At 34.3% G+C, this 115,343-nt stretch carries 88 protein-coding genes and 1 riboswitch (2 of these 89 running past the window's edge); of the genes, 48 read left to right on the top strand and 40 right to left on the bottom strand.

From position 1 onward, the window contains the following. The 11 genes from B0M43_RS07675 to B0M43_RS07725 form a co-directional block, all read left to right on the top strand. Positions 1-658, top strand: the 3' portion of a protein-coding gene (locus tag B0M43_RS07675; protein WP_210418029.1) for an IS3 family transposase. The gene continues 209 nt to the left of window position 1, outside the view; the window shows 658 of its 867 coding nt (coding positions 210-867); its start codon lies off the left edge, out of view; the stop codon is at positions 656-658. 383 nt (positions 659-1,041) lie between these two features. After that, a riboswitch (SAM riboswitch) is annotated at positions 1,042-1,156 on the top strand. 303 nt (positions 1,157-1,459) lie between these two features. Further along, positions 1,460-2,464, top strand: coding sequence for a homocysteine S-methyltransferase family protein (locus tag B0M43_RS07680; RefSeq protein ID WP_078006278.1), 1,005 nt, complete (start codon positions 1,460-1,462; stop codon positions 2,462-2,464). Between the two features lie 10 nt (positions 2,465-2,474). Further along, positions 2,475-2,981 carry a hypothetical protein gene (locus tag B0M43_RS07685; RefSeq protein ID WP_078006277.1) on the top strand — a complete coding sequence of 169 codons (507 nt, stop codon included), beginning with the start codon at positions 2,475-2,477 and terminating at the stop codon, positions 2,979-2,981. A 398-nt stretch (positions 2,982-3,379) separates the two neighbouring features. After that, positions 3,380-6,055 (top strand): methionine synthase, encoded by a 2,676-nt coding sequence (metH, locus tag B0M43_RS07690; RefSeq protein WP_078006276.1) that lies wholly within the window; start codon positions 3,380-3,382, stop codon positions 6,053-6,055. Positions 6,056-6,217: 162 nt separating this feature from the next. Then, positions 6,218-7,174 (top strand): methylenetetrahydrofolate reductase [NAD(P)H], encoded by a 957-nt coding sequence (metF, locus tag B0M43_RS07695; RefSeq protein ID WP_065449302.1) that lies wholly within the window; start codon positions 6,218-6,220, stop codon positions 7,172-7,174. Between the two features lie 242 nt (positions 7,175-7,416). Next, entirely contained in the window at positions 7,417-8,070 is a 654-nt protein-coding gene (locus B0M43_RS07700) for a class I SAM-dependent methyltransferase (RefSeq protein ID WP_078006275.1), read from the top strand. 97 nt (positions 8,071-8,167) lie between these two features. Beyond that, on the top strand, positions 8,168-9,391 hold the full coding sequence (locus B0M43_RS07705) for a dicarboxylate/amino acid:cation symporter (RefSeq protein WP_078006274.1): 1,224 nt from the start codon (positions 8,168-8,170) through the stop codon (positions 9,389-9,391). Between the two features lie 129 nt (positions 9,392-9,520). Continuing rightward, positions 9,521-10,930: a pyridoxal-dependent decarboxylase gene (locus tag B0M43_RS07710; protein ID WP_078006273.1), complete on the top strand. Its 1,410-nt coding sequence runs from the start codon at positions 9,521-9,523 to the stop codon at positions 10,928-10,930. 272 nt (positions 10,931-11,202) lie between these two features. Beyond that, positions 11,203-13,584, top strand: coding sequence for a TonB-dependent receptor domain-containing protein (locus B0M43_RS07715; RefSeq protein ID WP_078006272.1), 2,382 nt, complete (start codon positions 11,203-11,205; stop codon positions 13,582-13,584). Between the two features lie 47 nt (positions 13,585-13,631). Then, complete coding sequence (locus B0M43_RS07720) at positions 13,632-14,864, top strand: DUF4374 domain-containing protein (protein ID WP_123921767.1); 1,233 nt, start codon at positions 13,632-13,634, stop codon at positions 14,862-14,864. 93 nt (positions 14,865-14,957) lie between these two features. Next, entirely contained in the window at positions 14,958-16,121 is a 1,164-nt protein-coding gene (locus B0M43_RS07725) for a PepSY domain-containing protein (RefSeq protein ID WP_078006270.1), read from the top strand. A gap of 382 nt (positions 16,122-16,503) precedes the next feature. Here the strand turns inward: B0M43_RS07725 and B0M43_RS07730 are convergent, their stop codons facing one another. Both B0M43_RS07730 and gldA read right to left on the bottom strand, forming a co-directional pair. Beyond that, complete coding sequence (locus B0M43_RS07730) at positions 16,504-18,627, bottom strand: outer membrane beta-barrel family protein (protein WP_078006269.1); 2,124 nt, start codon at positions 18,625-18,627, stop codon at positions 16,504-16,506. 708 nt (positions 18,628-19,335) lie between these two features. Then, positions 19,336-20,232, bottom strand: coding sequence for a gliding motility-associated ABC transporter ATP-binding subunit GldA (gldA, locus tag B0M43_RS07735; RefSeq protein WP_078006268.1), 897 nt, complete (start codon positions 20,230-20,232; stop codon positions 19,336-19,338). A gap of 143 nt (positions 20,233-20,375) precedes the next feature. Here gldA and B0M43_RS07740 point away from each other — a divergent pair, with 143 nt between their 5' ends. Then, positions 20,376-20,963 (top strand): outer membrane beta-barrel protein, encoded by a 588-nt coding sequence (locus B0M43_RS07740; RefSeq protein WP_065448128.1) that lies wholly within the window; start codon positions 20,376-20,378, stop codon positions 20,961-20,963. A 209-nt stretch (positions 20,964-21,172) separates the two neighbouring features. Then, the gene (locus tag B0M43_RS07745; RefSeq protein ID WP_078006267.1) at positions 21,173-21,754 is read left to right on the top strand and encodes an outer membrane beta-barrel protein; all 582 of its coding nucleotides are present in this window, start codon (positions 21,173-21,175) and stop codon (positions 21,752-21,754) included. A gap of 319 nt (positions 21,755-22,073) precedes the next feature. Here B0M43_RS07745 and metE read toward each other — a convergent pair whose 3' ends face one another. Then, positions 22,074-24,395 (bottom strand): 5-methyltetrahydropteroyltriglutamate--homocysteine S-methyltransferase, encoded by a 2,322-nt coding sequence (gene metE, locus B0M43_RS07750; protein WP_078006266.1) that lies wholly within the window; start codon positions 24,393-24,395, stop codon positions 22,074-22,076. Between the two features lie 157 nt (positions 24,396-24,552). Between metE and B0M43_RS07755 the strand changes: the two genes are divergently transcribed. The 5 genes from B0M43_RS07755 (at position 24,553) to B0M43_RS07775 (ending at position 31,013) form a co-directional block, all read left to right on the top strand. Continuing rightward, positions 24,553-25,014, top strand: coding sequence for an Lrp/AsnC family transcriptional regulator (locus B0M43_RS07755; RefSeq protein ID WP_065448125.1), 462 nt, complete (start codon positions 24,553-24,555; stop codon positions 25,012-25,014). A gap of 120 nt (positions 25,015-25,134) precedes the next feature. Next, positions 25,135-26,316, top strand: a complete 1,182-nt coding sequence (locus tag B0M43_RS07760) for an OFA family MFS transporter (RefSeq protein WP_065448124.1) — start codon at positions 25,135-25,137, stop codon at positions 26,314-26,316. A gap of 109 nt (positions 26,317-26,425) precedes the next feature. Further along, positions 26,426-28,660 (top strand): formate C-acetyltransferase, encoded by a 2,235-nt coding sequence (gene pflB / locus B0M43_RS07765; RefSeq protein WP_078006265.1) that lies wholly within the window; start codon positions 26,426-26,428, stop codon positions 28,658-28,660. A gap of 84 nt (positions 28,661-28,744) precedes the next feature. After that, complete coding sequence (pflA, locus tag B0M43_RS07770; protein ID WP_078006264.1) at positions 28,745-29,527, top strand: pyruvate formate-lyase-activating protein; 783 nt, start codon at positions 28,745-28,747, stop codon at positions 29,525-29,527. 139 nt (positions 29,528-29,666) lie between these two features. Then, positions 29,667-31,013, top strand: a complete 1,347-nt coding sequence (locus B0M43_RS07775) for a deoxyguanosinetriphosphate triphosphohydrolase (protein WP_065448121.1) — start codon at positions 29,667-29,669, stop codon at positions 31,011-31,013. An 84-nt stretch (positions 31,014-31,097) separates the two neighbouring features. Here the strand turns inward: B0M43_RS07775 and B0M43_RS07780 are convergent, their stop codons facing one another. The 3 genes from B0M43_RS07780 to B0M43_RS07790 form a co-directional block, all read right to left on the bottom strand. After that, the gene (locus B0M43_RS07780) at positions 31,098-32,099 is read right to left on the bottom strand and encodes a DUF3078 domain-containing protein (RefSeq protein ID WP_078006263.1); all 1,002 of its coding nucleotides are present in this window, start codon (positions 32,097-32,099) and stop codon (positions 31,098-31,100) included. Between the two features lie 30 nt (positions 32,100-32,129). After that, entirely contained in the window at positions 32,130-33,917 is a 1,788-nt protein-coding gene (locus B0M43_RS07785; RefSeq protein ID WP_078006262.1) for a 1-deoxy-D-xylulose-5-phosphate synthase, read from the bottom strand. A gap of 66 nt (positions 33,918-33,983) precedes the next feature. Then, the gene (locus B0M43_RS07790) at positions 33,984-34,757 is read right to left on the bottom strand and encodes a hypothetical protein (protein ID WP_078006261.1); all 774 of its coding nucleotides are present in this window, start codon (positions 34,755-34,757) and stop codon (positions 33,984-33,986) included. Between the two features lie 60 nt (positions 34,758-34,817). Here B0M43_RS07790 and B0M43_RS07795 point away from each other — a divergent pair, with 60 nt between their 5' ends. The 4 genes from B0M43_RS07795 (at position 34,818) to pbpC (ending at position 44,891) form a co-directional block, all read left to right on the top strand. After that, positions 34,818-35,261 carry a nucleoside deaminase gene (locus tag B0M43_RS07795; protein WP_078006260.1) on the top strand — a complete coding sequence of 148 codons (444 nt, stop codon included), beginning with the start codon at positions 34,818-34,820 and terminating at the stop codon, positions 35,259-35,261. Between the two features lie 33 nt (positions 35,262-35,294). Continuing rightward, the gene (locus B0M43_RS07800) at positions 35,295-35,927 is read left to right on the top strand and encodes a hypothetical protein (RefSeq protein ID WP_078006259.1); all 633 of its coding nucleotides are present in this window, start codon (positions 35,295-35,297) and stop codon (positions 35,925-35,927) included. Between the two features lie 770 nt (positions 35,928-36,697). After that, complete coding sequence (locus B0M43_RS07805; protein ID WP_078006257.1) at positions 36,698-42,379, top strand: alpha-2-macroglobulin; 5,682 nt, start codon at positions 36,698-36,700, stop codon at positions 42,377-42,379. A gap of 136 nt (positions 42,380-42,515) precedes the next feature. Continuing rightward, positions 42,516-44,891, top strand: a complete 2,376-nt coding sequence (pbpC, locus tag B0M43_RS07810; RefSeq protein WP_078006956.1) for a penicillin-binding protein 1C — start codon at positions 42,516-42,518, stop codon at positions 44,889-44,891. 216 nt (positions 44,892-45,107) lie between these two features. Here pbpC and B0M43_RS07815 read toward each other — a convergent pair whose 3' ends face one another. Beyond that, positions 45,108-46,652 carry a ribonuclease E/G gene (locus B0M43_RS07815; RefSeq protein WP_065448114.1) on the bottom strand — a complete coding sequence of 515 codons (1,545 nt, stop codon included), beginning with the start codon at positions 46,650-46,652 and terminating at the stop codon, positions 45,108-45,110. Between the two features lie 389 nt (positions 46,653-47,041). Further along, a complete protein-coding gene (locus B0M43_RS07820) occupies positions 47,042-47,332 on the bottom strand; it encodes an HU family DNA-binding protein (protein ID WP_007805026.1) in 291 nt (96 codons plus the stop codon). Positions 47,333-47,472: 140 nt separating this feature from the next. On the opposite strand from B0M43_RS07820, the gene mutY reads away from it, so the two are divergent. From mutY to gldD, 4 genes are read left to right on the top strand one after another with little or no spacing between them, the layout of a single operon-like run. Beyond that, complete coding sequence (mutY, locus tag B0M43_RS07825; RefSeq protein ID WP_078006256.1) at positions 47,473-48,519, top strand: A/G-specific adenine glycosylase; 1,047 nt, start codon at positions 47,473-47,475, stop codon at positions 48,517-48,519. 38 nt (positions 48,520-48,557) lie between these two features. Then, a complete protein-coding gene (locus B0M43_RS07830; RefSeq protein ID WP_065448112.1) occupies positions 48,558-48,998 on the top strand; it encodes a single-stranded DNA-binding protein in 441 nt (146 codons plus the stop codon). Between the two features lie 23 nt (positions 48,999-49,021). Then, the gene (locus B0M43_RS07835) at positions 49,022-50,317 is read left to right on the top strand and encodes a gliding motility-associated protein GldE (protein WP_078006255.1); all 1,296 of its coding nucleotides are present in this window, start codon (positions 49,022-49,024) and stop codon (positions 50,315-50,317) included. Continuing rightward, complete coding sequence (gldD, locus tag B0M43_RS07840) at positions 50,318-50,878, top strand: gliding motility lipoprotein GldD (protein ID WP_065448110.1); 561 nt, start codon at positions 50,318-50,320, stop codon at positions 50,876-50,878. Between the two features lie 83 nt (positions 50,879-50,961). Here gldD and B0M43_RS07845 read toward each other — a convergent pair whose 3' ends face one another. Next, entirely contained in the window at positions 50,962-51,423 is a 462-nt protein-coding gene (locus B0M43_RS07845; protein ID WP_078006955.1) for a VOC family protein, read from the bottom strand. A 122-nt stretch (positions 51,424-51,545) separates the two neighbouring features. Beyond that, the gene (locus B0M43_RS07850) at positions 51,546-51,923 is read right to left on the bottom strand and encodes a heavy-metal-associated domain-containing protein (protein ID WP_065448108.1); all 378 of its coding nucleotides are present in this window, start codon (positions 51,921-51,923) and stop codon (positions 51,546-51,548) included. 103 nt (positions 51,924-52,026) lie between these two features. Here B0M43_RS07850 and B0M43_RS07855 point away from each other — a divergent pair, with 103 nt between their 5' ends. Next, the gene (locus tag B0M43_RS07855; protein ID WP_078006254.1) at positions 52,027-52,893 is read left to right on the top strand and encodes a DMT family transporter; all 867 of its coding nucleotides are present in this window, start codon (positions 52,027-52,029) and stop codon (positions 52,891-52,893) included. 200 nt (positions 52,894-53,093) lie between these two features. On the opposite strand, the gene B0M43_RS07860 is transcribed toward B0M43_RS07855, so the two are convergent. Then, positions 53,094-55,142, bottom strand: coding sequence for a pitrilysin family protein (locus B0M43_RS07860; protein ID WP_210418049.1), 2,049 nt, complete (start codon positions 55,140-55,142; stop codon positions 53,094-53,096). A 12-nt stretch (positions 55,143-55,154) separates the two neighbouring features. Then, positions 55,155-56,477 (bottom strand): pitrilysin family protein, encoded by a 1,323-nt coding sequence (locus B0M43_RS07865; protein WP_078006252.1) that lies wholly within the window; start codon positions 56,475-56,477, stop codon positions 55,155-55,157. A 273-nt stretch (positions 56,478-56,750) separates the two neighbouring features. Between B0M43_RS07865 and rplU the strand changes: the two genes are divergently transcribed. The 3 genes from rplU to B0M43_RS07880 all read left to right on the top strand — a co-directional run bounded on the left by rplU (position 56,751) and on the right by B0M43_RS07880 (position 59,034). After that, complete coding sequence (gene rplU, locus B0M43_RS07870) at positions 56,751-57,194, top strand: 50S ribosomal protein L21 (protein ID WP_065448104.1); 444 nt, start codon at positions 56,751-56,753, stop codon at positions 57,192-57,194. A 24-nt stretch (positions 57,195-57,218) separates the two neighbouring features. Then, positions 57,219-57,479 (top strand): 50S ribosomal protein L27, encoded by a 261-nt coding sequence (gene rpmA / locus B0M43_RS07875; RefSeq protein ID WP_017497241.1) that lies wholly within the window; start codon positions 57,219-57,221, stop codon positions 57,477-57,479. A gap of 268 nt (positions 57,480-57,747) precedes the next feature. Further along, positions 57,748-59,034 (top strand): hypothetical protein, encoded by a 1,287-nt coding sequence (locus B0M43_RS07880; RefSeq protein WP_246860207.1) that lies wholly within the window; start codon positions 57,748-57,750, stop codon positions 59,032-59,034. Here B0M43_RS07880 and B0M43_RS07885 read toward each other — a convergent pair. The 3 genes from B0M43_RS07885 to B0M43_RS07895 form a co-directional block, all read right to left on the bottom strand. Continuing rightward, positions 59,024-59,539 (bottom strand): ClbS/DfsB family four-helix bundle protein, encoded by a 516-nt coding sequence (locus B0M43_RS07885; protein ID WP_078006251.1) that lies wholly within the window; start codon positions 59,537-59,539, stop codon positions 59,024-59,026. The two genes, B0M43_RS07880 and B0M43_RS07885, sit on opposite strands and share 11 nt — an antisense overlap. Before the next feature lie 137 nt (positions 59,540-59,676). After that, a complete protein-coding gene (locus B0M43_RS07890; protein WP_078006250.1) occupies positions 59,677-62,436 on the bottom strand; it encodes an AsmA-like C-terminal region-containing protein in 2,760 nt (919 codons plus the stop codon). Between the two features lie 40 nt (positions 62,437-62,476). After that, complete coding sequence (locus B0M43_RS07895) at positions 62,477-63,058, bottom strand: tRNA-(ms[2]io[6]A)-hydroxylase (RefSeq protein ID WP_065448101.1); 582 nt, start codon at positions 63,056-63,058, stop codon at positions 62,477-62,479. Positions 63,059-63,172: 114 nt separating this feature from the next. On the opposite strand from B0M43_RS07895, the gene B0M43_RS07900 reads away from it, so the two are divergent. Then, a complete protein-coding gene (locus B0M43_RS07900) occupies positions 63,173-64,417 on the top strand; it encodes a glycosyltransferase (RefSeq protein WP_078006953.1) in 1,245 nt (414 codons plus the stop codon). Here B0M43_RS07900 and B0M43_RS07905 read toward each other — a convergent pair. The 9 genes from B0M43_RS07905 to porU form a co-directional block, all read right to left on the bottom strand. Further along, complete coding sequence (locus tag B0M43_RS07905) at positions 64,414-65,292, bottom strand: helix-turn-helix domain-containing protein (RefSeq protein ID WP_065448100.1); 879 nt, start codon at positions 65,290-65,292, stop codon at positions 64,414-64,416. The genes B0M43_RS07900 and B0M43_RS07905 overlap by 4 nt on opposite strands. Positions 65,293-65,373: 81 nt before the next feature. Beyond that, on the bottom strand, positions 65,374-65,925 hold the full coding sequence (locus B0M43_RS07910; protein ID WP_078006249.1) for a carboxymuconolactone decarboxylase family protein: 552 nt from the start codon (positions 65,923-65,925) through the stop codon (positions 65,374-65,376). 289 nt (positions 65,926-66,214) lie between these two features. After that, the gene (locus B0M43_RS24725) at positions 66,215-66,580 is read right to left on the bottom strand and encodes a leukotriene A4 hydrolase C-terminal domain-containing protein (RefSeq protein WP_246860208.1); all 366 of its coding nucleotides are present in this window, start codon (positions 66,578-66,580) and stop codon (positions 66,215-66,217) included. Between the two features lie 140 nt (positions 66,581-66,720). Next, positions 66,721-68,061 carry a M1 family aminopeptidase/hydrolase gene (locus tag B0M43_RS07915; RefSeq protein WP_246860209.1) on the bottom strand — a complete coding sequence of 447 codons (1,341 nt, stop codon included), beginning with the start codon at positions 68,059-68,061 and terminating at the stop codon, positions 66,721-66,723. Between the two features lie 158 nt (positions 68,062-68,219). Further along, on the bottom strand, positions 68,220-69,884 hold the full coding sequence (locus B0M43_RS07920; protein ID WP_078006248.1) for a pyruvate dehydrogenase complex dihydrolipoamide acetyltransferase: 1,665 nt from the start codon (positions 69,882-69,884) through the stop codon (positions 68,220-68,222). A gap of 6 nt (positions 69,885-69,890) precedes the next feature. Continuing rightward, entirely contained in the window at positions 69,891-70,889 is a 999-nt protein-coding gene (pdhA, locus tag B0M43_RS07925) for a pyruvate dehydrogenase (acetyl-transferring) E1 component subunit alpha (RefSeq protein WP_056190513.1), read from the bottom strand. A gap of 158 nt (positions 70,890-71,047) precedes the next feature. Further along, on the bottom strand, positions 71,048-71,530 hold the full coding sequence (cdd, locus tag B0M43_RS07930) for a cytidine deaminase (RefSeq protein WP_065448096.1): 483 nt from the start codon (positions 71,528-71,530) through the stop codon (positions 71,048-71,050). 78 nt (positions 71,531-71,608) lie between these two features. Beyond that, a complete protein-coding gene (gene porV, locus B0M43_RS07935) occupies positions 71,609-72,814 on the bottom strand; it encodes a type IX secretion system outer membrane channel protein PorV (RefSeq protein WP_065448095.1) in 1,206 nt (401 codons plus the stop codon). A gap of 40 nt (positions 72,815-72,854) precedes the next feature. Beyond that, entirely contained in the window at positions 72,855-76,691 is a 3,837-nt protein-coding gene (porU, locus tag B0M43_RS07940) for a type IX secretion system sortase PorU (protein ID WP_078006247.1), read from the bottom strand. A 213-nt stretch (positions 76,692-76,904) separates the two neighbouring features. On the opposite strand from porU, the gene gldJ reads away from it, so the two are divergent. Next, positions 76,905-78,590 carry a gliding motility lipoprotein GldJ gene (gldJ, locus tag B0M43_RS07945; protein WP_065448093.1) on the top strand — a complete coding sequence of 562 codons (1,686 nt, stop codon included), beginning with the start codon at positions 76,905-76,907 and terminating at the stop codon, positions 78,588-78,590. A gap of 108 nt (positions 78,591-78,698) precedes the next feature. Continuing rightward, the gene (murF, locus tag B0M43_RS07950; RefSeq protein ID WP_078006246.1) at positions 78,699-79,985 is read left to right on the top strand and encodes a UDP-N-acetylmuramoyl-tripeptide--D-alanyl-D-alanine ligase; all 1,287 of its coding nucleotides are present in this window, start codon (positions 78,699-78,701) and stop codon (positions 79,983-79,985) included. A gap of 38 nt (positions 79,986-80,023) precedes the next feature. On the opposite strand, the gene B0M43_RS07955 is transcribed toward murF, so the two are convergent. Continuing rightward, entirely contained in the window at positions 80,024-82,894 is a 2,871-nt protein-coding gene (locus tag B0M43_RS07955) for a triple tyrosine motif-containing protein (protein ID WP_078006245.1), read from the bottom strand. A gap of 345 nt (positions 82,895-83,239) precedes the next feature. On the opposite strand from B0M43_RS07955, the gene B0M43_RS07960 reads away from it, so the two are divergent. The 9 genes from B0M43_RS07960 to B0M43_RS08000 all read left to right on the top strand — a co-directional run bounded on the left by B0M43_RS07960 (position 83,240) and on the right by B0M43_RS08000 (position 98,130). Next, positions 83,240-86,368: a TonB-dependent receptor gene (locus B0M43_RS07960; RefSeq protein WP_078006244.1), complete on the top strand. Its 3,129-nt coding sequence runs from the start codon at positions 83,240-83,242 to the stop codon at positions 86,366-86,368. A gap of 11 nt (positions 86,369-86,379) precedes the next feature. Further along, on the top strand, positions 86,380-87,891 hold the full coding sequence (locus B0M43_RS07965) for a RagB/SusD family nutrient uptake outer membrane protein (RefSeq protein ID WP_078006243.1): 1,512 nt from the start codon (positions 86,380-86,382) through the stop codon (positions 87,889-87,891). A gap of 26 nt (positions 87,892-87,917) precedes the next feature. Continuing rightward, positions 87,918-88,769, top strand: a complete 852-nt coding sequence (locus B0M43_RS07970; RefSeq protein WP_123921766.1) for a hypothetical protein — start codon at positions 87,918-87,920, stop codon at positions 88,767-88,769. A gap of 149 nt (positions 88,770-88,918) precedes the next feature. Continuing rightward, positions 88,919-90,373: a glycoside hydrolase family 30 beta sandwich domain-containing protein gene (locus tag B0M43_RS07975; protein WP_078006241.1), complete on the top strand. Its 1,455-nt coding sequence runs from the start codon at positions 88,919-88,921 to the stop codon at positions 90,371-90,373. A gap of 88 nt (positions 90,374-90,461) precedes the next feature. Next, positions 90,462-91,928 (top strand): glycoside hydrolase family 30 beta sandwich domain-containing protein, encoded by a 1,467-nt coding sequence (locus B0M43_RS07980; protein WP_078006240.1) that lies wholly within the window; start codon positions 90,462-90,464, stop codon positions 91,926-91,928. A gap of 24 nt (positions 91,929-91,952) precedes the next feature. Next, positions 91,953-93,425 (top strand): glycoside hydrolase family 30 beta sandwich domain-containing protein, encoded by a 1,473-nt coding sequence (locus B0M43_RS07985; protein ID WP_078006239.1) that lies wholly within the window; start codon positions 91,953-91,955, stop codon positions 93,423-93,425. Positions 93,426-93,627: 202 nt separating this feature from the next. Then, positions 93,628-94,467 carry an endonuclease/exonuclease/phosphatase family protein gene (locus B0M43_RS07990; RefSeq protein ID WP_065448084.1) on the top strand — a complete coding sequence of 280 codons (840 nt, stop codon included), beginning with the start codon at positions 93,628-93,630 and terminating at the stop codon, positions 94,465-94,467. Position 94,468: 1 nt separating this feature from the next. Beyond that, complete coding sequence (locus B0M43_RS07995; protein WP_078006238.1) at positions 94,469-95,890, top strand: glycoside hydrolase family 30 beta sandwich domain-containing protein; 1,422 nt, start codon at positions 94,469-94,471, stop codon at positions 95,888-95,890. 14 nt (positions 95,891-95,904) lie between these two features. Then, entirely contained in the window at positions 95,905-98,130 is a 2,226-nt protein-coding gene (locus B0M43_RS08000; protein WP_078006237.1) for a glycoside hydrolase family 3 N-terminal domain-containing protein, read from the top strand. A gap of 52 nt (positions 98,131-98,182) precedes the next feature. On the opposite strand, the gene B0M43_RS08005 is transcribed toward B0M43_RS08000, so the two are convergent. Further along, positions 98,183-100,204 (bottom strand): DUF3857 domain-containing protein, encoded by a 2,022-nt coding sequence (locus tag B0M43_RS08005; protein WP_065448081.1) that lies wholly within the window; start codon positions 100,202-100,204, stop codon positions 98,183-98,185. Positions 100,205-100,566: 362 nt separating this feature from the next. Next, complete coding sequence (locus tag B0M43_RS08010) at positions 100,567-100,881, bottom strand: hypothetical protein (RefSeq protein ID WP_243397521.1); 315 nt, start codon at positions 100,879-100,881, stop codon at positions 100,567-100,569. 292 nt (positions 100,882-101,173) lie between these two features. On the opposite strand from B0M43_RS08010, the gene B0M43_RS08015 reads away from it, so the two are divergent. Continuing rightward, entirely contained in the window at positions 101,174-101,929 is a 756-nt protein-coding gene (locus tag B0M43_RS08015) for an NUDIX domain-containing protein (RefSeq protein ID WP_078006236.1), read from the top strand. A gap of 93 nt (positions 101,930-102,022) precedes the next feature. On the opposite strand, the gene B0M43_RS08020 is transcribed toward B0M43_RS08015, so the two are convergent. The 10 genes from B0M43_RS08020 to ahcY all read right to left on the bottom strand — a co-directional run bounded on the left by B0M43_RS08020 (position 102,023) and on the right by ahcY (position 109,117). Beyond that, complete coding sequence (locus B0M43_RS08020; RefSeq protein WP_078006235.1) at positions 102,023-102,634, bottom strand: alpha-ketoglutarate-dependent dioxygenase AlkB; 612 nt, start codon at positions 102,632-102,634, stop codon at positions 102,023-102,025. Further along, positions 102,621-102,866: an Ada metal-binding domain-containing protein gene (locus tag B0M43_RS08025; protein ID WP_065448135.1), complete on the bottom strand. Its 246-nt coding sequence runs from the start codon at positions 102,864-102,866 to the stop codon at positions 102,621-102,623. Before B0M43_RS08025 ends, B0M43_RS08020 begins: the two co-directional genes overlap by 14 nt. A gap of 125 nt (positions 102,867-102,991) precedes the next feature. Next, the gene (locus B0M43_RS08030) at positions 102,992-103,705 is read right to left on the bottom strand and encodes a 2OG-Fe(II) oxygenase (RefSeq protein ID WP_078006234.1); all 714 of its coding nucleotides are present in this window, start codon (positions 103,703-103,705) and stop codon (positions 102,992-102,994) included. A 111-nt stretch (positions 103,706-103,816) separates the two neighbouring features. Beyond that, on the bottom strand, positions 103,817-104,668 hold the full coding sequence (locus B0M43_RS08035) for a methylated-DNA--[protein]-cysteine S-methyltransferase (RefSeq protein WP_078006233.1): 852 nt from the start codon (positions 104,666-104,668) through the stop codon (positions 103,817-103,819). A 365-nt stretch (positions 104,669-105,033) separates the two neighbouring features. Then, on the bottom strand, positions 105,034-105,498 hold the full coding sequence (locus B0M43_RS08040; RefSeq protein ID WP_078006231.1) for a GNAT family N-acetyltransferase: 465 nt from the start codon (positions 105,496-105,498) through the stop codon (positions 105,034-105,036). A 111-nt stretch (positions 105,499-105,609) separates the two neighbouring features. Continuing rightward, the gene (locus B0M43_RS08045; RefSeq protein ID WP_065448073.1) at positions 105,610-105,942 is read right to left on the bottom strand and encodes a multidrug efflux SMR transporter; all 333 of its coding nucleotides are present in this window, start codon (positions 105,940-105,942) and stop codon (positions 105,610-105,612) included. An 80-nt stretch (positions 105,943-106,022) separates the two neighbouring features. Then, on the bottom strand, positions 106,023-106,658 hold the full coding sequence (locus tag B0M43_RS08050) for a hypothetical protein (protein ID WP_078006230.1): 636 nt from the start codon (positions 106,656-106,658) through the stop codon (positions 106,023-106,025). Between the two features lie 6 nt (positions 106,659-106,664). Then, positions 106,665-106,949, bottom strand: a complete 285-nt coding sequence (locus B0M43_RS08055) for a hypothetical protein (RefSeq protein WP_078006229.1) — start codon at positions 106,947-106,949, stop codon at positions 106,665-106,667. Between the two features lie 4 nt (positions 106,950-106,953). Further along, a complete protein-coding gene (locus B0M43_RS08060) occupies positions 106,954-107,529 on the bottom strand; it encodes a hypothetical protein (RefSeq protein ID WP_078006228.1) in 576 nt (191 codons plus the stop codon). Between the two features lie 271 nt (positions 107,530-107,800). Further along, a complete protein-coding gene (ahcY, locus tag B0M43_RS08065) occupies positions 107,801-109,117 on the bottom strand; it encodes an adenosylhomocysteinase (protein ID WP_056245149.1) in 1,317 nt (438 codons plus the stop codon). 321 nt (positions 109,118-109,438) lie between these two features. On the opposite strand from ahcY, the gene B0M43_RS08070 reads away from it, so the two are divergent. Continuing rightward, entirely contained in the window at positions 109,439-110,089 is a 651-nt protein-coding gene (locus tag B0M43_RS08070; RefSeq protein ID WP_078006227.1) for a 4'-phosphopantetheinyl transferase superfamily protein, read from the top strand. A gap of 274 nt (positions 110,090-110,363) precedes the next feature. Here B0M43_RS08070 and B0M43_RS08075 read toward each other — a convergent pair whose 3' ends face one another. The 3 genes from B0M43_RS08075 to B0M43_RS08085 form a co-directional block, all read right to left on the bottom strand. Then, a complete protein-coding gene (locus B0M43_RS08075; protein ID WP_078006226.1) occupies positions 110,364-110,771 on the bottom strand; it encodes a group III truncated hemoglobin in 408 nt (135 codons plus the stop codon). After that, complete coding sequence (locus B0M43_RS08080) at positions 110,768-111,055, bottom strand: hypothetical protein (protein WP_065448066.1); 288 nt, start codon at positions 111,053-111,055, stop codon at positions 110,768-110,770. Before B0M43_RS08080 ends, B0M43_RS08075 begins: the two co-directional genes overlap by 4 nt. Positions 111,056-111,135: 80 nt before the next feature. Next, positions 111,136-111,732: a Crp/Fnr family transcriptional regulator gene (locus tag B0M43_RS08085; RefSeq protein ID WP_078006225.1), complete on the bottom strand. Its 597-nt coding sequence runs from the start codon at positions 111,730-111,732 to the stop codon at positions 111,136-111,138. An 82-nt stretch (positions 111,733-111,814) separates the two neighbouring features. On the opposite strand from B0M43_RS08085, the gene B0M43_RS08090 reads away from it, so the two are divergent. The 4 genes in view from B0M43_RS08090 to arfB are tightly spaced (at most 27 nt apart) and all read left to right on the top strand, a layout consistent with a single transcriptional unit that may run on beyond the window. Continuing rightward, the gene (locus B0M43_RS08090) at positions 111,815-112,543 is read left to right on the top strand and encodes a geranylgeranylglyceryl/heptaprenylglyceryl phosphate synthase (RefSeq protein ID WP_078006224.1); all 729 of its coding nucleotides are present in this window, start codon (positions 111,815-111,817) and stop codon (positions 112,541-112,543) included. Positions 112,544-112,570: 27 nt separating this feature from the next. Then, on the top strand, positions 112,571-113,194 hold the full coding sequence (gene pnuC / locus B0M43_RS08095; RefSeq protein WP_078006223.1) for a nicotinamide riboside transporter PnuC: 624 nt from the start codon (positions 112,571-112,573) through the stop codon (positions 113,192-113,194). Then, positions 113,155-115,269, top strand: coding sequence for a DUF4301 family protein (locus B0M43_RS08100; protein ID WP_078006222.1), 2,115 nt, complete (start codon positions 113,155-113,157; stop codon positions 115,267-115,269). The genes pnuC and B0M43_RS08100 overlap by 40 nt, the downstream gene beginning before the upstream one ends. After that, a protein-coding gene (arfB, locus tag B0M43_RS08105) for an alternative ribosome rescue aminoacyl-tRNA hydrolase ArfB (RefSeq protein ID WP_078006221.1) crosses the window boundary here: on the top strand, positions 115,269-115,343 show its 5' portion. Its footprint extends 330 nt past the window's final position; 75 of the gene's 405 nt are visible here — the first part of the coding sequence; its start codon is at positions 115,269-115,271; its stop codon lies off the right edge, out of view. The genes B0M43_RS08100 and arfB overlap by 1 nt, the downstream gene beginning before the upstream one ends.

Raw genomic sequence — 115,343 nt, forward strand, 5'->3', positions numbered from 1 at the left:
TATACTTAGAGCAAATCATTTATTGATAATATCAAAACGTTCTTACCATATAACAACAAACTCTCATCATAGATTTAGAAAACATCAAAATCAAATATTAGAGTTAGAGATTTGTAGACCAGAGCAAGTCTGGGTATCAGATATAACCTATATTGGAAAAAGAAAGAATCCATGTTATTTAAGTCTAATAACTGACGCTTACTCTAAAAGAATAATGGGTTTTAATGTGGCAGATAATATGAATGCTCATAGTAGTTTAACAGCTTTAAAAAATGCAATAAAAAAACGCAGAGATAAAGGCAAAACATTAATACATCATTCAGATAGAGGAATACAATATTGTTCTGATGAATATCAAAAACTATTACATAAAAACAATATAAAATGTAGTATGACCCAAAACTCTGATCCCTATGAGAATGCAGTAGCTGAGAGAATAAATGGAATTTTAAAACAAGAATTTAATATTGATAAGTTTAATCTAAAACTTGCTGTAATGAAGGTTTTAGTGAAAAATGCAATTGATATTTATAATAACAAAAGACCACATTACTCTAATTATATGCTCACTCCAAGTCAAATGCATCAACAAAGTGTAGTAAAGATGAGAACTTATAAAAGAAAAACACCTGCAATAAAAAATATTACAGGTGTCTAATTAAATATATTTGTCTAATAATCTGTATCGATTATTTAGGACTAGTCAGCATATAAAACATAGCCAGTGGTTTCAACCACTGGAACGCAATGCATACACACATCGCATTACCGCAACGTAAAGACACAACGTATAGACACAACGTATAATCAATTTACATGATCTCAACACAAACGAATTATCACAATACGTTCCCCGTGGTTGAAACCGCGGGCTATATTTGAAAAACAAAAGCCAAACTTAGTTCCTTAGTATCTTAGCATCTCAGCACCTTAAAAAAAACCTTAGAACCTCAGAATCTTAGTCCCTCAGAACCTTCCAAAAAAAAAACTTGCAAGTCGCAAGGCTATTTCATACCTTTGCACCGTTCCTAAATTTATTGAAAGTTATCACGAAAGGCGGAGGGATAGACCCGATGAAACCTTAGCAACCCTTTATCATAAAGAAGGTGCTAAATTCTACTTTACACTAATTCATAGTATTAAAGATAGATAACACAAATACATAAAGTATTTCCTCAACTTTTCCTGACAACCTTACAATATTATTTTACTGAATTCAAAGTATAATGAGCGAATCATTGGCGCATTTATGCCAACATCGTTCCCGCTTTCGCCTATATCTCTCCGTTTCACTACGAGGATAACGGCTCAATCGGGGCTAATTAGCCGGCAATAGTGAATTCTTGGAATCAATGCGAATCAAAATGCGTATCCATCAGGTTTTCAAAACCTATTAGGTATGTTTTAAATAATAGAATAAAAAAAGCTTTGCGCCTTAGTGCCTTAGCGGCAAAAGAATATGGCAATTACGATACAAGAAGCAATTAAAAAAAATATCCTAATCCTTGACGGAGCAATGGGAACAATGTTGCAACGCTATAATTTCTCAGAAGAAGATTTCAGAGGAGAGCGTTTCAAGGATTTCCCACATCCGTTAAAAGGAAACAACGATTTACTATCCATAACACAACCACAAGCGATCCGCGATGTTCACGCTGCGTATTTTGATGCTGGCGCTGACATTGTTGAAACCAATACTTTTTCAGGAACTACGATCGGTATGGCCGACTATTTCCTGGAAGATTTGGTTTACGAATTAAACTACGAATCGGCTAAAATTGCGCGTCAGGTAGCAGATGAATTCACGGCTAAAAATCCGGAGAAACCACGTTTCGTAGCAGGTTCAATCGGACCGACAAACAGAACAGCAAGTATGTCACCAGACGTAAATGATCCGGGTTACAGAGCCGTAACTTTTGATGATTTGCGTATTGCTTACAAACAACAAGTAGAAGCGTTAATGGATGGCGGATGTGATTTACTTTTGGTAGAAACCATTTTCGATACGTTAAATGCTAAAGCAGCACTTTTCGCAATCGAAGAAGTAAAAGATGAACGTAATCTTGATATTCCAATCATGGTTTCAGGAACGATTACCGATGCTTCAGGAAGAACACTTTCCGGACAAACGGTTGAAGCGTTTTTGATTTCAGTTTCACATATTCCGTTATTAAGCGTAGGATTCAATTGCGCTCTTGGAGCCGATTTATTGAAACCGTATTTAAAAACATTATCACAGCATACACAGTTCAACGTTTCGGCACATCCAAATGCAGGTTTGCCAAACGCGTTCGGACAATATGATGAAACGCCAGAACAAACTCAGGCTTTAATCAAAGAATATTTAGATGATAATTTAATTAACATTATCGGTGGCTGTTGCGGAACAACTCCGGATCATATTCGATTAATTGCTGAGGTGGCGAAAGATTATAAGCCGAGAATTGCGCCGGTATTGGCTTAAAATGTATTGAATGAAAAATGTAAAAATTAAATCGATATTTAATTTTAGAGTATTTCTAATACCTGGATTAATCGTTTTTTTCTTAATTGTTGCTTTAGTCGGGTCTTTTTTTGAATTGATAAAATTAAATGCAGGCGAAACAGATTTAAAAGAAATTTGGTTACCCATAATTGCAAGTATTTTGCTAATCCTTATTTTTTTGCATGAGTTTAAAAATAAAATAATTAATGTAAAAATTGAAAATGATACTATCGAAAAAAGAACTTTTTTAGGATATAAAAAGACTTTTAATTTTAAAGATTTTGATGGTTTTGAACTTAGAATAGAGAAAGGTAAAGTCGGAAGTTATGAGTATTTGTATTTAATGAAAAACAATAAGCCAATTATTACGATAGCACAGACATACTTAGAAAATTACCATGAATTAAAAAATATGGTTTCTAAAAAATCTAAAGATTTAGGCTATGGTAGGTATGGATTATTAAGTGAAATTAAAGATTTGTTGACATTAAATTGAATGTTTTACAGGCTTTAAAAGTTCCGGAGGAACGAAATGTTGGTAGCAACGGAATTTATTCCGTTGAAAATGATAAACGATTCACAACAAAAGTTCCGTAGGAACGACATATATAATAGCTTCAAAGATTTTAAAACGATAATTGAAATTTTAGAAAATATAAAATATCTTTTGAAACCGATACCGCGTGAGGGATAGAAGTGGATAGCCCACAGCCTGACGAAGGAAGTGCGAGGACTAGGAACGGATAGCCCGACCCGGAGGGACACGCCCAAAATAAGATTATTAGTTAGATAAATATATAATACCTACAAGGTTTTAAAAACCTCGCAGGAAAGAAATAAGAATAAAAAAAACTTAGAACCTTAGAATCTTAGGGCCTTAGTAACTTAGAAAAAATGGCAGAAAAAAGAAGAGACCTTGTATTAGCAGGATTAGAACCGTTGATTATTACGCCCGAAAGTGTTTTTGTAAACGTTGGGGAACGTACGAATGTAACTGGTTCGAGAAAATTCCTTCGCCTGATCAAGGAAGAGAAATATGACGAGGCGCTTGATATTGCAAGACAACAAGTAGAAGGTGGAGCACAGATCATCGATATTAATATGGATGAAGGAATGCTTGATGGTGTTCAGGCAATGACAAAATTCCTGAATTTAATTGCATCAGAACCGGATATTTCGAGAGTGCCGATTATGATCGACAGTTCGAAATGGGAAATCATCGAAGCGGGTCTTAAAGTAGTACAGGGAAAAAGTGTTGTCAACTCGATTTCGTTGAAAGAAGGCGAAGAAGCCTTTATTCACCACGCCAAATTAATCAAACGATACGGAGCTGCGGCAATTATTATGGCTTTTGACGAAGTAGGTCAGGCGGATAATTTTGACCGTAGAGTCGAAATCTGTCAGCGTTCGTATGATATTTTGGTTAACAAAGTTGGTTTTCCTCCACAGGATATCATTTTCGATTTGAATATTTTCCCAGTTGCAACCGGAATGGAAGAACATCGCTTAAATGCTTTGGACTTTTTTAGAGGTACAAAATGGGTTAGAGATAATTTACCTCACGCACATATTAGCGGTGGAGTAAGTAATGTTTCGTTTTCTTTTAGAGGAAATGATCACGTTCGTGAAGCGATGCACTCGGTATTTCTATACCACGCGATCAAGAACGGAATGACAATGGGAATTGTGAATCCGGAAATGCTTTCGATTTACGATGATATTCCAAAAGATTTATTAGAACACGTTGAAGACGTAATCCTAAACAGACGGGACGACGCGACAGAACGACTTTTGGATTTTGCTGAAAACGTAAAAGGCGAAGTAAAATCAGATGAAAAAGCGATTCAGGAATGGCGTTTAGGAACGGTTCAGGAGCGTATTACGCATTCATTGGTAAAAGGGGTTGATGCTTTTATTGAAGAAGATGTTGAAGAAGCGCGTTTAGCAGCAACGAAACCAATTGAAGTTATCGAAATCAATTTGATGACGGGAATGAATGTCGTTGGAGATTTATTCGGAAGCGGAAAAATGTTCTTGCCTCAGGTGGTAAAATCAGCACGTGTGATGAAAAAAGCCGTTGCTTATTTATTGCCTTATATTGAAGCAAGCAAACAAGCCGGAGACAAACAAGGAAACGGAAAAATATTGATGGCGACCGTAAAAGGCGACGTTCACGATATTGGAAAAAATATTGTTTCGGTGGTTTTGGCTTGTAATAACTATGAGATTGTAGATCTTGGTGTTATGGTGCCTCCGGAAAAAATTATTGCAGCTGCGATTGAGCATAATGTTGACATTATCGGTTTAAGCGGATTGATCACACCTTCGCTTGACGAAATGGTTTATCTGGCCAAAGAATTAGACAAACAAGGCATTAAAATTCCGATTATGATTGGTGGGGCAACCACTTCGCGCGCGCATACCGCCGTGAAAATTGCGCCACAATATAGAGAAACTGTAATTCACGTAAACGATGCTTCACGTGCTGTGACTGTTGCAGGAAATCTATTAGACCATAACCGTAAAATTTATGCAAGCGATATTCGTGCAGAATACGATTCGTTTAGAGAAACGTTTTTAAATCGTTCCAGAGATAAAAATTTCCTGAGTATTGAAGATGCGCGTAAAAATAAAATGCAATTAGACTGGAGTGAATACACGCCAACCAAACCAAAATTTATTGGAAAACAAACCGTTGAGGTTGATCTGGATGTTCTTGTTCCGTATATCGACTGGACGCCATTTTTTCAAACTTGGGAATTGCACGGAAAATATCCTGCGATTTTAACGGATGAGGTTGTGGGTAAAGAAGCTACTTCTCTTTTTGCAGATGCTCAGGCGATGCTGAAAGTAATTTTGGCTGAGAAAAAACTACAAGCAAAAGGTATTTACGGAATTTTTCCTGCGAATCAGGTTGATGATGACGATATCGAATTGCGTGATGAAAACGGAAAAGTTTTAGAGAAATTCTTAACGCTTCGTCAGCAATCACAAAAAACAAAAGGCGCGCCGAATATTGCATTGTCTGATTTTATTCTGCCAAAAGAAAGCGGAATAGAAGATTATATGGGAGTTTTTTGTGTGACAACCGGTTTTGGTGTAGACGAATGGGCAGCAGAATTTGAAAAGGATTTGGATGATTATAATTCGATTATGGTTAAAGCATTGGCCGATCGTTTTGCTGAGGCTTTCGCCGAATATCTTCATGAAAGAGTTCGTAAAGATTTCTGGGGTTATGATAGAGAAGAATCTTTAACAAACGAAGAATTGATTAAAGAAAATTATAAAGGAATTCGTCCGGCACCGGGTTATCCGGCTTGTCCTGATCACCTGGAAAAACCAACGATTTGGAAACTTTTAAATGTAGCCGAAGAAATTGGAGTTACGCTTACAGAAAGTATGGCGATGTGGCCAGCGTCATCAGTTTCGGGATATTATTTCGGAAATCCAAAAAGCAGGTATTTCGGACTCGGAAAAATAAAAGAAGATCAGGTGGTAGATTACGCCAAACGACGCAGCGTCTCAACTGAATATGCAATGAAATGGTTAAACCCTAATATAGCAGATTAAGAAAAGTTTCTTTTGTTTCAGGTTTCAGGTTTCAAGTTATCCAAAGCAACCTGAAACCTGAAATTTGAAACAAAAAGAAGATTATTTGATTACGTTTTTTGATTTCAGATTTTTTACAGAAACCAACTCAAAACTCATAATTCATAACTCATAACTTAAAGAATGAAAGTAACACAACATATAGAAAACGCAAAAGGGAATACCTTATTCTCATTTGAAATTATTCCGCCTCAGAAAGGGAAAAGCATTCAGGAATTGTACGATAATATCGATCCGTTGATGGAGTTTAAACCACCGTTTATTGATGTGACAACTTCTCGTGAGGAGTATATTTATATTGATAAAGGCAACGGGCTTTTAGATAAAAAACTAACTCGTATGCGTCCGGGAACGCTTGGGATTTGTGCTTCTATAAAACATAAGTACAACGTAGATACCGTACCTCACGTACTTTGCGGAGGATTTACAAAAGAAGAAACCGAGTATCTTTTGGTAGATTGTAATTATTTAGGAATTGACAATGTGATGGCTTTACGTGGTGATGCCATGAAAGACGAACAATATTTTATCCCAAAAGCGGGAGGAAATGATTATGCTGTAGATTTAGTAAAACAAATTAATTTATTGAATCAGGGAAAATACCTTCACGAAGTTATGGACGCTGATAACAAAGCTGATTTTTGTATAGGTGTCGCAGGATATCCGGAGAAACATTTGGAGTCTCCGTCGTTACAATCTGACTTAAAAAGATTGAAAGAAAAAGTAGATGCGGGAGCTGATTATGTGGTAACACAGATGTTTTTCGACAACTCAAAATATTTTACGTTTGTAGAAAAAGCAAGAGAAATGGGAATCACAATCCCTATTATTCCAGGAATTAAGCCAATTGCGGTTCAAAGGCATTTACAGGTTTTACCTCAAATTTTCCGTATCGATTTACCGGAAGATTTAATTCATGCTGTAGATCAATGCAAGAATAATGCAGAAATCAGGCAAGTAGGTATCGAATGGGCCATTCAACAATCGTTAGAACTAAAAGCAGCCGGAGTTCCAGTATTACATTATTATTCAATGGGGAAATCTGAGAATATTCGTCAGATTGCGAGCCATCTTTTTTAAGTTTCTTTCACCATTAAGAAATTAAGATTATTAAGTGTCAGGCTTAATTTTTTAATAATAAAGAGAATAAAAGTTTTTAGGAGCTATTTCCAGCTGTCCACTATATCTTTTGTGGCGAACCCCGCCACAAAAGGATGCCGTTCCCATCTGGGCTAGGATATCAGGAGTTAAATTGAGATATTTAGTAGTTATTCGTGGAGTTGGAATTTGGAATTTTTTAATTGGAATTTAATTTTAAAGTTATGAAACAAGAAGAATTACAAGCAATAGCTTCTCAGCTTAAACACCCAACTGGAGAAAAAGGAATCGAAATGGGTAATATGATGAATGAAACGAACATCAACATGACGCGCCATTCGATTCAGAATCTACAGATAGAAGCAGGAAATAAAATTCTGGAATTGGGTCACGGAAATGCGGGACATGTAGAATTTATTTTCGATCAGGATGAAAATATTAAATATTACGGACTTGAAATGTCTGAATTAATGTTTCAGGAAGCGCGTCAAATCAACAGAAATTATGTTTCGCAAAAACAAGCTTTCTTTTCGATTTATGAAGGAAATACAATTCCGTTTGAAGATGATTCATTCAATAAAGTATTTACTGTAAATACGATTTATTTTTGGCAGGAACCTGAAAAATTGCTATCGGAAATCTACAGGGTTTTGCAACCAAAAGGAATTTTATGCATCACTTTTGCTGAAGAAAGTTTTATGAAACAGCTTCCTTTTACGCAATTTGAATTTGAACTTTATAGCACTGAAAAGGTCGAAAAGCTAATTGAAAAATCGTTTTTCAAAATAATCAACAAAGAGACTTTAACAGAAAAGGTAAAAAGTAAAACCGGTGAATTGGTCGACAGATCTTTTACTACTTTGGTTTTAGAAAAATAACAAAAAATTCCCCAACCAATTTCAGCACTCTTTTTTTGAGTAATTTAATTGATTTTTATTTCACGTTTCTATTTCCAAATTTTAATACGGCTTAATTATGGAGGTTAAAAAAATCAATTTTCTAAAAAGTTACAGCAGTGTCTTACTGCTGCTGGGCGGAATCATAATTGGAAGTATTTTTGGATTAGTTTTTAAAGAAAAAGTTGCCGTTATAAAACCTGTTGGAGATATATTTCTCAACTTGCTTTTTACAGCGATTATTCCGCTTGTTTTTTTTACCATTACTTCTTCAATTGCCAATTTAGAGAGAACAGAAAAGTTAGGAAAGCTATTTGTTATCATGATAGCAGTGTTTTTAGGGACACTTTTGATTTCGGCTATGGTGATGATTATAGCGGTTTATTTTTTTCCTATTCATGAAAATATTATAATTTCCAAAATTCCGTTGGAGAAAATCCAATCTGGGAATGTTGGAGATCAAATAGCGCAATTGCTTACGACCAATGATTTTTACGAATTATTATCCCGAAAAAGTATGTTGGCGCTCATTATTTTTTCCTTTTTAATAGGATTTGCAACTTTGCAATCAGGAGAAAAAGGGAATGCTTTCAAAAGTTTTCTGGATTCCGGAAACGAAGTCATGAAACAACTTTTGACTATGATTATGAAATTGGCTCCAATAGGTTTAGGTGCTTATTTTGCGTATCAGGTTAGTTATTACGGTCCGCAATTATTTGGTGTTTATGCCAAACCACTAGGTGTTTATTATGTAGCTTGTATCTTTTACTTTTTTGTCTTTTTTAGTTTATATGCTTTTGTAGCGGGCGGTAAAAAAGCTTTTAAAGTTTTCTGGAGTAACAATATCACACCTTCATTAACAGCAATAGGAACTTGTAGTAGTATTGCCACCATTCCTGCAAATTTAGATGCTGCCGAAAAAATGGGCATTCCTAAACATGTCCGCAATTTGGTTATTCCTTTGGGAGCACCTTTGCATAAAGACGGTTCGAGCATGTCGTCTATTCTAAAAATCACATTTCTTTTTGCCATGTTTGGTAAAGATTTTACTTCACCATCAACCATACTTTTAGCATTGGGAATTACGATAATTGTTTCGATTGTAGAAGGCGGAATCCCGAACGGTGGTTATATAGGAGAAGTTTTGGCCATTACCGTTTACGGATTACCAATGGAACAAGCTTTACCTGTAGCCATGATTTTAGGAACTCTCGTTGACCCAATTGCTACTTTATTAAATGCCAACGGCGATGTAATTTCGTCTATGATGGTCTCGCGATTCTCTGAAAAAACCAAGTGTTAAAAAGTAATTTTTCAAAACAAATCCATCTACTTTAAATTAAAAATCAGTATTAATCTGCTTAATCTGTATGATCTGTGAGCTATTTTTAGCAACAGAGAATTTACAGTCAGGCATTAAAAATAATATATAATGAATGTAATCCTTCAACACGATCTAAATGATCTCGAAAATATACTTAATCACGCAAAACGACAAGGATTAGATTTTTTGAATGACCTCGAAAATATTCCAACCTCAACTAAAAATACCATCGACCCAACCCGAGATTTAAATGAAAAGGGTTTAGGATCATTAGCAGCTTTGCAAGAATTTAAAGAAAGATTAGCACCATTGATGGTTGCTTCGTCCGGACCAAGATATTTGGGATTTGTAACTGGTGGTTCAACTCCGGCTTCGATTGTGGGAGATTGGTTAGCATCAGTTTATGATCAAAATACGCAAGCAATAAAAGGGCAAGGTGGAGTTTCGGCTTTAATAGAATTTGAAACCATCAATTTATTGTTGCAGTTATTAGACTTGCCAAAATCATTTTTAGGAGGCTTTGTAACGGGGGCAACAATGTCAAATTTTACGTGTTTGGGAGTCGCAAGACAATGGTTTGGAGCACAATCAGGCAAAGACTTTGCAAAGACCGGAATAACCGAAACCATTCATGTTTTGTCCGCAACGCCACATTCTTCTTCAATAAAAACATTATCAATGTTAGGCATTGGAAGTAATAATTACACAACAATTAAAACCATTGAGGGTAATCGCGAAGCCATTGATATAATTGATTTAGAAGAAAAAATTAAAGAATTAAACGGAAAACCTTTTATTCTGATTTCGAGTGCAGGAACAGTAAATACAGCTGATTTTGATGATTTTTTGGAAATTGCAAAACTTAAAGAAAAATACAATTTCTGGTGGCACATTGATGCTGCTTTTGGTGGTTTTGCCGCGGTTTCAGAAAAATTTAAACATCTTATAGAAGGATGGGAAGGTGCAGACAGTATTACGATCGACTGTCATAAATGGCTGAATGTTCCTTATGAAAGTGCTTTTTATCTAATTAAAGAAAAACATGTAAATCTTCAAACAGAAACATTTCAGAATTCGAATGCACCTTATTTGGGAAATCCGTTAGAAAACTTTAATTACCTGAATGTATTACCTGAAAATTCACGTCGTTTACGAGCTTTACCGGTTTGGTTTTCTTTAGTCGCGTACGGAAAAGAAGGTTTTCAGGATATTGTAGAAAATAGTACGGGATTGGCATTGCATTTTGCAAATGAACTTATCGAAGATGATAATTTCGAACTTTTGGCACCAATTCGGCTTAATAATGTTTGCTTTACTTTAAAAGGAGATCATAATCAGGAAAAAGTAAATCAGTTTTTGACCCTTTTGAATGATAAAGGGAAAGTTTTTATGACCCCAACTGTATATCAAAACAGAAAAGGAATCAGAGCTTCTTTTGTAAATTGGAGAACATCCGAAGCTGATATTAATATAATAATAAAAGAGTTGAAAGAAACTATTCTGGATTTAGAAATATAGCTCATTTTTAATTTTTAAAAGCCCGCTTTACTATTTAAAGCGGGTTTTTTTATGTTTTTTTATGAAATGAAACTTGAATTTTAACTTTTGAAGTATTAAAATTTAAGCAAATCTTAAGTTAATACTAATTATTCATTAAGAAATCTACCGTTTTTTTATTGATTTATCTATTTCAAAGTTATTCACTGTATTTATTTAGAATAATTAAAAATAACTTGCAATTGCTATTTATTGATGTTAATTTTGTGCCAAATTAATTTCAACATTAAGTAATGAAAATAAATAGAATATTCGTCTTAATCCTGATACTGTTAAGTTCAATTCAAGGTTTTTCACAAAATAACAAAACAAAATTAACTGGAATAATTCTAGGAAATGACAGCCAGCCTGTCGAAGGTGTTTCAGTAGCATTAAAAGGTACCGCTTATTCCACACTAACGAATGAGAAGGGAGAATACGAAATTTTAGCAGAACCGCAGAATTATATTTTATCTATTACTTACATTGGATATAAACCAAAGCAAATAAAAATCAATTTAAAAGAAGCAGATCAAACAATTCCAACCGTAACTATTGAAGAAGATATGGCTGCGTTGGATGAAGTTCAGGTAAAAGGAATTTCGAAAGTAACTAAAATCAAAGAATCTGCTTTTCAGGTTAATGCTGTCGATACGAGAGCAATGGCCAATATTACATCCAATTTGAGTCAGATATTAAATAAAACTACGGGAGTAAAAGTTAGGGAGCAAGGAGGTATGGGTTCTGATTTTGATTTTTCTATTAATGGCCTGTCTGGTAGTGCTGTAAAGTTTTTTATAGATGGTGTGCCTTTGGATATTATGGGAAGCTCAATGTCGTTAAACAACATACCAGTTAATTTATCTGAACGAATTGAAGTATATAAAGGTGTAGTACCCGTGAATTTAGGTTCTGATGCTCTTGGTGGCGCTGTAAATATAATTACGAATCAACAAATATCAGATTATTTTGATATGTCTTATAGTTTCGGATCTTTTAATACACATAGTGCCTCATTGACAGGTCAGGTTCGTAATAAAAAATCAGGACTGACTTTTAAAGCTTCCGGTTTTTTAAATTATTCTGATAATGATTATAAAATGAGAGATGTCCAGGTAATAGAAGTTATTGATAAAGATAATTCTCGTTTTGTTACTGGTGATTTTAAAAGATTCAATGATCAATATAAGGCTGCTATGGGGCAGGCTGAAGTAGGTTTCGTTGATAAATCCTGGGCTGACGTTTTCTTTGTTGGAGGAAGTTATTCGGCAACAGAAAAAGGAATACAAACAGGTACTAACCAAGACGTAGTATACGGTCAGGTACGCAGAGGTGGAGATGCTTATTCATTTTCAGTACGTTATTTAAAAAAGAATTTGTTTGCAAAAAATCTTGATTTAAGCTTTTTTTCTTCCTATTCAGACGATCAATATACTATTACAGATACTGCGTTTAGAAAATATTATTGGGATGGAAGTTATGTCCCGACTACTTCTTCAGAAATGGGAGGACCGGCAACTAAATGGAATATTCAACGTCCAAAATATTTTATTGGATCGAATCTTAGCTACAAAATAAACGATACTAATTCGTTAAGTCTCAACTATACTTTAGATAAGGTAGACAATAAAACGTATGACGAATTGCTTACGGATAAAGATCATAATCCTGGGAAACTTACAAAAAATATTATAGGGCTATCTTATCAACAGAATTTCTTCGAAGAAAAACTGACCAACACGTTTTTCGGAAAATATTACGGTATGTTGTTAGAACAACCTTTTGCTATTACTGATTCCGGAAGTGGAGCGGGCCAAACCGTTAAAGATAACAATGGTTATACGGGATATGGAATTGCTACACGTTATAAAATAACCTCATCTATAGGTGTAAAAGCATCTTATGAAAAAGCATATCGCTTACAAAGAGTAGATGAAGTATTTGGTAATGGATACTCGGTTGTGGCAAATCCTGCCCTTAAGCCAGAGAATAGTAACAATTATAATGTGGGAGCTTATTGGAAAAATGAAGCGGAAAATCACCATTTTTTTGTTGAAACAGGAGGATATTTAAGAAATGCAAAAGGCTTTATTTCTGCAGTTGTTTATCAATCAAATAGTCAAATAAGCAGATTCGAAAATACGTCAAATGTTCTGATCAAAGGACTTGAGGCTGATATTAAGTACAATTATCAGAATAAAATAAACGCCGGAATAAATTTTACTTATCAAAGCACGGTCGACAACACAAAATATCCTAATGGATCAAATTCAGGAACAATATCAGCTACCTACAAAGATGACTTGCCTAACAGACCATGGATGTTTGGTAATGCGAATTTAGGATATAGAAAATCCGACTTCATTAAAAAAGGAAATAATCTACAGTTTAATTGGGATTTACAATATACTCACTGGTACTATCTTACATGGGAAAACTACGGGACAAAAGAAGGGAAAAGTACAATTCCTGATCAATATATACAAAATGCCTCTGTTTCTTATTCTATGAGTGAAGGAAGGTATAATATTTCATTAGAGTGTAACAATCTAACAAATGATCTGGCTTATGATAATTTTAGACTACAAAAGCAAGGTCGCTCATTTTCAATTAAATTTCACTATTTCCTAAAATAACATTGAACGAAATTATTTTTTAATAACTACATATAAAACATTTAAACATGAAACGATTAATTAAACCATCTTTTTATTTTCTATTTATTAGTACGCTAATAATGGGTACAACTATTTCCTGCTCTAGCAATGATGATTCTGGAAGTGATGATTCTGGAAGCGATGGAAAAGCTGATTATGCACTATGGCTGCAATTAGGGAGCTGGCCAAATACAACTCAGTACATTGTAGGGGTTGATGATTTAAGTAAAGGTAGTGTTAGTTTAGTAGGTAATGGTGCCGAAGTTACCAGTAAGGCAGATTATGGTATTATTGCCAAAAACGGTTTTTACTACTATCCAAGTACAAGTTCTAACTTTGGTAAAATGACTAAATTCGAATTTAAGAACAATCAATTAGCTGTTGTAAAAGAAGTACCTTTTACATATCAAAAATCTATAAATTGTTATACATGGGTAGATGATAATACGCTACTATTGTTTGGTACGAATGGTGATGGAAACAAAGTTTTATATACTGTTGTAAATGCTACAACACTTGAAATTAAAAATGGAGAATTGGCATTGCCAGCGATTCCAACTGGATATTCTTCTTATAATCAAGGTAATATTGAATACTCAAACGGAAAAATATATGTAGCATTCTCTAATATGGCTATTTGGCCTGAACTTGCTGAATCAGGTATGAATATTGCCGTAGTAAATTATCCAAGTTTCGCTGTTGAAAAAGTTATCGAAAGCACTGATGCTGATGGTAATGGAGGTTCTAATATGTGGATGCCTACTTCTACTACAGATGAGGCTGGTGATGTTTATATGATGTTTTTTGCTGATTGGATGACTACTAAAGAAAGTCCAACAAAAATATTTAGAATTAAAAAAGGTACAAGTGCAATTGATGCTTCTTATAATTTTAACCTTGGTACTGCCTTAGGAGGAGAAACTGCAAGTGGATTCTGGTATGTTGGTAATGGTAAAGCAATTGTTAAATACTTAGATTCAAAAGTAGTAGCTGCAAGTCCTTCGACATTATTTAATACAAAATTTGCCTTGATTAATATCGCGACAAGCTCGGTAATTAAAAAATTAGACTTACCTGCAGATAAAGGAAGCCAATTACAAAATGTAATTACATCTGATGGTAAAGTATTTATTCAGGTGAATGCTGAAACGACTAAAGATTATGTTTGGGAAGTGAATACGACAACAGGTGCTGTAACTCCAGGTGTAGAAATTGTTGGAGGTTATGATTATATTTTACGTTTAGATAATTTGAAATAATCTAAATAAAAAAAAACAAATACTATATTATTTTTTTGAACCGCAGGCCATTTAGGTGGCTTGTGGTTTTTTATCTTTTATATTCCTTTAAATATGTTTTCTTCATCATCAGAATCAAAAAATAAAAAAAATAAAAAATCACGGTTTAGTAAAATAAATGCCTGGTTGCATTTATGGCTTGGGTTAGCATCTGGAATAATCGTGTTTATTATGGGAATTACTGGTTGTATTTTGGTTTTCGAACAAGAAATCAAAGCCCTGACATCACCCTATTTAAATGTTGAAGCTGAAGGTCAGGAGAAATTATTACCGCCTTCAAAAATTTACGCTGAAGTTCATAAAGCATTACCTAATAAAGAAATTCATGGCGTTTGGTATAATGGTTTAGATAAATCAATTAAGGTCGATATCGAGTCGGATTCGTTGATTTATGTAAATCCGTATAACGGTAAAATTACCGGAATGGTACATCATGAAGATTTTTTTCATTTTATGGATGAAGGGCATCGTAACCTTTGGTTAGAGCGGGAAATTGGTTCTCAAATAACAGCCTGGGCAACGGTGGTCTTCTTCTTTTTACTCATAAGCGGACTGATACTTTGGTTCCCGAAAAAATGGAATAAAACAACCCGAAACGCTAGTTTTAAAATAAAATGGGATGCAAAGTTCAAACGTCTTAATTATGATTTACATAATGTTATGGGATTTTATACATTGATTTTGGCCATGCTGATCGCTTTTACAGGATTGTTGATGAGTTTTTATTGGTTGCGTGAAAGTACCTATTGGATAGCCGGAGGATGGGCTGACGAAAAAGACAAGAAGGAACAAGTTGTAGCGGTTAAAAATGATGCTTTGTCGCAACAGCAAATAGATAAGCTGGATGGGGCCGATTTTATCTGGAAAAAAGTAAGAACGGAAATTGCGAAGGAAAATAAAGAAGCCATTATCATTCATTTTCCGGATGAACCAAAAGATGATTTCTATGCCTGTACAGATATGAATAAAGGAGTCTGGAGAGATTTATACTTTAATTCCCAAACGTTAGAATTGCTTCCAAGTTCTCAGGACTACATTGGCGATGCCCGTTTTTCAAAATGGTTAATGCGATCCAATTATAGTCTTCATGTTGGTGCAATTGGAGGTATACCAACCAAAATTGTCTATTTTTTAGGCAGTTTAATATGTGCCAGTTTGCCTGTTACCGGATTTTATATCTGGTGGGGAAGAAAGAAAAAACAAAAAACCAAAGTATAATTCGGCTTTAATTTTATTTACTTTTTTGTTGGTTAGTGCTTAAAAGTCTTTTGGTAGAAGTAACATTCTTCAAAAGACTTTTTTATGCGTTTTTAGATATAATAGAAATCTCAAAATCTATCTCATTGTCAGACTGAGCGAAGTCGAAGTCCCTCAAAGTGATTCAGCATACGGGACTTCGACTTCGCTCAGTCTGACATTTGTGTAGTATAAAATAGTAAAAATAAACCAGCGCAAATTCGTTTAAATCCGTATCATCCGCGTGCCATTTGAACCAATCAAAGTAATTGATTCTATTAAAAAACAGAAAGAGCCCGCTAACTACAACAGGCTCTTTTCCATCAAAAAAAAACAAAAACAAGGAAACTAAAGATCCAAAATATTAAATTCTATATGTAAAAGCTATTGTTGCAATACGGTTATCCAGGTCATACCTTTTGTTGATACTCGTTTGTGCAATAACTGAATTGATGTGGAAATTATTGGTGTTGAAAATATCAGTAACATTCAGTTTGATAGTACCTTTTTTGGCAAGCACTTGTTTCGAAATTCCGATACTGAAATCAAAGAAAGCATCTCGTTCATATATACCAAGATTCGATTTTGACTGATATTGTGCGTTAGCTTCGGCTTTCCAGCTTTCTGTAATGGTAAATGAGTTTTGTACGCTTAAATTCAAGGTAACAATTGGGGCAATTTTGTCTGTATTCACCACATTGCCCATAAATTTATTTTCGAAAATATTAAAAAGCGTGTTTACAGACCACCATTTATAAATTTCAGCTGTATTGGTAATGTTAGCTCCGTAATTATACGATTTGTCTACATTAATCTGAGATGTTACTGTTGTGTTATCGGCCGGATTGTAAACATACACTTCGGTAAAAACATCTTTGGTTTTGCTAAAGTATAATGAAGCCATAAAAGCACTTTTCCAGGCATATCCAATTTCTGCAGAATGTGTGATTTCAGGAACCAGATTCGGATTTCCCTGAGAGTAATTAAACGAATCATCATAAAAACGAAACGGATTCAAATCGAACTGACTTGGTCTGTTGATTCTTTTACTATATGAAGCATGTATCGAATGATTGCTGGTCAATTCATATTTCATAGAAACACTCGGAAACCATTTTAAATAATCGTCTTCATGTTCTTCATTCAACGTTTTTTGTAAAATGTTTATCGCAGTATATTCAGAACGTAAACCTCCCTGAATATTCAGCTTTTCCATCTGATATTTATAGTTAACATAAGCCGCATAAATTTGTTCTTTGTATTCAAAGTGATTGGTAGAATTAACATCTACAATCCATTGATTGTTTTCGTTGTATTCGTAAACCGATGGATTGTCATTGTTTTTTACGCTGGCTTTAAACCCCCATTCGATAGATTGTTTTTCTTTTAATGGATTTGTAAAATCAACTTTTCCGGTAAAAACCTTCAATTGCGACGGAATAAAACCTCTTCGGTCATTAATGTTATTGGTGCTCAAAGGATCTATATTCGTAGCACTCTGAAACTGATTCGATCTGAATTTCGAAGTTTCATATTCAAAATCAAAAGACATATTTTTTCCTTCGGTATTAAATTTATGAACCCCTGAAAAAGCATACGTATAATCATTCCATTTCTCTTTGCTGTCATTATAGGTCGAGGCATCAAATTGTACCTGATCCATAGCGTTAAGCAACGTATTTCTACCGTTGGCCATGTTTTCGTAACGACCTAATTTAGCATCAACATAAACTTCTAAATTCGTTTTAGGAGAAACTTCATATGTTGTTCCTATTTTAAAATTGTTCGAAGTCAGTGGCTCATCAGTAGTTGAGGTTTGATGGTTTTTTGTCGAAATGGTCTGGCGGCTTGCATCAGTATATTGATTTTGGTCAAATTCTTTACGTTCTTCTTCGCCCCTAAAAGTATAGCTGTAGTTTCCGTAAACACCAAATTTTTCTTTATTGTAACTTAAGTTGGCGCCAGAATTGGTTCTGTTTTTTCGGCCTCTTCCATAATTGGTAAAAACAGTTCCTTTAAGTCCGCCCGCATTTGGTTTCTTTAAAATAATATTGATAATTCCGGCTTTTCCGGTGGCATCATATTTAGAGGAAGGATTGGTAATCACTTCTATTTGTTTGATGTTTGATGAGGTGGTCGATTTTAAATAATTGGCTAGTTCTTTTTGCGAAAGCTGCGTTAATTTGCCATTTATCATTACACCAACGCCTTGTTGTCCGCGAATCGATAATTCGCCATCCTGAGACACGACAACGCCTGGAGCACGGGATAAAACATCTAATGCAGTTCCGCCTTCAGAAACAATACTGTTTTCAACATTAAAAATTAGTCGATCTGATTTTTGAGTATATAGAACTTTCTTTTTTGTAATTACAATTTCATCTAGTGCATTGATAGAAGTTTCGACGATACTATCTGTTTCTTTTTCTGTCTGCGAGTAACCGTAGACCGAAAAAGCGAGCATAAGAGATGTTATAATATTCTTCATGATATTTGGATTTGATTTTTTTGGGAGTAAGGCTTTTAATGTGATGCTAGATTTGTGGGTAGGAGGACTTTATCATTTAAGAAGAAATACTCAGTCTAAAACGATTTGTTCTAATTTATCAGAAAGTAATTTTAGAAGATGTAGAAAATACTTAGATAGTTTTAAAAAATAAGATGAAATAAAGCTGAATACAGAGAACATTTTAGTGGTATTTTGAAGTTTTAATGTTCAAATATAACACTATTTATAACAAGTCTAAATAAAAATAGTTAAAATTTGCCTGTTATATCATAACGAATTGATAATTAGCCTTTCGCGATTTATTAAAAATGGATATAAATACTCTGAAACCAAATTTTGACAATAAAGCCAGCATAAGCAAGCCTGCGTTTAAAAAAGTAATCGATCAATTCCAAACCTGTAAAGTGGGAAAAAAAATTTACCCAAAGCTCGCGAGGTTTTGCTATTAGCTTTTAAAAAGTAAAAGTTCGCAATCCCGATAGCTATCGGGATTGGATTAACTTAGCTTTGCGAACTCTGTGCTTTCTAAAGGCTCTTATATAAAAATCTTTGTGTTCTCTACGGTAAAAATAATTAGTGAAAGTAAGATCAGAAAGTATTGCAAAAAAAGTCAATTATTTCTATAAGAGAAACAATTGACTTTTATCTGTAAGCAATACTGTAAACTGAGACTGTAAACTGAAAACTCTATTTAGTAATTTCTCTAAAAACTGCTTCTAGGTTTTTATTTTTTTGATTGAGCTGTAATGTTTTCAAACCATTTTCGTTGGCGAAATCAAAAATAGCGGGACGCATATCTTTTTCGGCAACAAAAGTGAGTTCCCAGGTCATATCGTGAATATTTTTATATGAGGTAATATTTTCAAGCTTTGCCAGAAGTTGTTCCTGAATCTGATAGTCAAATTCTACTTCGATAACTTGTTCTTTATTTTCAGATACTAAATGATCTAATTTTTTATCGGCAACAATTTGTCCTTTGTCAATAATAATGACACGATCGCAAATAGCTTCGACTTCCTGCATAATATGAGTCGATAAAAAAACTGTTTTATCTTTTCCCACATTTTTAATTACGTTACGAATTTCCATTAACTGATTCGGGTCCAAACCAGTAGTAGGTTCATCCAGAATTAAAACATCCGGATTGTGTAACAAAGCATTCGCAAGTCCCACACGCTGGCGGTATCCTTTAGACAACTGTGCAATTTTTTTATGACTTTCCGGTGTCAGTCCTGTCAGTTGAATTACTTCTTCGATTCTTGATTTTGGAACCTGATAAACATCGGCATTAAAAGCCAAATACTCACGAACATACAAATCCAGATATAACGGATTATGTTCCGGTAAGTATCCAATAGAACGCTGAACTGACTTTGCGCTCGTCATGACATCATGACCATTTACAAGTGCTGAACCGCCATCGGCAAGTAAATAAGTAGTCAAAATTTTCATTAAAGTAGATTTTCCTGCTCCGTTTGGACCAAGAAATCCAACGATTTCTCCTTTTTGGATAGAGAACGAAATTGAATTTAATGCTTTTTGAGTTCCGTAACTTTTTGATATGTTGTTTACTTCTATCGACATGACTTTTTATTTGCTACAAAAGTAAACAGAAATAGTTTTGATTACTAAATTTTGCCTTTTAAAGAATCGAATTTAAAAATGAATTATTCAGGAACAGTGGCATCTTTATTGTTAAAGGAGTATTAAAATTTATAAATATCACAATGAAAAAAATGTTAGTTGTTCTTGCATTAGCTATGTTTAGCTTTGCAAATGCTCAAAAAGGGTCTATTTTAGTTATGGGAAGTATTGAGTACAATTCTCAAAATGTATCAAATGCAGGTTCTGAAACTAAAGAGAATTATTTTGGTTTTTCTCCTAAAGTAGGTTATCAATTTCACGAAAACTGGACTGCGGGTATTGAAGCAGGAGTTGGTTCTTCAAAAAGAGAATTTGGTAATACTGAGGCTAAAGTAAATGATTTCTCTTTAGGAGGTTTTTTACGTTATTCTAAGCCATTAAATCAAACTTTTTCTGCCTATGCTGATTTAGGAGTTGGTTATCAAAGTACAAAAGAAACAAATACTGTTGGACCAATTTCTGGAATTAATAAAGGAGATGGTTTTTATATTGATGTTACTCCTGCAATTTTCATTAATGTTAATAAAGGATTTGGTTTAAACTTCAATATTGGAGGTTTAGGGTATAATACTTATAATTTTGATGGAAATACCGGTAACGGAGATAACGTTAAAAACTTTAATTTCACTTTCGGAAAAGCATTTTCTGTAGGGATCTCAAAAAATTTCTAATTTTTAGAAATATATTTCAATTTCGAAAAGCACTCCTATTTGGAGTGCTTTTTTGTTTTTTAAGTTTTTTCTTTACAGAAATGTTAAGCCAATATTTTTACCTTATTTCTTTAATGTGATGATTTTAACAAATTGTTACTAAATGTGTTGTAGTTGGATATTGGTATTTTTGTTGTTGTGTCTAAGTAAATTTTAATAATCATTTACATATGAAAAAAATGCTACTTATTCTTGCATTAGCTACGGTAAGCTTAGCAAATGCCCAAAAGGGAACAGTTTTAGTTGGTGGAAACATTGGGTATAATTCTCAAAAAATTGACCGCCCAATCGCTGAAGCGAAAACAAATACGTTTGAGTTTTCTCCAAAAGTGGGTTATCAGTTTCACGATAACTGGACATTGGGTGCTGAATTTACGATTCAGTCTACAAAAACTGATAATGGAGGAGGAGAAGGTAAATTTAATGCTTACAAATATGGTGCGTTTGTACGCTATTCGGTTCCGTTAAGTGAGACATTTTCTGTATTTGCTGATTTAGGAGCTGGTTTTCAAAATCAAAAAACCAAAAATTATGAAAATGGAAATCTTGTTGGTAAAAGTAAAGCAGATGGTATGTACGTAGGCATTACTCCGGCTCTTTTTATTAATATGAAAAAAGGTTTTGGTTTAAACTTCAGCATTGGTGGTTTAGGTTACGAAACAATGAATGTTGAGAATAACGGGGGAGATAATAGCCGTTTCTACTTCAATTTTGGTAAAACAGTTAATATTGGAGTTTCTAAAAACTTCTAAATTAATTAAGTTTTAGATTAAATCAAAGCACTTCAATTGAAGTGCTTTTTATTTGTAATTATAACATCTACATCTCCTGAAAATAAAAATTTCTCGCTTAGCCCCGATAGAAGCGGTATCCTGTTGTGGCGGGGTTCGCCATAACAGATATAGTGGATAGCGGGACAAAAGGTGTTTTTGAAAACTGAAATTTTTCTGCTTCAAAAAAAACGAAACGCGAAAATGCCAACAAAAGTGAAGTCGGAAAAATTCATAACTACAAGAATTCCGACTCCACCAGTTGGCACTAAAAAACAAAAATATTTCTAATAAAAAATGATTAATTCACAGGAGTTTCAACAGCAGCTCTCATTTCCTGAGCAGCTGCAACCATTTCGATCAAAGCTTTTTTGGTTTCATCCCAATGGCGTGTTTTTAAACCACAATCAGGATTCACCCATAATTGATCTACCGGAATTACAGCCGAAGCTTTTTCTAACAAACGAACCATTTCGGTACTTGACGGAACACGCGGTGAGTGAATATCGTAAACTCCGGGTCCAATTTCGTTAGGATATTTAAAGTTGGCAAAAGCATCTAAAAGTTCCATTTGAGAGCGTGAACATTCGATTGTGATCACGTCAGCATCCATATCGGCAATATTCTGGATAATATCATTGAACTCGCTGTAGCACATATGCGTATGAATTTGCGTGTCGTCGTTTACACCGCTTGCCGAAATTCTAAAAGCTTTTACAGCCCAATCCAGGTAATTTGCCCAATCTTCTTTTCGTAAAGGCAATCCCTCGCGAATGGCCGGCTCATCGATCTGAATAATTTTGATTCCTGCTTTTTCAAGATCTACCACTTCATCACGAATTGCCAAGGCAATTTGAGTGCAAGTTTCAGAACGCGGCTGATCGTTACGAACAAACGACCATTGCAAAATCGTTACAGGACCAGTAAGCATTCCTTTTACCCATTTAGGGGTCAAAGATTGGGCATATTTAGACCATTTTACGGTCATTGGGTTTGGTCTCGAAACATCACCATAAATAACCGGAGGTTTCACGCAACGGCTACCATAACTTTGTACCCATCCGTTTTTTGTAAAAGTAAAACCTGCCAATTGTTCCCCAAAATACTCCACCATATCGTTACGTTCGAATTCTCCGTGAACCAGGACATCGATTCCGGTTTCTTCCTGAAAACGAATCGTAGCTTCAGTTTCTTTCTCGATCAAGTCGTTGTATTGTTCGGTAGTTAGTTCCCCTTTTTTAAATTTCGCTCTCCAGCTTCTCACTTCAGCGGTTTGAGGAAAAGATCCAATGGTGGTGGTAGGGAACAAGGGCAGGTTTAAGGCTTCGATTTGACTCTTTCTTCTCACAGCAAAAGTACTTTTACGTTTGTCATCTGTTGCTGTAATTGAGGCAACACGCGCTTTAACTTCATTATTATGAATTAATGTTGAGGTTTTACGATTGTCGTTGGCAATTTTGTTTCTTTCGTAAGCAAGAGAGTTTTGTTCAATGGTTTCGTTAGAAGCCAATTGTTTTAATACTACAACTTCATTGATTTTTTGTTTGGCAAAAGCCAGCCATTGTTTGATTTCAGGAGTAAGCGTTTCCTCGTTTGTTTCTAAATCTAAATCGCACGGACTATGAATTAAAGAACATGATGGTGCTACCAGAATTCTGTTTTCGCCTAAAGCATCGGTTGCTTTTTTGATTAAATCTAAAGATTTTTGATAATCATTTTTCCAGATATTTCTTCCGTCAACCACTCCCAAAGAAAGATTTACGTTTGGATCCAGTTTTCCGGATTCTAAAATATCATCTAATTGAGACGGGCAACGTACTAAATCTAAATGAAAAGTATCTACTGGCAAAGCCAATGCCGTTTCAAGATTTTCTCCAAAACAATCAAAATAATTCGCCAGAACGATTTTAATATTCGGGAAACGTTCGTTGATTTGGTTGTACACTTTCGTGAAAGTATTACGCTCTTTGTCAGTTAAGTTTAAAGCTAGGAAAGGTTCATCTAACTGAATGTATGCAACTTTTTCGGCTTGTAGTTTTTCGAAAATTTCGAAGTAAACAGGCAGTAATTTATCGATAAGATCAATTCGGTGAAAACCCTCTTCTTTTTCTTTTCCTAAAAGTAAATAAGAAATGGGCCCTATTAAAACCGGTTTTGTAGCAATTTTTAAAGCATTTGCTTCTTTGAATTCATTGATTATTTTTTCTGAAAACAATTCGAATTTTTGATTCTTGGTAAATTCAGGAACAATATAGTGGTAGTTGGTATCGAACCATTTTGTCATTTCCATGGCTACGACATCCTGACCGTCTTTTTGAGCTCCTCTAGCCATCGCAAAATACAAATCGATAGGAGAGTTTGTTTTTGCCAGTTCGTGGTATCTTTCAGGTATTGCTCCTAAAGTTAAAGTAAGATCGAGTACTTGGTCATAAAAAGAAAAATCATTAGACGGAATCAAATCTACTCCGGCTTCAGCTTGTAAATGCCAGTTTTTGCGACGAATGTCTTTTCCCGTCTGGAGCAATTCATCAACCGAAAGTTGTCCAGCCCAATACAATTCACAGGCTTTTTTTAATTCTCTGTTGCTACCAATTCTTGGATAACCTAAATTATTTGTTTTCATTTTTATTTCAGTATTTTTTACTGAACAAATTTATTGTTTTAGGTTTTATAACTTATATTTGATAATTATTTCAGTAAATTGTATTTTATAAATATCTTATTGGAGATTATATTACTGACGAATCTCTTTAAAAACAATTTTAGCAGTAAAAAACACTATGGAAAACTTAGATAAAACCGATTTGTTGATCCTAAAATACCTTCAGGAGAACTCCAATATCAATACAAAAGACCTTGCAAGTAAATTATTCTTAACTGTTACTCCTGTTTACGAGCGTATAAAAAGACTCGAACGTGACGGGTTTATTACAAAATATGTAGCATTGCTGGATAAGAAAAAAATGAACCGCGGAATGACTGTCTTTTGTAATGTCCGCTTAAAAGAGCATGCGAAAAATGTGGGAAGTAATTTTGTAAAAGATATTGTAGCACTTCCTGAAATTATAGAATGCTATAACATTGCAGGCGATTATGACTTTATGCTTAAAATTTTGGTTCAGGATATGGCTAGTTATCAGGACTTTGTAATGAATAAGTTATCGACTATCGAAAATATAGGAAACACCAACAGTATTTTTGTAATGGGAGAAATAAAACACAGTACAGCATTAGAATTTTAATTTTTTTTACAACGTTTTCGTAAATTTTTATTGGTATTTTGATGAAAACAAGATAAAAATCACGTTTTCTGTTAGTCTTGACTTCTAAATTTGTAAGACGCATATTAAATATGGCGCCTTATGATAAAAATAAATAAATGGGTGATTGCATCAGCAGGAATGTTATTGCAATTATCAATAGGTTCAATTTACGCTTACAGTGTCTGGATTAATCCAATTAACGAATTAAATGGCTGGGATGCCCATCAACTAAAGCTTTCGTTTAGTTTGGCCATCTGTTTTTTAGGCCTTACGGCCGCTTTTATGCAAAAATTTGTTCGAAAAATTGGACCTAAAAAAGCAGGATTACTTGCCGCATTGTTTTTTGGAGTAGGATTAATAGGCAGCGGATTTGCTATTGCAGAAAAGTCATTACTATTGTTTTATTTATTTTATGGCGTAATAAGCGGTATAGGTTTAGGATTTGGATACATAACGCCTATCGCAGTTGTTGTAAAATGGTTTCCTGAAAAGCCCGGCTTTGCAGGCGGATTGGTTATTATGTCTTTTGCCGTGGGATCGATATTAGCTTCAAGACTTATTTTGCCTCTAGTAGAATTACTGGGTGTTCCTGGTGCTTTTTATTTATTAGGCACCGCTTATTTTTTAATAATGGTGTTGGCATCATTATTCCTTATACTTCCTGTTTCCAGTACTCAGATCGAGAATACTGTACAAGATAATGCTACTATTCCTTTAAAAGTATTACTAAAAGACGTTCGTTTTTATGGTCTTTGGTTCATGCTTTTTTTTAATACAATCTGTGGTATTGCTTTGATTTCTATTGCAGCACCAATGGCAAAACAATTAATACATATTACGGATAGCCAGGCGATTAATTTTGTTGCTTTTATCGGTTTTTTTAACGGATTTGGGAGATTGTTCTGGTCCAGTATTTCTGATAAAATTGGCAGATGGTCCACTTTCTTTTTGTTTTATACAATAGGAGCCTGTTGCTTTTTGGTTTTAAGTCAGACAAGTTCTCCAATTTTATTCCAATTAATGATATTTATTATTATTAGTTGTTATGGTGGTGCATTTGCAACAATCCCAGCTTTTGTTAAGGATATTTATGGGCCAAATAAAATGAGCTCGCCTTTTGGTTTTATATTAATAGCCTGGTCAGTAGCTGCCTTTGTTGGTCCGGGATTAATTGGACTAACTAATGATTACACAACGATTTTTTATTTGTTTGCCGGAATTCTGATGTTTACTGCCATTATGTGCGTAATATTAAAACAAAAGCTTATTTATAAAGAATAATTACGAATTTTATAAAAATAAGCTTTGTTTATGATTATTATCATGATTTTAAGCTTGAAAAGTGTCTAAATTTGAGTATATAATAAACGCAATTAAATTATTTTGAGTTATGAAAGCAAGTGTCGAAAAAATGGTATTTACACCCGGAAAATGGGGGGCATCAGTGAACGTTCAGGATTTTGTTTTAAAAAACATTACTCCTTATGAAGGGGATTCTTCTTTTTTATCGGGACCATCTGCAAAAACTACCAATTTATGGAATATCTGTAAAGAGGCTTTATTAAAAGAACGAGCAAATAACGGATGTTCAGCCATAGATGTAGAAACAATCTCAACAATTAATGCATTTAAGCCAGGCTACATTAATAAAGAAGATGAAGTGGTTGTAGGTTTGCAAACAGATCTATTGTTGAAACGAGCAATGAAACCTTTTGGAGGTATTAAATTGGTTGAATCTGCTGTAAAAGAAAGAGGATTGCAAGTTTCTGATCGTGTAATCGATATTTTTAACTACGCTAAAAATCATAACGAAAAAGTTTTTGATGCTTATGATAAAGAAATTAGGGATTATCGTTCTAAACATATATTGACAGGTTTACCTGATAATTATGCCCGCGGACGTATCATTGGTGATTTCCGTCGTATGGCCTTATATGGGGTTAATCAGCTTATTGCTTTTAAAAGAGAAGATCATAATAAGGTTGGCGGTGAAATGACGGAACATAAAGTTCGTTTACGTGAAGAAATTTCGGCTCAAATTAGTGCCTTGCAGGATATGCTTATAATGGCTGCTGATTACGGTTTTGATATTTCACTTCCTGCGCAAAATGCAAAAGAAGCTGTTCAATGGGTTTATTTTGCTTATTTAGCTGCAGTTAAAGAACAAGATGGAGCCGCAATGTCTTTAGGAAACGTATCTTCATTCCTTGATATTTATATAGAAAGAGACCTTAAAGAAGGATTAATTTCAGAATTTGAAGCACAGGAATTGGTAGATCAGTTTGTAATGAAATTGAGAATGGTGCGCCATTTAAGACCTGGAGCTTATGATGAAATTTTTGGAGGAGACCCAACCTGGGTAACAGAATGTATTGGAGGTATGTTTAATGACGGAAGAACGAAAGTAACCAAAACTTCATTCAGATTCCTTCAGACATTATATAATTTAGGAGCTTCTCCAGAACCAAATTTAACGGTTTTATGGTCAGATGATCTTCCGCAGGGATTTAAAGATTTCTGTGCGCAAGTATCAATTGATACATCATCAATTCAATACGAAAATGATGATTTGATGAGACCAAACAGAGGTTCTGATGATTACGGAATTGCTTGTTGTGTATCGCATCAGGAAATTGGTAAATCAATTCAGCACTTTGGGGCACGTGCCAATTTGCCAAAAGCATTATTAATTGCTTTAAACGGAGGTAGAGAAGAACGTGGCGGAGCATTAATCATGAAAGATATTCCGTTTATTCACGACGAAGTATTAGACTATAATGTAGTAAGCAATGTATTTAAACGTACGCTAAAAGAGGTTGCCAGAGTATATGCCAAATCAATGTATATTATTCATTATATGCATGATAAGTATTATTACGAAAGAGCTCAGATGGCTATGATTGACTCTGATCCGCACGTTGATATTGCTTATGGAGCTGCAGGTATTTCAATTATTGCAGATTCGTTATCTGCCATTAAATATGCTAAAGTAAAACCAGTAAGAAATGAAAACGGAATTACAGTAGATTTTAATATCGAGGGTGATTATCCTAAGTTTGGTAATGATGATGACAGAGTAGATTCTATTGCTCAGGAAATTACAGCTTTCTTTATCAAAGAGCTTAGAAAACATACTGCATATAAAAATGCAACACCAACTCTTTCATTATTGACGATTACTTCGAATGTAATGTACGGAACCAATACAGGAGCAACTCCTGACGGACGTAAAGATGGTGAGTCTTTTGCGCCAGGAGCAAACCCAATGCATGGTCGTGATTGTAGTGGAGCAATTGCTTCATTAAATTCTGTAGCAAAATTAGATTACAATGATGCACAAGATGGTATTTCTAACACGTTTTCAATGATTCCGAAATCATTAGGAGATACCAGAGCAGAACAGGTAACAAATTTGGTAAACACCATAGATGGTTATTTTGCGCAAATGGCACATCACTTAAATGTAAATGTATTAAATCGCGAAACCCTTCAAGATGCTTATAATCATCCTGAAAATCATCCACAATTGACCATAAGAGTTTCGGGTTATGCTGTTAATTTTGTGAGATTATCAAGAGCGCATCAATTAGAAGTTATAGCGCGTACTTTTCATGAAGCAATGTAAATCGAGCGAATTGTAAAGTTAAAATAGGTTGGCTGGAATGTAGTCAGCCTATTTTTTTTTAAATTTATTTAAAATATATAAATTATGTATTTTCAATTACAAGATATTGAAGCCGCTAAATTAAACATTGATGATCCGGATCATTTAAGAATACACTCTCTCGAAACCTTTGGTACTCATGATGGTCCCGGTATTCGAATGGTTGTATTTGCGCAGGGATGTCAGTTTAGGTGTTTGTATTGTCAGAATCCGGACACACTCGATGTAAAAGGAGGCTCTTTGGTCGAAATAGAAGAATTAGTAAAAAGAGCTGTTCGCCAAAAAAGCTATTTTGGTAAAACCGGAGGAGTTACAGTTTCCGGAGGAGAACCTTTACTCCAAAGAAATAAGTTACTGCACTTTTTTAAATTGCTTCACGAACAGGGAATCAATACCTGCCTGGATACCAACGGAAGACTAAATAATCATCAGGCACAGGAACTTTTTGATAATACGGATCTTTTGTTATTGGATGTCAAACACATTAATGACGAGATACATCACAAATTAACCGGTTTAACCAACAAAAATACCTTAGAAGTTGCTGCTTATAGAGAATCTACCGGAAAACCAATGTGGCTAAGATATGTTCTAGTTCCCGGCTGGACAGACCAACCGCAATATCTGGAAGAATGGGGACAACATTTTACCAATTATAAAACGGTTGGACGCGTAGAGATTATTCCGTTTCACCAGCTCGGATCTCAAAAATGGGAATTGCTTAATATGCCTTATGCACTTAAAGATACTGCAGCACCAACAGCAGAAAGTAAAGCAGAAGCATTTGCTATTTTTAGTAAATATTTCAAAAATGTAATATTGAAGTAGCAAGTTGCGTGTAGCCCGAATATACAGGAGGTTTATCTTTTAAATAGTACATTTTGTTGAATGAAATCCTAAATAAAACGTATTTTTGACGCTTAGATGAGAAATCTACAATCTACAATCTGAATTCTAAAATACAAAAATGAACTGGGAACAACTTTTATCACTCAAACGCCAAGGCGATACTAGCAAGAGATTACGTGTAGAACAAGACGATACCCGACTGGGTTTTGAGGTTGATTATGATAGAATTATCTTTTCGGCTGCATTTCGATCACTTCAGGATAAAACACAGGTTATTCCGCTTTCTAAAATAGATTTTGTACACACTAGACTTACGCATAGTTTAGAAGTTTCGGTTGTAGGACGTTCTCTTGGACGTTTGGTTGGAAAAAAAATCATTGAGAAATATCCTCACTTAAAAGAAATTCACGGCTATCATATGAATGATTTTGGTGCTATTGTAGCTGCTGCTTCTTTGGCACACGATATTGGAAATCCACCTTTTGGGCATTCTGGTGAAAAAGCCATTGGAGAATATTTTTCGATAGGAAACGGATTAAAATATAAAGATCAGTTAACTGCCAAACAATGGCAGGATTTAATTGATTTTGAGGGAAATGCAAACGGATTTTCGGTTCTTACAGCAAGTCGTCCCGGAATTGAGGGCGGTCTTAGAATTTCATACGCGACTTTAGGTGCTTTTATGAAATATCCAAAAGAAAGCTTACCTAAAAAACCAACAAATGATATCGCCGATAAAAAATACGGTTTCTTCCAGACGGATAAAGCATTCTTTGAAGAGGTAGCCAAAGATATGGGCATGATTGCCAATAAATCAGGAGATGATATTGGTTTTGAAAGACATCCTCTGGCTTATTTGGTTGAAGCGGCAGATGATATTTGTTATACTATCATCGACTTTGAAGACGGAATAAATTTAGGATTAGTATCTGAAGATTATGCTTTAGAATATTTAATAAAATTGGTAAAAGATAATATTGGCGTTGCCAAATACAAAACTTTAACCACCAAAGAAGATAGAATTAGTTATTTGCGTGCTCTTGCAATTGGAACTTTGATCAACGATGCCGTAAATGTTTTTATTGAAAATGAAGAAGCGATCCTGGCAGGAAAATTCCCTTTTGCTTTAACCGATAAAAGTAAATACAAAGCACAGATGAATGATATTATCAATTTAAGCGTTGATAAAATTTATCAGAGCCGCGAGGTTATAGAGAAAGAAATTGTAGGTTATCAAATCATTCAGACTTTACTGGATAAATTTATAACTGCATTTAATAATAAATACGAAGGCACTGCTTCAAACTACGATAAATTAATTTTGAAAATGTTGCCTGAAAAGCATCAATTAGAAAAAGAGAATTTATACGAACGTTTGCTTCATATTTGTCATTACGTTTCGCTTTTAACGGATGGAAACGCATTAGAACTATTCGAAACCATTAACGGAAGAAAAAAGAATTAAATATTTTTTTCTTTTTGATATAAAAAAAAACACCCGATAGAAATTGTTTCTATCGGGTGTTTTTTGCTTAATAGCGATACTGTTTTATTGAAAAGCATATACTAAACCTACGCCCAAAACCTGTCTCAGCTGAGCTCTTGGCCCGTCATTTACCTGAGAAGTTGATCCTGTTGTAGGGTCAACAACGTCTTTCTTTGTTTTAATATCATCATCATATACCAAATGAATACCAATATTTGCTTTTACATAAGCATTTACAACAAGATCTAAACGAGTATCATAATCTACGTCGACATTCCCAAATTTGTTTAAATAATCGGTGTATAAGCTTAATCTGTTCTCGTAGAAAATGTTTTTGAAAATTTCGTTTTTCATGTATGCAGTTAGTAAAATACCAAATTCCGCTTTTACTTTTTGTCCGTTTTCAACTATAATTTGAGAATTAGGATCCATAGGATCCGGAGCATAAATTGCTTTTTTAACACCAAAAGATCCTTGGTTGGCCAAATCCTGATCTAACACCAAAGTAGTTTTTAAGGTAATAGGAGAGAAGTAAAACGTTCTGTTTTTCTTTTTATTTGAGTTTTCAGCTCCAGCTCCCAAAAATACATAGGCTGGTGCAAAAGGTTTCGAAATAGCAATATCTCTGTTTGGGTAATTGTATCCGTTTGTAAACTGCGTATTGAAATTAAACTTAGCCGAATAATACCAATTCGAAATCGTATCTTTTCTAAATCCGTAAGTAGAATTCAGCATAACGGCATCATCAGTCTTTCTTAATTCCGTCCCGTCTTGTTTATTTAAGCCATATTTTACGATAAGTTCGTTCGCCCATTTATGATTTCCTTTGATATAAGTTCTTCCAAATTCACCCTTAAATAAACCTGAGATCGAACTTGTTCCCCCCGCACTCCAGTTCACAAAAGCGATTTCGGAAATGTCAAATCCCAATTGATTTTTTTTAGTCCAGTTAGAAGGTGGTGGCGGCAGCTGATTAGGCGCTAAAGTCGTTTGTATAATTTGAGCAAAGTTATGTGAGGTACACAAAAGCAATAAAAGCAAAAGGGTAGAACGCAATAATTTCATTATGAATTAGTTTTTAATAGTGCAAAATAATTATTTTGTATCGGTTGAAAAAAGATTTATCAAACTTTTAACGTCTATTTTGCATAATTGTTGTAATTGATCTGCGGTTCCCTGCTCAATAAACAGATCAGGAACACCTAAAATTTCTATTTTATTTTTATAATTATTTCTTGCCGCAAACTCTAAAACAGCACTTCCAAAACCTCCATTTATAGTGCCTTCTTCAATCGTGATAATCCTGTTGTAAGTACTAAATATACTATTCAATGATTTGATATCTAGTGGTTTGATGAATGGAAAGTCATAGTGTGCAATTGTCTCAGAATTGTCACATTCAGTAATGGCTAAGATAACATTATTTCCAATTGTACCAGTAGATAAAACAGCGGTTTTTGTTCCGGATTTTAATTGACTAGCCTGTCCTATAATAATTTCTTCATAATGTCCGAAATTTTCTACTTCCCAATTTGGCAATACGCCCCGACCTCTCGGATATCGAATAGCAATGGGATGATTTAGTCCTAATTGGGCAGTATATAAAATGTTTTGCAGCGCAATTTCATTAATTGGAGCATAGATAATGATGTTTGGAACGGCGCGTAAATAAGCAATATCAAAAACACCATGATGTGTTGCTCCATCCTCGCCAACCAAACCTGCACGATCTATACAAAAAATAACCGGTAAGTTTTGTAACGCTACATCATGAATAACCTGATCGTAAGCACGTTGTAAAAAAGTAGAATAAATGGTGCAATACACAATCATGCCTTGAGTTACCATTCCCGCAGCAAGCGTCACGGCATGTTGCTCAGCAATTCCTACATCAAAAGCACGTTTGGGAATTTCATCCATCATGAACTTTAAAGAACTACCAGATGGCATTGCAGGCGTAATTCCGATGATTTTATCGTTTTTTCTGGCTAAATCCAAAATGGTCAGTCCAAAAACATCCTGATATTTAGGAGGTAAATTTTCTTCAGATTTTAAAATAATCTCTCCCGTTGAAGCATCAAATTTCCCGGGTGCATGATATTTTACCTGATTTTCTTCAGCTTGTTGCAGGCCTTTTCCTTTTGTGGTAACAATATGAAGGAATTTAGGGCCTTTTATCTTTTTTAATCGTTTTAATTCTTTTATTAAAGTCGGAATATCATGCCCGTCAATTGGTCCCGAATAATCGAAGTTAAGAGACTTGATCATGTTGTTCTTCTTCGGATTCTTTCCCTCTTTTACAGCAGTAAGATATTTTTTGAGAGCACCAACGCTGGGATCAATCCCGATCGCATTATCATTTAGAATAACCAGTAAATTTGCATCTGTAACTCCGGCATGATTTAAACCTTCAAAAGCCATTCCAGATGCGATAGAAGCATCACCAATAACTGCAATATGTTGTTTATCGAAATCTCCTTTTAGCTGAGAAGCAATCGCCATTCCGAGTGCGGCAGAAATAGAAGTAGAGGAGTGTCCAACGCCAAATGCATCGTAAATACTTTCGCTTCTTTTTGGAAAACCTGAAATGCCGTCTATTTGCCTGTTGGTGTGAAAGATTTCTCTTCTTTCGGTCAAAATCTTATGTCCGTAAGCCTGATGTCCAACATCCCAAACCAATTGATCTTCGGGCGTATTAAAAACATAATGTAAAGCAATCGTAAGTTCAATAACACCAAGACTTGCCCCCAAATGCCCTTCTTTTACCGAAACAACATCAATAATAAATTGACGCAATTCCTGGGCAATTTGAGGAAGTTGCGCTTCGGTTAATAAGCGTAAATCAGTTGGATTGTATATATTGGAAAGTAAGTTGCTTTTCATTGTAAGGTAAAAAGCAAATTTACGGTTTTAAATTTAATTAGGACGTAAGGTTTTATTAGCAGTGTTTTACTTTTTAATTGTAATCGGTAAAACGTAAGTTGATCGAACAATTTTGTTTTTTAGTTTTCCGGGAATCCAATTTGGAGTTTTTTCTAAAATTCTGATAATATCTTTTTCACTTGCTGATGTTGTATTTTCAAGTATTTTAAAATTGCTAAGACTTCCGTCGCCTTCAATTACAAATAAAGCGGATATTTCTCCTTGTTTTGATGTGTTAAGATTTTTTGAAAAATTAGAATTGAATTTTTTTATTCCATTTTTTGGAACAGCTGCAATGTCTAAATCATTTGAATTATAAATAATTCCGTAATGTCCAGATTGAGGTTCCCCTTGTTCAGATTGAGAATGTTCTTCAGCGTTAAGTTTGTCTATAGGCATCAAAATAATTCCAGTAGTAGCATGTTGTTCTGGTTTGACATCTTCTACAACTTCAATTGTATCTATTTTTTTCTTATTTCCGTCTTTGTCTTGACAACTAAATAATGTAGTGCCCATAGCTATAAAAAGTGCCAATAAAAACATTTTTTGATAATGGATTTGGCTGTGTAATATTTGAGATGGAATCTGAATATTTATTTCGCTTAACTTTTCACTTTTAAGTCTTCCACAGACATTTTTATGTGAAATAAAATACTGCTGAATTTCCTCCGGAAGCATTGCCGTGAAATCAACAACGGTTTTAGAACAACTCAAACAAAATCTTCCATTGTCTTTCGGAGTCATCTTGTCCCAGTCTTCATGGCAAGGTTCAGGAATTGTTAATTTAAATTTTTGCTCCATATTTAAATTTCAAAATTTAAATATAATAAAAATAAATTCTAAAGTTCTATTTTTGCGATTATGATAAATCCTTTCACCGACGAATATTTTATGAAAAAAGCTTTGCAGGAAGCTGAGATGGCTTTTGAGAAAGGCGAAATTCCTGTTGGTGCCATAATTGTCGTTGCAGACAGAGTAATTGCAAGCAGTCATAATTTAACCGAATTACTGAATGATGTTACAGCTCATGCCGAAATGCAATCGATAACTGCCGCCGCAAACTTTCTGGGCGGAAAATATTTGAAAGATTGTACACTTTATGTTACGCTCGAACCTTGCCAAATGTGTGCAGGTGCTTTGTACTGGAGTCAGATTTCTAAAATTGTTTTTGGCGCCCATGATGAACAACGCGGTTTTATTGCCATGGGAACAAAATTGCACCCTAAAACAACTGTAGTTTCAGGTATTATGGCAAATGAAGCGGCGGATTTAATGAAGCGTTTTTTTATTGAGAAGCGTAAGTAAGATATGTTGAATTATTTTTTATAAATTAATGACATGACCGATTTCTCTACAATTAAAAAACTATTTCATATTACAGAATCTTGTGGGTTTGCTTCTGATGAAATTCAGGTTGTAAAAGATATATTTGGAGATCTTCCAAAAGTATTCACAGATTATTATACTGAATTAGGGAAAATTCAAAATCTGAATCATACTCAGGATTTATTAGTTATACCAGAGCGATTTCAATATTACAAACATGACGATTATTTGATATTTTATTCTGAAAATCAAAGAGCTTGTGTTTGGGGAATTCACAAAGACGATTTGTCGAAATCTGATCCGCCGGTTTATATGAGTGAGGATCAAAAAACATGGAAACTGGAAACAGAAACCTTAACCGTTTTTTTTACTGCAATGGCTTTTCTTCAGGCTGGTTTTGCGCTGGAATTTCCCAGTAATACATTTTATGAAATAGAGCCGAATGATCTGGATTTTATTATCAAAAATTATTCAGACAAAATGGTATCATTTAAACAGTGGCTTGAAGGAATACAATTTTATGGAAACTATGATGATGAAGTTATTATAGTTATGGGCGGGAACCAAATGTTTTACGCAGCAAATTCTCAAGAACATTTTAGTGAGATGGATGAGGTCTTGTCTAAACTTGGCGAAGAACTTTAAGTTTTTTTATTAGAATAAAATTGCCATATAAAAGCATAAAAACAGTATTAATCCGTTAAAGCAGATCATGTTGTAAAATGTGTTTTCGGAAAAAAACTTGTTTGAGAGAAGTATTTTTAAACTTATTGCTGTTGAAAAAAGAAATATGCAACAAAGATAAAATTGAATTCCGTGAATATTAACACCATTAGAAAGAAGATCCGAATAATTATTATATTTTGATTTAACTTTTGTTACAGATTTAAATAGTAAAGAATACTCAATTTCAATATTGTCTTCTTCAATGTAATTAATTCCAGTTGAAAAAGTAAATCCTTTCTCAGTACTATAATGATACGCAATTTTTTGTGGTGTAGAACCATTTTTTCCTCCTGCTCTTGTTACGAAATAATTAGTTATTTTGTCAGTTGCTTTTGAATTGGGCAAAACATAACAATCAAAAAAAACTAATAATATAAAAAATGCTGGTAGAATAAAGAGAAAAACAATTACAGATTTGTTCTTTATAAAGAACTCACTATCAGAGGAGTATTTTTGTGATCTGCTAGACATTATATAACAAGTTAAATCGCACGAAATATAGTGTATTTATTGTTTAACTTCTTGGAATACTTCAACAAAAGTTAAATAATCATTATTAGAGAATTTTCTTCTTAAAGCAATAGGAAAATATTTTATATTTATCTTAATTTAATTTGTAATTTGATATTATCACTATAACGGTAAATCATACTACATTTCTAATTTTCTAACCATTAACTCTAATAAAAGTGAAAGTAAAAGGATTAAGTCTCGTATTTTTTGTGTTTTTTATTTTTCAGTCCTGTGGCAGAAAATCGGCGGCAGATTTCAATTCCGATTTTTCACTATTTAAGGATTATATCGTCAGTTTTACGGGGGGAATTGTTTCCTCGGAATCTGATATTCGGGTGGTTTTGGCTTTCGATAAAAAAGACTGGAAAGTCAATCAGGAATTAGACGATGATTTATTTGATATTTCGCCAAATATTCGCGGAAAAGTAGTTGCACTTTCGAGCAATACGCTTGCTTTTATTCCGGAAAAAAAGTTAAACCCGGGAACAGAATATCAGGTGACTTTAAACTTGGATAAACTCATTACACTCCCAAAAGAGAAAGAGGCAGCGCTTTCTAAATTCAACTTCACGGTAAAAACAATCAAGCAGGATTTTACAATTAATACGATAGATATTCAGTCGTATAGTAAGCAATATCAATATTTAAATTGTGTGCTTAAAACGGCAGATAATATTGATATTGACACGGCTATAAAATTAGTTTCGGCAAGTCAGAAAGGAAATAATCTTAAAATTAAGTTCGAAAAAAAATCAGGAACTGCTAAAGAATTCAATTTTATAATTGATAGTATTCAGCGTTATGATGAAGCGACAAATTTGGAAATAGCGTACGACGGAAGTGATTTTGATATCGATCAGAAAGGACAATTAGATTATGCAATTACAAGTATTAACGAGTTTAAAATTGTAAAAGTTGATGTTCCGGATGGAAGTAATCAGTCGGTTTTGATTAATTTTTCGGAACCATTAGAAAAAGGTCAGGATTTTAAAGGTTTGGTTTCGATTCAGAACGCCAATAATTTAAAATTTTCTACTCAGGGAAATGTCCTGAAAGTGTATTTTAATAATGAAGCTGTAGCTAAAAAAGAAGTTCCTGCTCCGGTTGTTGTACAAGAACCAGTATATGCTAGTGTGGATTCTTCATCAGTTGTAGTAGATTCTGCTACTGTAGCTGTAGATTCAGTTGCTGAAGAAGTAGTTGAGGTTGTTCCTGATGAAACACCGGAACCGGTTATAACGGGAGAATTACTGCTGGAAGTTTTTGAAGGAATCGAAAGCCAGTACGGTAAAAAAATGGACTCGAATTACACGGAGAAAATTACTTTCGATCAAATAAAACCAAGTGTTCGCTTTATTAAAAATGGAACAATTTTACCGAGTTCGAATAACTTAAAACTGAATTTTGAAGCTGTAAACTTAAGTGCTGTTGATGTAAAGGTTTATAAAATTTATAAAAATAATATTCTTCAGTTTCTTCAATATAATCAATTAAATGGAAGTCAGAATCTTAAAAAAGTGGCGCAGCCAATTGCAAAAACAACACTAAAGTTAAATGAGAGCGGTTTAATAAATCCTACCAGATGGAACACTTTTGCATTAGATTTATCTAAAATAATTACGCCGGAACCTGGAGCAATTTATAGAGTAGAATTTGTGTATAAAAAGAAATATTCGCTCTATAAATGCGAAACTTCTGAAACAGATGATAGTAATGAAGACGAAGAAGAAGTTGATGAAAATGATGTAAATTATAGCGGCAATTCGTATGATGATTACGAGTACGATTACGGAGATTATGACTGGAGAGAAAGTGAAAATCCGTGTACAAACTCGTTTTATTATAATGCCAAAATTGCTACCAATATCTTAGCTACAGATTTAGGTGTTATTGCAAAAAGAGGCGAGAATAAATCGTATTTGTTTGCCGTAAATAATATCGTAACTACAGAACCGGTTTCGAATGCCAGAGTTGATTTGTATACGTATCAGCAGCAAAAAATAACAACTGGTGCTACGAGCAGCGAAGGAATTGCTTCATTTCAATTAGATAAATTCGCTTATTTTGCCATTGTTACTTTGGGTGATCAGTCTACTTATGTTAAGCTTGATGATGGACTTTCGTTATCCGTAAGTAATTTTGATGTTGCAGGTGAGACTCTGCAAAAAGGACTAAAAGGATTTATTTATGGAGAGCGCGGCGTTTGGCGTCCCGGAGATAATTTGTATTTGTCTTTTATTTTGAATGATGCTGCGAATAAACTTCCGAAATCTCATCCTATAAAATTTAGATTGAATGATCCTAACGGAAAAACGACCTATCAAACAATTCAGAGAACGAACGAATTAAATCATTATTCGTTTGTGGTGCCTACAAGTGCAGAGGCGCCAACAGGAAATTGGGAAGCCATGATAAGCGTAGGTGGAGCTAAGTTTTATAAGAGTATTAAAATCGAAACGATCAAGCCAAATCGTTTGAAGATAAAAAATAATTTCTCCAGAAAAACACTTTCTTCTTCGTATCCAAACACGAGTAATCTTGAAGTTACCTGGCTTCATGGCGCTATTGCGAAAAACCTGAACGTAGAAATGCAGGCTAAGTTTTCGCAACAAACCACTACTTTTAAAGGATATGAAAAATTTAGTTTTGATGATTTGGTACGCAAATTTAGTACAGAAGAAATCAATGTTTTCTCTGGGAAATTAAACGAAAACGGAAAAGCAACGGTAAATATAGAACCTAAATTACAAGGTCAGGCGCCGGGAATGCTTCGCGCTTCATTCATTACAAAAGTATATGAAGAAGGAGGTGATTTTAGTACAGATGTTATCTCTACAACCTATTCTCCGTATAAAACGTATGTGGGTATTAAATCTCCTGAACCTAATAAATACGGAATGCTGGAAACAAGAGCAAAAAATCGCTTTGAGGTAGTTACTGTTGATGAAAACGGAAGACCAAAAGCGGTTAAAAATCTTGAAGTAAGAATTTACAAAGTAGATTGGCGATGGTGGTGGGATTCTTCAAGTGATAATTTGTCTAATTATAATTCATCAAACTCAACAACGTCTTATAAATCTACCATAATTGACACCGATTCCAGTGGAAAAGGAAGTTTTGAATTTGAGCTAACCGATGAAGAGTGGGGGCGTTACTTAATTCGCGTTTCAGATGATACAAGTGGTCATGCAACATCATTGACTGTAAATATAGACTGGCCAATATGGTCCGGAAAAACGCGTAACAGAGATGCTTCGACAGCAAATATGTTAGTATTCTCAACAGATAAACATAATTACGCAGTAGGCGAAAAAGCCCAGATCTCTTTCCCGTCAAGTGAAGGTGGCCGCGCTTTAATTTCGATCGAAAACGGATCAAGAGTAGTACAAACAATTTGGGCAAAGACTCAAAAAGGAGAAACTAAGGTTGAAATTCCGATTACGGCGGCGATGGCTCCAAACGTGTATTTTAATATTACACTTTTACAGCCACACGCTTCGACTAAAAATGATTCGCCAATTCGTATGTACGGTATCGTGCCTATTGAAGTTGTTGATAAAAATACCATTCTGGTACCAACACTTTCAATGCCGGATGTATTAAAACCTGAACAAACTTTTACAGTAAAAGTAGGGGAGAAAACAGGTAAAGAAATGACCTATACAATTGCAGTTGTTGACGAAGGATTATTGGATTTAACCCGTTTTAAAACACCAAATGCCTGGGATAGTTTCTATGTTCGAGAAGCTTTGGGAGTAAAAACATGGGATATTTATGATGATGTAATAGGTGCTTATGGCGGAAAAATAAATCAGATTTTCAGTATTGGTGGAGATCAGGATTTAGGCGGTGGAAAAGCTAAAAAAGCAAACCGTTTTAAACCTGTTGTGTTGTATTACGGTCCATTTAAATTAGAAAAAGGACAAACGAAATCACATCAGTTAAAATTGCCAAAATACATTGGTTCGGTTAGAACTATGGTGGTTGCAGGTGATGCCAGCACAAGTGCATATGGAAGTGTAGAAAAAGCAACTCCGGTTCGTAGTCCGCTAATGGTATTGGCTTCGTTGCCAAGAAAGATTTCACCATCAGAAAAAGTGACTCTTCCTGTTACGGTTTTTGCTACAGAAAGTAAGATTAAAAATGTTTCAATTCAGATTAAAACCAGCCCTGGATTAAAAGTAATGGGAAGCGCTACTCAAAGATTGACGTTTGCACAACCTGACGAAAAAATGGCTTATTTTAATTTAGTTGTAGGTTCGGCAACCGGAATTGCAAAAGTTCAGGTTATTGCCACTTCAGGAAACGAAAGATCGGTTTATGATGTTGAAATTGACATGACAAACCCTAATCCGCTTACAAGTACGTATACAGATGTTATTTTACCTCCAAATAGTACTAAAACTATTTCATGGAAAACCTTTGGAGTGTCAGGAAGTAATAAGGCAAGATTAGAGGTTTCGTCAATGCCAACAATCAATTTGAACGGAAGATTACAGTTTTTAATTCAATATCCACATGGATGTGTCGAGCAAACGACTTCATCTGTCTTTCCGCAATTATTTCTGAATGATGTTGTCGATTTAGATGCGACCAGAAAAGAACTTATTCAAAAAAATATCACAGCAGGAATTGCAAGATTAGGCAGTTTTCAATTATCGAATGGAGGATTACCTTATTGGCAGGGAAATACAATTGCCGATGATTGGGGAACTTCATATGCCGGACATTTCCTGATTGAAGCAGAGAAAAAAGGGTATGTTTTGCCAATAAACTTTAAATCAAAATGGACTTCGTATCAGCAAAAAGAAGCGAAACAATGGCGTTTTGAGCAAAAATACGGTAATGATTTAGCGCAGGCTTATCGTTTATATACACTGGCTTTAGCTGGAAATGCCGATTTATCTTCAATGAATAGATTACGAGAAACAAAAGGTATTTCGAACGAAAGTAAGCTTCGTTTGGCTGCAGCGTATGTTTTGGCCGGACAAAAATCAGCCGGACAAAATTTATTATTGCGTACAAGTATTGATAGTGAATCAAGTGATTATAATTATTACTATTATGGTTCAAGCGAAAGAAATCGAGCAATGGCTTTAGAAACAATGTTGCTTTTAGACCAAAAACAAAAAGCATTCTCGATGGCTTCAAAATTAGCTAAAGAAATGTCTAATAACCAATGGATGAGTACGCAAACTACTGCTTATTGTTTGTATGCGATGTCGAAATTTGCTGCAAGTAATGGCCCTAAAGGAATTAATATTCAGTTTAGTAAAAATGGAAAAGGGGAAACGATAAGTACTCAAAAAACAATTGCAGACAGAAGTTTAGTTGTGCAAACAGGTTCTAATAGTATTACTTTAAAAAATAATAAAAGCAATACGATCTATGTTCGTGTTCTGAATACAGGGATATTGCCAATCGGACAGGAAAATGTAGTCCAAAGTGATGTTTCGGCTGCTATCGTTTTCAAAAACAGAAAAGGCGGCGTTATCAACGTTTCGAAAATAAATCAGGGAACTGAATTTGTTGCTGAGGTTACGGTTAAAAACCAAAGAAACGAAAGTGTTCAAAATGTAGCCTTATCGCAAATTTTACCTTCAGGATTCGAAATCGTAAATACTCGCTTTACAGATTATGGAGACGCCACAAATAATGTGGCAGACTATATTGATATTCGAGATGACAGAACTAATTTCTATTTTGGATTAAAATCCAGAGAAACTAAAGTATTTAGAATCTTATTAAATGCATCTTATCTAGGGAATTATTATTTGCCTGGATTACAATGCGAAGCGATGTACGATAACACATTCCTGGCCAGAACAAAAGGATTCTGGGTTGAGGTGGTGAAATAGGAAATAAAATGGCCCACGGGTTTTACGGATTAAACGGATTTACACTGGTTTTTAGTTTTGGATTCAGAATTTTATTTAAAATTGATCTGTGAAAACCCGTTTAATCCGTAAAATCCGTGGGCCAAAATTAAAAGCTTTGAAAAATAAACTTATAGCGTTCTCAAAACGCATTATAAATTGGATTAAAGAGAATAAAATAAAATCAGCAATTGCGTTTACGCTCTTGCTGATTTATTATTTCTCTATACCCCGAACGTTGTTTCAGGAACCTTATTCTACCGTTATAGAAAGTAAAGAAGGAGAATTATTAGGAGCTAAAATTGCTCGCGACGGGCAATGGCGTTTTCCTGCTCAGGATAGCGTTCCAGATAAATTCAAGAAATGTATTGTTTATTTTGAAGACGAATACTTTTATCAACATCCAGGATTTAATCCGATTGCGATGGTAAACGCGATCAAACAAAATAGAAAAGCAGGGAAAGTCGTAAGAGGAGGAAGTACATTAACCCAACAAGTTATTCGTTTATCCCGAAAAGGAAAGGGAAGAACGTATTTCGAAAAGTTTATCGAAATTATCAAGGCAACGCGATTAGAATTAGGATATTCTAAGAATGAAATTCTCGAATTGTATGCTGCGCATGCTCCTTTTGGAGGAAATGTAGTGGGACTTGAAATGGCTTCATGGCGTTATTTCGGGGTACAATCCAATCAATTGTCATGGGCGGAAAGTGCGGTTCTGGCTGTTTTGCCTAATGCGCCGAGTTTGATTTATCCGGGTAAAAATCAGATAAAGTTGTTGAATAAACGTAATCGACTTTTACTAAAGCTACATCAGGAAGGAGTAATTGATAAACAAACATATGAACTTGCGATAGAAGAGCCATTGCCTCAAAAACCATATGATTTGCCTCAAATTGCACCGCATTTATTGCAACGAGTGGCGAAAGAAGATGAAGGAACACGTGTAAAAACAACAATTGATTATGCTTTGCAGAATAGAGTCAATCAAATTGCGAGATATTATTACAATCAATACAAGCAAAATGAAGTTAATAATCTGGCGATTTTGGTAATTGATGTTTCGAATCGAAATGTGATGAGTTATGTAGGTAATGCTCCAACAGATCGGGATCACCAGAAAGATGTTGATATTATTGATGCGCCAAGAAGTACGGGCAGTATTCTTAAGCCTCTTTTATATGCTGCAATGCTGGATGATGGCGAATTATTACCGAATACTTTGGTAGCCGATATTCCAACGCAAATTTCAGGTTATACTCCGCAAAATTTTAATTTAACTTTTGATGGAGCTGTTCCTGCACATCGTGCTTTGTCAAGGTCATTGAATATTCCGGCAGTTTTGATGCTTCAGGATTTTGGTGTGAATAAATTTTATGAAGAATTACAGAAATTTAAATTAAGGGATATTAATAAAACGCCGGACCATTACGGATTATCGCTTATTTTGGGTGGTGCCGAAAGTAATCTATGGGATTTATGCCGAACGTATGCTAATCTATCTTCTACGGTGAATCATTACACTAAAAATAATGCAAAATACCGAACTAAAGAATTCACGGAACTCAATTACAGAAACGATTTTGAACCTGATTTTGGATCAGAAACAGATCAGAAAAATATATTAGGCGCGGGATCGATTTGGCTGATGTATAATGCAATGGAAGAAGTAAACCGACCGGAAGGAGATGAAGCCTGGAAGTTTTATGACAGCTCGTTGAAAATTGCATGGAAAACCGGAACCAGTTTTGGAAATCGCGATGCCTGGGCAATTGGTACAAACTCTAAATATGTAGTGGGAATTTGGGTTGGAAATGCAACGGGCGAGGGAAGACCAACTCTAACGGGAGTTACAAGTGCCGCTCCCATTTTATTTGATGTATTCAATTTGTTACCGAGAGAAAGATGGTTTCAAACGCCTTATAAAGATCTTGATGAAGTTGAGGTTTGTCGCTTAAGCGGTTATTTGGCTAAAGAAGAATGTCCTAAAATTAAACAATGGGTTCCTAAAAAAGGAAAATCTACAGCGGTTTGTCCTTATCATAAAAAGATTCATTTAGATAAAACCGAAAAATTTCAGGTCAATAGTAGTTGCGAAAGTATTGATAATATAGTTACCAAAAATTGGTTTGTTTTGCCACCTGTAATGGCTTGGTATTATAAAAGCCAGCATATTGAGTATTTGCCCTTGCCGCCTTTTAAAGAAGATTGTCAGGGAACTCAAACAACAACTATGGATTTTATTTATCCCAAAGCAAACAGCAAAATTTATTTAACGAAGAATTTTAATAGCGAAGTGCAACCTGTAATTCTCAAAGTAGCTTATTCTGAGCGAGATAAAGAATTGTTTTGGTATGTTGATGATGTTTATAAAGCCACAACAAAAACGTTTCATGAGTTGCCTATTTCTCCAACTACAGGAATACATTATATTACGGTTGTGGATGCTTTTGGAAATGAAATTAGAAGAAAAATTGAAATTGTGAGGGAATAAAATTTTAAAAATTCCAATTTAGAAATTCCAATTTAGAAATTCCAAATTCCAAGCAAGGGACGAAAATTGCATTAAAAAATCGCCACGACCCGAGCGATAGCGAATTGGCGAAGCAATTCACGAATTATTATAACATTAAATTCGTGAATTCGTGGCGAAAAAAAACGCAAAAAAAGCCATAAAAAAACCGCCAATCTTTCGAGAGGCGGTTTTATTTTATTCTGAAATAGCATTTCCTTTTTTATCATAGAAATGGTATTCTAAGTACGTGTAAGCGTCACGAGGTATGATTTTCACCCATTTCTTATGTTCAAAAAACCATTTTGAACGTAATGATGGAAAACCTTTACTGAGGTATGCAGCCACAAACGGATGTACATTAAGTACAACACCCTTGTGGGTTTTTAAAAGTCTGTCTAAATCCAGTGCGATTTTATCAATGATTAAAATTGGCGCTTCAATTTCGCCATGCTCATTGTTTGGATCTTCTTCTCTGGTTTTAATATTTACTTCAGGTCTTACGCGTTGTCTGGTAATTTGGACCAAACCAAATTTACTAGGCGGTAAGATTTTATGTTTTGCTTTATCGTCGCTCATTTCTTCTCGCAAGAAGTCGAACAGGACTTTCCTGTTTTCAGGATTAGACATATCGATAAAATCAATTACGATTATTCCGCCCATATCACGCAAACGAAGTTGTCTGGCAATTTCAGCGGCAGCAATCATATTTACTTCCATGGCAGTATCTTCCTGGTTAGTCGCCTTATTCGAACGGTTTCCACTATTTACGTCTATAACGTGAAGAGCTTCAGTGTGTTCGATAATAAGATAGGCGCCTTTACTCATGGAAACGGTACGTCCAAATGAAGTTTTGATTTGTCTCTCTATATTGTATTTCTCGAAAATTGGAGTGTCGTTTGATTGATAAAACTTTACAATCGATTGTTTTGAAGGTGCAATTTCTTGCAGATATTCCTTCGTTTGGTGGAACAACTCTTCGTCATCTATCTGAATACCGCTAAAGGTATCATTAAATACATCTCTTAATATCGAAGAAGCTCTGTTAAGCTCTCCTAATACTTTTGATGGATGATGAGCAGTTGGTAATTTTTTACACATTGCAGTCCATCTGCCAAGCAGGTTCTGCAAATCTTTTTCTAATTCGGCTACGTTTTTGCCTTCGGCTACTGTGCGAACAATAACACCAAATCCTTTAGGTTTGATCGATAGAACAAGTTTTTTTAGTCGGTCCTTTTCTTTTTTGTCTTCTATTTTTTGAGAAATAGAAACACGGTCAGAAAATGGAACGAGAACAATAAATCTTCCTGCCAATGAAAGCTCAGCGCTTATCCTTGGGCCTTTGGTCGATATAGGTTCTTTTACAACTTGAACTAAAACAGATTGATTGGCACTTAAAATATCAGTAATGATGCCATCTTTGTCAATCTCTTTTTCAAACTGAAAGGTTTTTAGGGAGAAATCTTTTATTTTACCTGCGCTTACAAGTTTTATGAATTTCAGTTGGGAAGCTAAGTTAGGTCCTAAATCGTGATAATGTAAAAAGGCATCTTTTTCGAAGCCTACATTTACAAAAGCAGCGTTAAGTCCAGCAACTGGTTTTCGTATTTTGGCAATAAAAATATCACCAACCTGAAAGTTGCTTTTCTCTTCTTCCTTGTGCAATTCAATTAGTTTTCCATCTTTTAATAAGGCAAAATCTACGGCTTCAGAACTAGATCTAATGATTAATTCTTTATTCACACTGTAAATTTTTATCTGTTTTTTCAGAAAATAGAAAAAAGAGAGAAGAGTATAGATTCAAAAAAATCTAAAATCTTAAGTCTAAAGTCTAAAATCTTATCTACAGATGGATTAAACAATATTTTTTAACAGGTATTGAACCCGGGGGATTTTAGTTAGCAGTTTTCAGTATCAGTTGACAGCTTTTACGCTGCAGACTGTGACTGGTCACTGAGACTAAATTCCAATTTCAATGAACGTTTAAAAAGAAAAAAGTAGTTTAAAACTACTTTTTCTTTTTGTGACGGTTAGCTCTCGCTCTTTTTTTTCTTTTGTGCGTAGCTACCTTATGTCTCTTTCTTTTTTTACCACTTGGCATATCGTGTCGATTTTATGATTAATTAATAGTATTATTTTGCTTCGTTATTTGTTTTTACTCCTTCTACAAAAACTTTTGCAGGTTTAAACGCAGGAATGTTGTGTGCTGGAATTTTGATAGTGGTGTTTTTAGAAATGTTTCTACCTGTTTTTTCAGCTCTGGTTTTTACGATAAAACTTCCAAAACCTCTTAGGTAAACATTGTCTCCAGTTTCTAATGAAGTTTTAACTTCTTCCATAAAAGTTTCTACTGTTGCTTGAACATCTCCTTTTTCAAGACCTAGTTTCTCTGAAATTTTCGCTACGATATCTGCTTTCGTCATTTTCTTTCCTATTTTATTTTATAAATGGTGTACTATTTTTTTGAGTTTGCAAATATAGGAATTAAAAAAATAATTAATCAAGCTAATTCGTTAAATTTTAATTACATAAACATTTACTTTTGTATTCTAAGTATTTTGCAATGAATTTTTCTAACATATTGATAAAATGGTATTTACAAAACAAACGTGATTTGCCATGGCGAAAAACAGCCGATCCTTACCATATTTGGCTCTCAGAAATTATGTTGCAACAGACTAGAGTTGCGCAAGGAACGCCGTATTTTTTTGCGTTTACGCAGGAATTTCCTACTGTATTTGATTTGGCAAATGCCTCAGAAGAGCAGGTTTTGAAACTTTGGCAGGGATTAGGGTACTATTCTCGCGCCAGAAATCTGCATAAAACGTCTCAATATGTCGCAAATGAGCTTAATGGAGTTTTTCCAGCTAACTTTAAAGATTTGCTACAATTGAAAGGAGTTGGAGAATATACAGCAGCGGCAATTGCTTCTTTTTCGTATAATGAAGCGGTTCCTGTTGTTGATGGTAATGTGTTTCGTGTACTCTCTCGTTATTTTGATGTTGAATCGGATATTTCTCTTCCTGCAACAAAAAAAGAATTTACAGAGCTCGCTTATGAATTAATGCCAAAGGATAACCCTGCAATTTTTAATCAGGCGATTATGGAGTTTGGCGCTTTGCAATGTGTACCTAAAAGTCCGGATTGTTCTATATGTGTTTTTAATGAAAGTTGCGCAGCACTTCAAAAAAAGAAAGTATCGATTTTGCCGGTAAAATCAAAAAAACTTAAAGTGACCAATCGCTTCTTTAATTATTTAATTTTAGAAGATGTTTTAGGTAATACCCTAATTCAAAAAAGAACTGACAAAGGAATCTGGCATAATTTATACGAGTTTCCTCTTATAGAAACTACTGAAATTGTGGATTTTAATGTTGTTTCAAAAGCAGTCAGAAATGATATTTTTCCTTCTTTTACTATATTAAGTGTAGAAGAATGTCATGAAACTACAGTTGTTCATAAACTTTCGCATCAACATCTTCATATTCAGTTTTGGAAAGTTAAAATTGCGGAAATAATCGAAAATGGATTGAATGCCAGTGAATTAAAAACTTTTCCATTTCCTATAGTGATATATAATTTTATAGAAAAGCAAGAAATAAATTGCTAAAAAAAATGTATCTTTGGGATAAATACCACTGTAAAATTATGAATGGAACATTAAATAAAGTGATGCTAATTGGCCATTTAGGCGATGATGTAAAAATGCATTATTTTGATGGCGGAAACTGTATAGGTCGTTTTCAATTAGCTACAAACGAGGTTTATATCAATAAAACGACCAATGAAAAGATAACTTCAACGGAATGGCATAATCTGGTTGTGCGCAATAAAGCTGCCGAAATTTGCGAAAAATACCTTTCTAAAGGAGATAAGATCTATATAGAGGGACGTATAAAATCGCGGCAGTGGCAAGCAGAGGATGGTACTACAAAATATACTACGGAGATTCAGGTGACTGAGTTTACTTTTTTGACTACTAAAAAAGAAACCGGAAATCATAAACCGCATCAGGAATCAGAACCAGCAAAAAACACTAACTTTGATGCCACGAATGAAGGTTTGCCTATAAATGACTTACCTTTTTGATTGTTTAACTAATCTTTTTTAATTTGGACCCGGAGCCCAGTTTATTTTTTAATTCTACATTAGACATCAATTTAATAATTGGTTTTGTCGGAATATTTATTTTGCTGTTTCTTTCGGCAATTGTTTCAGGTGCCGAAGTGGCGCTTTTTTCTTTATCCCAAAAAGACATTAACGAAACATTGCAGGAAAATAATCCGAGAGGAAAAATTATTTCCAATCTTTTAGATAAACCCAAAAAACTTCTAGCCACCTTATTAGTAGCTAATAATTTTTTTAATATTGGAGTTGTTATTTTATTCTCTTTTATAGGACAAAATATTTTTGCTAATGTAAGTTCTCCGGTCTTTAAGTTTATACTTGAAATCATTCTGGTTACTTTTCTTATTTTGTTGTTTGGAGAAGTTTTACCAAAAGTTTATGCCAGCCGCAACAATATAAAATTCGCAAAACGCGTTGCATATCCAATCGCAATTTTAGATACATTACTATCGCCAATAAGTTTGCCTATGCGTAGTGTTACACTATATTTGCATAACAAATTAGGGAAACAAAAAAATAGTTTTTCGATAAATCAGCTTTCTCAAGCCTTAGAACTTACAGATTCTGAAGGAACGTCAAGCGAAGAACAAAAAATCCTTGAAGGCATAGTTTCTTTTGGGAATACAGATACAAAACAGGTAATGAGTCCGAGGATTGATATTTTTGCATTAGAAATATCAGAATCATTTTCGGCAATTTGTCCTAAAATAATCGAAAAAGGATTTTCAAGAATTCCTGTTTATCGCGACAACATCGATCAGATTGAAGGGGTTTTGTTTGTTAAAGATTTATTACCGCATATTGATAACGATGAATTCGACTGGACTTCTTTGGTAAGAGAAGCATTTTTTGTGCCTGAGAATAAAAAACTCGACAATCTATTAAAGGATTTTCAGAGCCTTAAAAGCCATTTGGCTATTGTGGTTGATGAATACGGCGGAACATCAGGATTAGTGTCTCTGGAAGATGTTATCGAAGAAATAGTAGGTGATATAAGTGATGAGTTTGACGATGAAAATTTGAATTTTTCTCAAATCGATGAAAAGAATTTTCTTTTTGAAGGAAAAATCAATATGAAAGATTTTTATAGAATCGTCAATGTTAATGAAGATATTTTTGAATCTCATAAAGGTGAAGCAGAAACGTTAGCAGGATTTATTTTAGAAATTTTAGGCAACTTCCCTAAAAAAGATCAAAAAGTAGCTTTTGAAAATTGTGTCTTTACAATAGAAACAGTGGATAAAAAGCGTGTTAAACAAATAAAAGTAACAATAGATTAAATGTTAAAAAAAACAATTTCAATAGCAACAATTTTACTGGCATTGACTGTTTTAAGTTGTAAAGATGATGTGGTGCCTAAGCCATCAGGTTTTCTTCGATTAGATTATCCGGAAGCAAAATATGTTAGTTTTGAAAACAATTGTCCCTTTGCTTTTGAAATGAATGAAGCGGCTGTAATTAAAGGTGAAAAAGATTGCGGATTCGCGATTGCCTATCCTAAAATGAAAGCAACAATTTACCTAACCTATAAACCTGTAAATGGTAATATCGAGAAATTGCTTAAAGATGCTCAAAAACTTACTTACGAGCATGTAATTAAAGCCGATGATATATTAGAACAGCCCTATTTAAACCCTCAAAAAAAGGTTTACGGAATGTTTTATCAGGTGGATGGAAATGCGGCTACAAACTCGCAATTTTACGTAACAGACAGTACAAAGCATTTTATAACAGGATCAGTTTATTTTTATGCTAAGCCTAATTTTGATTCTATCATGCCGGCGGCGAGTTATATCAAAAATGATATGCAAAGGCTAATGGAAACTTTGAAGTGGAAATAAAAAAAGAAGATATAAAAAAAGGGCGTTTAATTTATAAACGCCCTTTTTATGTTTGATAAAGGATTAAATCCTCTAATTCTTATTTAAGAAACCGAAAAAGCGTCGGTAATAAAATCCTGAAGTCCTGCTTCTTCTAATATCTCAATCGAGAATTCTCCAAAACGTTTTGGAAGCCAAATAATTCTAACTCCACTCGGGGAATTAAGGCTTTCCTTTGACAAATTATTTCCATTTTCATCCTCTGGCTGAACGCCCGAAGCTACTAATTCGTCAAAAGCAGCTTCAATATCAGGAGTAGAGTAGCAGTGACGGTAAATAGTTCCTTCGCCTTTTGTATCTAGTAACTTTTTTAAATTTCCGGAAAATGGCTGAACAAGCATAAAACGTTCTTGTCTCATTCTCACAACGGCATAGGTCACATGAAGTTCTTCTCTTTGCCAGATGAATTTTTTAGAGATTTCTGCTCCAAGGATTTTTGCGTAATAGTCGCAGGCTTCCTGAAGATCTTTTACCAGAATATCGATGTGGCTAAATTTAAGTTCCATTGTTTTTGTTTGAATATTGATATAAGCTAAAATAGAGTTTTGAAAATCATTCACAAAAAAAAACAGTAGTAAGCCTGAGTTTACTACTGTTTAAATATATTTGTTGTGAATCTTTTTTCGGACTACGACTTTATATTCGAAACTTTATAAGTTTTCCCATCTCCGGTTGCCTGAACCGTTTTAGTCAGATTCTCTTGGTTTTGAACTGTTTTGTCGAATACAACAGTAGCTGTTTTTTTATCGAAATCTACTGTAGCTTTTTCAACACCGTCTAAGTTAGATAATTCTTTTTCGATTGTTTTGGCACATCCCATAGCGCAAGTCATTCCTTCAATTTCAAAACTTGCCGTTTGTACATTTTCAGCAGCAATTGCTTTATGTTCTTTTATGGGTGTATTTTCAGATTTTATATTGGCCAGGTTTTTATCTTCTTCTTTTTTGCAGCTTACTAATACTAAACTCGCGATGGCGAAAGCGGCTATGATCTTTGTAAATTTCATTATATATGATTTTTAAATTGATAAGTTGTATTCCTTGCAAAATTAATAAAAAGGAGGAGGTCAGTTCATAAATTTATTACAAATTTGCATCAAAATGGTATTTATGGATGCAAAGCAATTAAAGTGGGCTTATTTATTTGTTCTTTCACTTATTTGGGGAAGTTCTTTTATTTTAATAAAAAGAGGTCTCGTTGGTTTAACAGCGATTCAGGTAGGTTCATTCCGAATTATTTTTGCGGCTTTGTTTCTGTTGCTTTTTGGCTTTAATAGTTTGAAGAAAATTTCGCGCCGCCAATGGAAATTTGTTGCTATAACTTCTGTTTTCGGAACCTTTACTCCGGCTTTTCTTTTTGCGATTGCAGAAACTGAGGTAGACAGTTCTATTGTGGCTATTTTAAATTCGCTTACGCCTTTAAATACTTTGGTTCTGGGGATAATTGCTTTTGGAATTCAGTTTCAAAAACGACAAGTTCTTGGTGTTTTTGTGGGTTTAATAGGCTGTTTGCTACTGGTTTTAAGCGGAGCATCGGCTCATCCCGGACAAAATTATTACTATGTAGTTTTGGTGGTTATTGCAACGCTATGTTATGCAATCAATGTCAATTTAATCAAAAAATATTTATCTGATCTCAATTCTGTTAGTATAACAACAGGTAATTTTGCGGTTTTGCTTTTGCCGGCTTTAATTATTTTGAGCTTTACAGATATTACCCAAAGAATAAGTTTTGATGTGACGCAACATTCTATTCTTTTTGTAATGATTTTGGGCGTTTTGGGAACCGGAATTGCAAATGTTGTATTTTTTAAATTAATACAAATGTCTTCTCCGGTCTTTGCAACATCAGTAACTTACTTAATCCCGATAGTAGCTTTCTTTTGGGGATTGTTAGATAATGAAATGCTAACGCCAATTCAGTTTTTTGGAGCATTTATTATTTTAATTGGAGTTTATTTATCAGCTAAGAAATAAGAAGTTTGTAGTTTTTCCGGATGTCGCTCTGAGAGAAGTCGAAGAGCGTGTCGATTGGGAACGTGGGCTTCGACTTCGCTCAGCCTGACAAAGCAATGACTAAAAATAGTGCGCATAAAAAAAGCTTTGTCAAAAGTTTTTAAACTTTGACAAAGCCTCTAAAAATCTTAGAACCTTAGCAACTTAGTACCTCAGAACCTTTAAAGGAAATCTTTCTCAGAAACTCCTTCATTAATCTTAATCTCAGACATTTTAATATCCAATTCAAAACCTACATTCTGAACTAAGTTAAAAGGAACTTTGATGCCTTTCACTTCTTTATAATTATTAAAATTGGTGATTTGAGCAGATGATTTTCCGCCTTGTTCACGAACTTTAGATTCTGCTACTTTCAAACCTGATTTTACATCGTAGAAATATGTTGTTTTGCCGTCTGCTATTGCATAAGCATCGCTTCCGTTTATAGGTTCTATTCTGTCTACTTTTAAATCGGTTCTTTTTTGTAATTGTAATTCTTCAAAAGGAGCTGCATTTGCCTTCATGTCGGCAAGATCTGCGCCTTCAAGATTTTTGCGTTGGCCTTGTTGTTCGATATAAGCCCCTTTTTCGTTTACAACCTGCTTCATTAAATTCATAGTTCCCATAGCAAGCGAAACCATCATTTTTCCTTTCGAATCTAATTTAGAAGTAAAAGTTAAAGGTCCCGGAGCCTGAGGAACAGTTGTAGTTCCCGTCATAGCTAAAGTTTTTACAGCAGCAACTGCTTTTTCGCCACCAATTGCTTTTAGGTAATTTTCGAAAACAGTTTTGGCAGTAATTCCTGCTGGGGCTTCTTTTTTAGTTACAGGTTTTTCTATAGAATTTCCGTATTTATCAAAATAAAAAATCGGAATTTGAAGTTTTTCTAAACCAGTAATTACATCAGAACCTTTTCCTGCAATTACAATTCGCATATTGTCTAATAAGAAATATTTGTTGGCAACGCGATAAATATCGTCGGCAGTAACATTGTTTATGGTTTGAATGTATTTTTCGTAGAAATCAGCCGGTAGTTTTTCTGTTTCAATATTCAAAGCATAACGGGCAACAGTTTGCGGTTTTTCAACCTGCATTACAAATCGGCCAATATATCCTGCTTTTACATTTCTTAAAACTTCCTGAGGAACTCTTTCGGTTCTTATTCTTTTAATTTCTTTTATAAACTGAACAACAGCGCTATCTGTAACAGTGTTTCTAACAGCAGATGAAGCTTTAAATTTAGTTACATATTTCCCGCTTCCAATGCTTGAACTTGCTCCGTAAGTCCAGGCGTGTTGTTCACGTAAGTTCATATTTAAGTAGCTGTTGAAATCTCCTCCCAAAATTTGATTGGCAATTACAGCCGGGAAAAAATCAGGATCGCTCATTTTTAAATTCACGGTATTTACCAATGAAATTTCAGATTGTACCGCATTTGGAACATCTACAAAATCAATTTGAAGTTTAGAAACATTCTCAGGATTAGGATAAGTGCTTTTTGGAGCAATTTGTTTTTTCCATCCGCCAAAAAGTTTCTCTACTGCCGCTTTTGTTTCTTTAAATTTAACGTCACCAATCACTACTAAATAGGCGTTTTCAGGAACAAAATAGGTTGCGTAATTTTTCTGAACATCTTCAAGTGTGACATTTTTAACTGTTTCTTCTGAAAGATATTCTCCTGAAGGATGGTTTTTTCCAAAAGCCAAAACATCAACAACACGACTTGCAATTGCAGGAACGCTTTTTTCATCGGCTTTAAGCCCTTCGATTAATTTTGCTTTTTCTTTATCGAATTCAGTTGGAGTAAAATTGGGTTGTAAAGCCCCTTCGGCCAAAAGTTCCAGAACACGTCCTGAATATTTAGAAAGAGAGCTGGCATAAGCACCAGTTGATGAAAAGTTAATGCTTGCTCCGTAAAAATCAATTTCTTCGTTAAAAGCTTCTTTGGTTGTTTTTTTAGTTCCGTTACCAATTAAGCTGCTGGTTAGTTCATCAACACCTTTCTTGTTTCCTTCGGTAAAAGGAGCGTTGTCTAGGGTTAAGTTAAAGCTTACTCTTGGTAGTTTATGGTTTTCAACCACCAAAACTTTCATGCCGTTTGCCAAAACAAAAGTTTGTGGTTTTTTGATGTTGACTACTGGTGAAGGGCCTGGTTTTGGTTGTGGACGATCTTGTGCTTGCATAATTCCAGTCAGGAATAAAAGGATTAAAAATGTATGTATTTTTTTCATGATTCGATAAGCTTAGTTTTGAACTTTAGTTGAAGGAACGTAGTCTAAAATTAAACGCTGGTTAGGGTTTAAGTATTTTTTAGCCACTTCTCTAATTTCTTCTCTCGTAATAGAGTGGTAAATATCAATTTCAGTATTGATTAAATTTACATCTCCGTAAAGTAAGTAGTAAGAAGCCAGGTTTTCTGCAATTCCTTCTACGCTTGCATTGGCGTTCACAAAATTATTATCGAATTTATTCTGTAATTTTTCATAGTCTTTTTCAGAAATCAGGTCGGTTTGAATTTTTACAATTTCCTCGTCTATTTCTTTTAAGATATCGGCGGTGGTATTTGGAGCCATTGGCAAACCGTATAAGATGTACGTTCCGTAATCTTCCTGGCTAAAACCCACGGCACCAATTTGAAGCGCCATTTTTTTATCATCAACTATTTTTTTATACAGTTTTGAACTTTTTCCGTCACTTAAATAAGAAGAAATTAAATCCAGAACTCTTGCATCTCTTGTTTTCATTGATGGTGTTCTGTAAGAGGCAACAATCATCGGAATCTGAATATTCGGATCTTCGTAAGTTGCTTTTATAGTCTGATTGATTGGTTCTTCAACAAAAGTCTGTTTTTTTACTTCTTCGCCTCTCGGAATTGGAGCAAAATATTTCTGAATCCATTCTTTGGTTTTTGCTTTGTCAAAATCTCCGGCAACCACTAAAACAGCATTGTTTGGTGTATAGAATTTTTTATTAAAAGCCTGAAATTCTTCCAGCGTTGCTGCATCAAGATCTTTCATTGAGCCAATAGTGGTCCAGCGATACGGATGATTTTTGAACATGTTTTTCTTTACCTCCGGAAGTATGTTTCCGTACGGCTGATTGTCATAACGCATTCTCTTTTCTTCTTTTACAACCTCGTTTTGGGTTTCGACACCAATCTTGTTAATTATCGGGTGCATCAATCTTTCAGATTCCATCCATAAACCAAGTTCTAAACTGTTTGATGGGAAAACTTCGTAGTAATATGTTCTGTCATCAGAAGTGTTAGCATTGTTGACTCCGCCATTTGCAGTGACGATTTTCATCCATTCGCCGCGTTTTATATTTTGAGTTCCTTCAAATAATAAATGCTCAAAGAAATGCGCAAAACCAGTTCGGTCCGGGCGCTCGTCTTTTGATCCTACATGGTACATTACCGAGGTAATTACAACGGGAGCTGACGGATCGTTGTGTAAAATAACATGCATGCCGTTATCTAAATTATATTCTTCAAAAGCTACCTTTTGAGCATGAGCCACTCCGCCGAGCATTAGTGCTGCACTTAACATCATTATTGATTTTTTCATAAAGATTAATAATTTTTATTTACCTAGATATGTAGGTAGCCAAGAGTTGATTATCGTTACATCAAAATTAACTTTTTTTAATTATTAATGAAGGGTTAGGGTTGGTTTTGGTGATACTTTAACAGTATTATACGGCTAAATGTTTCTTTTTTAGCTGTGAAACACCTTGAAAAACAGACTTTAAAATGAAATAAATATTTTTAGAATAAGAGATTGCACAGTAAATTATTAATTGTATATTTGCAACCTTAAAAATCAATAAATCAATTTGGTATGTATGCAATCGTAGAGATAGCAGGGCAACAATTTAAAGTAAGCAAAGACTTAAAGGTTTATGTTAACCGTTTGTCTAACGAAGAAGGTTCAAGTATTTCATTTGACAAAGTTCTTTTATTAGACGATAACGGTAGCGTAACTTTAGGCGCCCCAGCTATAGAAGGTGCTTCAGTAGAAGCTAAAGTGTTACAACACTTAAAAGGAGATAAAGTAATCGTTTTCAAAAAGAAAAGAAGAAAAGGTTACAAAAAGAGAAATGGTCACAGACAATATCTTACTCAAATTGTAATTGAAGGTATTACTGCAGCAGGCGGAACTAAAAAAGCAGCAGCTAAAAAAGCGGTTGTAGCAGAAGATGCTCCGGCAACTGAAGTTGAAGCAGCTCCAAAAGCAAAAAAAGCAGCAGCTCCAAAAGCAAAAAAAGAAGCTACTAAAGAATAATAACAATATTTAAACTCATACGTCATGGCTCACAAGAAAGGTGTCGGTAGTTCGAAGAATGGTAGAGAATCAGAATCAAAACGTTTAGGCGTTAAGATTTTTGGTGGACAAGCTGCTATTGCTGGGAACATCATCGTTAGACAAAGAGGTTCAAAACATAATCCAGGTGAAAACGTTTACATCAGTAAAGATCACACACTACACGCAAGAGTAGCTGGAGTTGTTAAGTTCCAAAAGAAAAAAGATAACAAATCTTATGTATCTATTCTTCCATTCGAAGCATAATCATTAGATTAAATTATTATAAAAACCCGTTCGCCTTCGCGAACGGGTTTTTTGTTTCTCTGTAAATTGAAATTGACTATCGGCGTATACTTATATATTAATAAAACGGTAAAATTCATTTTTTTATTATATAAAGTAGGATATGATTTTTAGTTAGTTGAAATTGACACAGAAGCAGGTTTGTAGATTATGGGAATTTAGAATTTTAATTTTGGAATTTTTTCCCTGTATTATTTTGTATTTTTGGTTAGACTAATCTCCCTAAATTTTGAAAAAAATAGTTTTCCTTTTATTCCTTTTTTGTACAAGTCTGTTTGCAAGAGAAATTAATTCTTCTGAAGAAATCGTTTCTTTAAATGATTCTCAAAAAAAGATTTTATATGAATTTGAGGTTCTTAAAAAGAATGGTTGTAAGACAGATCAGTTTTGGCTTAAAAATAAAAGTCAATTTCCGGAATTAGATGATGCTGTAAGGGATAAATTAGCGGTGCAGATTTTTGCAAATTCTCAGGTAGTTTATTCTCCGCCCAAAGATTCTGCAGTTCAGTTTTGGATGAAAACACAATTGCTAACCAACTGGATGTTTTATTTATCTGCATTTATAGCTATTTGTGCTCTTATTGCCTTGTTTAAAAAATATTGGGGTTTGCTTATTGATTTATTAATTAGAGGATTTGCACCTCTATTAAGGTTTTTGTTTTCGCCGGTTTTGTTAACTTACGAACTGTTCCTGCTAGGAGTGGTTTGTATTATTTATGGGTGCCTTATTGATGAGTTTGTGTTAAGAACTGTCATTATTCATGTAGGTTTGTTTTTATTGTGGAGCCAGTCAACGGCTTTATTTACTAAAGAATATTGGGTTAAAAAGTATGTTTTTGAAATAGAAAATAAATTTTGGGGAACAAATCCATGGGAAACTATAAAAACGATATGTCTTCCGGCGATTATTATTTCGTTGGCTCTTGTGTATGTGTTGTATAAAGTTCCAGTTGATGTTTTTTATAATTATGAAATTGTTATTTCGGGAATTGCTGCGTTTTATGCATTGCCGTTCTGGCGTTCGTTAGAAAAATATTTATATCCTGTGTTGCTGCCTTTTAAAAATGAGTATAGACCCAGAAGTATAAATTCTCTTGGAGCTTGTACCGTTATGGCGGTTGTTATTACCGGCATACTTATATTGCAATGGAATGCTATTTTTTATAATATAATAGCGGCGTTGATAAGTTTATTGTTATTGTCATTTCTGATACTGTCTTCAAAAATGAACTATCGATACAGTTATAAAAACTATTATTATTTGCAGTTTGTAGCTGTTCTTTTCCTTGCAGCAGTTTTTTTATATGGTTTTCGTATTCACTTAAACGAAATTATCTGGTTTGCATTAATAGCAACAAGTATATTCGTTATAATAAAATATATGGAAATCATTTCGTTTTTCTCTGACTGGAAAAGAGGAAAAACATGGGCCTGGAAATTGTTGGGTTTAGCAGTGCTGCTTTGGATTTTAGGTAAAGGGTTTTTATATGTTTCTGCGTTACTTTTTAGTAGTTAAGATTATTCTCTTTTTTCCATTTTCGGATTCTTCCTCTGGCATTATTGTAGGGAGACGCGGTATTAAACTGTATCATTCTGCCTAATGTCCACTTTTCGTACCAGAGAGTTTCGTACAATTCAGCGTTGGTTTTTTGTTCAATCAAAGAGAGGATTTTATCTACTACATTATCTAGTTTATTGCATAAAGTTATAAAGTCGTCTTTTTCATGATCTTTATAAAACTTTTGTGCCAGTTTTCCAAGTTCATTCCATTTGTAGCCTGTCTCGGGGAAATCGACGGTTTCTTTGTTGTCTTTTTTATTGTTCCACTTGAGTACCAATTCTCCCCAGCCTGTTAAATAAGAAATAAGATTATTAATGCTCATTACAGTATCTTTTGCATGTCCTTCTAAGTTTTGAACGGCAGTTAATTCAACAGGAATGCCCGATAATTCTTTTTTTAGCTTATTATAATTGGTTTTGATTGCGATTTCCAATTCTTCTTTGTTTGCAGGAACAGCCATAATGTAATAGAATATAACTTTATCAAATGTAGCTAAAAAGTAAAAAACCTTTGTCAAGTTTAAAACTTTGACAAAGGTTTTTCTGTTTTTTTTGGAAAGAAACGATCCGCAATTGGAATTTGGAATTTAAAAATCGATTACTCAGTATCTTTTGTTTCTTCCAGATCCTCGGTTTTTCTACCCATTTTTATCTTCGGATTATCCTGTGTTCCGGTAACAGTTAACGGGATTCCGAATATACCAAGAGGAGGTAAGCCTAAGCGCATTTTTAAATTCAGTTTTCCGTCTAGACTTGTTGTGCCTTCGATTCTTGGTCTAAAGCCGGCAAACTTAAATTTAAAGCGTTCTACGGTCATGATATTGTTCTTGATCGTGGTTTTGATGTCAACTTTAGAAAGATCGGGATTTTGCATTGATTCAGAATTTGTTGCTTTGCTTACGGCATTAAACATTTTCAAGCCTCGCACTTTTATATCTTTTACAGAAAGTGTTCCGCCGCCAACAAGCGATGGATACACAGGATCCATATTCCCGTTTAATCTTCCTTTTAGCTGGTAATCAACCGAAACAATACCCTGTGCTTTTTCAGCTGCGCTGGCCATTTTTCTAAAAACTTCAATTTCGTTATAGGCTTTTTTAATATCAAAATCAGAAGCTTTAATAGTAAAATCAAAATTTGCTTTTTGAGGAGTAATAGCCTGATAATTGGCATTCATGGCAACATTACAGCCAATTAAATTAAAACCGGTATTCTGCATGCTTAATTTGCCTTTGTTCATGCTTAAATTTCCAACTGCATTTTGAAGGTTTAATTTATCAAAACTCACTTTTTGAGCCTGAGCAGTAAAAATCAAATTCAAATTCGTCGGAATTATGATAACTCCGGTTTGTTTTGACTCGGTTTTAGGGGCCGGCGTTTCAGTTTTTGTTTGGGTTACAGAAGTATTTGTTGGAGTGCTTGACATGAATTCATCAACATTGATGTATTGCGAAGTAGCTTTGAAAGAACCTCTTAAAACGCCTGTATTTGTCGTTGCATAATTAAAAACGTTCTGCAAATATCCATTCATCCTAAAATCAGACTGGCCGTAAGCAGCCAGGAAATTATTAAATGACATTTTGTCCTGATTGATTTTAAAAATACCTTCTTTGATAATGAATTTCTTTGGCAGGTATTCTGATGTGATCCCGATATTTCTAAGTTCAAGCGTTCCTTTGTTGTGAAGTTTGCTGTAATTTCCTTTTTCGGCATCGCTTTGTTTGCCTTTCAAAGCTAAGTCAGCCTTTACAAAACCATCTAAATCAAGTCCTTTTTGAGAGAAAACTTTATAAATTTTATTCACGTCAAGTTCGCCTTTTGCTTTAATGTCGTAAGTCAAATCATTAAAATTGCTCAAATCGGCTTCTGCAAAAACAGGTTTTCCTTCAAAGGTAAACTGTGTTGGTTTTAGGCTCACTTTCAAATCATCAAAAGTTCCTTTCTTATTGTTGATTGTAGATTTTATTGTAATATTTGTGATCGGATTTGGGTAATATGGTGTTTTTAAATACCCGTTTTCTAAATCGATAACACCATTTGTAACTGGGAAAAGTTTGTTTTTCTGATCAAATTTTCCGTTTGCTTTTACATCTCCGGCCAGGCTTCCTTTTAAAACAATATCAGGAATGCCGAGTGCTTTAGTCAGTTTTTCAAGGTCGATTCTGGCTTTAAAATCAGCATTGATATTTGGTGTATTTATCCCTTCGATATAAAATTTAGATTTTAAATAATCTTTATTTATGTTTAAGGATAAGTTTTTAGCATCTACAATAGCAAGATCCGGATTTAATGACGGGACTTTTGTTTTTACTTCTAAATTTAAGTTAGAAACCGGAAAAGCACTTTTGTTATAATTTACAAAACCGCTGTCTATTTTTATGTCCAGATTAAGATCAGGAGCAATATTTTGCGATGCAATATAATTTCCTTTTAAAGTTAAAAGTAAGTTGGTATTTCCTTTTAATTCTGTTTTAGAAAGCCACGTAATGTATTTTGGAGGGAAAGCAGTAAAAACATCATTCAGTTTACTATTGTCAGATTTAATCACAAAATCCATATTGTAACCCTCTTTCAAAAAGTCAAATTTCCCTTTAAAATCGACCAGAAGCTGATTGATTTTTAAGTTGTTTTGTTGAAAAAAGAAAGACAAAGAGTTTACGTTTACTTTGGTAATCAGATCCGCATCGATTTTCTTATTCATTAAATAAGGTTCACCTTCATAAACAATATTTAATTTCTCGATTTTGGCTTTCGAATACAAGTCAAAAACGGCCTGGTTGAGATCTCCTTTTCCTAAATAATTAAAGCCAAAAGCATCAAAATGAACTTTGGTCGATTGATCGTCGTAAATTATTTTACTTTTCAGTATCTCGATTCTCTCCAGTTTTAGCGATGCGTCAGCATCTGTACTGTCTTTCGGATCTGATGTATTTGATGATTTGTAAACATTATAATTCGCTTCTCCTTTTGGATTTACTTTTACATTAATAAAGGAATCAGATAGATAAATCTGGTCTATTTTTACTTCCTTGCTAAATACTAAACTGGCTACATTTATTCCAAACGAAACCTCTTTTGCAGTAATAAATTTTTCGTTTTTATAAGGAGCTGATCCGTTAAGACTTAAGTCATTTAAAGTTAAAGTCAATGAAGGAAAGTGATGAAAAAACGAAACCGAGACATCAGAATAATTCAATTCTGCGCTCAGTTTTTCGTTAGCTGTTTTTTTAATTTGCTCCTTAATTTTATCAGCAAAAATAATAGGGGTCAGAAACAGTAATCCTATAATAACGACAAAAGTTATTCCGGTGTATTTTGCTATTTTAAATAAAATAGATTTGGTTTTATTTGCAGGCATAACAAATTGTGGTATTTATAAATAAGATCTAAATTGAATTTTATCCGTGAACAGTTTCTTTTTTACCATAATTGGTAATGATAGAACCTTCATATTCAATCCATTCTTTCCAACGTTTGTCTATATCTATATTGTCAGTGTATTTTCGGGCAAATCCTAAAAAAGTGGTATAATGACCGGCTTCAGAAATCATCAAATCGCGGTAAAATTTAGCTAATTCTTCGTCTTTAATGTTTTCAGACAGTACTTTAAAACGTTCGCAGCTTCTGGCTTCGATCATGGCCGAAAACAATAAACGGTCGCAAAGTGCATCTTTACGGCTTCCGTCTTTTTTCATGAATTTAAAAAGCTCATTTACATAATGGTCTTTTCTTTCGCGGCCCAAAGTCAGACCTCTTTTTTTGATGATATCGTGTACCATTTGCAAATGCTCTAATTCTTCTCTCGCAATCACAAGCATTTCAGTAACTAATTCTTCTAATTCAGAATTATAAGTTACTAAGCTTATGGCATTTGAAGCTGCTTTTTGTTCGCACCAGGCGTGATCCGTTAATATTTCTTCAATATTTGATTCTACAATATTTACCCAACGAGGGTCTGTCGCTAATTTTAATCCTAACATAATTTCCCGGCATTTTAGTTCTTGCAAAATTAGTGTTTTTTATCACTAAAAATCGGGAATTATCGCATGATTGCGCTTAAAAAAGCATTATTTTGTAGCTTGAAATATTTTGTAATGAATCAGATAAAAAAACTCTTAATCATTGGCTTTGTTTGGCCTGAACCAGATTCGTCTGCAGCGGGTGGACGAATGATGCAATTAATTTCTATTTTTAAACAAAATGGATTCGAAATTACATTTGCAAGCCCGGCTTTAGATAGCGATTTTATGGTCGATTTATCTGAATCTGGAGTGAAAAAAGTGTCAATTGAACTTAATAATTCCAGTTTTGATGATTTTATAATCGAATTGAATCCTGATGTGGTTTTGTTTGATCGTTTTATGATCGAAGAACAATTTGGATGGCGGGTATCTGAAAATTGCCCTAAAGCGATTCGTTTATTAGACACCGAAGATTTACATTGTTTGAGAACTGCAAGACAAAAAGCATTTAAGGAAAATAGAGTTTTTGAACTTCATGATTTATTGTCTGAAGAAGTGGCAAAGCGCGAAATTGCAAGTATTTTGAGATGCGATTTATCTTTTATTATTTCTGAATTTGAAATGAAAATCTTAAAAGATGTTTTTAAAATAGATTCGGATTTGTTGTATTATTTGCCGTTTTTAGTTTACGAAATGTCTGAGTTGGATTTGTTGAAATTACCTTTGTTTGAAGAACGTAAAAATTTTGTTTTCATCGGAAATTTTCTGCATGAACCCAATTGGAATACTGTTCAATATTTAAAAGAAACCATTTGGCCTTTAATTAAAAAACAATTTCCAGAAGCCGTTTTAGAAGTTTATGGAGCGTATCCTTCGCAAAAAGTGTTGCAGCTGCATCAGCCTAAAAATGGTTTTTTTATTATGGGAAGAGCCGCAGATGCTAATGAAATCGTTAAAAAAGCACGGGTTGTTCTGGCGCCAATTCGATTTGGAGCAGGTTTAAAAGGGAAATTATTAGAAGCCATGCAATGCGGAACACCAAGTATAACTACGACAATAGGTTCTGAAGCGATGCACGCCAATTTATCCTGGAATGGTTTTGTTACAGATGATACTGAGTTGTTTGCAAAAAAGGCAGTTGAATTGTATCACGACGAAAATCTTTGGAAACAAGCTCAAAAAAATGGAGTTGCTATCGTTAACGAATGCTATCAATTGAGTAAATATTCTACGGCATTAATAGCGGCAATTAATTCATTATTGAATAATTCTGAAAGTCATCGCTTGCAAAATTTTATGGGAAGTTTGCTGCAGCATCACACGCTTAAAAGCACGAAATACATGGCAAAATGGATCGAGGCTAAGAATAAGAATTAGTTATCCATTTTTCCAAATCCTACAGTTTCACGATACAATTGTGGCGAAACATCGGCATTGGTTTTAAAAAATCGGCTAAAATAATGCTCGTCGTCATAACCCAGTTCATAAGCGATTTCCTTAATCGTTTTGTTGGTCATGTATAATTCTCTTTTAGCTTCGATTATAATTCTTTCGGCAATTAAATCAGTTAAAGTTTTGTTGAAATAATTCTTGGATAATTTGGCTAAGGCTTTCGCCGAAATGTTCAGCATTTCTGCATAATGTCCGGCAGAATGTTTTATTTTAAAATTCAGTTCAATCGCATCTTTCAAATTTTGGAGAATAAAAGGTTCTTTAGAATCCGGAACCGATTTCATCTCTTCGAGTTGTATGTTTTTGAGTCTCGAAGCCGTGATCAAAAATATCTTTAAATACGAAATGAGCAGTTCATATTGTGCCAGTTCTGAATTTTGCATTTCAATTTTCATCTGATCCAAAACCATTTTAAAAGTCGAAGCGGCTTCCTCTGTAATTATCGTAAATGGTGGTTGGTACACATTGTTGAACAAAACACCATTGCACGAAACTTCTTTCTGATGGTAATGAATGCAGTAAAAATCGGGATGAAAATGAATTGCAATTCCTTCAATAGGTTCGCTTACGCATAGCATAAAAGGTTGATACGGCGAAAAGGCGAGGAGTGAGTTTTCTTCAAACTGATGCTCGGCAAAATCAGCTTTTACCTTTCCTTTTCCTTTCGTAACCCAAATTAACGAGAAATAATTATTGCGCTGCAAATGATCAAAATGGCTATTGTTATCAAACGGAAGTAGCTTAAAAGCAAGGTTCCCGGTTTGCGGATTAATTAAAGTAAAAACACTTTGATTGCTCATAATTCTATGTTTTTGAAAATATAAAGATAGTCATGAAATAAATTCACAACTATCTTTATAAATTGTTTTTTGTTTGAAAAATTAGTTTTGTAATGCTAAGCCAGGAACTGCCGGAAAATCAATTTCTGTGTTTGCAGTATTGTTAAAATAGTTGGTTAGAACATTCAATGCAACATGTGCTACAGTTTCTGCAAGTTCAGCGTCTGAAACCCCTGCATTTTTAATTGCATTTACATCCTGATCGTTTACTAAACCATTTTTGCTAATTAAAGTTTTAGCAAATTGAAGGATCGCTTCCGTTTTTGCATCAGCAGAATTTCCTGTTCTTGCGTCATGTAGAACTTGTGCGTCAGTTTTTAATAATTTTCCACCAATAAAAGTGTGTGCAGCTACACAATACTCACATGAATTGCTTTCTGAAACTGTTAGAGCGATTAGTTCTCCGGTTTTTGAGCTTAGTTTTCCGTGGCTCAATGCGCCGCTTAAATTCAAATATCCTTCAAGAACCGCTGGAGAATTTCCCATTGTTCTCATCATGTTAGGAACAACTCCTAATTTAGCTTGTACAGCGTTGAATAAATCTTTAGTTTTTCCTGTTACTTCTTCTGGGTTTAATGCTGTTAATCGTGTCATTTTATTTAATTTTTTATGTTAATTATTAGTTGTTGTCTTTTGACATTACAAAGGTGCGACGATTACAGATTGTAGAACATGGAGGATTTACGCTATGTGATGGACAATTTTCCCGAGGTTATTTTTTGAATAGAAGAGTATCCCGATTGTAATCCCTACGAGATAAAAAAATCCCCGAATTATCTATTTGATAATCGGGGATGGTAACTGTGAAATTACAAACTGTTCACTGCAACTGTCAACTGTGACTGAAAACTGCGACTGAAAAACTGCGACTGAAAACTGAAAACTATTTCAAAATACCTTCAACAGCCTGAATAGTTGTAGCGTGATAACCAGATTTTGCTTTATCAAAAACTTGTTTTGCCCAAACTTTCCCTTCAGGAGTTTTAACCATTTCTTTGTACAACATCATTACAGATCCAGTTCTGCTAATTCCAATTAAAAATTGTTCAATTGCAGGATTTGCTGCTTTGTATTGATGCATTATTGCCTGAACAAACCATTGGCGTTTTATAATAAAATTTCCGCCTTTCGTAAAGTTGAATTCAGTGTCAATCGCTTCCATTTCTTTTGGTGTAATATCCGTTGGAAGATGGTCGATAAAATGTTGTTTTTCTGTTGTAGTTGTAATTTGTTTGCTTAATCCTTTCACGCCGGTTGTTCTCCAGTTTTTCTGGATTTTATCAATAGCGTCAAAATCTACGGAACTTACTGGAGTAATATTGGATGGAATTCCAGGTTTGTATATCCAGTCTTCTGCTTTTATTTTATCTGCCAGTGCTTTGTCTCCTTTTATAAGGTTATCATTGTAATATTTAATGAATCTTCTGTAGTAATCGATTTAAAAGCATGCGCGTCGAAATAATTTTTGATGAAAACATCAAATTTTTCGCGTCCAACAGCGTTTTCGATCACTCTTAAAAAAGCATATCCTTTTACGTAAGGAATCATGCTAATTCCGTCGTCAGGATTTCTTCCTGTTAGGCTTACTTTTAATCTGGTGTCAGGACTTGTGTCTCCATATTCAGCTACATTATCAACTAACTCTTTGCGAGTGATAACGTTTTGCATTTCAAATTCTTTCTCTCCAAAAATAGCTTCGCCAATACGGTGTTCTACGTAAGTGGTGAAACCTTCATTTAACCAAATATCATCCCAGGTAGCGTTTGTAACTAAATTTCCGCTCCAGCTGTGTCCTAATTCGTGGGCTAATAAACTTGTTAGAGAACGATCGCCTGCAATTACTCCCGGCGTTAAGAAAGTTAAATTAGGATTTTCCATTCCTCCATAAGGAAAACTTGGAGGTAAAACCAAAACATCATAGCGTCCCCAACGGTAAGGCCCGTAAAGTTTTTCGGCAGCATTAACCATTTTTCCAAGTTCAGCAAATTCCCAGGCTGATTTTTTTAACATGGATGGTTCTGCGTAAACTCCGGTTCTGTTGTCAATAGATTGAAATTCGATATCTCCAACGGCAATTGCCATTAAATAAGAAGGAATTGCCTTATCTTGTTTGAAAGTATAAACTCCCGTATCATTTTTCTTTTGCGGATTTACGGCACTCATTACGGCTAATAAATCTTTAGGAACGGTAACTTTTGCATCATAAGTAAAACGAATTCCGGGTGAATCCTGGCAGGGAATCCAGGTTCTTGACCATACGCTTTCTCCCTGAGAAAAAAGGAAAGGTTTCTTTTTGTCTGCTGTTTGTTCTGGCTTAAGCCATTGTAAAGCAATAGCTTCCTTAGTCGTGCTATAGTAAATGTTTACTTTAGTTGTAGTAGGTTCGATAGTGATGTGAAGCGGTTTTCCGTGAAATTCTGTGTCTTTTCCAAGTTCGAATTTGGTTTCTTTTTCGTCATCACCTATAGTTACTTTTGTAATGTTTAGTGTGTTTTCGTCAAAGATAATTTCTTTTCCTTTACTAATATTGTCAATTAACCAGGAAGCTTTTCCTGAAATAGTCTGAGTGTCAAAATCGACTTTTATGTCCAGATCCAGATGTTTTACAACGGCAAGTTCTGGTTTAGCATAACTGTGTTCATCTGTAACGGCAGTTGCTTTTTCTGTTTGTTCCTTTTTCTGACAGGCAATTATGGTCAGGAATAAAGTGGCAAGGATTAGTTTTTTCATTTTATGAAGAATTGAATTAGTGGAGGGAAATTAAACAAAAAATCCCGTTTTGAATAAACAAAACGGGATTTAATTATAAATAACCATCGATTTCGATCAGTCTGCCTTCGATTTTGTTCAGGCTAACGCTTCGACTTCGCTCAGGATAAACATTGAAATTATGCCAACATTGTAACTGGGCTTTCGATGTATTGTTTTAATGTTTGTAAAAATTGAGCACCAGTTGCACCGTCAATTGTTCTGTGGTCACATGCTAATGATAACATCATTGTGTTTCCTACTACAATTTGACCGTTTTTAACTACTGGTTTTTCAACAATTGCACCTACAGAAAGGATAGCAGAGTTTGGTTGATTGATAATTGAATTGAATTCAGTAATACCAAACATTCCAAGGTTAGATACTGTAAAAGTACTTCCTTCCATTTCTTGTGGCCCTAATTTTTTGTTTTTAGCTCTTCCCGCAAGATCTCTTACTGAAGCACCAATTTGAGATAAACTCATAGCGTCAGTAAATTTCAATACAGGAACTACTAATCCGTCTTCAACTGCTACAGCAACACCAATGTTAACGTGGTGGTTGATGATGATAGCATCTTCTTTCCACTGAGAGTTAATTTTTGGATGTTTTTTCAATGCTAAAGCACAAGCTTTTATTACCATATCGTTGAAAGATACTTTTGTATCCGGAACAGTATTGATTGTCGCTCTTGCGCCCATAGCTTCGTCCATGCTTACTTCGATCACTAAGTTGTAGTGCGGTGCAGTAAATAATGATTCAGCCAAACGTTTTGCGATAATTTTACGCATTTGAGAATTTTTGATCTCTTCGGTGAAAACTTCTCCGGCAGGAACAAATACTTTTGGAGCAGCAGGAGCAGCATCAGCTTTTGGAGCAGCAGCAGTTGCTGTTGCAGCTGGTTGTGCTTGTGCAGATGGAGTAAAGTTTTCAATATCGCTTTTTACGATACGTCCGTTTTCTCCTGAACCTTTCACCTGAGTTAATTGAATTCCTTTGTCAGAAGCAATTTTTTTCGCTAATGGCGAAGCTAAAATTCTTCCTCCGTTTGAAGTTTCTGCCACAGCTTCACTTGCTTTTTCAGCAGCAGGAGCAGCTTTTTCTTCAGTTGCAGGAGCGCTTGCAGGTGCAGCACCTCCGGCAGTATAATTGTCAGCAATTCCAGAAATGTCAGTTCCTGCAGGTCCTATAATAGCTAATAAGCTATCAACAGGTGCAGTATTTCCTTCCTGAATTCCAATGTATAATAATGTTCCTTCATTGAAAGACTCAAACTCCATAGTCGCTTTGTCTGTTTCAATTTCAGCAAGAATATCACCTTCAGCAACAGCATCACCTACTTTTTTCAACCAGGTTGCTACTGTTCCTTCTGTCATTGTATCACTCAAACGAGGCATAGTTACAACTATAACGCCTTTTGGTAATGCAGCTGCAGTCTTTGGTGCAGCAGTCTCAGTTTTTGTTTCAGCAGGAGCGTCTTTTGCTTCAGCTTCTTTTGTTTCCGTTTTTGGTGCTTCTGCAGTAGCAGGAGCATCACCACCAGATAAAAGAGCAGAAATATCTTCTCCTTCGTTACCAATGATTGCTAATAATGAATCAACAGGAGCAGTTTCTCCTTCTTGAATTCCGATATGTAAAAGAGTTCCTTCGTTGAAAGACTCAAATTCCATTGTTGCTTTATCTGTTTCAATTTCAGCAAGGATATCTCCTTCGCTAATTTTGTCGCCTACTTTTTTTAACCAAGTCGCTACCGTTCCTTCCGTCATAGTATCGCTCAAACGAGGCATTGTTACTTTTATGGCCATAATATATTATAGTTTATGAGGTGTGAATGGATAGTCTTCTTGTGCGTATACTACATCGTATAATTGTTGTAATTCAGGATATGGAGATTCTTCAGCGAATTTCACACATTCTTCAACCAAATCTTTAACTCTTTGGTCAATTACTTCAATTTCTTCTTCTGTAGCATACTTTTGATCCATAATTACATCTAAAACCTGAGTAATTGGGTCAATTTTTTTGTATTCTTCAACCTCTTCTTTAGAACGGTACAATTGTGCATCAGACATAGAGTGTCCTCTGTAACGGTATGTTTTCATTTCAAGGAAAGTTGGTCCGTCACCACGACGAGCTCTGTCGATAGCTTCTGTCATTGCTTCAGCAACTTTTACAGGATTCATTCCGTCAACTGGTCCGCAAGGCATTTCATATCCTAAACCAAGTTTCCAGATATCAGTATGGTTTGCAGTTCTTTCTACAGAAGTTCCCATTGCGTAACCGTTATTTTCAACGATAAATACAACTGGTAATTTCCATAACATAGCCATGTTAAAAGCTTCGTGTAATGAACCTTGTCTTGCAGCACCATCACCAAAATAGGTCATAGTTACTCCGCCAGTTTCAAAATATTTATCAGCAAAAGCTAAACCAGCTCCTACCGGAATTTGTCCACCTACGATTCCGTGTCCTCCGTAAAAACGGTGTTCTTTAGAGAAAATGTGCATAGAACCTCCCATACCTTTAGAAGTTCCTGTTGCTTTTCCTAAAAGTTCAGCCATCACTCGTCTGGGATCAACTCCCATACCAATTGGCTGTACGTGGTTTCTGTAAGCAGTAATCATTTTATCTTTAGTCAGGTCCATAGCGTGCAAGGCACCTGCTAGTACAGCTTCCTGACCATTATATAGGTGTAAAAAACCTCTAACTTTTTGTTGAATGTATAATGCTGCAAGTTTGTCTTCAAACTTTCTCCAAAGTAGCATGTCTTCGTACCACTTTAAATATACTTCTTTTGTAACTTCTTTCATCTGAATTCTTTCTTTTGCTAAAGTTTGTTTGTGTTATCAATTGTTGCCTATAACGCAAAATAGTTTCCTCCCACAAATTTGCGCCCGAAAGGTCGGGATGCAAAAATAAGACATTCCTATTAAGAAGTAAAATTTAAACGTGACTTTTTGGCTTTTTTTTATAAGAACTTTTTATCAAACATAAAAGGAAGCAAATTTTTAAGGGATGCTGATTTGTAAACTTCGCCAATTTCGCCCATAAAATAGATTTCTATAGGGGTGTCTTGCCTGATTTCATATTCGGCAATCGATTGGCGGCAAGAACCACATGGTGGAATTGGAGCGGTAGTCTGATTCGTGTCTGAAGCTGCTGTAATAGCTATCTTTAGAATTTTTGCATCGGGATAAACACTTCCCGCATGAAAAATGGCAACGCGTTCTGCGCATAATCCTGATGGATAAGCTGCATTTTCCTGATTTGATCCCAAAACTATTTTTCCGTTATCTAATAATAATGCTGCTCCAACTCTAAATTGAGAATAAGGGGCATATGCTTTTTTTCGAACTTCAACAGCCTCGCTCATTAAGTCTTGTATGTCTTTTGAAAGTTCTTCCAGAGAATTGTAAACGGTAAAAGATGATGTTATGCTTATTTCTTTCATTTCTTTTTATGGGAAAAAAAATCCAAATCTCTAAGAAATAGAAATTTGGATTGTTATTATTTTTATTGTTTTATTCGTTTAATAAACTTCGTATTTGTCGCCAAAGTTAAAGGTTAAAGAAAAGCGAAGTGTATTTTCTAAAGGATTTTTAATTTTTGATGCTGAAAATAGGTAAGAAACATCAAGTTTTACTACATTATATTTAAAACCTGCTCCTAAAGAGAAAAACTGAACGCCTCCTTTTTGAGGACTTTGGTGGTAATATCCTGCTCTCATCGAAAAAGCATCCTGATAAGTATATTCTCCGGCAACACTATAAGTGATTTCTTTTAATTCTTCGCTAAAACCACCCGGAGCATCTCCAAATGATTTAAAAATACCTGAAACCCAACCTATATCATTGTAGTTTTTGTAATTTGTGGCATTAGCCTGTTCCTGAGAAGTTTCTCCAGGATCATTATAATCGCCATCTCCGTTTAAATCTATCGGAGTTCCTGGTCCCGGAGGAGTAGGAACTAAAAGTTTGGTAAATTCTACGCTTAGTCCAACTTTATTGTAGTCGTCCAGAATAAAATCAAAACCACCACCTAATCTTAAATTTGCCGGTATAAAGTTTGAGCTTAAGTCATCATTGTCGTAGCTTATTTTCTGGCCAAGGTTTTGCATGTTGAAACCTGCTCTCCATCGTCCGTTGAAGTCTGAATAAGCAATTTCTTCAGATTGGTAAAATCCGGCAATATCAACTGCAAAAGTACTTGCTGCAGAAGCGTCTATATCTTCTGAGGCAATTTTTAAATTTGAATTGATAAATCTTGCGGCAACTGCCATAGAGAATGTTTCGCTTAATTTCAAAGAATAAGATCCGTCCAAAGCAAATTCGTTTGGCGATACTATTCTGGCAGCTTCACTTGGATCTCCTGTTGTTCTTAGCTCAATATCTCCAAAACCAAAATAGCGAAGACTTCCTGCAAAGGCACTTCGTTCATTAATTTTATTGTAGTACGTTACCTGACCTAATGAAATGTCATTGGCTAAGTCTGTTAAGTACGGAGTGTAACTAATCGAGAAACCTTGCTTATCTACTGAAAAAGCATATTTTGCAGGATTCCATTGCTGAGAGAATGCGTCTGCTGATGTTGCTACACCCTGATCAGCTAAACCTGCTGCTCTGGCATCTGCCGCAACTAATAAAAAGGGAACTCCCGTTGTAATAGGGCGGTTGTCCTGTGCCTGTACTTTAAAAAGAATAAAAGAACAAATTAAAAGTAGTGAAATTTTTTTCATTTAGGGACTTAATGTATTTATGATACAAATATATATATAATTATAAGATGACAAGCTTTTCATATTTTTCTGCCTTTTTATTTGTCAAATTAGATCTGACTGTTAGTTTGTAAATATAAACACCTTTTCCTATTCGGTCACCAAAATCATCTTTTCCATCCCAGGTTATTTCTCTTGATAAAAAACCTTCTGTTGTAATGATCTGGTTTTTTGTCCAGACTACTTTTCCCGTAATAGTCATTACCTGAACCTGGACATCCAGGGGTTCGTATGGTCTATTGTGAGAAAACCAAAACTGAGTGTAGGTAGAAAAAGGATTAGGATAATTAAGAACGTGTGTTAATGTTAGTGATTCATCTCCAACAACTACAAATTGTATTTCGCTTGTAACCGGATTGTTGTAAACATCCCATGCTGTAAAGCTTATAGTGTGCATTCCCGGAGCTAAATTTCTTAAGGGGAAACGTAAATTTCCGTTCGTATAATCGTCTAATTTTGTTTGATAGTAATCATTTAGAATGTAAGGATTACTAACGTCTCCGTCCAGAATTGCTACAATGTCATGCCCGATTCCGCTTGCTGTATTTATTCCATTTTCATCTTCCAGAAAAGCCAGTAAAAATGGCGATTCATTTGTAATTCCGCCAGATACAAAAGTTTCATCGTTCATATATAACTTAACTTTTGGACTTATATTGTCCTGAGGTGCATTTTCATTTATTCCTCCTATTTTAATGGCTGTACTGTAACCAGTTTGGTTTTCTAAAGCCTGATTTTTTTTCGAATAAAAACTAATTCGGCCATAATCAACAGGAACACGAATATCCCGCGGTACAACAAAGCTAAATTCGAACTGGCCGTTGGTTACGGATGCATTTCCTCTAAATATTGTTTCCCCTAATATTTTAAATGACATTGCAGGGCTATAACCATCATTATTTAAAGTTGTGGTTGTAATTAATTTATCGAAAATTGCGGTAGCTAACTCTCCGTTATAATTGCTAAGAAGAGTATTGTTTTCATCGGTAATTTCGCCTGAAATTTTAATTTTTGCCAAAGATTTAAAGTCTGGAATTGATTGTGAAATCACAACATCATTAACTTTTGTTAAATTAATTCTAGGTTTTGGAATGGCTAACATTAAAGCAGGATCGCCAATATAAAAAATAACATTACTGGCTGAACTTGGATTTTCGTTTTTAGAAATTCGGAGCGCCTCGGCAATGCTTGTGTATTGATTGGATCCGTACGAAAGCAGGTTTTTACTAAGGCTGTCATTAAAATCTTCTGCATTAAATTGTCCTATAGCTCGAATGGTTGTAAGCATAGAAATTGCGCCGCCTTTTGGATTCCAAAAAGTATATTCTCCTGCTGTTGGTCTTGTCGGGTCATCGAATCTTGAAAACTCACAAGTAATGGTTATAAATAAAGGATACTTGTATTGATTGTTTAGATTTTGTCCGTCTGATTTTTCCCAAATACGTTCGCTTGCCAGTCCGTCTTCGCCACCGTGGCCTAAATAATTAAAAATTAAAGCGCCTTTTTCAAAAGCATTAAATAAATCCGTTCTTGCTTTAGGGTATCTTGATCCGCCGGCAGAAGCTTCCTGTGTATAAGCATCCAAAATGATTTTGTCGATATTTAAAAAAGGTTTTTGGGTAGTTATATTGTCTGCCAAATTGTTTTGATGGAATTGTAATGTCGCATCTGAAGTCTGGTCAGAGTCATCACTTACCATAACAATGTTGTTTCTCCAATTCCCATAGGATTTAACATCATGGTATTCTAAAACTTTATTGACCATTTCGGCTGCCTGTGCATTGTCTGACACCAGCATTCTGCCGACCGCAATATCAATTCCGCCAAAAGGCGAAACGACAATTCCTTCGTTTGAATCCATTAAACCGTAAAAGTCATCAGATGCAAATGAGGCTTCTCCGGTCGAGTTGCTAATTACAGATTGATATATAGGTACAATATTATTATTGTTTGCAATTCTGTCCTTGTAGTCAAAAGAAGCATCTCCGAATAAATTCAGGTATTTTATTTTTTTATCTGAAGATGATGCATTGTCGTAAATGTATCTGATGCAATTTCTAATGGCTGCGATATCTTGTTTTCCTGAAGAAAATTCCTGATAGATGTTTTCTAAAGCAAGTACTTTTACATTCAAATTAGAATATGTTCTGTGAAAATTCGCTAGTTTTTCGGCTTGGGAAATTAAAAATTTGGGTGTAACTATTACATAGTCAATATCCTGAAAGTTATTTTGGGTATTCTTAAATAATGTTCCTTTTAGATTTTGATTGACAATTTTTGATTGATTCTCTTTTAAAGGAGTGAAATAATCAGCAGCATCAATAGCGATGTATTTTCTAATTTCTCCCAAATTTGCTTTAAAGCTAAAAGAGGTTTGATTTGGGTTTTCAATTTTTGATACATTATATAGGTCTGTAACATCCCAAATTTGAGAAATTCCCGAAGCATTACTTATTGTATAATTTACTATTCCCGGTATTGATCCGGCTAAGTCATACTGAAATTTAAATTGTTTGCCTGTACCGGATAATTTTCTTTTCGCTATTAAATTGATGTAATCCAGATATCCTTTTGATCCCGGGACACCATTATTATTATAGGTAAGTTTTATTTTTATGTTTTCGGCACCGGTAAACGAGCTGTTAGAAGGAAGTTTTTGGGTGTAAAATTTTAATTCAGAATTGGATGCCAGCGCCTGAAAAGTAATATTTCCTATACTTTGTCCGTTAGCAGAAACTGCAAAAGAGGTTGGGGTAAAAGCTGCAGAAGCTGCATTTAATTCAATTTTTACCGGTATTGAAGTTTCAATATTTGGAAAATTGAATTCGAATTCCTGTTCCTGAGTAATATCAAATGCTTCTCCAAACCATTGACGTCCCAGATGAGCAATGTTGGTTTTGTCGATTTCATGAAATTGATAGTCGTCAAAAGTGTTTAGCTCTAAGGTACTATTTCCGCTTGGCTGATTGAAGTTCGGGATACGTTTTCCATCGTTGCCGGCCACTGTAACATAATAATAGGATTTTGTAGCATACAAATTAAGATTGGTCTGGCTTTCGGTACTCCAGTTTTCAACTCCTTCAGCATAAAAAAGAATATAATCTTCGTTGTTAAAAGTGCCATCGCTTTCTCCAATTATTTGTATCGCATTTTCTGTTAAGTCCGCAGGATAGTAAGTGTTATTAGCTAAAGGCAGCATTTTTCCTCCGTTTCCGTAGATCTTAATTCGTCTTGGGTCTACTTTTGAAGGGTCAAATCCAAGGCTTTGCAAAAAAGTTTTCGAAATTTTATAAACGCCGGATTTCTCAATATAAAAACGGTACCAGTCTCCGGATGCTAAAACTGAATTGTATACAGCATTTGATTTTTGAAAAGTTGAAGAATTATTACTTATAAACGTTGGGTTGCTTGCTGTGTAGGAAAATGATCTGATTCTCTTGTAAGTGTTACCTTCCTTTATTATAGGTGATAACGATAAGAAAGTTTGCGTTTGATTTCTTGAAAGAGTGGTTTTTAACGTTTCATTTGGTTTTTCGGGGATGTTTTCAAGTGATAAGTCTCCTAATTCAGCAATTGAAACAGATTCGTAAATAACGTTTGTAATTTGTACAGAATTATTGTTTGAGAAGCCAGATTCGCTTAGGTTAAGTAATAACGTTATGCTTTTTTTACTCGTATCGTACCTAAAACCGCCTCCTGAAAAGTACGGGATTTTTATTTTTGATTCGCCAAAACTCATCTCTTTTTTACTTTGCCAATCTAGCGTGAAGCTCCCATTTACCTGAGAAAATGAGATGAACGGAACCAGAAAAAGATATAAGAATAAGGCTTGTTTCATTATGTGATAAAGCGGTTTTAAATTAAAAATATTTTAGTAAGTAAAAATATAGTATTTCATGTTATAGTAAATAATAAAAAGTATATTTTTGCGTTCGTAACTATAGGTTATTTTCTGGTAAAAAACAGTGAAATAAAATTATTAGAACAGATGTTGCTAATTAAATGTTAATTATTATATTGCAGCACCTAAATTTATCACCTAAGAATGAGTATGAAAGTAAACAAAATTGTAGTCTTGCAATTAATGATGTCAATGATATTGATGTTGGGCACGGCTAGTTGTAGCAAAAAATCGAGTTCCAGTCAAGCTTCCAGAGCAACTGGTTGGGATGTAGATAGTCAGAATGGAACTGCTGCCAGAAACGCAGGAAAAAAACAACAGGCTGGTCCTGGTTTAGTTTTTGTTGAGGGAGGTACATTTACTATGGGTAAAGTACAGGATGATGTTATGCACGATTGGAATAACACACCAACCCAACAACACGTTCAGTCATTCTACATGGATGAAACAGAGGTTACCAATGGTATGTACTTAGAATACCTGGAGTGGTTAAAGAAAGTTTTCCCTCCAACAGAAGAAAATTACAAAAATATTTACGAAGGAGCATCTCCTGATACTTTAGTATGGAGAAATCGTTTAGGATACAACGAAACGATGACTAATAACTATTTAAGACATCCATCTTATGCAAACTACCCTGTAGTTGGTGTTAACTGGATTCAGGCTGTTGAATTTAGTAAATGGAGAACTGACCGTGTAAACGAAGCAGTTTTAGAGAAAAACGGTTTCCTTCAAAAAGGTGCTAAAACAAACGATGTTACTGCTGATAATTCATTTAATACTGAGGCTTACTTAATGTCTCCTAGTACTGCACGTGGTGGTAGCGAAGAGATTGTATTAAAGAAAAATCCAAACGGAAGAAGACCTAAAGCAGGAAAAGATGGTGTAGTTCCGGAAGAAAAAAATGTGTACGCACAACGTTCTTCAGGTATTATATTGCCAGAATACAGACTTCCTACTGAGGCAGAATGGGAATATGCTGCTGCAGCTGATGTTGGACAAAGAGAATACAATATATATAAAGGACAAAAGAAATACCCTTGGTCCGGAGATTATACACGTTCTAGCAAACGTAAAAACAAAGGAGATCAATTGGCTAACTTTAAACAAGGAAACGGTGATTACGGTGGAATTGCAGGTTGGTCTGATGATGGAGCAGATATTACAAATGCTGTAAAAAGCTATGCACCTAACGATTTTGGATTATACGATATGGCTGGAAACGTAGCCGAATGGGTTGCCGATGTTTACAGACCTATTATTGATAATGAAGCGAATGATTTTAACTACTTTAGAGGAAATCAATATGCTAAAAACAAAATTGGTAAAGATGGTAAAATTGAAATTATCACTAAAGATAATATTCAGTACAAGACTTTAAGTAACGGTAAAAAAGTTGCAACAAACTTGCCAGGAGAAATTGCTCAGGTTCCGGTTGATGAAAATGAAACTTACTTGAGACAAAATTTCAGTACAAGTGATAACATCAACTATAGAGATGGTGATAAACAATCATCTAAATACTTTGATTTTGGTGATCCTGATGGAGGAACAAAAGCTGATCAGTCAATGTACAATTCTCCTAAGCATAATGTAACAACAGACAGTTTAGGTCAAATGGTTAGAAAATATGACAACTCTAGTAAACGTACTACACTTATCGATGATAATGTGAGAGTTTACAAAGGTGGTTCTTGGAGAGACAGAGCATATTGGTTAGATCCGGCACAAAGAAGATATTTCCCTCAGGATATGGCAACAGATTACATCGGATTTAGATGTGCTATGTCTAGAGTAGGTGCAAAAGCTGAAAAAAGAAAATCGCCTAGAAACTAAATTCTAGAAAATTCAATATAAAAAATTCCAAATTCCAACTGAATTACTCAGCTTTTGGAATTTGGAATTTTTTTATTGCTTATTTTATAAATATAAATTTTTTTATAAATGAATATTCAGGACATTCATAACTTATTTTTGCAATGTAAATCGGTTTCAATTGATACCAGAAAAATTGAAAAGGATTCTATGTTTTTTGCTATCAAAGGTGAAAATTTTGATGCGAATACCTTTGCTGTCAAAGCACTTGAATTAGGTGCTTTATTTGTCGTTGTTGATAATGCATCGTATGTTATTGATGAAAGAACAATTCTTGTTGAGAACAGTTTAGAAAGCTTACAAGCGTTGGCAAAGTTTCATCGCGCTTATCTTAAATTGCCTATAATTGCCTTAACGGGAAGTAATGGTAAAACGACGACTAAAGAACTTATTAATGTTGTTATTGCTAAGAAATATAAAACCAAGGCTACAGTAGGAAATTTAAACAATCATATTGGAGTGCCTCTGACTTTGCTGTCTTTTACAAAAGATACTGAAATTGGTATTGTTGAAATGGGTGCAAATCATAAAAAAGAAATCGAATTTTTATGTGAAATAGCTCAGCCTGACTTTGGCTATATTACGAATTTTGGTAAAGCGCATCTTGAAGGTTTTGGTGGTGTAGAGGGTGTTATTCAGGGCAAAAGTGAGATGTACGAATATCTCGCAAAAAACGATAAATTGGTTTTTGTAAATCTCGAAGATCCTATTCAGATCGAAAAATCTGCGGGAATAAAATCATTTACTTTCGGAATCAATAATGCTAATGCTGATCTAAAAATTAACAGTATCAAAGCTAATCCTTTTGTTGTTATAGATTACGATAATTTTAGTGTAGAATCGCATCTAATTGGGCTTTATAATGCTAACAATATTAATGCGGCTATTGCAATTGGATACTATTTTAAGGTCGAGGAAGAGGATATGAAACAAGCAATTGAAACATATATACCTGAAAATAACAGATCGCAATTGTTACGAATTGATTCTAATCAGATTATTCTGGATGCTTACAATGCTAATCCTAGCAGTATGGCAGTTGCAATAACTAATTTTTTACAACTCGAAAATCAAAATAAAGTGATGATTTTGGGAGATATGTTTGAGTTGGGTGATGAGAGCAAACAAGAGCATAAGTTAATTGTAGATTCTTTATTAAATCAAAACAAATCAGAGTGCTATTTGATTGGTAAATCATTTTATGAAAATAAAGTTGCTCAAGAAAATATTCAGTTTTTTGAAACTTTTGATGCTTTTGTAGCACATCTTAAAACAATACATTTCAAGGACAATACTATTCTCATAAAAGGATCCAGAGGAATGGCTTTAGAGCGAACACTGGAATATATTAAATAATAAAAATCCATCAGCCGAAACTGATGGATTTTTTGTTTTTAGATGCTCATTAAAAAACCAATTAAATTTTCCTTTTTATTTAAACCGAGTTTTTTTCGTAACCTATAACGTGCTAATTCTACGCCGCCTGTTGAAATATTCATGATTTCGGCAATCTCCTTTGTCGACATATTCATCAATAAATAAGTAGAGAGATCCAGTTCTCTTGGCGAAATCGTGGGATATTTTTCTTTTAATCTTTTCAAAAATTCAAAGTGAACGTTTTTGATATGTTTTTCTAAGTCTTTCCAGCTTTTATCTGTGTTTACTTCCTTTACAATACTTTTATTCAGTTTGCTCACTTGAAATTTGGTCGAATCGTCTAGCGCTTCAACATCGATTTCTTTCAGTTTATGAATAATTCCGTTTAGGATTTTGTTTTTCTTTACTACTTGTAAGGAGTTGTTTACTAGTTCTTTATCTTTTGCTAGAATTTTTATCTGAAGTTTGTCACTTTTAAGCTTTTCAATTTCTTTTTCCAGGTCAAATTGTTCCTGCCTTATTTTAGATTCTTTTTCAAGATATAATCTTCTCTGTTCGATAGTTTCGTAATATTTGTTTTTTCGGATTTTCATTTTTACCCTGGCAGAAATTAAATAGACCGCTATCATAATTAGTACAAAGTAAAACATATATGCTAAAAAGTGCCTGTACCAGGGAGGAGAAACCATAAAGGAAATCGTTGAAGGCTCAGATTGAATTCCGTAACTGTTTCTGACTTTTAATTTCATCGTATATTCGCCTTCTCTTAAATTGGTATATTCTTTAATAGAAATGGTAGACCAATCACTCCATTTATCATCAAAAGGTTCTAATTGATAGGAGAATTCGACATTTTCAAGATTTTCATATATAGGAGATGAAAATGTAAAGCGTACATGATTGGAAGAGTAGGGAATACGAATATTTTCTGTTTTCTGCTGATTGTTTCCCAAAACGATAGTGTCGCCGGGAAATGAAAAACTTCGTATAAATGCTTTAGGTTTGGTTACAAAATTGTTGAGCAGGTCAGAATCATAATGAGCTAATCCATCCGTTAAGCCGATAAAAATATTTTTTGAATCGATTGTATTTACAGATAAATAACTATTTACCAGATTACCGGTTAAGTTCGAGAAAGGGGCAACGACATTTTTGTATTGATTATCGTATTTCATTAATACTCCTAAAGATTCATCAAATGCATACCATAAATTCGATTGCGAATCTTCGCTTAAAGCATTTATATTTGGAATATTTTTGAATAATGCCGACAGTTTTTGGTCTTCATAAAACAAATCCTGCTCTTTTGAGAATTTGTAAAAGTGATTGTTGGTCTGAAAGTAGATTTTACCGTCAATTTTTTGAAGACTTCCAATATTTTTATGTTGAGGAGATAATTGATTTATTTTTTTGATGGAGGTAAATCTTGTCAAATCATTGCTAAGCTGCATTTTATAAATTGATTCGTCTTTTTTGAGCCACAAATAAGAGTCATCAAGCTCAAAACTATTGGATGATTTATCAAAACCTGAAATTTGATTTTTGAATATCAGGCCCTTTCCTGTTTTTTGAAAAACAGCAAATCCATCGTAATTAGAACCAATAAAAAAGCCCGGATGATTTGGTATTCTTTTAAAACCAAAATATCCTTTAGAATCTATAATATGAGTTACTTTTCCTCCCTGAATGGCGAGTGCACCTCTATTATTAGAGCAGATAAGTTCATTTTCGATTACCTGAACGTTCCATGACTGGGCGGTCGTTCCTTCAACAAGTTTAAAAACATCCTCTTTGAAGCTATTATTCCAGGCATGATAAAAAACACCCTGATTTGTTGCAACGTATAGGTTTCCCTGATAAATTACCGATGCGTATACGGTACTGATATCGTAACTAAATCCAAAATAAGTAAATGGAGAACTTTCGTTTAAAAAGGCTATACCGTTGTCTAATCCAAGCCATAAATTGTTTTTGCTATCAATAAAAGAAGTCAGGACGGTATTGTTCTGCAATCCTTTTTTTCTGTTTAGATGCTGAATTATTCTGCCATTAAAATCGCAAATGATAATCCCATCCAGTACAGAGTTTAAAACAATAAAGTTTTTATTTATTATAGCGCCGCCTAAAGAGTTGTTTTTTCTAACAAAATTATTGGCTTCAGTTTCCCAGGGTTGAATGGTGTTGTTTTCATAAATAAACAATCCTTTTTCAAGTGTTATTATAAGTGTTTTGTCTTTTGTTAAAGAATACATTCCCCATATTTCGGTATTGTTTAGGGCTGTGGTATTGGGTAATGGATATAATTTTTCGTTTCGATACTCTAAGATGCCTTTTTCGACATCCTGAAAGTAAAGTTTATTATTTACTACAAATGAAAATTGAAACCTTTTAGGAGCTTGTAGTATGGATAGTTTTCCATTTTTTAAAATATAGGCCCTTGCGAAAGATTGAAAAATAGTCAGATTGTTTAAAGAATGGATTTTCCAGATAAAATCGATGATTTTGATTTTATTTTTATCCACCTTTTTAGCAAGGGAAGTATATTCCAGCTTTCCTTTATTGTCAGGTTTGAAATATCCAAACTCATTATACCCGCCCACTAATATTTTTCCTGACTTATCAATTTTTAAACATCTTACAGAAGTTAGATTGGGTAGTGGATATTTGCGCCAGGAAGATCCATCAAATTGTAAAAGTCCATTATTATTGGCAAAATATAAATTTCCGTTTTTATCCTGATCAATACTCCAGTTTTGCGTTCCTCCCTTATATTCATTTCGTTTGTAATTTCTTACGTCAGGAAGTCCTATGCTTTTAACTTGTCCGTAAAATGTAATTGAGAATAATGTAAAAAAAGTAATAATAAAATGTGATTTTATCAATTGCATCAGTTTTTGGTTTTTTTTAATTTTTTAATAGTTAACTATTTAAAATTTAGTAGTTTATGAGTAATTGCTCTCTACTATCACGATGTAGAAAGTTGTTTTTTTTATAAAAATAAGCATTATCATACTACTGTAGTGTTTATTTTTATAATTAACATTTCCATAACATCTTAAATTTAAATTTTAAATAGTTAATTATCAATTATTTATGTAAAATTTGATGTGTTTTTGTAATGTATTAAAATTTGATTTGATGTGTTTTTGTAGTGAAAATTTGTTGCGGGTAGTGAAAAATTAACATTATTATTGCATCAAATTACTAATTAATTAACCAAAATTTTTAGAAAAATGAAATTAACAAAATTACTTATTTTTTGTGTTTCATCTTTGTTATTCTCGGTTATAGCCGTGGCTCAGGATGTCACAGTAAGTGGAATAATAAATGATGAAAGTGGAATGCCAGTTCCAGGTGCAACTATCTTATTAAAAGGTACTACGAAATCAACTGCATCTGATTTTGATGGAAAGTTCCAACTACAAGTACCTTCAAACGGAGTTTTGACAATTACTTTTATAGGTTATGGTACAGTTACTGAAGCTATAAACGGAAGAACAAAATTATCTATTCAATTAAAACCAGAATCACAATCACTTAACGAAGTTGTGGTTGTTGGATATGGTACTCAAAAGAAATCAGTTGTAACGGGAGCCATCTCTAGTGTAAAAGCTGCTGATTTAGAAGATTTACCTCTTACAAGAGTTGAGCAAGCTTTACAAGGTAGGGTTTCAGGAGTTACTATTGCAGCAAATGCGGGACAGCCAGGATCAGCTTCAACAATCCGCGTTAGGGGTATCACTTCGTTTGGAAACAACGAACCTTTATGGGTTGTTGATGGAGTTATTGTTGATTCAGGCGGAATTGGTTACCTAAATCAATCTGATATTGCGTCAATGGAGGTTTTAAAAGATGCGGCATCGCAGGCAATTTATGGTGCCAGAGCAGCAGCAGGGGTTATCCTTATAACTACTAAAAAAGGAAAATCTGGTAAAATGAGTGTAAACTATAATGGTTACACCGGTTTTTCTAAAGCAGCTAGAAAATTAGACTTATTGAATGCTACTGAATATGCTACAATAATGAATGAAAGATATGCAAATGGATACACAGTAGATCCTCAAAAACCATATCAACTTCCCTATCAGAATCCATCATCATATGGAATTGGAACTGACTGGCAAAAAGTTATTTTTAATGACAGTGCTCAAAAAACGGGACATGAACTAAGTTTGTCAGGAGGAAATGATGTATCTACTTATTATGTGTCTTTCGGATTATTAGATCAAGAAGGTATTGTTGCTACTCCGATATCAAATTACAATAGAAAAAACATTCGTTTAAACTCGACACATAAAATTGTAAAAGGATTAACTTTTGGTCAAACTTTAGGATATTCTCACGAAAAAAATGTTGGGATAGGGAATACAAATAATGAATATGGTGGGCCACTAAGTTCAGCAATCAATTTAGACCCACTTACACCGGCGATAGTTACCGATCCAGCTGTTGCAAATTCAGCGCCATATAGTACTCAGGCTGGTATTTTGAGAGATGCTAACGGAAATCCGTATGGAATTTCTAGTGCTGTAAGTCAGGAAATGAGTAATCCTTTGGCATATATTCAAACGAGATTAGGAAATTATGGCTGGTCTGACAATTTTGTTGGAAATGCTTATGTAGAAGTTGAAGCTATTAAGGGTTTGAAATTTAGAAGTACACTAGGAGGTAAATTAGCGTATTGGGGTGCAGAGAGTTTTACGCCAGTATCTTATTTAAACTCTGCAACTATAAATGCGGTTAATAATTTAACTAGAAATACAAACAAAGGTTTTGGATGGAATATTGAAAATACAGTTTCTTATGCAAAACAAATAGGAGATCATAATTTTTCAATTTTACTTGGACAAGGTGCATATATAGACAATATCACGTCAGGGTCTACAGTAACTTATAATGACATACCTTTTACTAATTTTGAAGATGCAACATTTCCTAATGGTCATCCAAAGGAGAAAATTACAGCTTCTGCAACTAATGGTTATGAGCATAAAGTAACATCACTATTTGCGAGAGTAAATTATGATTATAAAGAAAAATATTTATTAACAGGTATTGTTCGTCGTGATGGTTCATCTCGTTTTGGTCAAAATTATAAATACGGAACTTTTCCATCATTCTCTTTAGGATGGGTTCCAACTAAAGAAAATTTCTGGCCACAAAATAATGTAGTAACACAATTGAAGTTTAGAGGAGGTTATGGTATTACAGGTAGCGATGCAATTGGTGATTTCAAATTCTTACCAACTATTGGTTCAGGAAGAAATTACACTATAGGAAACCAAGGATCAGTTGTTGTTGGTAGTAGTCCAAATGCACCAGCAAATCCAGATTTAAAATGGGAAGAAACGAGCCAGGCAAATATAGCTTTTGATATTACATTCTTTAATGACTTTACCTTAACTTCAGATTTTTATATCAAAAAATCGACAGGTATTTTACAGGATATTGACTTGCCTGGTCATATTGGTAGTGCAGGTCGACCTTCTGCGAATATTGCTGACATGCAGAACAAAGGTATTGACGTAGAACTTTCTTACCGTAAAAAATTAGGTGACTTTAATTTAGGCTTAAGCGGGAATATTTCTTATTTAGAAAATGAAGTAACGAACTTAGGAAAAGGTATTCAATTTATTTCGGGAGATGCATCTTTCCAAAATATGGGTGCGGTAACCAGAACACAAGTTGGTCAACCATATAATTCTTTTTATGGATATAAAACACAAGGTATTTTTCAAAATCAAGCAGAAATTGCAGCTTATACAAACGCTGCTGGTGGTCTAATTCAGCCAAATGCAAAACCAGGAGATTTTAGATGGCAGGACGCAAACGGCGATGGGACAATTACAGATGATGATAAGACGTTTATTGGAAATCCACTTCCAAAATATACATTTGGATTTACTGTTAATTTAGATTACAAAAATTTTGATCTATTAATATTTACACAAGGTGCAGTAGGAAATCAAATTTTTCAGGGATTACGTCGTCTAGACATCAATACAGCTAACTTCCAAACCTCTGCTTTAGGTCGTTGGACTGGAGAAGGATCTACAAATTCATATCCAATTATATCTAGTGTTGATGATAATAAAAACTTTTCAAACGCTTCAGATTTTTATTTAGAAGATGGTGATTATTTGAGAATCAAAACAATTCAACTTGGATATAATCTGCCAAGTGATGTTGTTTCAAAAGGAGGACTTTCAAAAGTGAGACTTTATTTAACCGGAGAAAATTTATTAACATTCACAAAATACAGCGGTTACGATCCGGAAATTGGTGGAGGAGTTTTTGGTATTGATAAAGGATATTATCCACAAGCTAGAACTTTAATGTTAGGGGTTAATTTACAATTTTAAAATTAGAGATTATGAAAATTAAAAATATAAAATATTCATTTGCTGCAGTAGGATTGTTGCTTCTTAGCTCTTCTTGCGGTGAAGATTTTTTAACAGTTGATCCAAAAGGACTTCCGTTGGTAGATAATTATTACAAAGATGAGAACGAAGCATATTCTGGATTGATTGCTGCTTATGATATTATGGGCAAACAATCCAAAGGTTTTGAAAACATGGTCTGTATGCTTAATGCAGGTTCTGATGATTTTTATGCTGGAGGAGGAGGACCTGGAGACGGGGCTGGTATTCACGGTTTTGATAATTATAAGCTCGATAAAATAATTATGCCAAGGAGTTTTTGGGGTGATTTTTTCCAAGGAATTGCCAGAGCAAATATCTTGTTGGAGAAATTACCTGGTGTAAATATGCCTGATGCTAAGAAAGTGCGTTTTGCAGCAGAAGCAAAAGCATTACGCGGCTATTACTATTTTGAACTAGTAAGAACATTCAGGAATTTGCCATTAATTCTAACCCCAATTTCACCAGCAGAAGGATACAACAGTACTCAGGTTAGTCCAGGAGAAATTTATGCGCAAATAGAGAAAGATTTGATTGAAGCTAAAGCAGTTTTACCAAATACAGTTGATACTGCAACAGAAGCTGGGCGTTTTTCTAAAGGTTCTGTACAGGCTTTACTAGGAAAAGTATATTTGTACGACGGAAAAAATTCATTGGCCGCAGCAGAATTCGCTGATGTAAATGGAACTCCGGGAGGTACTAGCATGTACGGCTATAAATTGCTGGACAAATTTTCTGACCTATGGGTATTCAGCAACAAATTTAACTCAGAAGCTATTATTGAAATTATGCATACTGATAAAAGTAATGCAAATTGGGATTTCTGGGGTGGAGGAGCAGACGAAGGTAATTCTGTAAATATTATGGTAGGACCTAGAGATTTTTCAAGAACAAAACCTGCACTGATACCAGATTATGTTTCTGGATGGAGTTTTAACCCTGTTACGCCAAGTTTGTACAATTTTATGAAAGGTGATCCCCGTTTTGATGCTACAATTTTGGACATGTCAGCAATGCTTGCAGCAGGAATTGCTAAGTGGGGACCAAAAGATCAGGATACAGGATATTTCTTAAAGAAATTTATGCCATTAAACTCAGATACTTCTACAGGAGGTGGAGCTACTGCTTTAAACTATAACCAAGATATGTATGCAATTCGTTTAGCAGATACTTACTTAATGGAAGCAGAAGCTTTGGGCGGAACAGGAGCAAGAGCACAGGCTTTACTAGACGCTGTACGTGCAAGAGTTGGTTTAGGTTCAGTACCAGTTTCTTTAGATGCTATTGCTAACGAAAGAAGATTAGAATTGGCAGGTGAAGGACACCGTTGGTTTGATTTAGTAAGAACCGGAAAAGCGGCAACTGTACTTGCGGGAGAAGGATTTGTAGCTGGTAAAAATGAAATTTGGCCAATCCCACAAAAAGATTTAGAGAATACTAAACTTGTTCAAAATCCAAACTATTAATACAATATCATATGAAAATAAATTTAATGAAAAAGCAAAGATTTTTATTCTTGTTTTTTATGACAGTAGTATTAAGTATTACGAGTTGTCAACCAGATGATTCCATTGTAAACAATGGATTAACAGATAACAATGTAGATGCATCATTTCAAATCGTTCCAGTAGAAGGAAAAGTAAATGTTTATAAGTTAGTAGCAAATACAAAAGGGGTTACATCTTCATTATGGGATACAGGTGCTGGATTTTATGCTGGTAAAATGGTAGAAGAAATTTCTTTACCTGATGCCGGAACATATACCATTTCGCACACTGCAATAGGTAAAGGAGGAGGAAAAACTACAGCTTCAAAAGATGTCGTGGTAGCTACTTCTGATCCATTAAAAGGTAATTTAGTTAAAGGTGGTTCATTTGCAACTGCAGAAGATCAGGCTAACTGGAAAATAGTAGTTTATGGTGCTGGTGGAAACTGGACTTATAGTGATAAAGGTGCTACTGTTAGCGGGGGGCATGCAGCTATTTATCAGGCTATTGATGTTGTAAAAGACAAAGAATATACAATTGATATGTCTGTTACAGGAGGTGCTTCAACTGATATGTGGTTTGAGGTTTATGCTGGTAAAGCTGATCCGGCTACAACTTCTGGAGATTACAGTGATGGAGGAAAAGTAATGGGTCTGAATACTTGGGATGGCTGCGGTAACAATACTGTTTCAGGTAAATTATCTGTTATTGGATGTACTAAAAATGCAAAATTAAATATAAAAAGCAACGTAGTTAAATTTGATACTACAGGTAAAATTTACTTGATGGTGAGATGCGGTGGAGGAATTGCTCCAGGCGGACTTACGATCAAAGGCGTGGAATTACGCGGAAAATAAGTTTAAGTTAAGTTTAAGTTTGGTTGTAAATAGCCCATAATCATTATGAGTATGGGCTATTTTTTAAATCCGTAAGCTGCCGGAAAGTTTTTTAGTGAAGAAGAGTTCACCAAAAAGCTTTGATTTAGAATTTAAAAAATTAGAAAAGAATGAAAAAAAATAGTTTAAAAGCGCTATGTCTCTTGTTTTCGTTAACGGCTTTTGCCCAACAACCAAAAACAAAAAAAGAGTTTACAACCAATGGAAAAAAGATAACGGTTTACACCACAGCAGAAAATTCGAATTTAAGATTAACATCTACAGATCATCTAACATTTACAGCTGCTAAGCAACCTCTGGAAATAGAGAGCTCTGTTTTTGTAGAGCCTGCAAAGAAGTTTCAGACTTTTATAGGAATTGGAGGAGCTATTACAGATGCGAGTGCCGAAATATTTGCTAAACTTTCAAAAGAAAAACAAACAGAATTTTTAAATGCCTACTATGATAAACAAAAAGGAATAGGCTATTCATTGCTAAGAACCACGATACAAAGTTCTGATTTTAGCAGTGAAAGCTATTCTTATATCAAAGAAGGAGATAAAGATTTAAAAACGTTTACAATTGATCACGACAAACAATTTCGTATTCCGTTAATTAAGCAGGCTATCCAGACAGCAGGCGGTAAATTAATGACATATGTGGCACCTTGGTCTCCAAATGCTTTTATGAAAAGCAACGCAAATGTCCTGAAAGGCGGAACATTATTACCGGAATATTATCAAACCTGGGCGAACTTTTATGCCAAATTTATAAAAGCCTATGAGAAAGAAGGAATTCCTATTTGGGGTACTTCTACGCAAAATGAACCAATGGCCGTTCAAACTTGGGAATCTTGTATTTATACCGCAGAAGACGAAAGAGATTTTATTAAAAACTTCTTAGGCCCAACATTGAAAAAAGAAAAATTAGGTAATGTAAAAATCATCGCCTGGGATCACAATCGTGATTTAATGAATTACAGAGCCAATGTAATTTACTCTGATCCGGAAGCTTCAAAATATGTTTGGGGAATGGGATTTCATTGGTATGAAACCTGGTCAGGAGGTTCGTCAATGTTTGAAAATGTTGCCAAAGTTAACGAAGCATATCCTGACAAAGGTTTAATGTTTACAGAAGGTTGTGTAGAAAAATTTGATGCTGCAAAATATCAATTTTGGGGTAACGGAGAAAGATATGGCATCTCTATGATTAATGATTTTAATAACGGAACTGCCGGATGGACAGACTGGAACATTCTTTTGGACCAGAACGGAGGACCAAACCATGTGGGTAATTTTTGCTTTGCGCCAATTCATGCTGATACAAGAACAGGAGAGCTAATTTACACTCCGTCATATTATTATATTGGGCATTTTTCAAAATTCATTCGCCTAAATGCAAAAAGAGTAAGTTCAGCAGTTAGCAGAAGCGCTTTATTGAGTACATCATTTTTGAATACTGATGGCACAATGGCTACAATTGTCATGAACCAAACAGATAAAGCAATGGACTATAAGTTGATTATAGGTGCTGAACAAACAGTTGTTAAGATTCCTGCACATGCAATACAAACGCTTGTGTATTAATGTTTTGTTAGTAGAAAGAGGGTTAATTTGAATCATCCAAATTAGCCCTCAATTTTTAATTTAAATTAAATCGTTTTTTAAAAATACTATGAAAATCATCAATAGAATTTTAATAGCTCCAATAGCAGTTCTACAATTAATTTGTTCTTCATCAAACGTTGTTGGACAAAATGCTCATACATCCAAAAAAAATAAAAAAATAGAGGTTTACACTACTGCCGAAAACACAAATTTGAGATTATCATTATCGAATAATTTAATTTCAAAACCAACTTCACAACAAACAAATTCAACAGTTTCTATACAATTAGATCCTGATAAAACAGACCAGACTTTTCTGGGAATTGGTGGTGCAATAACTGATGCAAGTGCGGAGGTTTTTGCCAAACTATCACGAAAAAAACAACAAGAATTTCTTAGCGCTTACTACGATAAGAATAAAGGAATAGGATATTCCCTTGCCAGAACAAATATTCACAGTTGCGATTTTAGCAGCGACAGTTATACTTATGTCCAGGAAGGTGACAAAGAACTCAAAACCTTTAATATCGATCACGATAGAAAATACAGAATTCCACTCATTAAAAAAGCAATTGAAACAGCCGGCGGGAAATTAACCTTATTTGTTAGCCCATGGAGTCCCCCAGCTTTCATGAAAGACAATAATGATATTTTGCACGGCGGCGTTTTATTGCCTGAGTTTGCCCAATCATGGGCAAATTATTATGCTAAGTTTATAAAAGCTTATGAAAAAGAAGGAATTCCGGTTTGGGGATTAACGATCCAGAACGAGCCAATGGCAAAACAACGTTGGGAATCATGCATCTATACTCCCGAAGCAGAAAGAGATTTCCTGAAAAATTTTCTGGGACCCACTTTAGAAAAAGAAGGGCTTGATGCTAAAAAAGTGATCATTTGGGATCATAATCGTGGTGATATGCTAACGACAAGAGCCAATTTGGTTTTCTCTGATCCTGAGGTTTCAAAATACGCCTGGGGAATTGGATTTCACTGGTACGAAACCTGGAACGGCGGTACTCCAAAATTTGAATCGGTAGGCGAAGTTCACAAAGCATTTCCGGATAAAAATTTAATTTTCACAGAAGGTTGTATAGAAAAATTCGATGCGACTAAATTTCAATTCTGGGGAAATGCAGAACGTTACGGACTTAATATGATCAACGATTTCAATAACGGAACCGTTGCCTGGACAGACTGGAACATTCTTTTAGACCAGAATGGAGGGCCTAATCATGTTGGGAATTTTTGTTTTGCACCCATTCATGCCGATACCACAAAAGATGAGTTAATCTACACGCCAATGTATTATTATATTGGACATCTCTCAAAATTTATCCGCCCTGGAGCAAAAAGAATCATTCAAACAATAAATGATAAAAATTTAATAAGCACTTCTTTTAAAAACGCTGATGGCAAAATAATTACAGTTGTCATGAACCAATCAGATAAGGAGATTGTTTATACCCTAATCAACCACGATTTGCAAAATACTATAACTATCCCGGCCCATGCTATGCAAACTATTGTATTCTAATGGCTGACCTAAAAACTATAAAAAATGAAATTGAATTTTAAAAACAGTATAAAAATATTGTTCCTCGCGATTGCAGTATTTGCTCAGGTAAAATGCTCTTCATCAAATGATGCTGTCGATCCGGTAGTAAATCCACCAGTGGTAAACCCTCCGGTTGTGGTAACAAACGATGTCGATTTCTGGCTTACAAAAGGAGATTTAAGCGCATTATTAACCAAACAAACCGGAACTTTAGGATTTAGCACTACTGCTAATTCATACGCAAATATTGAAGTAAATGCCGCTCAGAAATATCAAACCGTAGATGGTTTTGGATATACTTTAACTGGCGGAAGTGCTGATGTAATCTATAAGTTAACAGCAGCCAAAAGAACTGCACTTTTACAGGAATTGTTTGGTTCCGGAGAAACCTCAATTGGTATAAGCTACATCAGAATCAGTATTGGAGCTTCTGATTTGAATGCATCTCCGTTTACTTATGATGATCTTCCTACAGGAAATACCGATCTTGATTTAGCAAATTTTAGTTTAGAAAAAGATAAAACAGGAGTAATTGCACTTTTAAAAGAAATTCTGGCCATCAATCCTAAGATTTTAATTCTAGCTACTCCCTGGTCAGCTCCGCTATGGATGAAAGATAAAGACAGTTTTATTGGAGGTAGATTACAGGCTCAATACTACGATGTTTACGCCAAATATTTTGTAAAATACATTCAGCAAATGAAAGCTGAAGGAATTATTATTGATGCCGTAACGCCTCAAAACGAGCCCCTTCATGGCGGAAATAATCCAAGTATGGAAATGTCAGCTTTAGAGCAGACAAATTTCATTAAAAACAACTTAGGCCCGGCATTTAAAGCCGCCAATATTACTACAAAAATTATTGCTTACGACCACAATTGTGACAATCCAAATTATCCAAAAGCAATTTTAGCAGATCCGGCAGCAAATCCTTTTGTTGATGGTTCTGCTTTTCACTTATATGCCGGAGATATCAGCGCACTTTCAAATGTTTATAATGCTTATCCGGATAAAAATATTTATTTCACAGAACAATGGACTTCTTCTACAGGTGAATTTGGTGGAGATTTAAAATGGCATCTTAAAAATGTAATTATAGGTTCAATGCGCAACTGGAGCAGGAATGCACTAGAGTGGAATTTGGCCAATAATGGATCTTTCGAACCTCACACAACAGGAGGATGCAGCACTTGTAAAGGAGCAATAACAGTAACTTCAAGTGAAGCTTTTCAGCGCAATGTAGCCTATTATATAATAGCGCATGCCTCTAAGTTTGTTCCGGCCGGATCAGTACGAATTGCAAGTAATATAAGCGGGAACTTACAAAATGTAGCTTTCATCACGCCATCAGGTTCTAAAGTTTTAATTGTTGAAAATGACGGACAAGGAAATGAAATATTTAATATTAAATTCAATGATAAATGGGTGACTACTTCTTTGCAAGGAGGATCTGTGGGCACTTATACCTGGAAATAATTTTAAAATGCTGAACGTTCATCTGGAAACAAAAAACGGGAATTAATTGTGTAAGAATTTTAAACTAAAAATATTTTAAGCCAACAACGATGATATATTTAATATTAACTATTCTAACGTACATAATTAACATAACTTTTAAATAAGATTTTTTCTTTAAGGCTAGAGAAACATTAGCTTTACCGACTAAATTTTTTTAAAGATGAAAAAGATAAACAAAATTATTTTAGTAGTATTCCTACTTTTTGTAAGCGGATCATTTTATGGTCAAAATTTAAAGATCATGACCTACAACATCCGTTTAGATGTTGCTTCTGACGGAGAAAATGCATGGCCAAATCGAAAAGATTATTTTACTTCTCAAATACAATTTTACAGTCCGGATGTTTTTGGAGTTCAGGAAGCAACTCCCGGTCAGGTTGATTATATAGCATCGGCTTTGCCAAATTATAACAAATTTGGAGTAGGAAGAGAAGAAGGAGGAACAGGCGAGGCATGTACGATTTATTATAAAAAAGATCGCTTTAAAGTAGAGCAATCCAATACATTTTGGTTATCAGAAACTCCCAATGTAGTTTCCAGAGGCTGGGATGCAGCTTGTAACAGAGTTTGCACTTATGGACTTTTTAAAGATTTAAAAACTAAAAAAACGTTTTGGGTTTTTAATCTTCATCTGGACCACATGGGCGAAGAAGCAAGAATAAAAGGAGTACAGCTTGCTTTGAAAAAAATAAGCGAATTGAATACAAAGAAATATCCGGCTTTTTTAATGGGAGATTTCAACTCAGAACCGGATACAAAACAAATAGCAGAAATTAAAAAAGTAATGGATGATACAAAAGATGTTTCAAAAGAAAAGCCTTTTGGACCATCAGGAACGTTTAACGATTTCAAACACAACGAACCGGTAACACTATTACTCGATTATATTTTTGTTTCAAAAAACAGTGGATTAAAAATTCAAAAACACGCAGTTTTAAGTGATTCTAAAGATTTAAAATATCCATCGGATCATTTACCTGTTTTAATAGAAATAGATTAAAATGAAAAACATCAACAAAAAACTTCAAATTTTACTTTTACTGCCTCTTATTGCAGTTCAGATAAAATGCGGAACTTCAAAAAATGCAGCCACTTCTAATAAAGCAGAATCGTGGATCACTACAACCGATGAGTCTTTAAAACTTCAAAAGCAAAATGATTTGGTTTTTAATACAGAAACGAATTCAAACCAGACTATTGAAGTAAATCCTTCACAAAAATTTCAAACCATCGAAGGTTTTGGATTTTCTTTGACAGGAGGAAGTGCTCAGGCAATCCTAAAACTGGATAAAGCAAAAAAAGAAGCCTTGCTTCAGGAATTGTTTTCCAGAAAAGAAGATGCAATTGGGTTGAGTTATCTTCGTATTAGTATAGGAGCTTCTGATTTGAATGAAAAAGTTTTTTCGTATGATGATTTACCGGAAGGTCAAACAGATTTAAAACTGGAAAAATTTAATCTTGGACCTGATTTAAATGATGTTGTGCCTTTATTAAAAGAAATTTTAGCCATCAATCCACAAATAAAAATTATGGGTTCTCCGTGGTCACCTCCGGTTTGGATGAAAGACAACGGAAGCTCAAAAGGCGGAAGTTTACAACCAAAATACTATCAGGTTTATGCCGAGTATTTTGTAAAATACATTCAGGCCATGAAATCGCACGGAATTGTTATTGATGCGATTACACCTCAAAATGAGCCATTGCATCCAGGAAATAACCCTAGTTTATTAATGCTTGCTGAACAACAGGCAGATTTTATTGGGAATCATTTAGGTCCCGCTTTCGCGAAAGCTAAAATCAAAACCAAAATTGTGATTTACGATCACAATTGTAATAAACCGGAATATCCTTTGACGATTTTAAAAGATGCAAAAGCAAATCCTTTTGTAGCAGGTTCTGCGTTTCACTTATACGAAGGAGATATCAGCGCATTATCTACAGTTCATGATGCATATCCAAGCAAAGATTTGTATTTTACCGAACAATATACAGGATCAAAAAGCAGTTTCGAATCTGATTTGAAATGGAGTGTAAAAAATGTCGTAATTGGTTCTATGCGTAACTGGAGCGTGAATGCACTTTCGTGGGGATTAGCAAATGACGAATATTACAAACCTTTTACCCCAGGCGGATGTTCGACTTGCAAAGGAGCATTAATGATCGATCAGGCTCAGAATATAAAAAGAGAAGTGGGGTATTATATTATTGGTCACGCATCAAAATTTGTTCCTGAAGGATCAGTAAGAATAGCAAGTAATATTAGCGGAAATTTATACAATGTCGCTTTTAAAACTCCGTCAGGACAAACAGTTTTAATTGTAGAAAACGACGGAGCTACAACTGAAACTTTTAATATAAAATACAATCAAAAACAAATTTCAACTACCTTAAACGCAGGTGCTGTGGCTACTTACGTTTGGTAATCAAAATTAAATTCATGAAGAAATTAACCACATTTACCTTGTTGATGGTATCGTTTTTTGCGACGGCACAACAAGAAACAATAGACCAGAAAGTAAATGCTCTATTGAAAAAAATGACCATCGAAGAAAAAATAGGTCAGCTTAATCAGTATACGGGAGATAATTCTGCAACGGGACCAATTACCATAAACCCAAACAAACAGGCCGAAATAAAAGCAGGTATTATAGGCTCGATGCTAAATGTTGTGGGTACAAAATACACCAGACAATATCAGGAACTGGCAATGCAATCACGTCTTAAAATTCCGTTGCTATTTGGTCAGGACGTTATTCACGGTTACAAAACTACTTTCCCGCTTCCGTTGGCCGAGGCTGCAAGTTGGGATTTACAAGCAATTGAATTAGCAGCAAGAGTTGCCGCTATAGAAGCTGCAGCAAGCGGAATTCACTGGACATTTGCACCAATGGTCGATATTGGCCGTGATCCTCGTTGGGGACGTGTCATGGAAGGTGCTGGAGAAGATACTTATCTGGGATCTAAAATTGCTTATGCAAGAGTAAAAGGTTTTCAGGGAAATAAACTGGGAGATTTAAACTCGGTTATGGCTTGCGTAAAACACTTTGCAGCTTACGGAGCAGCCGTTGGCGGAAGAGATTATAACTCAGTAGACATGAGTGAAAGAATGCTTTGGGAAACGTATTTACCTCCTTTTAAAGCAGCTCTTGATGCAGGTGCTGCAACTTTTATGAATTCATTCAATGACTTAAACGGAATTCCTGCTACAGGAAATGTGCATTTGCAACGCGATATCTTAAAAGGAAAATGGAACTTTCAGGGTTTTGTAGTTTCAGACTGGGGTTCGATTGGCGAAATGGTAGCACACGGTTATTCAAAAGATCTTAAAGCAGCAGCACTTTCTGCGATTACAGCCGGAAGTGATATGGATATGGAAAGTAACGCCTACAGATATCACTTAGCCGAATTGGTTAAAGAAGGAAAAGTACCTGTTGAATTAATTGACGATGCGGTAAAACGTATTTTACGCAAGAAATTCGAATTAGGATTATTTGAAGATCCGTATCGATATTCAGATCAAAAAAGAGCCGACAAAGCGTTGAACAATCCTGAACACAGAAAAGCGGCTCTGGATGTAGCACAAAAAAGTATCGTTTTATTAAAAAATGAAAATGAAACTTTACCACTTTCTAAAAACCTGAAAACAATTGCGTTTATCGGTCCAATGGTAAAAGAATACAAAGAAAATATGGGATTCTGGTCTGTAGAATTACCGGAGGTTGACTACAATAAATGGATCGTTTCGCAATGGGATGGTTTACAAAATAAAGTAGGTAAAAATACCAAGTTACTTTACGCAAAAGGTTGTGAAGTAGACGGAGACAACAAAGATGGTTTTGCCGAAGCCGTTGCGACTGCCAAACAAGCCGATGTTGTTATTTTGAGTATAGGAGAAAGACGCGATATGAGCGGTGAAGCAAAAAGCCGAAGCAATCTTCATTTGCCAGGTGTTCAGGAAGATTTAGTAAAAGCAATTCAGGCTACAGGAAAACCGGTTGTAGTTTTGGTAAATGCGGGAAGACCTCTTATTTTTAACTGGACGGCAGATAATGTTCCGGCAATTGTATATACGTGGTGGTTAGGTACAGAAGCAGGAAATGCAATCGCCAATGTTTTATTTGGAGATTACAATCCGTCTGGAAAATTGCCAATGACGTTCCCGAGAGAAATTGGGCAAATTCCTATTTACTACAATCACTACAGTACAGGAAGACCGGCGAAAGACGAAGATTCAAAAAATTATGTTTCAGCTTATATTGATCTTAAAAACTCTCCTAAATTTCCTTTTGGTTACGGGTTGAGTTATACCAAATTCAATTATTCAGGTTTGAAATTATCTTCGGCTAAAATGAAGAATAACGAAACCATTAAAGTTTCTTTTCAATTATCGAATGTTGGAAAAGTGGCCGGAGAAGAAGTAGTACAATTGTATCTAAAAGATAAATTTGGCTCAGTAGTAAGACCCGTTTTAGAATTAAGGGATTTTCAAAAAGTAAAATTAAACGCTGGAGAATCTAAAACAATCGAATTTACAATCGATAAAGAGAAACTTTCTTTCTACAACGATAAATTAGAATTTATTGCAGAACCGGGAGATTTCGAAGTAATGATTGGAGCTTCATCAGCAGATATCAAACTAAAATCTGATTTTGAATTGCTTTAAAATTCATCTAATAATAAAAAAGGGCTTCAAACGAAGCCCTTTTTTGTTCTCATTACTTTACCAGTTTCTTGAAATTAAATTTCATCAAATTCATAAAGCCTTGTTCTATAATATCAATTCCAAGTCCAAAATTACTGTCTGCAACTTCGTGATGCGCATTTCTGAATTCTTCAAAATCTGCTGGCGGAATTTCTAAATTAACCAATGGTGTAAAATCAATATTTATCGTAGCACCATTTTTTGTTACTTTTTTACGGCTGGTATAATCAAAATAAGGATTTTTTATCGTGCTTTCCTGTACCGTAAATTTCTCTTCTACATCTATTCTTTGATCCGTGTAAAGATTGATTTCATATTTCTCGTTATCAAAATTATGCCAGAAAGCAATATCAGTATGCAAAAAATCACGAGCATTATTTTTAATCACATTTCGGTCAAAATACATTAAAAAGCGATTTTTTTGTGCATCTGTAAAATACGGATCTTCAACATTTGCCTTGTACTGAATAGTATATTCATTCAGCTTTTTATCATCACTCAATGTTTCAATTGTAGCGTCTTTAAATATATTTCGAACATCAGTTCCGTTTCGGTCATTGTTATAATTCAGCGTATAAAAAAAGAAATTATTCCAGCTGTCAATGATTTCTCTTTTGTTGGTGTTTTTAAAATACTTACGCATATAATTGGCACGGTTTCCTTTGTAAGTTGTGGTTAACGAAAGCTGTCCGGTATTATTTTGAACATTAAATTCGGCTTTTTCATTAATACCATAATAAGGAAATTTATGCGATTTTTTTATTTGTAAATCCTGATTTGGTTTTACCTCAAGATAATGCATGAAGTAAATAAATCCACGATTTTCAATCAATCCAAATTCATCACGACTCGTCGCATCAATAAAATACGTTTCATCTTTATAGTCGATTTTTACAATGACATGATTAAAAGTCAATAAAGAAGGTAAATAATATTTAAGGTAATGATCTGTATTAAAATTAACCAAAACCACAGACGAATCGACCTTGATGTAATCTAAAATTACTTTTAGTAAAACACATTTTGCCTTACAATCTCCTTGTTTGTTTTGATACGTAACAGAAGGCTCCTGCGGTTTGTGACCGTTCATTTCATCTGCGTTAAAAACATAATACACGTGATTTTGCACATAATCTATCGCAAACTGTAACTGTTCATCTTTGTTGCTAATAGCATCCAGTTTTTCGATAAGATTAGGAGCAAATTCCTGTAGAGATGATTTAGCATAAACCTCTTCGTATAAAGGAGAAATATAATTAGACAAGTCGATCCAGTTGCTATCAGTTGCAAAGTCTATAAAAGGAGCAATTTCACGATTAGTATCTACAAAATTGATGTAGTTTTCTTTTTCGATAGTAAAGCGTTCGCCTTTTTCTAAGTAATGGATTTCCGGAGCCAATACATTTCCGTCTTCATCTCTAAAGAATGTTTTTTTGTAAGCAATTCTATTCTTGCGATTATTGATAAAAGAAAAATTATAACTTCCGTAAGCCCAATAAGTACTTGGACTAACCCAAACAAACTTAGAAAATTCTTTACGTAAAAAGTCGCGTTCAGTAAAGACCTTTACTCTTGAATCTTCCATGATCAAAACATCATAAAGGCGTAAATCTTTTATGGTAATATTAATTTTTTTATTGCTGCTTAAAACACCGCCATCACTTTGGTTTTCGCTGTCAAGTACCTTAATTTTAGTATCAGGAATTTTATCAACCAAAACACCTTCTCTTAAAACGGTAATTCTATGTATAATGTAAGTTTCGTTTTCTTCGACCACGACATCCATTACCGAAGCATTTTCAAGATTAGCAGGTTCGTTAAGTGTATAAGCTACACAGGCGTATTCGCTATTTTCCTCATCACTGGTATAATAAATTTTATCTAAAAAATAACAATAATCACGTCCCTCATCTATTTGTTTACTTGCAAAATCTGATTCTTTAATGTATTCAATAAGTTGACTGTCATTAATATTACTAGCCCATTCTGCAGGCTTTTCAATTTTGTAATTTTCTGATTGAATAAGATTTTCCATCGATGTTTTTTTAATATTTCTAATAATTAATATAAGTATAATCTTATTTTTTTAGGATTCGCAAAAATAAGTGATTTGAAATACTTAATTATTGTTAAAATTAATTAATTTAATTTTTCTTAATAAAATTGCGTCATTTTATTGACATTAACAATTGAAATTGAAAAAAAAAATATTTTTTTTATCCCTGCTAAATTTTAATTTGAAATAAAAAAAGAGTTAGTGATTTGTCTAATGTTTTAATTCAGAGAACTTTGCGTAAAAGAAAAAACCTCGCTTTTTTAGCAAGGTTCATAAAATATAATTGATCATTTTTAAACAGATCGTGTGCTAAAAGAGTTCTACTGATTGAGATTGAGCAATTATTTCAAAACAGTATTTATAAAATCCATAGCACCAATTCCTTTATAAGAGGCAAAGAGTGCTTTGTCAAAAGCTTCGCGTTTTGCTTTTTTATTTTTTGCATCAGTTTCAACAATCATTTGATTGAAGATTTTTTCCTGCTCTTCACTGTACTTTATAGAAGCTTCTAAAAGATCATTTTTTGATACTAATCCAAAAGAAGAATAGATCTTCTTCATCAATTTTTTATTGAGTTTTTCTAAATCAGGAATGCTCATATTCAAATCATTAATGGGTCTATTATTAAATAGATTATTATTGTCGTTTTGCTTCAAAAAGTACAATATTGAAAACTGGTAATCAGTAAATTATAATTTTTTTAAAGTATTTATTAATTCAAAAAACAACAAAACACTTCTTTAATGTGTTATTATGACGCAATGTACTTATTTTTTTAATTTGTTGTTTGTTTTTAATTAAAAAATTGTGATTTTAACACTTCTTATTAAGACCTGCTTTTTTATAGATTTATTAAAGTTGAATTGGATAAAAATGTTTTGGTTTTATAAAAATGATTTAAATTGCAGAGCAAATCCAAAAACGAAAGTTGTAATTAATAAAATTTAAATGTTAAAAGACATTATAGAAAATAATCAAAATTATCAACCCGGACTTTCGATAGATTGTGTGATTTTTGGTTTTCATGACAATCAGCTCAAGGTTTTATTGATTAAGATTCCGCACAGTAATAAATGGTCATTACCTGGCGGTTTTATTCCAATTGATCAGGATATTGATACTGCTGCTGTCACTGTTTTAAATGAAAGAACAGGAGTAGAAGGCATCTTTTTGAGACAATTTGCCACTTTTGGAAAAATAAAACGCAACGATCAGCATTTTAGCAAAGAAGTTTTAGAATATTTAAAAATTGAAGAAGCAAAAGGAAAATGGCTTACACAACGTTTTGTTACCATTGGCTATTATGCGCTGGTCGACTTTTTAAAAACGATTCCAAAATCTGTCAATAAAGAAGAAATTATAGAATGGATTGATCATAAAGAAGTTCCGGAGCTTATTTTAGATCATGCAGCAATTCTGGATAAAGCATTAAATACACTTAGAATTGAATTGAACCTAATGCCGATAGGATATAATTTATTGCCCGAAAAATTTACTATGCCGGAACTGCAAAAATTGTATGAAACCATTTTGGATAAAAAACTGGACAGAAGGAACTTTCTGCGTAAAATTAACAACATTGGCATCCTGAATAAACTAGACGAAAAGAAAAGTAACGTAGCGCATAAAGCCCCCAATCTTTACACTTTTGATAAAGACAAGTACGAAGAAGTCCTTAAAAACGGATTGAATCAGGGTTGGTAGTACAAATTAGAGTTTTTTTTACGATTAAGATACTAAGATTCATTAGGTCTTAAAGCTTAATTTTCCTTAATCCCTGAATGGTTCAATAAATTTTTATTGTGAAACAATAGTTCTAAAAGTCAAATTTACTCTCGGTTTTGATATTGTTTTAGTGGGCGGCAATCGATGCAGCCAATGCGTTTGGGTTTCGTCTTTCATGACTAATAAACTGCCATGTTCCAGGATTAACGAAACCGTTTCTTTGGTTTCTTTATGTTTGAAAGCAAATTTTCTTTCAGCACCAAAACTTACAGAACCAATCGCACCATTCTTTTTTAAATCCTTTTCGGCATCGCTGTGCCAGGCCATTCCTTCATCGCCGGAATGATATAAATTAAGCAAACAGGAATTGAAAGTTTCACCAGTTTTTTGTTCAATAACAGCTTTTAATTCCAGTAATTCCTTTGTCCACGGAAGTGCTTTTTTCGTAGTATTAGAATACGTATATTCAAAACCCGAATCGCCGTACCAGGCTACTTTTCGTTTGGTCAAAATTAATTTCCCAAAGATAATCGCTTCATCATTTTTCCATTCTATAGTATTCAAAAGAATATCCAGGTAGCGATTAGAATCTTCTCTCGGAAATAATTTTCCGTAATAATTTACAGTTCCACCTTTAGGAAGCAGATTAGTCGTTTCGTCAGATTCGGGATTAAATAAGTCCATTTTTCCAGTTTTGATATTCGGTTTTCATGCAATGTCCACAAGGTCTGAAACCATTTTCTCTGGCTTCATTTTCAGATAAAAAGAAAACCCGGTTTTCACGTTTCATTCTTTTTCCCGAAGAACATTTTAAAGTGCCGTAGATTTTTAGTTTTTGGTTTCCACCAAAGCAAATTTCTGCATTTTTAATTTTATTTCGGATATCCCGATCGGAAATTTTATTGTGTTGAAGCATAAGTTTTATGTATTTGTTTTCCGCCACGAATTCACGAATGTTTAATAAATTTGAAAAATCTGTACGTTTATAAATTAGTTTAATTCGTGAATTCGTGGCGAAAAAAAATAATTTATGGCAGAAATTCACGAGAGTGCATCATGAAAAATGATTCCCAATGTATGTCGTTCACCCGAATGAATTTCGCTAACGCCATGTTTCATATTCACACGATAATATCCTTTTGTGCCTTTTACAGGTCTGAAATTCGTTGTAAAAACCAATATGTCTCCTTTTTTAGGTTTCAGGACAATGGCTTTCGATTGTGCTCTTGGAGTTTGCTGTGTCAATACAAATTCTCCTCCAGTAAAATCTTCATCAGGTTCGTTAAGGAAAAGTACTATTTGAATAGGAAAATAAACATCGCCATATAAATCCTGATGCAGAGTGTTAAAACCGCTTTTACCATATTTTAAAATTAAAACAGTTGCTTTAAGTTGATTATTGGCGTGACATTGTTGCAATAATTCTTCATGCGTTTCAGGAAAGACAGTACTGATATTTAAAACTTTCATCCAGGCATTTGCAATGGGTGCGAGTTTAGGATAAATGTTCGCTCGAATCGTTTGGATCAAATTTGGCAATGGATAATTGAAATATTTGTATTCGCCAAGACCAAAGCGATAACGTTCCATTACAACTGTTTTTCGGTATAAATTTGGATTGTCATAATCGAATTTTAAATCTTCACATTGTTCATTGGTAAGTACATTTGGAATAATGGCAAATCCATTTTCGTGCATAGATTCGGTGATGCTTTCCCAATTAAGAGAAGCAATTTTAGATGGTATATTTTGCATAAATTTTAGATTGAAATTTATATGAGGAATTATTTACACAAAGCATATCTGTAGAGATGCACTGCAGTGCATCTACGCAAAGTTTGTCGACATATATTGTAAATAGAAATCTTAGATTATTAGATTTGACTGCGCGCCTTCCCAACCAATAATAGCCGTTTTACGGGTGTTTCCCCACATATAACCGCCAAAGGTTCCTGAGGATTGAATCACACGGTGACACGGAATTAAAAAAGCAACAGGATTGCTGCCAATTGCAGTTCCAACAGCGCGGGAAGCATTTGGTTTTTCTATTTGTTGCGCAATAGAACCATAAGTAGAAAGCTGTCCCATCGGGATTTTAAGTAAAGTTTCCCAAACTTTCAATTGAAAATCAGTTCCTTTTAAATGCAGTTTAATTTCAGATAATTTACTCCAATCATTCTGAAAAATGAACAAAGCATTCTGTTGCGATAAATCGAGTTTTCGGGAAAATCCTGCATTCGGGAATTTGTTTTTTAGATCCTGAAATCCGGCTTCTTCATCTTCGGCGAAAGCCATAAAACAAACTCCTTTTTTTGTAGAAGCTACAATAATATTCCCAAACGGACTTTCTGCAAAACTGAAATTAATTTCGAGGCTTTTGCCACCATTTTTGTATTCGGCGGGAGTCATTCCTTCTATATTTACAAACAAATCATGAAGGCGGCTTGTTCCGGATAATCCGGTATCAAAAGCAGCATCAGATAAAGTGGCTTTATTATTTTCTTTGAGGATTTTTTTGGCGTGTTCGACACTAATATATTGCAAAAACTTCTTCGGACTTGTTCCTGCCCAATCGGTAAACAAACGCTGAAAGTGAAACGGACTTAAGTGCACTTTTTCGGCAACCTCATCTAAGTTGGGCTGATCCTTAAAGTTTGTTTTGATATAATCGATCGCATCGGCTATTCGCTTATAATTGATGTTTTCCTGTGTGTTCATTTTCGTTCGATTTTATAAAGCAAAGATCGATTGGTTTTTGCGGATATAAAATCCGAAACTTGCTGTCTTTTTTTTTAACCGCAAAGGTCGAAGGTTTACGCAAAGGCGATGTTTTTTTTGCTCGCAAAGTCGCGAAGCCGCAAAGTTTTTTCGCAGTATTGTCATCTTTGTTTTTTTTAACCGCAAAGGTCGCAAAGGTTTACGCAAAGAACGCTATGTTTTTTTTGCTTGCAAAGTCGCGAAGCCGCAAAGTTTTTTCGCACTATTGTCATCCTGAGCGAAGTCGAAGGACCGCAAAGTCGCTCGACAAAGATTGACTTAAACTTTTAAATTAAAACTTCGCGACTTCGCAAGAGGTTATAAAGCTACTTCAAACTTTTCTCCATTTTGTAATTGATCAATTCAACACCTAAACGGATATTTTTTTGTTTGGTTTTTACAACAAAGCCCTTTTTCTCAAAGAATGGTTTTGCCGTTATGCTCACATCGGCTGTTATGATTTCTGAGTTTTCCTTTTTAGCTTCATTTTCTAATTGATTGAATATTTTATCGGCAATCCCTTGTCGTTGAAAATCTTTGTGAACGCAAAAGAAATCAATATAATTTCCGTCTTTTAGGGTTCCGTAGCCTACAATTTTATTCTCGGCAATAGCCAATAAAACAAATTGCACATGAATAACTTTTGCCCATCGTTCTACATTGTTAAGTCCGGAAATCCAGGCGTCGATCTCTAAAGGACTGTAATCGTTTTTACAACTCCATTTAATAGTGTCGATATACATTTCCTGCATTTCTGTCAAATCTGAAATTGTGGCTTTTCTGAAATCCATTATTTTATATTTGAAGTGAAGAATCTAATAATCAATCAAAAACAAACTTGTGTAATATGATAGTGTTATTTGATACAATCAAATATAAGTCATCATAAAGATAATAGTTGCTTAATGCGCCGTAGTTTTAGAAAAAACATTAATAACCACAACACCAATCATAATCAACGCCAATCCTATTATTGCAGGCAAATCAGGAATTTGTTTGAAGAAAACGGCTCCAATAATAGTAATCAAAACAATTCCAACTCCAGACCAAATGGCATAAGCAATCCCAACCGGAATGGTTCTAATAGCAAAACTCAAAAAGTAGAAAGCAGCAAAATAACCTACAATGGTAATAATACTTGGAATAATTTGTGTAAACTGCTCCGACTTTTTTAAGGCAGAAGTGGCAATGATTTCGAATATAATAGCGATGCCTAAAAAGAAGAAGTTTTTCATGATTAACGGTTTTTACAAAGTTAATCTTATTGAAATGAAATTAATTTATTTAATGACAGAATCAACATTTTTTAGTGAGATTATTTAAAGTCGTATTCGTAATTTATCTCTTTTAAATCGTCTTCTAATAATTTCCAATCTTCAATTTCGTCAACAATAGATAAAACCATTTCTTTGGTTAATACCTTACCTTGATAAATTTCGGTAACTGTTTTTAATGGTATTCCGGTTTCTTTATAAGAATCTTCAAAATATTCACTTGCCCAGTCAATGTAAGTTTGTGGATTTCCGTCAAAAATAGCCAGCAATTCAGCTGAGTTATCATTGTAATCTTCAATCAATCCCACCTGCCAATTTCCGGTTTCATTTGTCCATAGGCAAAATGTAGTTCCAAGAGAGGCCACTGGTTCTCCAAATATAAATTCAGTATAAATTTCAGGTAAATTTTTAGTCAGGTCACTTTTTTTATTATGCTGAAATTCGTGCGCAAAACCATTTATTATACAATGATTTTCAAGAAAAAGAATGTTCATTAAATCACCGGATCCATTTCTCATTTCGAAAAATTCTTCACCTTCTCCCCATTGATAGTTGTAGGAGTAATAACGATATTCCCATTCCTGACAAATAATAGCATCTAAAACCGAAATCGCTTTGCAGATATTTTGTAATGAATTTTTATTGGGTAATAATTTAAAATCTTTTGTAGTAATCATTGTTATTTATATTTGATCATCTCCCAACTGAATTGCTTTTGCCTCATCAAAACAGTCAGCACATAATATTTTAAAATCGGCTTTAGCTTCAAAAGCATCATTCCATTCTTCGCCGTTATCCAGCAGCCATTGTTCACATGCTCCGCACCATGCAATTTGAGGAAGATCTTCTTCGGCTTCAGAATAAAAGAAACCTACTTTTTCTTTTTGGTCTATTGCCATCGCAATATGAATGCAGGAAAAAGACATGTCTTTTGTGCCATGCATTTCGCATACAACTTTTTCGATCATAGTGCTATTTTTTCTTGTCTTGCTTTTCTTTTTGTTTCTTCGCCTTTTCCTCTTCCTTTAATCTTTTTTCTTCTTCTTTGGCCTTTTTTTCTTCTTCGTGTTGTTTTTCTAATTCTGCTTTTTTGATTTTATCAGCTTGTATTTGGTTTTGTAAATCCTGAATTTTATTCGAACTCTTTTCGATATCGGTTTTCGATTCACTTATTTTTTCTTCAGACTTAGCGATTTGTTTTTTAGACTTTTCGATATCTTTTAAAATCTCGGAACTATTATTTTTTTGGGAGTTGATTTCGAGAGTTTTTAATTCATCGTTTTTTGTCTTTAAATCAGTTTCTCTTTGTAATTCTTTTTCCTGAAGTTTTTTAAGTTTTTTTTCTTCCTTGGCTAGTTTTGTTTCTTTTGTTTCGATGTTGTTCATCATGCTTGCCATAGCACGTTGTTGCTGTTGTTGCTGCAGAAACATTTGGTTTTGCTGTCTCACCATTGCGTTCGAAGCCTGCATTTGTCTTTGCAGACTAGATTGTGCATTGGTAAAAAAAGGCAATAATAATAGTAAGGTTAAAATTAGGCGAGTTCTCATAATTAGGTTTTAGATATTGGGGATTTGAAGTTCAAATGTAAAGTTTAAATTTAGAAACCGTGTAAAATATCTGATTAAATTAATGTTCTTGTTTTACGTGGCACGCCCTAATTTTGGATTTTAGATTTTAGATTTTTGGAGTTTGAAATTTTGATTTTGATTTTTGAAATTAAAATAGAAAACCCGATAAGTTTTTAAAACTTATCGGGTTTGAAATATGTATTGAAGAAATCTAATCCCGATAGCTATCGGGACAGAAATCTAAAATTATTTAGTATCTGTAGTACTCTGGTTTAAATGGACCTTCAACCGGAACACCAATATAAGCAGCCTGATCGTCACGTAAAGTTTCCAATTCAACTCCTAATTTAGCTAAGTGCAAAGCAGCAACTTTTTCATCTAAATGTTTTGGTAACATGTAAACGTCATTGTTGTAAGCAGCACTGTTTTTCCATAATTCGATTTGTGCCAAAGTTTGGTTAGTAAATGAGTTACTCATTACAAAACTTGGGTGACCTGTAGCACAACCAAGGTTTACTAAACGACCTTCAGCAAGAATGATGATATCTTTTCCAGCGATAGTATATTTGTCAACCTGAGGTTTGATTTCGATTTTAGATGCACCGTGGTTTTTGTTCAACCAAGCCATATCAATTTCGTTATCAAAGTGTCCGATGTTACAAACAACAGTTTTGTCTTTCATTTGCTCGAAGTGCTCTCCAAGAACGATATCTTTATTTCCTGTAGTTGTAATGATGATATCAGCATTAGCAATTACAGTGTTTAATTTTTTAACTTCATAACCGTCCATTGCAGCTTGTAAAGCACAAATTGGATCGATTTCAGTAACTGTTACAATAGATCCTGCACCTCTGAAAGAAGCAGCAGTTCCTTTTCCAACATCACCGTATCCACAAACGATAACTCTTTTTCCAGCTAACATTAAGTCAGTTGCACGACGTACAGCATCTACTGCAGATTCTTTACAACCGTATTTGTTATCAAATTTAGATTTAGTAACAGAATCGTTAATGTTGATTGCAGGCATTGGTAAAGTTCCGGCTTTTACTCTTTCGTAAAGTCTGTGAACTCCAGTTGTAGTTTCTTCAGACAATCCTTTGATTCCAGGAACCAATTCTGGGAAACGGTCAATAACCATGTTAGTTAAATCTCCACCGTCATCCAAGATCATGTTCAATGGTTTTCTGTCTTCACCAAAGAATAAAGTTTGCTCAATACACCAGTCAAATGATTGCTCATCAAGACCTTTCCATGCATAAACCTGAATTCCTGCAGCAGCAATAGCAGCAGCAGCCTGATCCTGAGTAGAGAAAATGTTACAAGAAGACCAAGTAACCTCTGCACCAAGAGCAATTAAAGTTTCGATTAAAACTGCAGTCTGAATAGTCATGTGCAAACATCCAGCGATACGAGCACCTGCAAGAGGTTGTTCGTCTTTATATTCAGCGCGAAGTGCCATTAACCCTGGCATTTCAGCTTCAGCCAATTCAATTTCTTTTCTTCCCCAAGCCGCTAGAGAGATGTCTTTTACTTTGAAAGCCACAAAAGGCGTAGTTGTAGTACTCATTTATAGTATATTTGTATATTGTAAAATTTTTGCAAATTTACGGAATAGGTTTTTAATTCTACCTACTTTCTATAAGATTTGTGAAATGTTTAATTTCTTAATCTTTTGAACTTTAGCTAAATAATTTACTTTTTACAAGAAGGTATTGAAATTGAGGAGCTATTTCCTGCTGTCCACTATATCTTTTCCTGGCTAAAGAAGCCAGAAAAAGGATGCCACTCCCATCAGGGCTAGAAAGACGGGACGTTAAATAAGAAATTCAGTTTTCAAATCCGGAAAATAATTCATAACTTAAAACTAATAATTCATAATTAAAAAAGAATGCCTTTATTTGAAACCATACAATTCAACGAAACTACCAAAATTTTAATTTGGCACATAACAGAATCTTTTGAGGAGTTATTGAGCAAAGTAGTTTTAAAAGAAAAAACGCAGCAAAGACTCAACGGAATGAAGTCGCAAATGCACCAGCGTGCTTTTTTGAGCGTTCGTATGCTAATACAGGAAATGGGTTTTACAGATCATGAAATGCATTATGACGAATTTGGAAAGCCTTACTTTAATTGTCACAATCATATCTCAATTACACATTCGCACGATTTTGCAGCTATTATCATCAGCGACGAAACCGTAGGAATCGACATGGAACTGCAACGCGAAAAAATCCTTCGCATTGCCGATAAATTTGTAGATACCGAAACCAGTTACTTAAACACTCAAAATAAGGAAGATTATATTAAGGAACTTACCGTAATATGGGGCGCAAAAGAAGCCATCTTTAAAATAAGAAACGAAAAAGGAATCAGTTTTAAAGATCATATCAGGGTAAATGCTTTTTCATTAGATGAAAATCTAACAGAAGCCAGTCTGCATTTTAATGATCTTGTAGTAGATTTTGATGTGCATTATAAAGAGATCAAGTCAAGTACGTCTGGACAGGATTTTACTTTGGTGTACGCTTTTGAGAAATAATTTTGGAGTGAAATTTCTATATAAAAATTCCAAATTCCAATAAGAAAAATTCCAAAACTCACGACAATTTTGTCATTTCGATTTCTATAATAAAATCAAAATTTAGAAAGAGTTTCGTAGGAACGAAATATATTGTAGGGATGGATTTTAATCCATCTTTCGAAATGTAGCCATAATCATATCCTTGCGAGGAACGAAGCAATCACACGAACAATTTGATTTAGCAAATGTGATTGCTTCGTTCCTCGCAAGGACAAACAATACGTTTTATGCATTACTGTATAGAAACTTCACTCATCTTCTTACGATGTTCAAACATACTCATAAACAAAAAAGTTCCCATTTTTCGGGCGCGTCTTTTTAGTGTTTCTACATTTTCGCCTTCAAAATGTTCTTCTAAAGTCTGAAACCAATAGTTCAGCCAGATTCCGAATTCGTTTGAAGTGATTTTGCTTTCAAAATGAGCATCAACTTCATTGTGTACCGCATGCGGATTGCCTTTGTATTTTTTTACGGCAAACAAATTCGTTTCCCAAAAATCAGTTAGCTTTTCAAGGTGAGCATCCCAATCTTTAATCATCGTATTAAAATAAAAGCCAATTTCTTCATCGGCTCTTATTTTAGCATAAAACTGATGTACCAGAAATTCGACATCAGCTCTATTTTCTATCTGTTTTCTCATAGAATAAAATTGTTCAGTATGATAAGCAGAACACTTAAAATAGCACTTGTAATAATAAAGTTAAAAACTACTTTATGTTTCATTTGTGCAAGTATAGAAGTATTGGCTAATATACAAGCCAAAACAATAATAGCCAATTGTATCATTTGACCAATAGAGGTACCGTGAGAAAGAATATACATCGCTGCAGCTGCACCTAAACAGCTTTGACCAATTACAGCCATTGCTGCAGAACCCATATAATTTTTATTGAAATTTTCGAATGTTGTTTGATAAAGTGTCATAATGTTTGTTTTTAGAGTAACAAAGGTACAAGCACTTTAGAGCTGTGTTTTATGATTAAAATCATAAAACGAGAACTTTTTTATCGGTATACTTTTCTGTTGATAATCTTTAGTACGCCCTTTTTTTCAAGAGCTTTTATGGTTCTAATCACGGTTTCGACACGCAATCCGGTTAAATCGCCTATTTGCTGTCGGGTAAAATTAATGAGGTAACCGTTTTCCTCTTTTTTGAAATTGAAATAAGCGATTCCGTGATCCATTAATTTCAAAATGCGATGCTCCGGTTCCTGCGTAGACATCTCTGCCGCCATAACCGATTTATAATACAAGCGCTGTGCTAAATTCTCGATAATTTTAATACTTACATTGGCATTTTCTTCCAGCAATTGCATAAAGCTGCTTTTTGTTAGCAAAAGAATTTCTGCATCTTCAACAGCAATCGCATTGGCAGGATAATTTTGGTTTAAAAATAAAGGTGGTTCACCAAAAGACTGATTTTTATAAAAAATGCCCTGAATAAATTCCCGGCCGTCATCATTATAATTGCTCATTTTAACCTCGCCGGAAATGATCTGATAATAATGCGTTGGCAAATTACCATCTTCAAAAATAATTTCATTTTTATCGAAAGATTTTTTCAGAGCGCCATATTTTTCCAATAGAGCAATTGCTATCATAATTTTGTTTTAACTATAACACAAATATAATTCATTCAAAATAGTTCTTCTGCATTAAAAAACTTTTACTTTTACGCCCGTTATGAGACAAAAAATACCCAATATACGCCAACAAATTCTGGAAGCTAAAAGTAACGGACAAAAATTACTCGCTATACTTTTAGATCCTGATAAAATTGTTTGGGAAAATTTAGATCATTTGCTGCTTAAAATCAATCAATCGCCTGCAACTCATGTTTTTGTGGGAGGAAGCATTGTAGAATCTACAATTTTAGAAGATTTAATTGCAGCATTAAAACAAAAAACAAAGCTGCCCGTTGTTATATTTCCGGGTAATCCGTCGCAGATTTCACCTCAGGCCGATGCTATTTTGTTCCTGTCGTTATTGTCCGGCCGAAATCCGGATTACTTAATAGAATATCAGGTTCAGGCGGCACCAATTCTTAAAAAGACAAATCTTGAAGTAATTTCGACAGGATATATTTTGATCGAAAGCGGCAATGAAACTGCTGTAGCAAGAGTGAGTAAAACAAAACCATTAAACAGAGAAAATTTTAATTTGGTTTTGGCTACTGCACAGGCCGGAGAAATGCTGGGGAATCAATTGATTTATCTGGAGGCGGGAAGCGGAGCAAAGCAGCCCGTTCCGCTGGAAATGATACAGTTAATTGCTCAAAACATTAATATTCCTATTATTGTTGGAGGAGGAATTGTAGATTTGCACGGAATTCAAAATGCCTATAATGCCGGTGCAGACCTGGTAGTTATTGGAACTGCTTTTGAAAACGACAGTCATTTTTTTGAATCATAAGTTAAGAACAACCAAAACAGCCGTCCAATGATAGATTTTTTTCTTGAAAGTTACAAAAACGCTCCTCTCTGGCACATTGCTCTGGAATTTTTGGTTTTTGTTTGTGGAATTTTAAGTGTTTGGTTGGCTAAAAAAGAAAATATCTGGGTATATCCAACAGGTTTAGTTGCTACTGTAATTTCAGTGTATTTGTTGTACGTTGCAGGTTATATTGGCGATATGATTATTAATGGGTATTTTTCTATAATGAGTATTTACGGTTGGTACGTTTGGGGAAAAGGCGGTACCACAGAAGATAATTTGCCTATTACGAGAACAAATGTTAATGAAAAAATAATTGGAGTTGTACTGTTTTTTGTAACTGTTTTTGTAGTTTTCGGAATTTATAAATATTTTGATTATGAAATTCATAAAGACAATTATGTCGATATGATTTCGTCTGGAATATTTTTTGCAGGGATGTGGTACATGGCCAGGAAAAAGATCGAAAACTGGACACTTTGGATCATAGGCGACATTATTGTAGTGCCTCTTTATGCCTATCGCGGTTTAGGGATGTTGTCGCTACAATATTTAATTTTTACAATTTTGGCTATTTCAGCTTATTTAGAATGGAGAAAAATCTTAGACAGCAAAAAACAGCTATCCTAAAAATTGCCTTATTTGGTCCTGAAAGTACGGGCAAAACAACATTGGCAAAACAACTTGCAGAATATTACGAAACCGAATGGGTTCCCGAATTTGCACGTGATTATTTGCAGGAAAAATGGGAAGAAAACCAACACATTTGTGTGGCCGATGATATGCTGCCTATTGCATACGGACAAGTTGCATTAGAAAATAAAAGATTGGCCTCGGCAAAAAAGTATTTGTTTTCTGATACTAATTTGATGGTGACCAAAGTTTTTTCTGAAATGTATTATGGCTTTTGCGATCCGCTTTTAAACGAAGCTGCACTAGAACATGAATACGATTTGTTTTTCCTTACCGATATTGATGTTCCCTGGGAAAAAGACGATATTAGAGATACTCCTGACGGAAGAGAATCTGTATTCTCGGTATTTAAACAAACCCTGATTGATACTAAAAAGCCTTTTATAACACTTTCCGGTAATAAAGAAAGCCGTTTGGCAAAAGCAACTTCAATTATAGATAATTTATCTGTTGCAAAACAGCATGGTTTTTCGTCGGCAGATTTTGTTCAGATATACAATCACGGAATTCCTTTTGATAAAATTCTGAAACAACTTGAAATTTTCAGGAACGGAATTTTAAAAAGCAACTTAATAAGTCCTGCAACCATTAATAACGGAATTTTAAGTTTATCAGAAACTGAATTCGAGGAAAAAGCGAATTTTTTTGATCTTCAAAAAGAAAAATTAAAACTAAAAAAGTTTGTTCCGGCTTCGGGTGCGGCAAGCAGAATGTTTAAATTTTTAACTGCTTTCCTGAATGATTTCGACATTAAAAAAGAAACTATAAATGCGTATATCAATAGAAAAAAAGACAGTGATTTGTCTATTTTTATTGTGGCAATGGATAAGTTTCCGTTTTTTAAAACATTAGACAAAAAGCTTAAAGAGATTTATCCTGATTTTGAAACTTTAGACAGGGATTATAAAAATTACTACTTCGTAAAAACATTACTTTCTCCGGAGTATTTTGATTTTGCAAACAAACCAAAAGCGGTTTTGCCATTTCATCAGTATAAAACGCATATAGCCAACCCAATAGAAGAACATTTGAATGAATGTGTGCATTATGCCACTTCAAATCAGGTTTCTAATTTACATTTTACAGTTTCTGAAATACATCAAACTTTATTCGAAAATGAAGTTGAGGTACTCAAGGAAAAAGTAGAACAAGATTCGAAAGTTAAAATTGACATTGGTTATTCGTACCAAAACAAAAGTACCGATTCTATTTGTGTAGATGCAAAAAATATTCCTGTTCGTGACAAAGAAAACAATTTGGTTTTTAGACCCGGCGGACATGGAGCGTTGATTGAAAACTTAAAAGAGCTCGATTCGGATATTATTTTTATCAAGAACATTGATAATGTAATTCAAAATCATATTGATAAAATTGCATTGTATAAAAAGGCTTTGGCCGGTGTTTTAATAAAAGTACAGCAAAAAGTTTTCGGTTATTTGGATGCAATTGAAAGGCAGGAAATAAAAGAAGAAAACATCGAAGAAATCGTTGCTTTTTTAATGCAGAAACTCAATATTGAATTAAGTAATGATTTTAATAAATTCACTTTCGAAAATAAAGTCAATAAAATAAAAGAATTACTCAACAGGCCAATTCGTGTTTGCGGAATGGTAAAAAATGAAGGAGAACCTGGTGGCGGACCGTTTTGGGTAAGAAATGATAAAGGCGCTGTGTCGTTACAGATTGTCGAAACATCGCAAGTAGATTTGGCGAATAAAAAACAAACAGAAATTCTTGCTGAAGCAACTCATTTCAATCCCGTTGATTTAGTTTGCGGAATCAAAAATTATAAAAATGAAAATTTTGATCTGTTGCAATTTGTAGATCAAAAAGCAGGTTTTATAGTCGAGAAAAGTGTAGACGGAAAAACAGTCAAAAGCTACGAATTACCCGGATTATGGAATGGTGCCATGGCCAATTGGCTAACCATTTTTGTAGCAGTTCCCCTGATTACTTTTAATCCGGTGAAAACAGTAAACGATTTATTAAAAGCAGCACATCAGCCACAATAATGGATATCGAAAAAATCATATCAGAGTTAAGTTTCAAAGCCGTGAGAAGCAGTGGTGCGGGCGGACAAAACGTA

Origin of the sequence: Flavobacterium sp. KBS0721 (assembly GCF_002007065.3) — a bacterium.
Lineage (GTDB): Bacteria > Bacteroidota > Bacteroidia > Flavobacteriales > Flavobacteriaceae > Flavobacterium > Flavobacterium piscis.

Coding starts and splice junctions, on each gene's coding strand:
- B0M43_RS07680 (WP_078006278.1), top strand. CDS start 1,460: ATGGCAATTACGATACAAGAAGCAATTAAAAAAAATATCCTAATCCTT.
- B0M43_RS07685 (WP_078006277.1), top strand. CDS start 2,475: ATGAAAAATGTAAAAATTAAATCGATATTTAATTTTAGAGTATTTCTA.
- metH (WP_078006276.1), top strand. CDS start 3,380: ATGGCAGAAAAAAGAAGAGACCTTGTATTAGCAGGATTAGAACCGTTG.
- metF (WP_065449302.1), top strand. CDS start 6,218: ATGAAAGTAACACAACATATAGAAAACGCAAAAGGGAATACCTTATTC.
- B0M43_RS07700 (WP_078006275.1), top strand. CDS start 7,417: ATGAAACAAGAAGAATTACAAGCAATAGCTTCTCAGCTTAAACACCCA.
- B0M43_RS07705 (WP_078006274.1), top strand. CDS start 8,168: ATGGAGGTTAAAAAAATCAATTTTCTAAAAAGTTACAGCAGTGTCTTA.
- B0M43_RS07710 (WP_078006273.1), top strand. CDS start 9,521: ATGAATGTAATCCTTCAACACGATCTAAATGATCTCGAAAATATACTT.
- B0M43_RS07715 (WP_078006272.1), top strand. CDS start 11,203: ATGAAAATAAATAGAATATTCGTCTTAATCCTGATACTGTTAAGTTCA.
- B0M43_RS07720 (WP_123921767.1), top strand. CDS start 13,632: ATGAAACGATTAATTAAACCATCTTTTTATTTTCTATTTATTAGTACG.
- B0M43_RS07725 (WP_078006270.1), top strand. CDS start 14,958: ATGTTTTCTTCATCATCAGAATCAAAAAATAAAAAAAATAAAAAATCA.
- B0M43_RS07730 (WP_078006269.1), bottom strand. CDS start 18,627: ATGAAGAATATTATAACATCTCTTATGCTCGCTTTTTCGGTCTACGGT.
- gldA (WP_078006268.1), bottom strand. CDS start 20,232: ATGTCGATAGAAGTAAACAACATATCAAAAAGTTACGGAACTCAAAAA.
- B0M43_RS07740 (WP_065448128.1), top strand. CDS start 20,376: ATGAAAAAAATGTTAGTTGTTCTTGCATTAGCTATGTTTAGCTTTGCA.
- B0M43_RS07745 (WP_078006267.1), top strand. CDS start 21,173: ATGAAAAAAATGCTACTTATTCTTGCATTAGCTACGGTAAGCTTAGCA.
- metE (WP_078006266.1), bottom strand. CDS start 24,395: ATGAAAACAAATAATTTAGGTTATCCAAGAATTGGTAGCAACAGAGAA.
- B0M43_RS07755 (WP_065448125.1), top strand. CDS start 24,553: ATGGAAAACTTAGATAAAACCGATTTGTTGATCCTAAAATACCTTCAG.
- B0M43_RS07760 (WP_065448124.1), top strand. CDS start 25,135: ATGATAAAAATAAATAAATGGGTGATTGCATCAGCAGGAATGTTATTG.
- pflB (WP_078006265.1), top strand. CDS start 26,426: ATGAAAGCAAGTGTCGAAAAAATGGTATTTACACCCGGAAAATGGGGG.
- pflA (WP_078006264.1), top strand. CDS start 28,745: ATGTATTTTCAATTACAAGATATTGAAGCCGCTAAATTAAACATTGAT.
- B0M43_RS07775 (WP_065448121.1), top strand. CDS start 29,667: ATGAACTGGGAACAACTTTTATCACTCAAACGCCAAGGCGATACTAGC.
- B0M43_RS07780 (WP_078006263.1), bottom strand. CDS start 32,099: ATGAAATTATTGCGTTCTACCCTTTTGCTTTTATTGCTTTTGTGTACC.
- B0M43_RS07785 (WP_078006262.1), bottom strand. CDS start 33,917: ATGAAAAGCAACTTACTTTCCAATATATACAATCCAACTGATTTACGC.
- B0M43_RS07790 (WP_078006261.1), bottom strand. CDS start 34,757: ATGGAGCAAAAATTTAAATTAACAATTCCTGAACCTTGCCATGAAGAC.
- B0M43_RS07795 (WP_078006260.1), top strand. CDS start 34,818: ATGATAAATCCTTTCACCGACGAATATTTTATGAAAAAAGCTTTGCAG.
- B0M43_RS07800 (WP_078006259.1), top strand. CDS start 35,295: ATGACCGATTTCTCTACAATTAAAAAACTATTTCATATTACAGAATCT.
- B0M43_RS07820 (WP_007805026.1), bottom strand. CDS start 47,332: ATGACGAAAGCAGATATCGTAGCGAAAATTTCAGAGAAACTAGGTCTT.
- mutY (WP_078006256.1), top strand. CDS start 47,473: ATGAATTTTTCTAACATATTGATAAAATGGTATTTACAAAACAAACGT.
- B0M43_RS07830 (WP_065448112.1), top strand. CDS start 48,558: ATGAATGGAACATTAAATAAAGTGATGCTAATTGGCCATTTAGGCGAT.
- gldD (WP_065448110.1), top strand. CDS start 50,318: ATGTTAAAAAAAACAATTTCAATAGCAACAATTTTACTGGCATTGACT.
- B0M43_RS07845 (WP_078006955.1), bottom strand. CDS start 51,423: ATGGAACTTAAATTTAGCCACATCGATATTCTGGTAAAAGATCTTCAG.
- B0M43_RS07850 (WP_065448108.1), bottom strand. CDS start 51,923: ATGAAATTTACAAAGATCATAGCCGCTTTCGCCATCGCGAGTTTAGTA.
- B0M43_RS07855 (WP_078006254.1), top strand. CDS start 52,027: ATGGATGCAAAGCAATTAAAGTGGGCTTATTTATTTGTTCTTTCACTT.
- B0M43_RS07860 (WP_210418049.1), bottom strand. CDS start 55,142: ATGAAAAAAATACATACATTTTTAATCCTTTTATTCCTGACTGGAATT.
- B0M43_RS07865 (WP_078006252.1), bottom strand. CDS start 56,477: ATGAAAAAATCAATAATGATGTTAAGTGCAGCACTAATGCTCGGCGGA.
- rplU (WP_065448104.1), top strand. CDS start 56,751: ATGTATGCAATCGTAGAGATAGCAGGGCAACAATTTAAAGTAAGCAAA.
- rpmA (WP_017497241.1), top strand. CDS start 57,219: ATGGCTCACAAGAAAGGTGTCGGTAGTTCGAAGAATGGTAGAGAATCA.
- B0M43_RS07885 (WP_078006251.1), bottom strand. CDS start 59,539: ATGGCTGTTCCTGCAAACAAAGAAGAATTGGAAATCGCAATCAAAACC.
- B0M43_RS07890 (WP_078006250.1), bottom strand. CDS start 62,436: ATGCCTGCAAATAAAACCAAATCTATTTTATTTAAAATAGCAAAATAC.
- B0M43_RS07895 (WP_065448101.1), bottom strand. CDS start 63,058: ATGTTAGGATTAAAATTAGCGACAGACCCTCGTTGGGTAAATATTGTA.
- B0M43_RS07900 (WP_078006953.1), top strand. CDS start 63,173: ATGAATCAGATAAAAAAACTCTTAATCATTGGCTTTGTTTGGCCTGAA.
- B0M43_RS07905 (WP_065448100.1), bottom strand. CDS start 65,292: ATGAGCAATCAAAGTGTTTTTACTTTAATTAATCCGCAAACCGGGAAC.
- B0M43_RS07910 (WP_078006249.1), bottom strand. CDS start 65,925: ATGACACGATTAACAGCATTAAACCCAGAAGAAGTAACAGGAAAAACT.
- B0M43_RS07915 (WP_246860209.1), bottom strand. CDS start 68,061: ATGAAAAAACTAATCCTTGCCACTTTATTCCTGACCATAATTGCCTGT.
- B0M43_RS07920 (WP_078006248.1), bottom strand. CDS start 69,884: ATGGCCATAAAAGTAACAATGCCTCGTTTGAGCGATACTATGACGGAA.
- pdhA (WP_056190513.1), bottom strand. CDS start 70,889: ATGAAAGAAGTTACAAAAGAAGTATATTTAAAGTGGTACGAAGACATG.
- cdd (WP_065448096.1), bottom strand. CDS start 71,530: ATGAAAGAAATAAGCATAACATCATCTTTTACCGTTTACAATTCTCTG.
- porV (WP_065448095.1), bottom strand. CDS start 72,814: ATGAAAAAAATTTCACTACTTTTAATTTGTTCTTTTATTCTTTTTAAA.
- porU (WP_078006247.1), bottom strand. CDS start 76,691: ATGAAACAAGCCTTATTCTTATATCTTTTTCTGGTTCCGTTCATCTCA.
- gldJ (WP_065448093.1), top strand. CDS start 76,905: ATGAAAGTAAACAAAATTGTAGTCTTGCAATTAATGATGTCAATGATA.
- murF (WP_078006246.1), top strand. CDS start 78,699: ATGAATATTCAGGACATTCATAACTTATTTTTGCAATGTAAATCGGTT.
- B0M43_RS07955 (WP_078006245.1), bottom strand. CDS start 82,894: ATGCAATTGATAAAATCACATTTTATTATTACTTTTTTTACATTATTC.
- B0M43_RS07960 (WP_078006244.1), top strand. CDS start 83,240: ATGAAATTAACAAAATTACTTATTTTTTGTGTTTCATCTTTGTTATTC.
- B0M43_RS07965 (WP_078006243.1), top strand. CDS start 86,380: ATGAAAATTAAAAATATAAAATATTCATTTGCTGCAGTAGGATTGTTG.
- B0M43_RS07970 (WP_123921766.1), top strand. CDS start 87,918: ATGAAAAAGCAAAGATTTTTATTCTTGTTTTTTATGACAGTAGTATTA.
- B0M43_RS07975 (WP_078006241.1), top strand. CDS start 88,919: ATGAAAAAAAATAGTTTAAAAGCGCTATGTCTCTTGTTTTCGTTAACG.
- B0M43_RS07980 (WP_078006240.1), top strand. CDS start 90,462: ATGAAAATCATCAATAGAATTTTAATAGCTCCAATAGCAGTTCTACAA.
- B0M43_RS07985 (WP_078006239.1), top strand. CDS start 91,953: ATGAAATTGAATTTTAAAAACAGTATAAAAATATTGTTCCTCGCGATT.
- B0M43_RS07990 (WP_065448084.1), top strand. CDS start 93,628: ATGAAAAAGATAAACAAAATTATTTTAGTAGTATTCCTACTTTTTGTA.
- B0M43_RS07995 (WP_078006238.1), top strand. CDS start 94,469: ATGAAAAACATCAACAAAAAACTTCAAATTTTACTTTTACTGCCTCTT.
- B0M43_RS08000 (WP_078006237.1), top strand. CDS start 95,905: ATGAAGAAATTAACCACATTTACCTTGTTGATGGTATCGTTTTTTGCG.
- B0M43_RS08005 (WP_065448081.1), bottom strand. CDS start 100,204: ATGGAAAATCTTATTCAATCAGAAAATTACAAAATTGAAAAGCCTGCA.
- B0M43_RS08015 (WP_078006236.1), top strand. CDS start 101,174: ATGTTAAAAGACATTATAGAAAATAATCAAAATTATCAACCCGGACTT.
- B0M43_RS08020 (WP_078006235.1), bottom strand. CDS start 102,634: ATGGACTTATTTAATCCCGAATCTGACGAAACGACTAATCTGCTTCCT.
- B0M43_RS08025 (WP_065448135.1), bottom strand. CDS start 102,866: ATGCTTCAACACAATAAAATTTCCGATCGGGATATCCGAAATAAAATT.
- B0M43_RS08030 (WP_078006234.1), bottom strand. CDS start 103,705: ATGCAAAATATACCATCTAAAATTGCTTCTCTTAATTGGGAAAGCATC.
- B0M43_RS08035 (WP_078006233.1), bottom strand. CDS start 104,668: ATGAACACACAGGAAAACATCAATTATAAGCGAATAGCCGATGCGATC.
- B0M43_RS08040 (WP_078006231.1), bottom strand. CDS start 105,498: ATGGATTTCAGAAAAGCCACAATTTCAGATTTGACAGAAATGCAGGAA.
- B0M43_RS08045 (WP_065448073.1), bottom strand. CDS start 105,942: ATGAAAAACTTCTTCTTTTTAGGCATCGCTATTATATTCGAAATCATT.
- B0M43_RS08050 (WP_078006230.1), bottom strand. CDS start 106,658: ATGATTACTACAAAAGATTTTAAATTATTACCCAATAAAAATTCATTA.
- B0M43_RS08055 (WP_078006229.1), bottom strand. CDS start 106,949: ATGATCGAAAAAGTTGTATGCGAAATGCATGGCACAAAAGACATGTCT.
- B0M43_RS08060 (WP_078006228.1), bottom strand. CDS start 107,529: ATGAGAACTCGCCTAATTTTAACCTTACTATTATTATTGCCTTTTTTT.
- ahcY (WP_056245149.1), bottom strand. CDS start 109,117: ATGAGTACTACAACTACGCCTTTTGTGGCTTTCAAAGTAAAAGACATC.
- B0M43_RS08070 (WP_078006227.1), top strand. CDS start 109,439: ATGCCTTTATTTGAAACCATACAATTCAACGAAACTACCAAAATTTTA.
- B0M43_RS08075 (WP_078006226.1), bottom strand. CDS start 110,771: ATGAGAAAACAGATAGAAAATAGAGCTGATGTCGAATTTCTGGTACAT.
- B0M43_RS08080 (WP_065448066.1), bottom strand. CDS start 111,055: ATGACACTTTATCAAACAACATTCGAAAATTTCAATAAAAATTATATG.
- B0M43_RS08085 (WP_078006225.1), bottom strand. CDS start 111,732: ATGATAGCAATTGCTCTATTGGAAAAATATGGCGCTCTGAAAAAATCT.
- B0M43_RS08090 (WP_078006224.1), top strand. CDS start 111,815: ATGAGACAAAAAATACCCAATATACGCCAACAAATTCTGGAAGCTAAA.
- pnuC (WP_078006223.1), top strand. CDS start 112,571: ATGATAGATTTTTTTCTTGAAAGTTACAAAAACGCTCCTCTCTGGCAC.
- B0M43_RS08100 (WP_078006222.1), top strand. CDS start 113,155: ATGGAGAAAAATCTTAGACAGCAAAAAACAGCTATCCTAAAAATTGCC.